This window comes from Marinomonas vaga, from assembly GCF_055388305.1.
This window is the reverse complement of the sequence record NZ_AP043903.1, coordinates 1,080,450-1,195,792: the sequence shown is the minus strand read 5'-3', so window position 1 is coordinate 1,195,792 and position 115,343 is coordinate 1,080,450. Positions and strand designations below refer to the sequence as shown.

The 115,343-nt window shown below is 49.0% G+C and carries 105 protein-coding genes (2 of these 105 cut by a window edge); 47 read left to right on the top strand and 58 right to left on the bottom strand.

The features are described 5' to 3' along the window. From ACZ5DR_RS05590 to mnmG, 9 genes are all read right to left on the bottom strand, one after another. Positions 1-233, bottom strand: partial view of a F0F1 ATP synthase subunit delta gene (locus tag ACZ5DR_RS05590; RefSeq protein ID WP_377366109.1) — the beginning only. It extends 304 nt beyond the left edge of the window; the window shows 233 of its 537 coding nt (coding positions 1-233); it begins with the start codon at positions 231-233; the stop codon falls past the left edge of the window. An 11-nt stretch (positions 234-244) separates the two neighbouring features. Continuing rightward, on the bottom strand, positions 245-715 hold the full coding sequence (locus ACZ5DR_RS05585) for a F0F1 ATP synthase subunit B (protein WP_377366110.1): 471 nt from the start codon (positions 713-715) through the stop codon (positions 245-247). A gap of 60 nt (positions 716-775) precedes the next feature. Then, positions 776-1,033 (bottom strand): F0F1 ATP synthase subunit C, encoded by a 258-nt coding sequence (gene atpE, locus ACZ5DR_RS05580; protein ID WP_055462623.1) that lies wholly within the window; start codon positions 1,031-1,033, stop codon positions 776-778. Positions 1,034-1,101: 68 nt separating this feature from the next. Continuing rightward, a complete protein-coding gene (atpB, locus tag ACZ5DR_RS05575; protein WP_377366111.1) occupies positions 1,102-1,923 on the bottom strand; it encodes a F0F1 ATP synthase subunit A in 822 nt (273 codons plus the stop codon). 50 nt (positions 1,924-1,973) lie between these two features. After that, positions 1,974-2,378: an ATP synthase subunit I gene (locus tag ACZ5DR_RS05570; protein WP_377366112.1), complete on the bottom strand. Its 405-nt coding sequence runs from the start codon at positions 2,376-2,378 to the stop codon at positions 1,974-1,976. Between the two features lie 175 nt (positions 2,379-2,553). Continuing rightward, complete coding sequence (locus tag ACZ5DR_RS05565) at positions 2,554-3,444, bottom strand: ParB/RepB/Spo0J family partition protein (protein WP_377366114.1); 891 nt, start codon at positions 3,442-3,444, stop codon at positions 2,554-2,556. 31 nt (positions 3,445-3,475) lie between these two features. Next, positions 3,476-4,246, bottom strand: coding sequence for a ParA family protein (locus tag ACZ5DR_RS05560; RefSeq protein WP_377366115.1), 771 nt, complete (start codon positions 4,244-4,246; stop codon positions 3,476-3,478). Positions 4,247-4,250: 4 nt separating this feature from the next. Further along, complete coding sequence (gene rsmG / locus ACZ5DR_RS05555) at positions 4,251-4,877, bottom strand: 16S rRNA (guanine(527)-N(7))-methyltransferase RsmG (protein ID WP_377366116.1); 627 nt, start codon at positions 4,875-4,877, stop codon at positions 4,251-4,253. 37 nt (positions 4,878-4,914) lie between these two features. After that, a complete protein-coding gene (gene mnmG / locus ACZ5DR_RS05550) occupies positions 4,915-6,804 on the bottom strand; it encodes a tRNA uridine-5-carboxymethylaminomethyl(34) synthesis enzyme MnmG (protein WP_377366117.1) in 1,890 nt (629 codons plus the stop codon). A 706-nt stretch (positions 6,805-7,510) separates the two neighbouring features. Between mnmG and acuR the strand changes: the two genes are divergently transcribed. Together acuR and acuI are read left to right on the top strand one after the other, a co-directional pair. Then, a complete protein-coding gene (gene acuR, locus ACZ5DR_RS05545) occupies positions 7,511-8,137 on the top strand; it encodes an acrylate utilization transcriptional regulator AcuR (RefSeq protein WP_377366118.1) in 627 nt (208 codons plus the stop codon). Positions 8,138-8,179: 42 nt separating this feature from the next. After that, complete coding sequence (acuI, locus tag ACZ5DR_RS05540) at positions 8,180-9,169, top strand: acrylyl-CoA reductase (NADPH) (RefSeq protein WP_377366119.1); 990 nt, start codon at positions 8,180-8,182, stop codon at positions 9,167-9,169. Positions 9,170-9,231: 62 nt separating this feature from the next. Here the strand turns inward: acuI and mnmE are convergent, their stop codons facing one another. The 4 genes from mnmE to rpmH form a co-directional block, all read right to left on the bottom strand. Further along, positions 9,232-10,611, bottom strand: a complete 1,380-nt coding sequence (gene mnmE / locus ACZ5DR_RS05535) for a tRNA uridine-5-carboxymethylaminomethyl(34) synthesis GTPase MnmE (RefSeq protein WP_377366120.1) — start codon at positions 10,609-10,611, stop codon at positions 9,232-9,234. 107 nt (positions 10,612-10,718) lie between these two features. Next, positions 10,719-12,374, bottom strand: a complete 1,656-nt coding sequence (gene yidC / locus ACZ5DR_RS05530) for a membrane protein insertase YidC (protein ID WP_377366121.1) — start codon at positions 12,372-12,374, stop codon at positions 10,719-10,721. A 94-nt stretch (positions 12,375-12,468) separates the two neighbouring features. Next, positions 12,469-12,864 (bottom strand): ribonuclease P protein component, encoded by a 396-nt coding sequence (gene rnpA / locus ACZ5DR_RS05525; protein WP_377366122.1) that lies wholly within the window; start codon positions 12,862-12,864, stop codon positions 12,469-12,471. 7 nt (positions 12,865-12,871) lie between these two features. Beyond that, positions 12,872-13,006: a 50S ribosomal protein L34 gene (gene rpmH / locus ACZ5DR_RS05520; protein ID WP_115466965.1), complete on the bottom strand. Its 135-nt coding sequence runs from the start codon at positions 13,004-13,006 to the stop codon at positions 12,872-12,874. 529 nt (positions 13,007-13,535) lie between these two features. Here rpmH and dnaA point away from each other — a divergent pair. The 4 genes from dnaA to gyrB are packed head-to-tail and all read left to right on the top strand — an operon-like array spanning position 13,536 to position 19,797. After that, the gene (gene dnaA / locus ACZ5DR_RS05515; protein ID WP_464543875.1) at positions 13,536-15,083 is read left to right on the top strand and encodes a chromosomal replication initiator protein DnaA; all 1,548 of its coding nucleotides are present in this window, start codon (positions 13,536-13,538) and stop codon (positions 15,081-15,083) included. 33 nt (positions 15,084-15,116) lie between these two features. Continuing rightward, positions 15,117-16,214, top strand: a complete 1,098-nt coding sequence (gene dnaN / locus ACZ5DR_RS05510; protein WP_377366123.1) for a DNA polymerase III subunit beta — start codon at positions 15,117-15,119, stop codon at positions 16,212-16,214. A gap of 55 nt (positions 16,215-16,269) precedes the next feature. After that, entirely contained in the window at positions 16,270-17,373 is a 1,104-nt protein-coding gene (gene recF, locus ACZ5DR_RS05505; protein ID WP_377366124.1) for a DNA replication/repair protein RecF, read from the top strand. After that, positions 17,374-19,797 carry a DNA topoisomerase (ATP-hydrolyzing) subunit B gene (gene gyrB / locus ACZ5DR_RS05500; protein WP_377366125.1) on the top strand — a complete coding sequence of 808 codons (2,424 nt, stop codon included), beginning with the start codon at positions 17,374-17,376 and terminating at the stop codon, positions 19,795-19,797. It begins immediately after the preceding gene. A 38-nt stretch (positions 19,798-19,835) separates the two neighbouring features. On the opposite strand, the gene ACZ5DR_RS05495 is transcribed toward gyrB, so the two are convergent. Further along, entirely contained in the window at positions 19,836-20,570 is a 735-nt protein-coding gene (locus ACZ5DR_RS05495; RefSeq protein WP_377366126.1) for a siderophore ferric iron reductase, read from the bottom strand. Positions 20,571-20,752: 182 nt separating this feature from the next. After that, positions 20,753-21,607: an SDR family oxidoreductase gene (locus tag ACZ5DR_RS05490; protein WP_377366127.1), complete on the bottom strand. Its 855-nt coding sequence runs from the start codon at positions 21,605-21,607 to the stop codon at positions 20,753-20,755. A gap of 98 nt (positions 21,608-21,705) precedes the next feature. Between ACZ5DR_RS05490 and ACZ5DR_RS05485 the strand changes: the two genes are divergently transcribed. Both ACZ5DR_RS05485 and ACZ5DR_RS05480 read left to right on the top strand, forming a co-directional pair. Then, positions 21,706-22,095, top strand: a complete 390-nt coding sequence (locus ACZ5DR_RS05485; RefSeq protein WP_377366128.1) for a winged helix-turn-helix transcriptional regulator — start codon at positions 21,706-21,708, stop codon at positions 22,093-22,095. Positions 22,096-22,255: 160 nt separating this feature from the next. Beyond that, positions 22,256-23,395, top strand: coding sequence for an MFS transporter (locus ACZ5DR_RS05480; RefSeq protein WP_377366129.1), 1,140 nt, complete (start codon positions 22,256-22,258; stop codon positions 23,393-23,395). Positions 23,396-23,497: 102 nt separating this feature from the next. Here the strand turns inward: ACZ5DR_RS05480 and gmhB are convergent, their stop codons facing one another. Continuing rightward, complete coding sequence (gmhB, locus tag ACZ5DR_RS05475; protein ID WP_377366130.1) at positions 23,498-24,055, bottom strand: D-glycero-beta-D-manno-heptose 1,7-bisphosphate 7-phosphatase; 558 nt, start codon at positions 24,053-24,055, stop codon at positions 23,498-23,500. 163 nt (positions 24,056-24,218) lie between these two features. On the opposite strand from gmhB, the gene ACZ5DR_RS05470 reads away from it, so the two are divergent. Continuing rightward, on the top strand, positions 24,219-25,118 hold the full coding sequence (locus ACZ5DR_RS05470; protein ID WP_377366131.1) for a lysophospholipid acyltransferase family protein: 900 nt from the start codon (positions 24,219-24,221) through the stop codon (positions 25,116-25,118). A gap of 38 nt (positions 25,119-25,156) precedes the next feature. Here ACZ5DR_RS05470 and ybaK read toward each other — a convergent pair whose 3' ends face one another. The 6 genes from ybaK to def all read right to left on the bottom strand — a co-directional run bounded on the left by ybaK (position 25,157) and on the right by def (position 31,881). Continuing rightward, positions 25,157-25,627, bottom strand: coding sequence for a Cys-tRNA(Pro) deacylase (gene ybaK, locus ACZ5DR_RS05465; RefSeq protein WP_377366132.1), 471 nt, complete (start codon positions 25,625-25,627; stop codon positions 25,157-25,159). Positions 25,628-25,664: 37 nt separating this feature from the next. Next, on the bottom strand, positions 25,665-27,113 hold the full coding sequence (locus ACZ5DR_RS05460) for a TrkH family potassium uptake protein (protein WP_377366133.1): 1,449 nt from the start codon (positions 27,111-27,113) through the stop codon (positions 25,665-25,667). 80 nt (positions 27,114-27,193) lie between these two features. Beyond that, positions 27,194-28,567, bottom strand: coding sequence for a Trk system potassium transporter TrkA (trkA, locus tag ACZ5DR_RS05455; protein ID WP_377366134.1), 1,374 nt, complete (start codon positions 28,565-28,567; stop codon positions 27,194-27,196). A 385-nt stretch (positions 28,568-28,952) separates the two neighbouring features. Next, positions 28,953-30,275: a 16S rRNA (cytosine(967)-C(5))-methyltransferase RsmB gene (rsmB, locus tag ACZ5DR_RS05450; RefSeq protein ID WP_377366135.1), complete on the bottom strand. Its 1,323-nt coding sequence runs from the start codon at positions 30,273-30,275 to the stop codon at positions 28,953-28,955. Continuing rightward, entirely contained in the window at positions 30,272-31,267 is a 996-nt protein-coding gene (fmt, locus tag ACZ5DR_RS05445) for a methionyl-tRNA formyltransferase (protein ID WP_377366136.1), read from the bottom strand. The genes rsmB and fmt overlap by 4 nt, the downstream gene beginning before the upstream one ends. Before the next feature lie 104 nt (positions 31,268-31,371). Next, positions 31,372-31,881: a peptide deformylase gene (gene def / locus ACZ5DR_RS05440; RefSeq protein ID WP_377366137.1), complete on the bottom strand. Its 510-nt coding sequence runs from the start codon at positions 31,879-31,881 to the stop codon at positions 31,372-31,374. Between the two features lie 203 nt (positions 31,882-32,084). Between def and dprA the strand changes: the two genes are divergently transcribed. Continuing rightward, positions 32,085-33,278 (top strand): DNA-processing protein DprA, encoded by a 1,194-nt coding sequence (gene dprA / locus ACZ5DR_RS05435; RefSeq protein ID WP_377366138.1) that lies wholly within the window; start codon positions 32,085-32,087, stop codon positions 33,276-33,278. 11 nt (positions 33,279-33,289) lie between these two features. On the opposite strand, the gene ACZ5DR_RS05430 is transcribed toward dprA, so the two are convergent. Further along, positions 33,290-33,706 (bottom strand): RNA-binding S4 domain-containing protein, encoded by a 417-nt coding sequence (locus ACZ5DR_RS05430; protein ID WP_377366139.1) that lies wholly within the window; start codon positions 33,704-33,706, stop codon positions 33,290-33,292. Between the two features lie 43 nt (positions 33,707-33,749). On the opposite strand from ACZ5DR_RS05430, the gene cysQ reads away from it, so the two are divergent. After that, complete coding sequence (gene cysQ / locus ACZ5DR_RS05425; RefSeq protein ID WP_377366140.1) at positions 33,750-34,598, top strand: 3'(2'),5'-bisphosphate nucleotidase CysQ; 849 nt, start codon at positions 33,750-33,752, stop codon at positions 34,596-34,598. A 2-nt stretch (positions 34,599-34,600) separates the two neighbouring features. On the opposite strand, the gene ACZ5DR_RS05420 is transcribed toward cysQ, so the two are convergent. Then, positions 34,601-35,200: a TetR/AcrR family transcriptional regulator gene (locus ACZ5DR_RS05420; protein ID WP_377366141.1), complete on the bottom strand. Its 600-nt coding sequence runs from the start codon at positions 35,198-35,200 to the stop codon at positions 34,601-34,603. A 134-nt stretch (positions 35,201-35,334) separates the two neighbouring features. On the opposite strand from ACZ5DR_RS05420, the gene fabF reads away from it, so the two are divergent. Beyond that, the gene (gene fabF / locus ACZ5DR_RS05415; protein WP_377366142.1) at positions 35,335-36,606 is read left to right on the top strand and encodes a beta-ketoacyl-ACP synthase II; all 1,272 of its coding nucleotides are present in this window, start codon (positions 35,335-35,337) and stop codon (positions 36,604-36,606) included. Between the two features lie 81 nt (positions 36,607-36,687). On the opposite strand, the gene ACZ5DR_RS05410 is transcribed toward fabF, so the two are convergent. The 4 genes from ACZ5DR_RS05410 to ACZ5DR_RS05395 form a co-directional block, all read right to left on the bottom strand. Next, a complete protein-coding gene (locus ACZ5DR_RS05410) occupies positions 36,688-38,007 on the bottom strand; it encodes a TRAP transporter large permease (protein ID WP_377366143.1) in 1,320 nt (439 codons plus the stop codon). Next, on the bottom strand, positions 38,007-38,558 hold the full coding sequence (locus ACZ5DR_RS05405) for a TRAP transporter small permease subunit (RefSeq protein ID WP_377366144.1): 552 nt from the start codon (positions 38,556-38,558) through the stop codon (positions 38,007-38,009). The genes ACZ5DR_RS05410 and ACZ5DR_RS05405 overlap by 1 nt, the downstream gene beginning before the upstream one ends. 68 nt (positions 38,559-38,626) lie before the next feature. Then, positions 38,627-39,652: a TRAP transporter substrate-binding protein gene (locus tag ACZ5DR_RS05400; RefSeq protein ID WP_377366145.1), complete on the bottom strand. Its 1,026-nt coding sequence runs from the start codon at positions 39,650-39,652 to the stop codon at positions 38,627-38,629. A 441-nt stretch (positions 39,653-40,093) separates the two neighbouring features. Continuing rightward, complete coding sequence (locus ACZ5DR_RS05395; RefSeq protein ID WP_377366146.1) at positions 40,094-41,980, bottom strand: methyl-accepting chemotaxis protein; 1,887 nt, start codon at positions 41,978-41,980, stop codon at positions 40,094-40,096. Between the two features lie 366 nt (positions 41,981-42,346). Here ACZ5DR_RS05395 and ACZ5DR_RS05390 point away from each other — a divergent pair, with 366 nt between their 5' ends. Then, positions 42,347-43,291: a LysR family transcriptional regulator gene (locus ACZ5DR_RS05390; RefSeq protein WP_377366147.1), complete on the top strand. Its 945-nt coding sequence runs from the start codon at positions 42,347-42,349 to the stop codon at positions 43,289-43,291. Between the two features lie 36 nt (positions 43,292-43,327). On the opposite strand, the gene ACZ5DR_RS05385 is transcribed toward ACZ5DR_RS05390, so the two are convergent. From ACZ5DR_RS05385 to ACZ5DR_RS05370, 4 genes are all read right to left on the bottom strand, one after another. Continuing rightward, positions 43,328-43,930 (bottom strand): putative adenosine monophosphate-protein transferase Fic, encoded by a 603-nt coding sequence (locus tag ACZ5DR_RS05385; RefSeq protein ID WP_377366148.1) that lies wholly within the window; start codon positions 43,928-43,930, stop codon positions 43,328-43,330. Next, entirely contained in the window at positions 43,930-44,109 is a 180-nt protein-coding gene (locus tag ACZ5DR_RS05380; RefSeq protein ID WP_377366149.1) for a YhfG family protein, read from the bottom strand. Before ACZ5DR_RS05380 ends, ACZ5DR_RS05385 begins: the two co-directional genes overlap by 1 nt. A gap of 188 nt (positions 44,110-44,297) precedes the next feature. Beyond that, a complete protein-coding gene (gene gabT / locus ACZ5DR_RS05375) occupies positions 44,298-45,575 on the bottom strand; it encodes a 4-aminobutyrate--2-oxoglutarate transaminase (RefSeq protein ID WP_464543908.1) in 1,278 nt (425 codons plus the stop codon). Between the two features lie 76 nt (positions 45,576-45,651). Then, positions 45,652-47,118 carry an NAD-dependent succinate-semialdehyde dehydrogenase gene (locus ACZ5DR_RS05370; RefSeq protein ID WP_377366151.1) on the bottom strand — a complete coding sequence of 489 codons (1,467 nt, stop codon included), beginning with the start codon at positions 47,116-47,118 and terminating at the stop codon, positions 45,652-45,654. Positions 47,119-47,392: 274 nt separating this feature from the next. Here ACZ5DR_RS05370 and ACZ5DR_RS05365 point away from each other — a divergent pair, with 274 nt between their 5' ends. After that, a complete protein-coding gene (locus ACZ5DR_RS05365) occupies positions 47,393-48,067 on the top strand; it encodes a GntR family transcriptional regulator (RefSeq protein WP_377366152.1) in 675 nt (224 codons plus the stop codon). 174 nt (positions 48,068-48,241) lie between these two features. Next, positions 48,242-49,765, top strand: coding sequence for an aldehyde dehydrogenase (NADP(+)) (locus ACZ5DR_RS05360; RefSeq protein WP_377366153.1), 1,524 nt, complete (start codon positions 48,242-48,244; stop codon positions 49,763-49,765). 130 nt (positions 49,766-49,895) lie between these two features. On the opposite strand, the gene ACZ5DR_RS05355 is transcribed toward ACZ5DR_RS05360, so the two are convergent. The 4 genes from ACZ5DR_RS05355 to ACZ5DR_RS05340 are packed head-to-tail and all read right to left on the bottom strand — an operon-like array spanning position 49,896 to position 54,091. Continuing rightward, complete coding sequence (locus ACZ5DR_RS05355) at positions 49,896-50,918, bottom strand: Ldh family oxidoreductase (RefSeq protein ID WP_377366154.1); 1,023 nt, start codon at positions 50,916-50,918, stop codon at positions 49,896-49,898. Positions 50,919-50,946: 28 nt separating this feature from the next. Next, a complete protein-coding gene (locus ACZ5DR_RS05350; RefSeq protein ID WP_377366155.1) occupies positions 50,947-52,191 on the bottom strand; it encodes an NAD(P)/FAD-dependent oxidoreductase in 1,245 nt (414 codons plus the stop codon). Continuing rightward, a complete protein-coding gene (locus tag ACZ5DR_RS05345) occupies positions 52,188-53,126 on the bottom strand; it encodes a 4-hydroxyproline epimerase (RefSeq protein ID WP_377366156.1) in 939 nt (312 codons plus the stop codon). The genes ACZ5DR_RS05350 and ACZ5DR_RS05345 overlap by 4 nt, the downstream gene beginning before the upstream one ends. Next, positions 53,120-54,091 carry a dihydrodipicolinate synthase family protein gene (locus tag ACZ5DR_RS05340; RefSeq protein ID WP_377366157.1) on the bottom strand — a complete coding sequence of 324 codons (972 nt, stop codon included), beginning with the start codon at positions 54,089-54,091 and terminating at the stop codon, positions 53,120-53,122. The genes ACZ5DR_RS05345 and ACZ5DR_RS05340 overlap by 7 nt, the downstream gene beginning before the upstream one ends. A gap of 208 nt (positions 54,092-54,299) precedes the next feature. Between ACZ5DR_RS05340 and ACZ5DR_RS05335 the strand changes: the two genes are divergently transcribed. Then, positions 54,300-54,656, top strand: coding sequence for a hypothetical protein (locus tag ACZ5DR_RS05335; RefSeq protein ID WP_377366158.1), 357 nt, complete (start codon positions 54,300-54,302; stop codon positions 54,654-54,656). Positions 54,657-54,677: 21 nt separating this feature from the next. Here ACZ5DR_RS05335 and lpdA read toward each other — a convergent pair whose 3' ends face one another. Continuing rightward, the gene (lpdA, locus tag ACZ5DR_RS05330; protein ID WP_377366159.1) at positions 54,678-56,099 is read right to left on the bottom strand and encodes a dihydrolipoyl dehydrogenase; all 1,422 of its coding nucleotides are present in this window, start codon (positions 56,097-56,099) and stop codon (positions 54,678-54,680) included. 139 nt (positions 56,100-56,238) lie between these two features. Between lpdA and ACZ5DR_RS05325 the strand changes: the two genes are divergently transcribed. The 4 genes from ACZ5DR_RS05325 to ACZ5DR_RS05310 all read left to right on the top strand — a co-directional run bounded on the left by ACZ5DR_RS05325 (position 56,239) and on the right by ACZ5DR_RS05310 (position 59,864). Continuing rightward, positions 56,239-56,841: a TetR/AcrR family transcriptional regulator gene (locus ACZ5DR_RS05325; RefSeq protein ID WP_377366160.1), complete on the top strand. Its 603-nt coding sequence runs from the start codon at positions 56,239-56,241 to the stop codon at positions 56,839-56,841. Between the two features lie 74 nt (positions 56,842-56,915). Continuing rightward, positions 56,916-57,839, top strand: coding sequence for an oxygen-dependent coproporphyrinogen oxidase (gene hemF / locus ACZ5DR_RS05320; RefSeq protein ID WP_377366478.1), 924 nt, complete (start codon positions 56,916-56,918; stop codon positions 57,837-57,839). 41 nt (positions 57,840-57,880) lie between these two features. Next, on the top strand, positions 57,881-58,684 hold the full coding sequence (gene aroE, locus ACZ5DR_RS05315) for a shikimate dehydrogenase (protein ID WP_377366161.1): 804 nt from the start codon (positions 57,881-57,883) through the stop codon (positions 58,682-58,684). Between the two features lie 22 nt (positions 58,685-58,706). Then, positions 58,707-59,864 (top strand): GNAT family N-acetyltransferase, encoded by a 1,158-nt coding sequence (locus ACZ5DR_RS05310; protein WP_377366162.1) that lies wholly within the window; start codon positions 58,707-58,709, stop codon positions 59,862-59,864. 39 nt (positions 59,865-59,903) lie between these two features. Here ACZ5DR_RS05310 and hmpA read toward each other — a convergent pair whose 3' ends face one another. Further along, a complete protein-coding gene (hmpA, locus tag ACZ5DR_RS05305) occupies positions 59,904-61,097 on the bottom strand; it encodes an NO-inducible flavohemoprotein (RefSeq protein WP_377366163.1) in 1,194 nt (397 codons plus the stop codon). 218 nt (positions 61,098-61,315) lie between these two features. Between hmpA and norR the strand changes: the two genes are divergently transcribed. After that, the gene (gene norR / locus ACZ5DR_RS05300) at positions 61,316-62,893 is read left to right on the top strand and encodes a nitric oxide reductase transcriptional regulator NorR (RefSeq protein ID WP_377366164.1); all 1,578 of its coding nucleotides are present in this window, start codon (positions 61,316-61,318) and stop codon (positions 62,891-62,893) included. A 9-nt stretch (positions 62,894-62,902) separates the two neighbouring features. Here norR and ACZ5DR_RS05295 read toward each other — a convergent pair whose 3' ends face one another. The 6 genes from ACZ5DR_RS05295 to ACZ5DR_RS05270 all read right to left on the bottom strand — a co-directional run bounded on the left by ACZ5DR_RS05295 (position 62,903) and on the right by ACZ5DR_RS05270 (position 69,468). Beyond that, positions 62,903-64,192 (bottom strand): cytochrome P450, encoded by a 1,290-nt coding sequence (locus tag ACZ5DR_RS05295; RefSeq protein WP_377366165.1) that lies wholly within the window; start codon positions 64,190-64,192, stop codon positions 62,903-62,905. Positions 64,193-64,194: 2 nt separating this feature from the next. Then, positions 64,195-65,325, bottom strand: coding sequence for an amidohydrolase family protein (locus ACZ5DR_RS05290; protein WP_377366166.1), 1,131 nt, complete (start codon positions 65,323-65,325; stop codon positions 64,195-64,197). A gap of 45 nt (positions 65,326-65,370) precedes the next feature. Beyond that, on the bottom strand, positions 65,371-68,226 hold the full coding sequence (locus ACZ5DR_RS05285) for an AMP-binding protein (protein WP_377366167.1): 2,856 nt from the start codon (positions 68,224-68,226) through the stop codon (positions 65,371-65,373). Between the two features lie 201 nt (positions 68,227-68,427). Next, complete coding sequence (locus ACZ5DR_RS05280) at positions 68,428-68,859, bottom strand: group II truncated hemoglobin (protein ID WP_377366168.1); 432 nt, start codon at positions 68,857-68,859, stop codon at positions 68,428-68,430. Then, positions 68,852-69,052, bottom strand: coding sequence for a hypothetical protein (locus tag ACZ5DR_RS05275; protein ID WP_377366169.1), 201 nt, complete (start codon positions 69,050-69,052; stop codon positions 68,852-68,854). Before ACZ5DR_RS05275 ends, ACZ5DR_RS05280 begins: the two co-directional genes overlap by 8 nt. A gap of 80 nt (positions 69,053-69,132) precedes the next feature. Beyond that, positions 69,133-69,468: a hypothetical protein gene (locus ACZ5DR_RS05270; protein WP_377366170.1), complete on the bottom strand. Its 336-nt coding sequence runs from the start codon at positions 69,466-69,468 to the stop codon at positions 69,133-69,135. Between ACZ5DR_RS05270 and ACZ5DR_RS05265 the strand changes: the two genes are divergently transcribed. After that, positions 69,456-70,736, top strand: a complete 1,281-nt coding sequence (locus ACZ5DR_RS05265) for an MATE family efflux transporter (protein WP_377366171.1) — start codon at positions 69,456-69,458, stop codon at positions 70,734-70,736. The genes ACZ5DR_RS05270 and ACZ5DR_RS05265 overlap by 13 nt on opposite strands. A gap of 183 nt (positions 70,737-70,919) precedes the next feature. Next, entirely contained in the window at positions 70,920-71,507 is a 588-nt protein-coding gene (locus ACZ5DR_RS05260) for an outer membrane beta-barrel protein (RefSeq protein ID WP_377366172.1), read from the top strand. Here ACZ5DR_RS05260 and ACZ5DR_RS05255 read toward each other — a convergent pair whose 3' ends face one another. After that, complete coding sequence (locus ACZ5DR_RS05255; RefSeq protein ID WP_377366173.1) at positions 71,508-72,275, bottom strand: GntR family transcriptional regulator; 768 nt, start codon at positions 72,273-72,275, stop codon at positions 71,508-71,510. It abuts the gene before it with no gap. A 340-nt stretch (positions 72,276-72,615) separates the two neighbouring features. On the opposite strand from ACZ5DR_RS05255, the gene ACZ5DR_RS05250 reads away from it, so the two are divergent. The 4 genes from ACZ5DR_RS05250 (at position 72,616) to ACZ5DR_RS05235 (ending at position 78,564) form a co-directional block, all read left to right on the top strand. Continuing rightward, on the top strand, positions 72,616-73,686 hold the full coding sequence (locus ACZ5DR_RS05250; protein ID WP_377366174.1) for a TRAP transporter substrate-binding protein: 1,071 nt from the start codon (positions 72,616-72,618) through the stop codon (positions 73,684-73,686). Positions 73,687-73,764: 78 nt separating this feature from the next. After that, positions 73,765-74,292 (top strand): TRAP transporter small permease subunit, encoded by a 528-nt coding sequence (locus tag ACZ5DR_RS05245; RefSeq protein WP_377366175.1) that lies wholly within the window; start codon positions 73,765-73,767, stop codon positions 74,290-74,292. A 4-nt stretch (positions 74,293-74,296) separates the two neighbouring features. Beyond that, positions 74,297-75,685, top strand: coding sequence for a TRAP transporter large permease (locus tag ACZ5DR_RS05240; RefSeq protein ID WP_377366176.1), 1,389 nt, complete (start codon positions 74,297-74,299; stop codon positions 75,683-75,685). A gap of 20 nt (positions 75,686-75,705) precedes the next feature. Then, positions 75,706-78,564: an FAD-binding and (Fe-S)-binding domain-containing protein gene (locus ACZ5DR_RS05235; RefSeq protein WP_377366177.1), complete on the top strand. Its 2,859-nt coding sequence runs from the start codon at positions 75,706-75,708 to the stop codon at positions 78,562-78,564. A gap of 62 nt (positions 78,565-78,626) precedes the next feature. Here ACZ5DR_RS05235 and ACZ5DR_RS05230 read toward each other — a convergent pair whose 3' ends face one another. Together ACZ5DR_RS05230 and ACZ5DR_RS05225 are read right to left on the bottom strand one after the other, a co-directional pair. Beyond that, positions 78,627-79,436, bottom strand: coding sequence for a TSUP family transporter (locus tag ACZ5DR_RS05230; protein WP_377366178.1), 810 nt, complete (start codon positions 79,434-79,436; stop codon positions 78,627-78,629). 54 nt (positions 79,437-79,490) lie between these two features. Then, positions 79,491-80,375 carry a LysR family transcriptional regulator gene (locus tag ACZ5DR_RS05225; RefSeq protein ID WP_377366179.1) on the bottom strand — a complete coding sequence of 295 codons (885 nt, stop codon included), beginning with the start codon at positions 80,373-80,375 and terminating at the stop codon, positions 79,491-79,493. Between the two features lie 101 nt (positions 80,376-80,476). On the opposite strand from ACZ5DR_RS05225, the gene ACZ5DR_RS05220 reads away from it, so the two are divergent. Then, complete coding sequence (locus tag ACZ5DR_RS05220) at positions 80,477-80,716, top strand: DUF2798 domain-containing protein (protein WP_377366180.1); 240 nt, start codon at positions 80,477-80,479, stop codon at positions 80,714-80,716. A 494-nt stretch (positions 80,717-81,210) separates the two neighbouring features. Continuing rightward, entirely contained in the window at positions 81,211-82,026 is an 816-nt protein-coding gene (locus tag ACZ5DR_RS05215; protein ID WP_377366181.1) for a toll/interleukin-1 receptor domain-containing protein, read from the top strand. A gap of 90 nt (positions 82,027-82,116) precedes the next feature. Here ACZ5DR_RS05215 and ACZ5DR_RS05210 read toward each other — a convergent pair whose 3' ends face one another. The 4 genes from ACZ5DR_RS05210 to aguB form a co-directional block, all read right to left on the bottom strand. After that, complete coding sequence (locus ACZ5DR_RS05210; RefSeq protein WP_377366182.1) at positions 82,117-82,392, bottom strand: helix-turn-helix domain-containing protein; 276 nt, start codon at positions 82,390-82,392, stop codon at positions 82,117-82,119. Then, positions 82,389-82,712, bottom strand: a complete 324-nt coding sequence (locus ACZ5DR_RS05205; RefSeq protein WP_377366183.1) for a type II toxin-antitoxin system RelE/ParE family toxin — start codon at positions 82,710-82,712, stop codon at positions 82,389-82,391. Before ACZ5DR_RS05205 ends, ACZ5DR_RS05210 begins: the two co-directional genes overlap by 4 nt. A 132-nt stretch (positions 82,713-82,844) precedes the next feature. After that, positions 82,845-83,921: an agmatine deiminase gene (gene aguA, locus ACZ5DR_RS05200; protein ID WP_377366184.1), complete on the bottom strand. Its 1,077-nt coding sequence runs from the start codon at positions 83,919-83,921 to the stop codon at positions 82,845-82,847. Positions 83,922-83,934: 13 nt separating this feature from the next. Continuing rightward, positions 83,935-84,813 (bottom strand): N-carbamoylputrescine amidase, encoded by an 879-nt coding sequence (aguB, locus tag ACZ5DR_RS05195; protein ID WP_377366185.1) that lies wholly within the window; start codon positions 84,811-84,813, stop codon positions 83,935-83,937. Positions 84,814-85,005: 192 nt separating this feature from the next. Here aguB and ACZ5DR_RS05190 point away from each other — a divergent pair, with 192 nt between their 5' ends. After that, complete coding sequence (locus ACZ5DR_RS05190; protein WP_377366186.1) at positions 85,006-86,496, top strand: aldehyde dehydrogenase; 1,491 nt, start codon at positions 85,006-85,008, stop codon at positions 86,494-86,496. Between the two features lie 119 nt (positions 86,497-86,615). Next, complete coding sequence (locus tag ACZ5DR_RS05185) at positions 86,616-87,899, top strand: NAD(P)/FAD-dependent oxidoreductase (RefSeq protein WP_377366187.1); 1,284 nt, start codon at positions 86,616-86,618, stop codon at positions 87,897-87,899. Between the two features lie 120 nt (positions 87,900-88,019). Here the strand turns inward: ACZ5DR_RS05185 and ACZ5DR_RS05180 are convergent, their stop codons facing one another. Further along, the gene (locus ACZ5DR_RS05180) at positions 88,020-88,964 is read right to left on the bottom strand and encodes a LysR family transcriptional regulator (RefSeq protein WP_377366188.1); all 945 of its coding nucleotides are present in this window, start codon (positions 88,962-88,964) and stop codon (positions 88,020-88,022) included. Positions 88,965-89,150: 186 nt separating this feature from the next. Here ACZ5DR_RS05180 and ACZ5DR_RS05175 point away from each other — a divergent pair, with 186 nt between their 5' ends. Further along, positions 89,151-89,807 carry a nitroreductase family protein gene (locus ACZ5DR_RS05175; protein ID WP_377366189.1) on the top strand — a complete coding sequence of 219 codons (657 nt, stop codon included), beginning with the start codon at positions 89,151-89,153 and terminating at the stop codon, positions 89,805-89,807. 32 nt (positions 89,808-89,839) lie between these two features. On the opposite strand, the gene ACZ5DR_RS05170 is transcribed toward ACZ5DR_RS05175, so the two are convergent. Beyond that, entirely contained in the window at positions 89,840-90,658 is an 819-nt protein-coding gene (locus ACZ5DR_RS05170; protein WP_377366190.1) for a response regulator transcription factor, read from the bottom strand. 571 nt (positions 90,659-91,229) lie between these two features. Here ACZ5DR_RS05170 and ACZ5DR_RS05165 point away from each other — a divergent pair. From ACZ5DR_RS05165 to ACZ5DR_RS05135, 7 genes are all read left to right on the top strand, one after another. After that, a complete protein-coding gene (locus tag ACZ5DR_RS05165) occupies positions 91,230-92,564 on the top strand; it encodes a glutamine synthetase family protein (protein ID WP_377366191.1) in 1,335 nt (444 codons plus the stop codon). Between the two features lie 101 nt (positions 92,565-92,665). Beyond that, entirely contained in the window at positions 92,666-93,757 is a 1,092-nt protein-coding gene (locus tag ACZ5DR_RS05160; protein ID WP_377366192.1) for a polyamine ABC transporter substrate-binding protein, read from the top strand. Between the two features lie 77 nt (positions 93,758-93,834). Next, complete coding sequence (locus tag ACZ5DR_RS05155; RefSeq protein ID WP_377366193.1) at positions 93,835-94,989, top strand: ABC transporter ATP-binding protein; 1,155 nt, start codon at positions 93,835-93,837, stop codon at positions 94,987-94,989. Then, positions 94,986-95,918: an ABC transporter permease subunit gene (locus tag ACZ5DR_RS05150; protein WP_377366194.1), complete on the top strand. Its 933-nt coding sequence runs from the start codon at positions 94,986-94,988 to the stop codon at positions 95,916-95,918. The genes ACZ5DR_RS05155 and ACZ5DR_RS05150 overlap by 4 nt, the downstream gene beginning before the upstream one ends. Then, on the top strand, positions 95,915-96,727 hold the full coding sequence (locus ACZ5DR_RS05145; protein WP_377366195.1) for an ABC transporter permease subunit: 813 nt from the start codon (positions 95,915-95,917) through the stop codon (positions 96,725-96,727). The genes ACZ5DR_RS05150 and ACZ5DR_RS05145 overlap by 4 nt, the downstream gene beginning before the upstream one ends. Positions 96,728-96,755: 28 nt before the next feature. Next, the gene (locus tag ACZ5DR_RS05140; RefSeq protein WP_377366196.1) at positions 96,756-97,466 is read left to right on the top strand and encodes a glutamine amidotransferase-related protein; all 711 of its coding nucleotides are present in this window, start codon (positions 96,756-96,758) and stop codon (positions 97,464-97,466) included. A 134-nt stretch (positions 97,467-97,600) separates the two neighbouring features. Continuing rightward, complete coding sequence (locus ACZ5DR_RS05135; protein WP_377366197.1) at positions 97,601-97,822, top strand: hypothetical protein; 222 nt, start codon at positions 97,601-97,603, stop codon at positions 97,820-97,822. A 76-nt stretch (positions 97,823-97,898) separates the two neighbouring features. Here ACZ5DR_RS05135 and ACZ5DR_RS05130 read toward each other — a convergent pair whose 3' ends face one another. Together ACZ5DR_RS05130 and ACZ5DR_RS05125 are read right to left on the bottom strand one after the other, a co-directional pair. Continuing rightward, a complete protein-coding gene (locus ACZ5DR_RS05130) occupies positions 97,899-99,770 on the bottom strand; it encodes a methyl-accepting chemotaxis protein (protein WP_377366198.1) in 1,872 nt (623 codons plus the stop codon). Between the two features lie 149 nt (positions 99,771-99,919). Further along, a complete protein-coding gene (locus ACZ5DR_RS05125) occupies positions 99,920-100,384 on the bottom strand; it encodes an Lrp/AsnC family transcriptional regulator (RefSeq protein WP_377366199.1) in 465 nt (154 codons plus the stop codon). Positions 100,385-100,513: 129 nt separating this feature from the next. Between ACZ5DR_RS05125 and ACZ5DR_RS05120 the strand changes: the two genes are divergently transcribed. The 3 genes from ACZ5DR_RS05120 to ACZ5DR_RS05110 all read left to right on the top strand — a co-directional run bounded on the left by ACZ5DR_RS05120 (position 100,514) and on the right by ACZ5DR_RS05110 (position 104,136). Beyond that, complete coding sequence (locus ACZ5DR_RS05120; protein WP_377366200.1) at positions 100,514-101,476, top strand: hypothetical protein; 963 nt, start codon at positions 100,514-100,516, stop codon at positions 101,474-101,476. A 166-nt stretch (positions 101,477-101,642) separates the two neighbouring features. Continuing rightward, the gene (locus ACZ5DR_RS05115) at positions 101,643-103,367 is read left to right on the top strand and encodes a choice-of-anchor I family protein (RefSeq protein WP_377366201.1); all 1,725 of its coding nucleotides are present in this window, start codon (positions 101,643-101,645) and stop codon (positions 103,365-103,367) included. 499 nt (positions 103,368-103,866) lie between these two features. After that, positions 103,867-104,136, top strand: coding sequence for a hypothetical protein (locus tag ACZ5DR_RS05110; protein WP_377366202.1), 270 nt, complete (start codon positions 103,867-103,869; stop codon positions 104,134-104,136). Between the two features lie 130 nt (positions 104,137-104,266). On the opposite strand, the gene ilvY is transcribed toward ACZ5DR_RS05110, so the two are convergent. After that, the gene (ilvY, locus tag ACZ5DR_RS05105; protein WP_377366203.1) at positions 104,267-105,142 is read right to left on the bottom strand and encodes an HTH-type transcriptional activator IlvY; all 876 of its coding nucleotides are present in this window, start codon (positions 105,140-105,142) and stop codon (positions 104,267-104,269) included. A gap of 199 nt (positions 105,143-105,341) precedes the next feature. Between ilvY and ilvC the strand changes: the two genes are divergently transcribed. The 3 genes from ilvC (at position 105,342) to ACZ5DR_RS05090 (ending at position 110,562) form a co-directional block, all read left to right on the top strand. Next, the gene (gene ilvC, locus ACZ5DR_RS05100) at positions 105,342-106,814 is read left to right on the top strand and encodes a ketol-acid reductoisomerase (protein WP_377366204.1); all 1,473 of its coding nucleotides are present in this window, start codon (positions 105,342-105,344) and stop codon (positions 106,812-106,814) included. A 222-nt stretch (positions 106,815-107,036) separates the two neighbouring features. Beyond that, positions 107,037-108,479, top strand: coding sequence for a molybdate ABC transporter ATP-binding protein ModF (gene modF / locus ACZ5DR_RS05095; RefSeq protein WP_377366205.1), 1,443 nt, complete (start codon positions 107,037-107,039; stop codon positions 108,477-108,479). 175 nt (positions 108,480-108,654) lie between these two features. Continuing rightward, complete coding sequence (locus ACZ5DR_RS05090; RefSeq protein ID WP_377366206.1) at positions 108,655-110,562, top strand: methyl-accepting chemotaxis protein; 1,908 nt, start codon at positions 108,655-108,657, stop codon at positions 110,560-110,562. Positions 110,563-110,620: 58 nt separating this feature from the next. On the opposite strand, the gene ACZ5DR_RS05085 is transcribed toward ACZ5DR_RS05090, so the two are convergent. Both ACZ5DR_RS05085 and ACZ5DR_RS05080 read right to left on the bottom strand, forming a co-directional pair. After that, positions 110,621-111,274, bottom strand: a complete 654-nt coding sequence (locus tag ACZ5DR_RS05085; protein WP_377366207.1) for a TetR/AcrR family transcriptional regulator — start codon at positions 111,272-111,274, stop codon at positions 110,621-110,623. A 118-nt stretch (positions 111,275-111,392) separates the two neighbouring features. Continuing rightward, a complete protein-coding gene (locus tag ACZ5DR_RS05080; RefSeq protein ID WP_377366208.1) occupies positions 111,393-112,670 on the bottom strand; it encodes an NAD(P)/FAD-dependent oxidoreductase in 1,278 nt (425 codons plus the stop codon). Positions 112,671-112,912: 242 nt separating this feature from the next. Here ACZ5DR_RS05080 and ACZ5DR_RS05075 point away from each other — a divergent pair, with 242 nt between their 5' ends. Both ACZ5DR_RS05075 and ACZ5DR_RS05070 read left to right on the top strand, forming a co-directional pair. Next, positions 112,913-114,256: a glutamine synthetase family protein gene (locus tag ACZ5DR_RS05075; protein ID WP_377366209.1), complete on the top strand. Its 1,344-nt coding sequence runs from the start codon at positions 112,913-112,915 to the stop codon at positions 114,254-114,256. Positions 114,257-114,340: 84 nt separating this feature from the next. After that, positions 114,341-115,343, top strand: partial view of an extracellular solute-binding protein gene (locus ACZ5DR_RS05070; RefSeq protein ID WP_377366210.1) — the 5' portion only. The gene runs 119 nt beyond the window's last position; the window shows 1,003 of its 1,122 coding nt (coding positions 1-1,003); it begins with the start codon at positions 114,341-114,343; the stop codon falls past the right edge of the window.

The window sequence follows — 115,343 nt, the reverse complement described above, 5'->3', positions numbered from 1 at the left end:
AAATAGCTTTTGCCTTGTTCAGTAATCACTTCGCTGCACACGTCCGCTAGAGCTGTAGCCTTTTCTTGCGCACTAAAAGCTGGGTTTTGAAGTGCATTCTTAAGCTTTGGTTCAGTTGTAGCAGTAGCCAATATGCTAAGCATATTGGCCCATTCCGCAACTTGACCTTGCTCGCGAGCGACTTCAAAAGCGGCTTTGGCGTATGGTCGCGCGACTGTTTTTAATTCAGCCATTATGACCTCGCTTATAGCTCTTTGGCGAGTTGTTCAACGATCTCGCTGTGTGCTTTTTCGTCAACACTGGCACCCAAAATCTTCTCCGCACCAGAAAGAGCTAGAGCTGAAACTTGTCCGCGTAGTGCTTCACGAGCACGTACAACGTCTTGTTCGATCTCTGCTTGAGCGGCATCACGTAGACGTTGACCGTCTGTGCGCGCTTGCTCTTTCGCTTCGTCAATGATTTGGTTAGCACGTTTGTTGGCTTGTTCAATAATCTCGGCCGCTTGTTCCTTGCTTTCGCGTAACGTTTGAGTAGCTTGTTCTTGCGCTAGCTCTAGGTCACGTGAAGCACGGTTAGCTGCTTCCAAACCGTCTGCAATTTTCTTGCTACGCTCTTCGAGCGCAGCAGTTACTGGTGGCCACACGTACTTCATGCAGAACCACACAAAAATAGCAAACGAGATAGCTTGGCCTATTAGTGTGAGATTAATATTCACGCAAATATCCTCGCTCTAGTCGTTCAAAATTAATAAATCACTTTTCGTCAAAGCGAAATATTAGCCAGCAACCTGAGCAATGAATGGGTTTGCGAAAGTGAAGAACAATGCAATACCAACACCGATCATTGTTACGGCGTCAAGAAGACCCGCTACGATGAACATTTTAACTTGCAGCATTGGAACCATTTCTGGTTGACGCGCAGCGCCTTCCAAGAATTTACCACCAAGTAGACCAAAACCAATCGCAGTACCTAGGGCACCAAGACCGATAAGAAGGGCTACAGCAACAGCGGTTAGACCAACTACAGTTTCCATTTTAACTCCTAATTTTCACAGTTTTTAAGATTTCAAGGTTTACAAAATCGTTATAAATCAACGCGATCTTAGTGATCTTCGTGCGCCATACTCAAGTACACGATTGTCAGCATCATGAAGATAAATGCCTGCAATACGATGACTAGAATATGGAAGATCGCCCAAGGCACAGATAACGCCCATTGAATGCCCCATGGCAAGATCGCGATCAAGATGAAGATCAATTCACCAGCATACAAGTTACCGAATAGTCGTAATGCTAGAGAAACAGGTTTGGCAATAAGGCCTACACCTTCAAGCAATAAGTTGAATGGAATCATCCACTTACCGAAAGGTTGTAGCGTTAATTCGCCAACAAATCCGCTCACGCCTTTCACTTTGATGCTGTAGTAGACGATCAAAATGAACACAGAAATAGACATACCAAGGGTAGCGTTCAAATCCGTGGTAGGTACCACACGGAAGTAAGGAACACCTAATAACGTGGCTAGGTGCGGTAGGAAGTCTACCGGTACCAAGTCCATCAAGTTCATTAGGAATACCCAAACGAAGATGGTCAACGCTAGCGGCGCAATCACTTTGTTTTTACCATGGAAGGTTTCTTTGACGCTCTGGTCAACGAACTCCACCATCAGCTCAACAAAGTTCTGCAGGCCAGACGGCGTATCGACAGACACTTTCTTCGCGGCTTTACGGAACAGCCATAGGAACAAAATACCTAGGCCGATCGAGAACAACATAGTGTCCAGGTGAATCGCCCAGAACCCCATTGCCGCAGCTTCTTCAGCACCGTGAGCTATGCCCCACGAACCATCAGGATGTTGACCAAAGGTCAAATTCTGAAGATGGTGCTGTATGTAGCTTGACGCTGTGAGATTTTCACTTGCCATATTTACATCCACACTCTTTCAATGATTAAAATCGTTTTCGCTTTGTTGCATTAATACTTCAGCAACAAAGGGCTGAGCCAGTGACTCAAAATTGCGATTCCGAAGCCTGCGAACAACGCGCCTGCCGCAAGTGGTTTGATGAATATGAACACAGCGGTTAACAACAACGCCGTGAGCACCAACTTGCCGGCTTCACCTCGGTAAAATGACCTCACCACGTCTTTCGCGGCTCGCGTCCCTGCATGGCCAAATACGCGCCATGCCATATATAAACTAGGTAGTACACTGGCCAGTGCGCCAGCCAAAAAAGAGTAGGCGTATAGACCGCCATAGACCACAAAGATTCCCAAACTAAGCAAAAAAATGAGTGCTAGTTGTAGGCCGATAAATCGGAATACGGCGCGCTTTTTCGCATTCAATAAGGCGCTCGCGCTAAGTGGCTTTTTGTTTGCCATCGAACATCCCCAAATCTAATGCACTAAAACCGAGCACTAATTAAGCATATAATGTGATCAAGTTTAAAATCCGAGGCATTATATGGGTTATATTAAGGCGGTTCAATACAAACTCAGCTCATTACATGCACTATTAGCCTAATGTCGTAAAAATTTCTGCATCAAATCGGCGCTTTTAAGACGATAAATCAAAAAGTTCCGCCATCATGGCTTCTAAGTGTGCTTGATCACGATATTCGATGACTAATTTGCCTTTGCCCTTTGCGTTGGCTTGAATTTTTACATTGGACTGGATTTTCTCAGAAATTCGCGACGCATGGTGGCTAAAGTCTGGCAACTCTGGCTTTTCACCCGGTGTAGCAGAAGGCGTTTGATATGCCTTCACGAGCTTTTCGGTTTCACGAACAGAGAGGGACTTAGTGATCACAGTGGATGCGGCTTGAGTTTGTAACTCAGCATCTAACGCAAGCAGCGCTCTAGCATGCCCCATTTCAATGTCCCCATGCTCTAACAAGCGGCGCACTTCTGGAGTAAGATTTAATAAGCGTAAGGTATTTGCCACGGCGGAGCGGGACTTGCCAACCGTATCTGCTACTTGTTGTTGAGTAAGACTAAACTCATCCACTAGACGTTGTAATGCCATAGCTTCTTCAACTGGGTTTAAATCTTCCCGTTGAATATTTTCTATCAAAGCTAAGACAATGGCATCGGAATCTTCAACATGACGCACTATCACAGGCACTTTATCTAATCCTGCAACCCGTGCAGCACGCCAGCGACGCTCACCCGCTATGATTTCATAACGTTGATCACCAATGGGACGCACCACGATTGGCTGCATAATGCCCTGATTTCGAATGGAATTTGCCAGCTCGTCCAGCTGATTTGGGTTCATATCACGACGTGGCTGGAACTTTCCTTTGCTCAGCCAATCAACCGGAAGATACGTCAGCCCTTGCACCGGCTCTTGCCCCTCAAGGGTTGTCTCTTCGTCTTGTGCTGGCGCAGTTTTTGGTGCCAACAAAGCATCTAAGCCTCGGCCTAGACCCCGTTTTTTCATCGTCATAGTTCCAAACCTTTCATGTACGCTATCCTAGTTAGGCAGCAGCACGTTTTCGAATAAATTCCCCTGCTAACGCAAGGTAAGCCACAGCACCACGGGATTGCTTTTCATAATGCAATACAGGTAAACCATAGCTGGGCGCTTCCGCTAAGCGAATATTACGCGGAATCACAGTATCGAATACTTTATCACCAAAATATTCGACCAACTGAGTCGACACATCATGTGTGAGACTCGGTCGAGGGTCGTACATAGTACGAAGGATACCTTCTATGGCAAGAGCTGGATTTAATGCTGTAGAAATTGTCTCGATGGTCTGCAATAAAGCCGTAAGACCTTCTAACGCATAATATTCACACTGGACGGGAATCAGCACCCCTTGAGCAGCCGCTAAGGCGTTAACCGTCAACATGTTCAAAGAAGGCGGACAATCCAATAATACGAAGTCAAAGTCATTTTCAACTTCGTAAAGCCCTGCTCTCAGTCGAGTTTCTTTGCTGGGCAGATCCAGTAATACGACTTCCGCTCCCGTTAGATCCCCATTAGCAGGCAATACGGTATAACCAGCCGTTTCGCTGTATACCATGGCTTCTTTAACCCCATGGGTTCCAACCAATACATCAAATACAGAGGTTTCTAGCTCATCTTTGTGTAACCCACTACCTGTTGTTGCATTACCTTGTGGGTCTAAATCAATCAGCAATACACGTCGCTTCATCGCACTTAAGGATGCAGCGAGGTTAACGCAGGTGGTCGTTTTCCCAACCCCACCTTTTTGATTGGTCACTGCGATGATACGTGCCATGTCTCTATCCTTTGCGGGTCATGATCACCATATGACGTTCAGCGTCTATGGTGGGAACACTCAGTGGTTTAATGGTTTCGACCGTTACCGTATCTGGTAACTGGGCCAACTCATCATCAGGGTATACGCCTTTCATAGCTAAAAAGTTACCGTTTGCGTTAGGCAATGGTAAACACCAGTTGATCATATCTTCAAGGGATGCAAAAGCACGTGACGTCACATGATCATATGCCCCTTGATGGGCATGACTTTCCACACGCTCGTTGGCAACAGTGACATTTTTTAACCCCATTTCCATTTTAACTTGGGTTAAAAAGCGCGTTTTTTTTCCGTTACTGTCGAGCAAGGTAAACTCTTTATCCGGCAAACAGATAGCAAGCACCATACCAGGCAAGCCAGGTCCTGTACCGACATCAATGATTTTTTGCCCTGTGATAAAGGGTAAAGTGGCCAAACTGTCGAGCAAATGTAGGGACACCATTTTCTCGGCATCACGAATCGCTGTCAGATTGTAGGCTTTGTTCCACTTTTGCAGCATGTTCAGATAATGAACCAGCTGCTCAAGTGTATGATCAGAAAGTGAGACGCCCATTTTATCGGCGCCCCACTTGAGGGTATCAAAATAACTCACATTCATTCCCAGAAAAGCAATCTAGTGGTCGCTGATTCTAGGCACTTTTGCGGCTTATGGCACGTTTTTTCAAATGAACTAACAGTAAAGATACTGCAGCAGGGGTTACCCCTTGAATCCGAGATGCCGCTGCGAGTGTGGCCGGACGTGCTTCTTGAAGCTTTTGTTTCACTTCATTTGAAAGCCCATCAATCTTGGTGTAATCCAAGTCTTCCGGCAATGCGGTATTCTCTTGGCGACGCATACGCTCAATATCATCCGCTTGGCGGGTAATATAACCGGCATATTTCACCGAGATTTGTACTTGCTCAGATACCTGCTCATCCACTGGGGTTTCAGGTGCATTTTTCAGATGGGCAACATCCGCATACTCCACACCTGGACGCTTTAATAGGTCCAGTAAGCTGTATTCATGGCTAATGGGCGTTTCCAATTTAGGATTAATGGCTTCAGCCTCTGGGGTATTTGGCACAATCCAAGAAGATTTCATCCGTTGCGTCTCTAACTCGATCGCTTCGCGTTTTTTACAAAATGCCGCCCAGCGCTCTTCAGAGATTAAGCCTACTTCATGACCTTTTTCTGTCAGGCGCATGTCGGCATTGTCTTCACGCAAAATTAAGCGGTATTCAGCACGGCTAGTGAACATACGGTACGGTTCTTTGGTGCCCATGGTGATCAGATCATCTACCAATACACCTAAATACGCTTCGTCACGACGTGGTGTCCAAGCTTCTTTCCCTTGAGCTTGTAACGCAGCATTCATACCAGCTAATAGGCCTTGTGCTCCCGCTTCTTCGTAACCGGTAGTGCCATTGATTTGACCTGCGAAGAATAAACCTTCCATGTGTTTGGTTTCTAAAGAGTACTTCAAATCTTGAGGATTAAAATAATCGTACTCAATCGCGTAACCAGGACGGGTAATGTGAGCGTTCTCCATCCCTTTCATTGAGCGGATTAATTCCAACTGAACATCAAAAGGCAATGAAGTCGAGACCCCATTTGGATATAACTCGTGAGTGGTTAAACCTTCAGGTTCAATGAACACCTGGTGAGAGTCCTTGTCCGCGAAACGTACGATTTTATCTTCGATGGAAGGACAGTAACGTGGACCAATACCCTCGATCACCCCTGAGTACATAGGTGAACGATCCATACCCGCACGAATGATGTCGTGGGTGCGTTCATTAGTATGGGTTATAAAGCAGTTGATCTGTTGTGGGTGCAGACCTCGATGGCCTAAATAAGACATTACCGGAGTAATATCATCACCTGGTTGCGCCTGCATTACTGAAAAATCAACAGATCGAGCGTCAATACGTGGTGGTGTACCGGTTTTCAAACGATCGATTCGAAATGGTAACTCACGTAGTTTTTGTGCCAGGCCAATAGAAGCAGGATCTCCAGCACGACCACCTGAGTAATTTTGCATACCTACGTGAATGAGACCACCCAGGAAGGTACCCGTCGTCAGTACGACTGTTTTACCACGAAATTGGATACCACTTTGGGTAATGACCCCTCGTGCAGCACCATCTTCTACAATTAGATCTTCACAAGACTGTTGGAATAACCATAGGTTTTCTTGGTTTTCTAACATCTCTCTAACCGCAGCTTTATAAAGGATACGATCAGCTTGAGCACGGGTCGCTCGAACAGCGGGACCTTTTCGACTGTTTAAAGTACGAAATTGGATGCCAGCTTTATCCGTAGCAAGCGCCATAGCGCCATCTAGCGCATCAATCTCTTTGACTAAGTGGGACTTCCCAATACCACCGATAGCCGGATTACAGGACATTTGTCCCAGCGTCTCAATATTGTGAGTCAATAAAAGGGTTTTAACACCCATGCGTGCTGCAGCGAGAGCGGCTTCGGTACCAGCATGGCCACCGCCAACCACAATCACATCAAAGCGAGTCGGGAAATCCACACAGACCTCGATAAATGAATAAAAAACGAACAGTTCATGATTTAGGGCGCCTAGTATATCGGTTAATTCTCAAATTAAAAGAGACTCCCCGCGCTTACTCCCGGTCATCATTAATAAGAATAAAGTAGTATTATATGTCTTTTTTAAAGTTAAGTTATTTATATAGGACATGAAAATCAGTGGATAAGATAAAAAAAACTATAAATTACATAGCTTTATTAGAGAAACAACTTGTTAAGGACACACGTACATCCCTGTGATGTGGATAACGTAATCCTGTTAATAAAAAGGTAAGTTATACAGAAGGGAATTTTTAAGGAAGAGTTGTTAAAACCTGTGCAAAACTTCTTATTCACTTATTACCGTTTTTGTCCACAAGCGTTTTTGTTGTCTTGGTTGTTATTAACTTAATGTTTTATAAGTAAAATATCCGTTTAATTGGGTATCCATACAGGTCTTTTTAAAAAATTTAATCCACACGATTATTTTTTATATTTTTTTAGATCGAATTTTTAGGAATCTCGCTTTTTTGTGAATAACAAAAGCCAATCCCCCGCCCTTCGCTTTTTTGTGAATAACTCAAACAGGTCGAATTTAGCTGACATTGTGGGTAGTTTTGTCGCGATGACGCTTTTTTACCAAATCCTCACTTGAAACCAGATCTGTGATTAACTATTTTTAGACGATTGGTCTAAAAGGTGTTCTGATGAGTACAACAGGATTAAAACGAGGTCGTCCTAAACAAACGGATCTGAGTTACGACGACACAAAAGAAGAGCTGATGCGGATTGGTCTGGTGGCATTAACCAGTACTGGATTTGTGGGGACTGGTTTAGAACCCATGTTGCGCCAGGCCAAAATCCCAAAAGGTTCTTTTTATCATTACTTCGAGAGTAAAGAAGCGTTTGGTTTAGCTCTTTTGAGCCGATATCGCAGCTACTTTGAAAACAAACTTGATAAACATTTGCTCAATGGTGCTGTTCCCCCATTGGCCAGATTGCAAAACTTTATGGACGACGCTCGACAAGGAATGGAAAAGTACGCCTTTGAACGAGGATGTTTGGTGGGCAACCTAGAGCAAGAAGCGCATTTTTTATCTGATGCCATGCGCTTTGCCTTGTGCCAGACATACCAAAGTTGGCAGGACAAGGTCAGCACTTGCCTATACCTTGCTCAACGCCAAGGAACATTAGCAGAAGCCGCTGATATAGAGGCACTTGCCCATGTTTTTTGGGTGGGCTGGGAAGGTGCCGTGTCCAGAGCGCGCTTATTAAAATCCAGCAGCCCCTTGCAGCAATTCGAGGCATTTTATTTAACAGGACTGCCTCGGTAATTATTTAACTATTTTTAGACGAGTGGTCTAAAAGGAGGAAACATGTTTCAAGCCATCGTTATAGATCAAGATGCAGACCGTCTTCAAAACTGCCAACTGGTCAGCCTTGATGAATCCCTGTTGCCCAAAGGAGAGGTTCAAATTGAGGTACTGTATTCCACTTTGAATTATAAAGATGCCCTTGCTATCACGGGCAAATCTCCTGTTGTTCGCTCATTTCCCATGGTGCCTGGTATCGATTTGGTGGGCAAAGTGACTCACTGTGATACGGACGACTTTTCTACTGGAGATCTTGTTTTGCTTAATGGCTTTGGTGTGGGTGAAAAGCACTGGGGGGGCTTAGCGCAAAAAGCGAGTTTAAACAGTGATTGGCTCATTCCGTTGCCGCATAAGGTGGAACCAAAGCAAGCCATGGCCGTAGGGACCGCTGGCTACACGGCTATGTTGTCGGTATTAGCGCTGGAAAAACACGGAATAAAACCCTCTGATGGTGAGATTCTTGTAACAGGGGCTAATGGCGGCGTGGGCAGCTTTGCGATTCGATTATTGAGCCGCTTAGGGTATCAGGTGGTTGCTTCCACAGGGCGTCCAGAAGAAAGTGAGTATCTGATGTCCCTTGGCGCTTGCGAAGTCATTGATCGAGGGACCTTGTCAGAGCCGAGTAAACCTTTGCAAAAAGAGCGTTGGGCTGGCGTTGTTGATTGTGTTGGCAGTCATACCTTAGTGAATGCTTGTGCCACCACTCGGTACGGTGGTGTGGTAACTGCGTGTGGTTTGGCCCAAGGGATGGACTTTCCTGCTTCGGTTGCGCCCTTTATTCTGCGCGGTGTGACATTGGTTGGCATTGATAGCGTGATGCGACCCAAAGCGGATCGTTTGGAAGCCTGGCAGCGCCTAAGTGAGTTATTACAACCGGAAGATTTCCAGCACATTGGTCACGAGATACCCCTTAACCAAGCGATTGATATGGCTCATTCCTTATTGGATGGTAAAGTGCGCGGACGTGTGATTGTCTCATTACAGGATGGTTAAAACCTAACTAAAAGGCGTAATAGAAAAACATCTATTACGCCTAATGCTCTGAACGGGAAAGCCTATTTACCGATACAGAATGAGCCGAAGATGCGTCCTAGGAGATCATCGCTGCTGAAGGCTCCTGTGATCTCGCTGAGGGCTTCCTGAGCTTCTTTTAGATCTTCTGCCAACAATTCCCCTGCTCCATAGCCGTTTAGCTGCTCAAAGCCCGCTTCAAGGAATCCACTGGCTTTGTCCAGTGCTTCCAAATGGCGGCGACGGGCGATAAAGCCCCCTTCTGTGGTGCTGTCAAAGCCCATAATGGATTTTAAGTGCTGAGTCAGGGCATCAATGCCATCAGATGTTTTTGCCGACAAGGAGATCACTGGTAAGCCATTGACCTCTTCTATGCCGACACTTTCCTTGGTCAGATCCACCTTGTTGCGGACTAGGGTCAAATGCTCACGGGATTTCAGCTGGCCCATAAATTCTGGCCAGATTTGGTTGGGATCATTGGAATCCACTGATTGGCTGTCTACCATCAATAGGATGCGATCGGCTTTATGAATTTCGTCCCAAGCCCGTTGAATACCAATACGTTCTACCTCGTCAGGGCTGTCTCGCAAACCGGCCGTATCAATAATGTGCAGTGGCATGCCATCTAGGTGGATGTGCTCCCGTAATACATCTCGAGTGGTGCCTTCAATAGAAGTTACAATGGCGGAGTCTTTGCCTGAAAGTGCATTCAATAGGCTGGATTTACCCGCATTAGGACGACCAGCTATGACCACACTCATGCCTTCCCGGAGCAAGGCCCCTTGATTGGCTTCTTTTTTAACTGCGCGAAGCTTGGAGCGAATGTCTTCTAACTGTGCTGCAACTTTGCCATCACCAATGAAGTCGATTTCTTCTTCTGGGAAGTCGATGGCCGCTTCCACGTAGATGCGCAAATGGATTAAAGCTTCGACCAATTCATCGACCCGCTTGGAAAACGCCCCTTGCAAAGAACGTAAGGCACATTTGGCCGCTTGCTCCGAAGAGGAATCGATCAAATCGGCAATGGCTTCCGCTTGGGTTAAATCCATCTTGTCGTTCAAGAATGCCCGCTCTGAGAACTCCCCTGGACGCGCCAGACGCGCCCCAAGCTTAACGCAACGGCTCAGTAGCATATCCATGATCACAGGGCCCCCATGGCCTTGTAATTCGAATACGTCTTCTCCGGTAAAGGAGTTTGGCCCTGGGAAATATAAGGCAATCCCCATATCCAGCTGCTCTCCCTCTTCATCATGGAAGGGAACATAGTGGGCATAGCGTGGTTTGGGTTCAAAGCCAATGATTTGTTTCGCGATGGCTAAGCTTTTACGTCCGGATAAGCGAATAATCCCCACGCCTCCACGGCCTGGAGCGGTGGCTTGTGCGGCAATGGTATCTTGATCAATTAGGTGCTGAAATTCGGACATAACGGCTCATTTAACGTGTTAAAGAAAGAAAGTTTAGTCTATGTCGTAAACGACAAAAAGGCCTCCCGAAGGAAGCCTTTTTACAATCCATCAAGGTCAGGGGAAGGTTAGTTTCCGCCCTTCTCAATGCTCTTAGTAATGATGTACTGCTGTACGATAGATAGGGTGTTGTTCACTACCCAGTAAAGTACAAGACCTGCAGGGAACCACAAGAAGAAGAAGGTAAATGCGATAGGCATAATCTTCATAATGCGGGCTTGCATTGGGTCTGGCGGAGTTGGGTTCAACATCTGCTGACCAAGCATACTTAGACCCATTAGGATCGGCAGTACGAAGTAAGGGTCCATGGCAGATAAGTCAGTGATCCACAACATGAATGGCGCGTGACGCAATTCAACGGATTCCATCAATACCCAGTATAGGGCTAGGAACACTGGCATCTGAACCAAGATAGGAAGACAGCCACCCAATGGGTTGATCTTCTCTTTCTTGTATAGACTCATCATGGCTTGAGACATGGCTTGACGGTCGTCACCGTGTTGCTCACGAAGACGCGCTAGCTCTGGGCCAAATTTACGCATTTTCGCCATTGAACGGTAGCTGGTCGCAGACAATTTGAAGAAAATCGCCTTCACACAGACAACGATCAAGATGATGGCTACACCCCAGTTAATCACTACAGATTGAATCGCTGTTAGCAACCAGAAAAGTGGCTTAGCCAACCACCACAACCAACCGTAGTCTACCGTTAGGTCTAGGTTTTCTGCGGTTGCTTCTAACTGGTCTTGCAGTTTAGGACCTACGTAAAAAGTGGAGCTCAAGGTGCCTTGTTGGCCCGCTGCTACTTCTACTGCTTGGCCAGTAAAACCAATTAGGTTAAAGCCATTATTTGTACGAGCTTGAATGGTTACTTTCTGACCCTGTTCAGGTACCCAAGCAGAAACGAAGTAATGTTGCAGCAAAGCAACCCAGCCTTTGGTGGTCGCCACTTTGACTGGCTCTTCTGCCATATCGTCAAAAGAGATCTTGCTGTACTTGGTTTCTTCGTTGGAGATCGCACCACCAATGAATGGCTGTAAGCCCATGTTAGTGGCAGTACTTGGGTCTTCACTGTTGTCACGTTTGATCTGGGCAAACAGGTTACCACGCCACGTTTCAGCCGACGTGTTATCGACGGTGATCAATTGACGAATGCTGTAACGACCTTTCGTGAAGCGGAAGGTTTTAGTGTACTTAACACCTTGAGCGTCGGTGTAGTACAGGTTCACATCAAGGGTGTCTTCGCCGTCAGCTAAGGTGTAAGACGTTTGTTCTGTTTGGTAAACAGGACGACCTTCGCTGTTTGCATCAGGGCCATCGCGACCAATCAAACCACTTTGAGTCACGTAGGTACGCTCGTCGCCATTGTCCAAAATGACAAAAGGCTCGTTACCTTCGTTGGTTTTCATATATTGCAGTAAGGATGCTTCGACTAGGTCACCGCCAACTGGGTTGATGGCAACATCCAATGTGTCTGTTTTCACATGGATTAGCTGACCTGCAGCAACGGGCGTCGCTTGGTCTGGAATCTCACTGTTTGCCGCAGAGGCAGGTGTATTCGCTGTGCTTGGAAGATCGGAGTTTGCATCGGCCACAACGTTTTCGCTTGGCGTTGCTACCGTTTGGTTAGTTGCTGCGTTGCCGTAGTCTTGGTTCCACTGTAGGAACAGTAGGTAGCCACTGACAAACAGAGCTCCCCATAAAAAGTAACGTCTGAAATCCATGGTATTCAACTAGTTTGTTTGGTTGGACAATGGGGTGAAAGCACCCTTTTGAAAATCACGCCGTATTAAACCAGCCTTTAGCCGATTTTTCAGCCTATTTCTTAGAAGAGTTGCGTTGTTTTTGCTCAGAATGTGGTTTTTGAGCCTTCTTCGCTAATTGTTTCCAGGCTTTTTCTAACCGCTTATGTAAATCAGCATTGTCTACGTCACGAATTCCTTGGCGTGCTAAGAAGATGATTTCTAGGCCATCGAGCAGCTCTTGGTGGTGACGAAAGGAGTCTCTGACCACGCGTTTGATGCGATTACGACCCACAGCACGTTTGTCTGTTTTCTTAGACACAATCAACCCTAATTTTGCGGGATGTGATTGTTTTCGAGCCAGTAGGAGGAATTCGCCAGCGAAGACTTTGGAGGAGGTGTCATTAAAGACGGATTGATAATCCCCGGCATTCAGGAGTCTGACCTGCCGGGGAAAACAATAGCTTGCCATCAACGTATTAAGCAGACAGTTGCTTACGACCGCGAGCACGGCGAGCAGCCAATACTTTACGACCGTTTTTAGTTGCAGAGCGAGCACGGAAACCGTGTGCGCGTTTACGCTTTAGTACGCTTGGTTGGAAAGTTCTTTTCATTTCTATATCTCACTGAATCAGTGTGTACATGTGAGGGTTAGCGTTCGCCAAGCCTCCTGACTCCGTTCACGAAATCAGGGCGCGAATTCTAGAGGGTTTGCAAAGCTAATTCAATCTATCTAGCGGGCTTTTCTGTGAAAAAATTAACCACAAAACCATTCAACCTATTATACACAAGGTTACCACTACTCTGTGAATAAAAAATCCAAGAACCTAAAAGGTTTATCCACATTACTTATGCTTACATAGAATAACTATTTTATTAACAATAGCTTAGATGGATATTTTTTTGTGCATAAATGGATTTTTAAGGGCTTGTTAATATGTTGATAAAGTGTTGTTTTATTCACAAACCTAACCATTAATTCACTGCTGTTAATAACTTCAACTGTTATTAACAAATTTAAAAATAGTAAATCCTAACGTGAGAATGTAATTTTTTGTGGATAACTCAAATTCAGCACGTTAGAATCCCCTTCTTATTTATTCTTCACCATTCTTCGGAAATTGATCAGGGAGAGCGTCTATCGTGTCTTTGCAGTACTGGGAGCACTGTCTTGCAAGGTTGCAAGAGGAGTTTTCCACATCGCAATTCAATACTTGGATTCGTCCGCTCAAAGCTGAAATCGAGACTAACGGGGATCTGTGCCTTTATGCACCTAACCGTTTTGTGCTGGATTGGGTAAGCAATAAATACCAAGCACGAATCAGAGAGCTGTTGTCTGAATTCGCGGGTGATGAGCCAGCGCCGAACTTATTGTTTGGGGTTCGCCAAGCGGGGTTTACTAAACCAACCCCTCCGCCGCCAGCGCCAGCCCCTAAATCTCCTGAGCCTGCTTCTGTGCTGACGGCTGCAGAGCCAAGTTTTGAGTCGGGCTATTCACCAGGCTTTAGCCTAATGGATGATGACACCCGTGATGGGCCGGAGATTGAATTTGAAGCGCCTTTAAGTTTATCCGATAGCCCTGCTCGCATTGAGCCGGAGCCTTATGAGCAAGGCCAACTGCCTTTGAATCCACCGAATCGTAAAGTGGAAGTCGAAGGGGGGATTAATCACGGTGCCAATCTGAATAACTCCTTTACCTTTGAAAACTTCGTTGAAGGTAAGTCGAACCAGCTGGCCCATGCGGCAGCTCAACAAGTGGCTGAAAACCCTGGTGGCGCTTACAACCCATTATTTATTTATGGTGGTGTAGGCCTTGGTAAAACCCACTTAATGCAAGCCGTGGGCACTGAGCTGATGCGCCACAATCCCAATGCGAAAGTCGTGTACTTGCACTCCGAGCGCTTTGTGGCGGACATGGTTAAAGCCTTACAATTGAACGCTATCAATGACTTCAAACGTTATTACCGTTCGGTAGATGCTCTATTGATCGATGATATCCAGTTCTTTGCAGGCAAAGACCGTACCCAAGAAGAGTTTTTCCATACGTTTAATGCCTTGTTAGAAGGCGGTCAGCAGATGATCCTAACCTGTGACCGCTATCCAAAAGAGATTCAAGGTCTAGAGGACCGTTTGAAATCTCGCTTTGGTTGGGGCTTAACGGTGGCCATTGAGCCGCCAGAGCTGGAAACCCGAGTGGCAATCTTGATGCGTAAAGCAGAAGAAAGCGGTGTGAAATTGTCCTATGATTCTGCGTTTTTCATTGCCCAGAAAATCCGCTCTAATGTGCGTGAGCTAGAAGGTGCTTTGAAACGTGTTATCGCCAACTCTCATTTTACCGGGCGTGCTATTACACCTGATTTTGTCCGTGAGTCATTAAAAGACCTTTTGGCCTTGCAGGATAAGTTGGTGAACATTGATAATATTCAGCGAATCGTTGCTGAGTATTACAAAATTAAGATCAGTGACTTGTTATCTAAGCGTCGTAGTCGCTCAGTGGCTCGTCCTCGTCAGGTGGCCATGTCTTTGGCGAAAGAGCTGACCAACCACAGCTTGCCAGAAATCGGCGAAGCCTTTGGTGGTCGAGATCATACGACAGCCTTGCACGCGATTCGCAAGATTAAAGAGTTACAGGATACCGACTCGGATATCCGTGAAGATTACAAACAATTGATGCGCATTCTGACCACCTAATTGGTCTAAGACTTTGAATTAACGAGGAAAAGAATGAAATTTTCAGTCGTCCGCGAAACGCTATTAAAACCACTTCAGTTGGTGGCTGGCGTTGTAGAGCGTAAACAAACGATGCCTGTACTGGCGAACGTTTTGGTAGAAGTAAAGGACCAAACTTTGACATTGACTGGTTCTGACCTCGAAGTTGAACTCGTGGGTCAAGTCCCGTTAGATGAGTGCCAAGAAGGTCGCATCACCATTCCTGCACGTAAGTTGATGGACATCTGTAAGAGTCTGCCAGACAGTGCTGTGATTGAGTTTTCCCTTGATGAGCAAAAAGCCCTAATACGCTCTGGTCGTTCACGCTTTACTCTATCGACCTTACCAGCAGAAGAGTTCCCCAATATCCAAGACATGAAAGGTGACTTGGTGGTGAACATTCCTCAGGTGAGCGTGCGCAAACTGATCGATCGTACTGGCTTCGCCATGGCGAACCAAGATGTACGTTACTACTTAAACGGTATGCTGTTTGAAGTGGCTGACGGCCAGCTGCGTGTTGTGGCAACCGACGGTCACCGTCTTGCTACCGCCATTGAAGACGCTCAGGTGTCCGGCGACCTGACTCAAGTGATCGTACCTCGTAAAGGGGTATTGGAATTAAACCGCTTATTGAACGACAGTGATGAGCTGGTTGAATTGACCATTGGCGCTAACCACATTCGTGCGAAAGTAGCGGATTACACTTTCACTTCTAAGCTTGTTGACGGTAAGTTCCCAGATTATCACCGAGTAATCCCCCGTAATAACGAGAAGTTAGTGACGGCGGACCGTTTGGAGCTACGTCAAGTGTTCTTGCGTGCATCCATTCTTTCCAATGAAAAATACCGTGGCGTGCGTTTGATCTTGTCTAACGGCATGTTGCAAGTGTTTGCCAACAACCCAGAGCAAGAAGAAGCGGAAGAATCCGTTTTGGTTCAATACCAAGGTGACAACCTAGAAGTTGGTTTCAACGTGGGTTACCTATTGGACGTACTGGGCGTGGTGGACTCCCAAGAAGTGCGCATCTCCTTAAACGATGCCAACAGCAGCGCATTGATCGAAGAAGGCCAAGGCCACGCTTCTCAATACGTTGTCATGCCAATGCGTCTGTAATAGACATCTGGGCGCCTGTAACAGGCGCCCTATTCTTATTTAGGCCCCGATCTATATGCCGTTGGTCCGCCTCGACATTTCCCGTCTGCGTAATCTCAGTACTGTACGTTTTGATCCGTCACCACAGGTCAATATCATTGTGGGCGAAAACGGCAGTGGCAAAACCTCTGTTTTAGAAGCCATTCACTTACTGTCCTTTGGTCGCTCTTTTCGCAGTCATAAGCACAAAACCTACATTCAGCACGAGCAGGAGGAATGCGTCATCTTCGCTCATCTTGCTCAGGATAGCTTACGGGTACCAATGGGGATCAAGCGTGGTCGTGATGGTGCCGTGGAAGTTCGAATACAAGGGCGTGCCGCCCTGTCTGTGGTGGAGCTTGCAGAGCGTTTGCCGGTACAGCTGATCAACCCTGATGCATTCCGTCTGCTGGAAGGCTCACCTAAGATTCGACGTCAGTTTGTAGACTGGGGCGTGTTCCATTTTGATGATCGTTTTATAAATGCCTGGCGAGACTGGCAAAAAGCATTAAAACAGCGGAATAGCTTGCTCAGACGTGGTAAAATATCTGCCAATTTACTAGCTGCGTTTGATCAGGAGCTGATTCGTTTAGGGGAGCACGTCAATATGGCACGAAAAGCCTATGTGACGGCGTTAACGCCCCATTTTGAGTCGGTTTTGCAGCAGTTGGCGTCAGGACTCAGTGTGCAGCTTCAATTTTTCCAGGGTTGGGATGCACAAAAATCACTGAGTGAAGCAATTGAGCACAGTTATCAGCGAGACATTGATGTTGGTTACACGAATACCGGCCCCCAGCGTGCCGACCTTCGTGTCAAAACCCCTACTGGGGATGCCTTAGATACCTTGTCTCGCGGGCAGCAAAAGCTGGTGGTGTCTGCGCTTAAGATTGCCCAAGGCCAATTATTGATTGAACGAGGCCGTCAGTTAGTGTTCTTGGTGGACGATTTGCCTGCCGAGCTGGACACGAATCATAGACGTAAGCTGTGCCAGTTGCTGGAATCACTGGACAGCCAAATATTTATAACCAGCGTCGGACCAGACAGTATGGATTTTAGTTGGTCTGATCAGACAGACGTTCGTCATTTCTCCATGAATCAAGGCGAATTGTCCCAAGCGAGCAAAGGTTTGCAGGAGAGTTAAATGAGTGAAAATAATTACGATTCGTCCAGTATCAAGGTGCTCAAAGGGCTAGACGCGGTACGTAAGCGTCCCGGTATGTATATCGGTGATACAGATGATGGTACAGGCCTTCACCACATGGTGTTTGAGGTGGTTGATAACTCCATCGACGAAGCGTTGGCAGGACACTGTGACACCATCAAGGTCATCATTCATCCAGACGAATCCATTTCCGTGTCGGACAATGGTCGTGGTATCCCTGTGGAAATGCACCCTGAAGAAGGGGTATCTGCCGCAGAAGTGATCATGACGGTACTACACGCTGGTGGTAAGTTTGACGATAACTCCTACAAGGTATCCGGTGGTTTGCACGGTGTTGGTGTATCGGTTGTAAACGCTCTGTCTGAAACCGTGACCTTGACCATTCGTAAGAATGGTAAAATCTATGAGCAAAGCTATGCCCATGGTGTGCCACAAGCGCCTTTGGCTGTGGTAGGCGAATCAGATGGTGCAGGGACTACGGTACACTTCAAACCTTCTGCTGAGACCTTTTCGAATATTCTGTTTGTCTACGACATTCTAGCGAAACGTCTGCGTGAGCTGTCATTCCTAAACTCCGGTGTGGCGATCCATCTAAAAGATGAGCGTTCTGGTAAAGAAGAATTCTTTAACTACGAAGGCGGTTTGAAATCCTTCGTAGAGCATTTGAACACCAATAAAACCCCGATCAACGATATCTTCCATTTCATCTGTCAGCGTGATGACCTAGATGATGGGATTGCGGTGGAAGTGGCGCTGCAGTGGAACGAAGGCTTCCAAGAAAACATTTACTGTTACACCAACAACATTCCACAGCGTGACGGCGGTACCCACTTAGCAGGTTTCCGTGGTGCTTTGACACGTACTTTGAACAACTTTATCGAGTCTGAAGGCCTTGCGAAGAAGCAAAAAGTGGCCACCACAGGTGATGACTCCCGTGAAGGCTTGACCGCTATCGTATCGGTAAAAGTACCGGATCCTAAGTTCTCCTCGCAGACCAAAGATAAGCTGGTTTCTTCCGAAGTGAAGACTGCCGTTGAGCAAGAAATGGCGAAGCGCTTCTCTGAGTACCTACTCGAGAAACCAAACGAAGCCAAAATCATCGTCAACAAGATGCTGGATGCGGCCCGTGCCCGTGAAGCGGCCCGTCGTGCTCGTGATATGACACGCCGTAAAGGTGCTCTAGACATCGCTGGTTTGCCAGGTAAATTGGCAGACTGTCAGGAGAAAGACCCAGCGCTTTCAGAAATCTACCTAGTGGAGGGTGACTCTGCAGGTGGTTCTGCAAAACAAGGTCGTGACCGTCGTACCCAAGCGATCCTACCGCTGAAAGGTAAGATCCTGAACGTTGAGAAAGCCCGTTTCGACAAAATGCTGTCTTCTGCTGAAGTTGGCACCTTGATCACAGCTCTAGGCTGTGGCATCGGCCGTGACGAGTTCAACGCTGATAAGCTTCGTTACCACAGCATCGTTATCATGACCGATGCGGACGTAGACGGTTCCCACATTCGTACTCTGCTTTTGACCTTCTTCTTCCGTCAAATGCCAGAAATCATCGAACGTGGTCACATCTTTATCGCCCAACCACCGCTGTTCAAAATCAAACGCGGTAAGCAAGAGCAATACATTAAAGATGAGCCAGCACTGGAGCAGCACCTAATTGAAGTTGCTCTGGATGGCGCTGCGTTTTATGCCAACGAAGACGTTCCTGGTATCCAAGGTGAAGGCCTGTCTAAGCTTGTGCGTGACTACATTCGTATCGAAGAAGACATCGATCGTATGTCCCGTGTGTATCCAAAAGATGTGATGAACAAGCTACTGTACTGCAAACAGCTGACTACTGAGCAATTAGCTGATGAAGCTGCCGTGTCTGCTTGGGTCGAAGCTTTGAGCGGTCAAATGCCTGTGGATGTACGTACTGGCTTCCGTTTTGACTTCGGCGTAGAGAAAGACGCAGAGCGTAATGTATTCCTACCTGTGGTCGACATCATGTCCCACGGTGTGAGTACCCGTTACCGCTTTGAGTCTTCATTCTTCACATCACCTGAGTACTTGCGCATTGTGGCCATGTCTGAGGTGGTTCATGAATTGTTTGACGAACACTCTTTCATCCAACGTGGTGAGCGTAAAGAGCCAGTGTCGACCATTGATGGTATGAAAGCTTGGTTGATGAAAGAAGCGTCCCGCGGCATGACGATCCAGCGATACAAGGGATTGGGTGAGATGAACCCTGAGCAACTTTGGGAAACCACGATGGACCCAGATGCTCGCCGTATGTTGCGCGTGACCATTGATGATGCGGTGGCAGCGGATCAGATGTTTACCACCTTGATGGGTGACGAAGTAGAACCACGTCGTAACTTTATCCAAGACAATGCCTTGTCTGTGGCGAACTTGGACGTTTAATTAGAGTTCCTGAGCTAACATAGGTCTTCAAAAAGGGCTTAACGACAGTTAAGCCCTTTTTTATGGGCCTTGGCTTTTGCCAACCTAGGACAATTGGCGCATTCCACCCCTGTTTTACAGCGAAACACTAAACAGCAGCTTTTACGCTGGTATGGGGAGTCATCCTGTAGCACCCATTCAGCATTTTTAGGAAGTGAGACACCTATGGCATCACACCATCGTTTGCCTTCTTGATAGAGCCATTGAGAGGGCTGATCTGGCGCCAGAGTGGGCGCGAAGCGCTCGAGGGTGGTCAGTATTTGGTCGGCGAGCAGTGCGTTTAACAGGGGACGTCTAGCGAAGGTATGTTGCTCCAAACTTTGGGCATAGTGCTCAAATAATGCATCCAGTTGAAGAGATAATGCTTCAATAGCAGCATGGGTCGTCGGGTATGTCTGCCAAATGGTGTTGTTTGGTAATTGGTAGCCAAGGGTGAAGTTACCCTGCTGTCGCTGAACTAATTGGCGCAAGGTGTTGGGGATGGCTTTCACCTGATAAACACTAAATACCGCAATATAAAGGGGCTGCCAAAGTAGTAATCCCCACGCCCGTGTTCGCCAATATGGCATCCCAGCTTCCGGAGCTTGAGCTTCAATAGCCTCTAATAGACGCACGCAGCCAGCGTCGTCTTGATGCGGTCGGATCAAGGCATCATCTTCTATCTGATCTCGTTGGCAAAATGCCTCTACAATAGTGCTTGTGTAGTTGGTAAGTACTTGCGTTGTTTGGTTCAAAATTGGCCTACAGGGCGTAAAAAATGTCTTGGATAACCTGTATTTAATAGCAATGATTATCATTAAATATTAATTTGCCTGCAATAGGGAGACGCCAAATTCCTTTTTCACTTATTGACCGTTAATAAAAAAACCCCATGGCTGGATGCTATGGGGCTTTTGAAACGCTTATAAAGCTAAGATTAAAGAAGCGCTAGCTTTAGGGTATCTTGAATTGGTGTGGTTGGACGACCAATCAGTTTGGACAAGGTGTGACTGTCGTCGAATAAGCCACCTTTTGATGCTCCCACGTCTGAGTCTGCAAGAATTGCCGCAAAGCCCTCAGGCAAGCCAACGCTGACTAATACTTTTGCATACTCTGCTTCCGGTAGATCTTGGTAAACCACCTCTTTACCGCTGATTTGAGCGATGTAAGCGGCATAGTCTGCCAAAGTGAAGGCTTCATCCCCTGCTAGCTCATAAACCTTGCCAGCTTGCTCTTCAGAAGTGATGGCGATTGCCGCTGCGTCCGCATAATCAGCACGGGTCGCTGTGGCGTATTTGCCTTCCCTCGCACTCCCTAGTACGGCCCCGTGCTCCACAGCCATACCCGCTGACATGGTGTAGTTTTCTGAATACCAGCCATTGCGTAGTAAGACATGGGGGATGCCTGAAGCGCTAAGGGCCGCTTCTGTTTGTTTGTGTTCTTCTGCCAAGGCAAGTGGAGATGTGTCCGCATGCAGAATACTGGTGTACGCCAACAACTCTACGTTAGCGGCTTTGGCGGCATTGATCACATTTTGATGTTGTACCGCTCGTTGTCCCACTTCACTGGAAGACACCAGCACAACACGTTTAACCCCTTCCATAGCTGCGCTTAAAGAAGCGGTATCTGTGTAGTCTGCTTTACGAACTTGCACACCTAGGTCTTTTAGATTGGTGGCTTTTTCTGGGCTGCGTACCGCCGCTACTATGCTGTCAGCTGCTACGCCACGGGCAAGCAGACTAGAAACGATCAATTGGCCAAGCTGTCCTGAAGCACCTGTTACTAAGATCATAATGTTCTCCTTCAACTGGATAAGTTTGATTGGTAAGAAAGTAAAACCTAGGTTAGACTATAAACTTACTTTTAGTAAGTACGTACAAAAAGGTAAGTATGAAAAAAATTGAACCCATTACAAACTTCGACGCAACATTTGACCGTGGCGATGTGTTTTCAGATCAGTGCCCTTCCCGTGAAGTGCTTCGTCATGTGACGGGGCGTTGGGGAATGTTGGTGTTTTTTGCCTTACGTGATGGTGAGTCCCACCGTTTCAGCGAGTTGCGTCGCACCATTAAAGGTGTCAGTGAGAAAATGCTTGCCCAAACCTTGCAGCAGCTTGAGGGAGACGGCTTTATTAATCGCGTGGTTTTTCCTGTAGTGCCGCCCCATGTGGAATATCAATTAACCCCGTTAGGGGTAGAGTTTGCTGAGCGTGTCATTGATCTGATCGGTTGGCTTGAAGACAACCTAGTGACGATTATGGATCAGCGCCAACAAGCTTAATAGGCGCTAAAAGAGTATCGATATCGAGCATTTTTAAGCCAGAATTAAGTCTTGCCCTGCCTATCTTTAGGGCATGTTGCATGATTAAATTTTGCCCTATGAAGGGATGCTTCCCAAGTTCTGGCTTCTGCGTTCGCAGGCTTTTTCGAGTACTCTAATAATGACAATAAACGAATGGCAGCGTACCGCTACCTATTACGCCATGTTCATCCTTTGTGGTGCCGTCAGCGGGATGCTGGGCCCCAGTCTGGTGTATCTTGCCGATATCGCCCAGGCGTCAGTGAGCCAAATCTCAGTGCTTTTTATGGCCCGAGGGATCGGTAATATTCTGGGTGCCCTACTGGCGTCACGCATGTACGATCGCTTTCAAGGGCATCATTATCTCATTGCCATGTTGGTGATCGTGATTACCGGTTTAGTAGGTATTCCCAATGCCGACAGTTTGACTGTTCTTGTGGTGATTTTCTTTTTGCTGGGGGCCAGTGAAGTGTCCCTGAATACCGGTGGTAACCTGATGATGCTATGGCTGCATCGGGAAAAAGTTGGTTCCTATGTGACCTTTCTGCATCTTTGCTACAGCGCTGGTGCCATGATTGCGCCGCTGATTTTTGTGGTGTCTATGAGCCTGAGTGGCGATTTTGGTGTGGGCTTTTGGATGATCGCTGTGTACGGGTTGTTGTTTCCCTTTTTATTAGTGCGTCAAAAGAGTCCTACATTTCAAGCTTCTGGCGCTACCGAGAGTGTTGCCAGTGATAAACAGCAATCCCGTTATATTGCGTACCTTTGGGTGGTGTTTCTCTATGTTAGCTTTGAGATCACGATTGCCGGATGGATCTCTACATACGGTGTATTGAAGGGCTGGCACCAAGACCAGGCAGCGATTCTCTCCACATGGTTCTTTCTGGCCTTATCGGTTGGTCGCTTAGTGGCCGTGCCGTTGCAATCTTGGTTGTCTGAAAAAGTCTGTATTTATGGCTTTATGGGGATCAGTGTTGGGTTCGCTCTACTGTTGAATGTGCTACCTACTTCTCATCTTTCATGGGTGGCGCTTGGGCTGGGCTTAGGTTGCTCGGCTTTGTTTCCTATGTTGTTTGCGTTCGCCAACAGCATATTGACCCTCACTGGCCGTCGTACCGGTATCGTCTTTGTTTGCTGTGGCTCTGGTGCCTTGGTTGCGCCTTCCTTGTCTGGGCCAATTATTGAAGGTCTTGGGGTGTCTGCATTCCCTGTGTTGTTACTTGGTCTGGCGTTACTTTTGTTATGGCGCTGGCATGTGTTGGTTAAGGTGGCTCAAGGTTAGCCTGAGACAGGTTTTGAGCCATAAAAAAGCCTCTTTAAAAGAGGCTTTTTGGTTTCTGAACGTAACTAAATGTAAATACTCACTTACCTTTAGGGGTTTCTATCATGTGTATTTATAAATGGTTGCGACAGTAAATGCGGCTAAATCTGTGTAGATATCGAAATGGAAGTCGATGTCCTTGTACTGGGTGTCGCGGCCGTTACCCGTTAGGACCAATACAGGGGCGCATCCACGGTTTATCCCAGCCTGAAGGTCTCGCAGAGAGTCGCCAACCATGATGGCAGGGCTCTGGGTGAAGTCTACGCCGAGTTTAGCTTCAATACGCTCGATCATGCCGCTTTTAGGTTTGCGGCAGTCACAGGCGTCGTCAGGGCCGTGTGGGCAATATTCGATACCATCAATGACACCCCCTTCTGCCTCCACCAAATCCGTCATCTTCTTGTGCATGTGTCCTAGGGTGACTTCATCGTAATAGCCCCGAGCGATACCAGACTGGTTGGTAACAACGAAGATTTTGAAGCCTGCTTTGCTCAGTGCGGCAATGGATTTGATGCTACCTGGCAATGGAATCCATTCATCTACGGACTTCACATATTCTTTTGAATCTTGGTTAATGACGCCATCTCGATCAAGTAGGATGACTGGCTTAGGTTGTGCCATAGTGACTGCCTCAATATCGAATCAATGGGCGCTAGTATAATGTTTTCACCTTCTTTGTGCTGTGTTTTCACGTGAAACAGAGTTTTTGTCTCGGCTGTTTCCTTGGATAAACTAAATTTGCGTTACAATGGAGCCATGTAATTAATAGGTTAATAGTGAGTCTATGTCTGAATCTGTTCCATCTTCACCAATTGTTCGGTTGCTGAAAACTCTAAGCTTCTTGCCCTTCTCTTGGGTGCGTGGCCTAGGCCGATTAGTGGGTTTTTGGGGACTTCGCTTTGATCGAAGAACCCGTAAAGCGATTGACCAAAACCTAGCCCTATGTCTGCCTGAGATGGATAAAGAGCAACGTATGCGTATTCGTAATTCACGCCTGCGACACATAGGTCAGACGTTTGCCGAAATGAGCCATGTGTGGACTAAGCCTGCTGAGGATATTCTTGCCATGTGTCGTGAAGGGAAAGGCTCAGAGTCCTTTCGTAATGCTGTGGCAGCCGAAGGTGGTGTGATTGTCTTGGCACCCCATATCGGCAACTGGGAAATCATGAACATCTATATAAACTCGATTCGACCATTAACGGCCATGTACCGTCCGAGCAAAGACCCGAGTTTAGATGCTTTCATTTTGGCTGCCCGTGAACGGTCTGGCTCCGTGTTAGTCCCAACGGATCGTCGCGGTGTACTGCAAACGGTCAAAACATTGAAAAGTGACGGTGTGGTAGGCATGCTGCCAGATCAGGTACCTGGGCAAGGCAGTGGCGAGTTTGCACCCTTCTTTGGCCATCAGGCTTATACTATGACCTTAGCGAGTCAGTTAGCTCGTAAGACAGGTGCGAGTGTGTTTGTTGTAGGGGCACTGCAAACCAGTAAGGGGTTCGAAATTGTCTCTGTGGAAGTGGATGAAGATTTTTATTCAGAAGACATTAAGACGTCTGTGAAAGGCCTCAATGCATCGGTTGAGCGCTTGGTAAGGGTTCGCCCTGAGCAATATCAGTGGGAGTACAAACGCTTCAAACTGCAACCTGACGGCGCACTGAGTTTGTATAAAGAACACACTTCATAGAAGAGCCTAAATAGGATCATGATTTGCAGAGGCGAAATTTAGGCCTCTGCAATGTCAGCAAACACCGTCTGACGACACACCTTAGCAAGATCCTTTGCTGCCAGACCTATATCAAAGCCCCGCTTCCCTCCGCTCACATAAATCTTTTCAAATCCTAATGCGGTTTCATCGATCACAGTGACCAGTGCCTTTTTTTGGCCGATAGGACTGATGCCTCCCACGATGTAACCTGTGAGTCGCTCCGCATCTTTGGGATCCGTCATGTGTAACTTCTTAACCTTGAGCGCCGCTGCAGCGCGTTTAAGATTAAGCTTCCCTGTGACAGGCACAATGGCCACAAAGACGTTTTTATCATCCGTTACCAATAAGGTTTTAAAGACCTCCTCTGGGGTTAAATTAAGCTTAGTGGCCGCTTCTTCCCCAAAGTTATGGCAGCTTGGATCATGGTCATACTCGTGCTGAGTAAAGGCGACTTTTTGCTTTTTTAACGCCTGCACTGCGGGTGTCATAGGTATACTCGCTAACTGTCTTAATTCTTATCTAAGGTTACTTCTGCCAAAACATTGGCGTAAATAATACCAGCAAGGTGAATACTTCCAGACGGCCTAATAGCATGGCCACACAGAGCATCCATTTAGCGGGATCATTAATAGACGAGAAGTTTGCTGCCACTTCCCCAAGACCTGGACCTAGGTTGTTAAGTGTGGCTGCTACGGCTGACCAAGCGGTGACCTGATCAATGCCTGTGGCCATAAGGCCAATCATAAGGATCACATACACCAACAAGTAAGCAGAGAAGAATCCCCATACCGCTGAGACCACTCGCTCTTGGATGGCCTTACCGCCCACCTTAACGGGAATGACCGCATTCGGGTGTACCAAACGTTGGATCTCACGAAAGCCTTGTTTCAAGATCAACAGGATACGAATCACCTTCATACCGCCCCCAGTGGAACTAGCACAGCCCCCAGCAAAGGAAGTAACGATCAGCAAGAAAGGTAAGAAGTGCGGCCACACAGAGAAATCAGAGGTACTGAAACCTGCCGTTGTAGCAATGGATACACTTTCAAAGACCGCGTAACGAAGGGACGTTTGCCAGTTAAATGTTGAGGTTAGAATCAACACCAAGGTCGCCAAAGCAATGGTGCTCCCTAGCATTAAGAAGAAGAACCTCGCTTCAGGATCCCTAAAGTAGTGCCAAATACTACGGGTACGCCACGCGTAAAAGTGCATACCAAAGTTAATCGCCGAGATCACCATAAACACCGTACAAATGATTTCGATGGTGACACTGTCGAAGTAGCCAATACTGGCGTCATGGGTCGAGAAGCCACCGATAGCAACCGTAGAGAAACTATGACACAGGGCGTCAAAAAAGCTCATCCCCGCGATCCAATAACCTAAGGTACAAAGGGCTGTTAACGTGGCGTAAATGTACCAAAGGGCTTTTGCGGTTTCGGCGATTCGCGGGGTCAGCTTGGAGTCTTTTACAGGTCCTGGTGTTTCAGCACGATAGAGCTGCATGCCCCCGACCCCTAGCATAGGCATGATGGCCACGGCTAATACGATGATACCCATACCCCCTAACCATTGTAACCATTGGCGGTAGAACAGGATGGACTGGGGAAGATTATCGATAGACGTGAGTATGGTTGCCCCTGTCGTTGTCAGGCCCGACATGGATTCAAACAAGGCGTCTGTGTAGGTCAGGTCTGGTGACGATGTTAAAGCAAAGGGTACCGAACCAAACAAGCCGAGGGTGGTCCAGAACAAAACCGTTACCAAGAATCCATCTCGGATTTTTAAGTCGCCCCGGTATTTTCGAAACGGCAACCAGATCAAGAAGCCGCTGACCAAGTTAATGATCAACGCATAAATAAACGCCATTAGGGCACCGTCTGAGTAAATCAAAGAGACGATAATCGGCGGTACTAGTGCGATGCTGAAGATCATAATCAGCAAACCGATGACGCGCAAAATGACCTGAATATGCATGGGTGTTTAGTATCCGTGTCTGAGACAAAACTGGCTAAGCTGCCGGTTCATCAGGTATCAAAATAGTGTTATAGAATTATTTAAAAGAAGGTCAGCCCTACTTGGAACAACTGCTCTACTGCAGGTATCTGCTTCTTGTTAGAAACAAAGATGATCACATGGTCTTCCGCTTGGATCACCACATCTCCTGTTGCCAAGATGATCTCATCCCCTCGCACCACGGCACCTATGGTGGCCCCTTCTGGTAGGTTCAGATTCGCAATGCTGCGGCCGACTACTTTAGAGGAACGGTAATCCCCATGGGCAACGGCTTCTAAGGCTTCAGCGGCCCCTTTGCGCATAGAGTGAACGTTTACCACGTCACCACGACGGATATACGTCAGCAAAGAACTAATGGTGGTTTGTTGTGGTGAGATGGCGATATCGATCATGCCCTCTTGAACAATGTCCACATAGGCGGGGTTATTAATGATGGTCATAACCGTTCGTACCCCAAGCACTTTTGCCAACATGGACGACATGATGTTGGCTTCATCATTGTTAGTGATGGCACAGAATACGTCCGTAGACTCGATGTTCTCTTCCAGCAGAAGCTCCTGTTTAGAGGCATCGCCATTGAGCACTATGGTGTTATTTAAGGTTTCAGACAAATAACGACAGCGCTCTGGATCTCGTTCAATGATCTTAACCCGATACTCTTTTTCAAGACTCTGGGCTAAACGCTCACCTATGTTACCGCCCCCCGCGATGATGACCCGTCGGTAGGGTGTATCCAAGGGACGTAACTCGCTCATCACATCTAGCACATCTCGCTGAGCCGTCAGGAAGAACACTTCATCGTTGGCATGAATCAGGGTATTACCGTCTGGCTTGATGGATTGGCCGTTACGGTAGATGGCTGCAATTCGAGTTTGGATGGAAGGCATGTGTTCTTTTAAATAACTGATTGGGCGATCAATCAGTGGGCCGCCCTTTTCCGCTTTGACCACCACAAGCTGCACTTTACCTTCAGCAAACTCCATGACTTGTAGCGCGCCAGGATAGCGAATCAATCGGCTTAAATGCTTAGTCACTTCTTTCTCAGGACTGATGCGCACATCCATGGGCATGGCGTTATCGCCAAAGAACTTTGGATATTTTGAATAAGCGCTAGAGCGAACACGACCAATTTTTGTCGGGGTTTTGAAGAGAGTATGGGCTACCTGACAAGCGATCATATTGGTCTCGTCTTGGTTACTTACTGCAATGAGCATATCTGCATCATTACACCCAGCTTGATCTAATACATCTGGATGGGCACCACTGCCCTGTACCGTTTGGATGTCCAAGCGATCTTGAAGCTCTCGTAAACGGTTAGGGTCCGTATCGATTACCGTGATGTCGTTGTCTTCGTTAGCCAGGTTTTCTGCAAGGGTTGCCCCTACTTGGCCCGCGCCAATTATAATGATCTTCATTGCTTGCCTTAGCGCACACGGGCGCTCAATGTCGAAAAGCGCGGTCAGTTTATAGCAGATACCACGCCAAAAATTTATCGCAAATATTGTTCACATTCTAAACGTGATTGTCTGAATATTTAACGTTGATTCGGATATTTATTGATTTATTTTTGAGATAGGCAAATTAAGACAAGTGCTCAGTTGAAAAGCATCAAATATCGAATTCTTAGACATAGATTAAGACTTTTTTATTTGAGGGATTGGAGCTGATGTTTATTGGGGCTGATGGTTAAGTTTAGGTAGGGCGCGCAATGTTTCACATGAAACATCACTGTGCCAGATGTTAATCGTGGCACAGTGATTTGTTTTAAGCTGGACTGATAAGAGTCTGCTGCTTGTATTTTTAATGCTTTTTCAGCAAGCAGTAGTAGAACCCATCCTGCCCTTTGTGATCAGGAAAGATCTGAACACCATGACTTACCTGCTTTCCTATGCTGGAGTTGACCTTAGCATTGAGTAGGTTAAGTGGGGCTTCTTCTGCATCTGAATTAGCTTCTAAAAAAGCCGCTATCTGTTGCTCATTCTCTTCTGGCATTAAGGAGCAAGTGGCATACAGTAAATAGCCTCCTTGCTTCAGGGTTTTCCAAGTGGCTTCTAAGATGGACTTTTGGATGCCAGCCAGTGCGTCAATATCCCCAGGTTTTCGGTTGATCTTGATATCAGGGTTACGACGAATAACACCCGTTGCGGAACACGGTGCATCGAGCAAAATCTTGTCAAATGCATTGCCATCCCACCAATCTTGAGTAGCACTTGCATCACCGCAAATGAGTTTTGCACTCAGGCCAAGACGTTCTAGATTTGCTTCGATTCGTTCTAATCGCCAAGACTCTAACTCTACAGCGGTCAGATCAAGCCCTGCCTCTCGCTCAAGCAGATGCCCTGTTTTACCACCTGGTGCTGCGCAGGCGTCTAAGATTCTTTCATCCTTTTCAGGTGCCAAGATCATAGCGGCCAGTTGTGCTGACTCATCTTGAACACTTGAGAATCCATCAAAGAATTTAGGTAACGCATTTACGGAAGCTGCCTTTTCAAGATACAGACCTGAGTCTGAAAATGGCGTTTCATGTGAAACAATGCCCTCTTCGGAAAGCATTTTTGAGTATGTTTCACGTGAAACCTTGGCGGTGTTTACGCGAAGGCACATGGGTGGATGAGCATTCGTCGCTTCGAGAATCTGTTCGAAATCAGCATCCCAATGTTTTAGCAGGCGCTTAACCAGCCACTTAGGTAGGTTGTACTCCACGGAAGGTTGAGCTTCAAGGGATTCAAAAATCTCATCCTGCTCCCGTTGGTAACGACGCAAAATGGCATTCATCAACTTGGTGGCCCAGTCTTTGTTGAGCTGTCGACACAACTCAACGGACTCATTCACCGCCGCATGATCAGGGGTGTTCATATGGGTGATTTGATACAAGCCCATCAATAAGGTGGCGTACACATCAAAGTCTTTTTCTTCGAATGGCTTAGTGAGCAAGCTGAGTGCCACACTATTTAGCTGCGGGTAAAAACGACAAACACCAAAACAAAGCTCTTTCACCAAACCCTGTTGGTCTCCGGCTACCTCACCTATGTGTTTGTTAAGGTGAGTGGATAAGGACCCCCGCTGCAGCAGTACCTGTTCTAAGATCTTGGCACTGACGAGTCGTGGAGACGAACCGCTCATTGGTTATCTCCTGTCACACCGAGTCGTTTAGACACTTGTAATTGGTCTTTGAATTTACCGTTAAGAGCGTCCTGTACAGACATACGTTTACCGCCGGGGAACTGCAATTCTGTGATCAAGATAGATCCCATGCCTGTCGCAACGATCAAGCCTTCTTTGCTGACCATGGTGATTTCACCGTTCTCAAATTCTTGTTCGTCAGTACTGAGCAAGGTCGCAGCATGGATCTTCATAGTGCCGGCTGGGGTTGCTGTAAATGCCCCCGGCCAAGGTAATAAACCACGGATCTTACGGCTAATAGTGAGAGCGTCCTGAGACCAGTCCACTTCCCCTTCTTGCTTGGTGAGCTTGTCTGCGTAGCAAGTTAAGGCCTCGTCTTGAGATTCTCCTTTCAGTTGACCAACGCGCAAAGGCTCCAATGCAGCCACTAAGGCTTCGCCTCCTAACACCGCTAGGCGATCATGAAGTGAACCGGAAGTGTCCGTGGGTTTGATGTCGCACTCTTTCTTCAGCAGCATGTCCCCGGTGTCTAGCCCCACATCCATCTGCATAATGGTAATGCCTGTGATGGTGTCACCAGCAATGACTGCACGATGGATCGGTGCAGCACCACGCCAACGAGGCAGCAGTGAGGCGTGGACGTTAATGCAGCCAAGTTTAGGAGTATCTAATACCGCCTTAGGCAGGATTAAGCCATAGGCGGCAACAATCATGATGTCTGCATTCAAGTCAGCCAGCGCTTGGCGGTCTTCCTCAGCTTTGAAGTTTACCGGCTGGTAAACAGGAATATCATGCTGCTGGGCAAGTTGTTTCACTGGGCTGGCGACGAGCTTTTGGCCACGTCCTGCTGGACGATCTGGTTGGGTGTAAACCGCAACCAGCTCATAATCATTCTGTGCTTTCGTATCGATCAATGCTTGGAGACTGGCCGCAGCGAAATCTGGGGTGCCTGCGAAGACAATGCGTAATGGTGCTGTGTGCTGTGTGGTCATTGGGTCATGTGCTCTTACAACGAAAAATCAGGCCGTAGCCTGATCTTTTATAGAAATGTCGAGAGGCGAGGTTTGCACTCAACTCGGCTTAACTTCTGTGTGCCTTAGGCACGTTTTTTCTGTAGCTTCTGAAGCTTAGACTTAATGCGATTACGCTTAAGTGGAGACAAGTAATCCACCATGAGCTTACCATCAAGATGGTCGATCTCGTGTTGTACGCACACTGCCATCAGCTCGTCCGTATCCATTTCAAATGGCTTACCGTGACGGTCAATCGCTTTCACTTTTACTTTTGCAGCACGGTAGATGTGCTCGTAGTAGCCTGGTACAGACAAGCAACCTTCTTGGAATTCGTTTGGCTCATCATCAAGTACATCAAACTCTGGGTTGATGAAGACGATTGGCTCGTTACGCTCTTCCGAAAAGTCCATCACGACGATGCGGTAGTGGTAGTCCACTTGTGTTGCCGCAAGGCCAACACCTTGCTCTTCGTACATGGTATCTAACATGTCATCGATCTTTGTCTGCAGTGCTGGGTCATCAAATTGTGTGACAGGCTCAGCCACCTTACGCAGGCGCGGATCTGGGTATTCTAAAACGGGTAGTACAGCCATATTGGTATCCGGTTATCTTTTGCATGGTCTTGCCTTTGTAGGATTAGGGCGTACAAAGGCGTTTTCAATACCTCTATTGTAACTCAAGATTGATGAAAGGGGCGTATTTGTCTGGCTAAATTTTGTGCAATATGGTTAAATGCGCCGCGAAATTTATGAGATAACACTTCCCTTCTCACTCAGTGCCCGCAAAGGATTGCCGCATGAAAGATCTGTTATTCGGTCTGCCCACCGAGTCATGGCTTACTCTCAGTCTCATTCCAGGGGTAGGAACCGGTCGTCTTGCTCGACTATGGACTTATCTTGAGACCCTAGAAACAGAAAATGCTGAGCAGCAATTACTGTTTGATGAGTTACCCGATACGATCGCCTCAATTGATTACAAGACTCTGCGAGCCCTAGGCTGGAAAGAACATGGGGCGAATGCTGTGATGCGCTTCTTAGACCGAGGCGTTTTATGTCCTGATGTGGCGCAACAGCTGGAGCAAACTCAGAACTGGTTGCAGGCCCCCGATCACAGGATTGTCTTTCGTGGGACGCCGGAATACCCCAGTTTACTGAATGAAATCTCGGTACCGCCCACTCTGCTTTATGTACACGGAAACCCTAAAGCATGGGCTCAGCCAACTCTTGGAGTGGTTGGTGCAAGGGAAGCATCAGCCTATGGGCGGCAAGTGGCAGAGCACTGGTCACAGCAGCTCTCGGAAGCAGGCTTCACTATCACCAGTGGCGGCGCGCGGGGTATCGATACCTTTGCCCATCGTGGCGCAATTGCGGGCAATGGGCCCACGGTTGCGGTAATGGGAGCTGGCCTAAACACCTGGTATCCCCGTCAAAACAAAGATCTATTCGAGTCAATTTTAGATCACAACGGTGCTTTAATTAGTGAATATTCACTAACAACTGAGGTTAGGCCACAGCTATTTCCACCAAGAAATCGCATCATCAGCGGCATGAGTGCTGGAGTGTTTGTAGTGGAAGCCTCAGAACGTAGCGGTTCTTTGATCAGTGCACGCTATGCCTTAGAGGAAAATCGCGAAGTATTTGCCTTGCCAGGCCGTATTGGCGAGCCCCAGGCTGCCGGTACGAATCAACTCATCCGCCAGGGAGCCTCACTGGTGACCTGTGTGGACGATATCCTGTCTGAACTGCCTAGAACCTTGCGTCTGCCATTAGCAAATGCCCATCAAGAGGCAAAACATAAAGCCCTACCAGAGGGGTCTGAAGAGGCACAATGGTTGTTTAACTGTTTGCAAAAGGAACGCATAGGGATGGACTTTGATGCTTTAATTCGGCTTACAAAGTGGCAGGCACCGGATCTATCCCAGGTACTGATGGAGCTGGAATTGGCAGGCGTGCTTATAAATGCCCAAGGGCAATACCAGATTGCCCCTTAGGCCTGACAGGATCAATTGGAATTGAAAATGTCTCGTTTGAGTTGCTTGATGTCCCGACGCTCTTTCTTTGTCGGTCGATGGTCAGACATGATGCGACCGCCAAAGGATTTGTGCTCCGCGGCACGGCGCTCGCGTTTTTCGATAGAATCCCCTGTCTCCTGGTACAAGAGTTGGGCTTCAGGTGCCCCTCGGCGTTGTTCGCTTAACCCCAGAACTTCCACAGTGACTTCGTCCCATCCCTTACGAATAGTGATCAATGCCCCCAGCTCTACATTGCGTGCGGCTTTACCTTTGGCACCGTTGTACATGACCTTACCGCCATCGATGGCTTCTTTACAAAGACTGCGGGTTTTAAAGAAGCGCGCTGCCCAAAGCCATTTATCTAATCTTACTGCTTGTGATTGCGACTGTTTTTCTGCTTTACTCATAAGTTGGACACACGAATTATAAAATCGAAAGAAAAGTACCTTTATGCTGGATGTAAGTCGTCACCCAACCTTCAAGGCGTTGCAACAAATCATACACAATGCTGCCGATGCGATCATGGAGATTTATCAGAAAGCCGACCTAGGGGTCGAGCAGAAATCTGATGATAGCCCTGTGACGGCTGCTGATATTGCTGCGAATAAAGTCATTATGGCTGGGTTGCAAGCACTGACGCCAGATATTCCGGTGTTATCGGAAGAAGCGGTGGTACCTTTTGATGAGCGTAAAGACTGGCAATCTCTTTGGGTGGTGGACCCGTTAGATGGCACCAAGGAGTTTATCAAACGTAATGGTGAGTTCAGCATCAACATAGCTTTGGTCTCTGAAGGAGCTCCAATTTTAGGGATTGTCTTCTTACCCACCACTGGTGAAGGCTACTTTGGCGTGACAGAAACCTGGCAAGATATCGAGCCTTGTGCCATTAAATGGCACGGTGACAACTACGAATCCATCTCTGTTCGTGCGCCTCGAGAGCCTTTGGTGGCTATGACCAGCCGCAGCCATGGCCCTGCCCTGCCAGAAGATTTAAAAGAAACTTTAAAAGACACCTACGAACAAGTCCGTGAGTTGCCCAAAGGCAGCTCCATCAAAGGATGTCGTATTGCAGAAGGTATCGCTGACCTGCATTTGCGTCGTGGCCCGACGAGCGAATGGGACACCGCCGCTCAGCAAGCCATTATCGAAGCGGCTGGAGGCATGTTGATCGCACCCAATGGTGAGCCATTCCGTTACAACCAAAGGGAAACCCTACTTAATGGCCACTTCATTGTCGCTGGGCCAGAGATTGCCCCAGTAGTGTTGGACTGGTATCAGCAGAGCGACGACAAGGCCTAACGTTACGGGTTAGCTGTGTCTTGTGTTAAGCCCTGTTGAATTCTGCTTAAAATCCGCTGCTTCGCGCGCTCGACGAAGTCTGCTCGTAATGGCTGGGTGATAGATCGAGCAATACTGACCGTTCCTACCAAAGACACCACGGTCTCCTCTGATAGGCTTCTAGCCTGCTTCACCCCACGTTTATCTAAAATAGCCGCCAAACGATCCACCAAGCTGTCGAAGCATTCTTGATAAGTTTGACGTACCTTTTCATCTTGATGGGCGGCATCCGTCACCAAGAATTCTAGCGGTGACGGCAACTTAGGGTTTGGTTCACTCCAGCTCAGGTAGCGGGCAACAAGGGCTTTTAGATGTGACGGCTTAGCTTCTGTTTGCTTTTCACTGCGTGCCCAAAAACCTTGGTCCGTGGCGAACTTGAGAGCAGCCTCATAGAGGGCACTCTTACCAGAAAAATGGCCGTAGAAGGCCCCGTGGGTCAGATTGGCTTTCTTCATGATTTGATTCAAGGTGACTCGATCAAAACCATGGGCGCAAAACAACTTAGCTGCGGCTTGCAGGATCTTCTGACGGGATTGCTCTTTATGTTGCGGTGAATACGGCATGATCTCCTCCTGACGTGCTCAACTGCATGGGTGAATGATCAGTATAACAAGCCTCAGAATATTATCTTGATCATATAAAGTGCCACTCTAGCATAGGTCCCACGTGAGACAAGAACCCATGTGAGGACGACACAATGACCACAGCACAACGATATGTGATAACCGGAATGGGGCTGGTCACGCCGCTAGGAGTCGGCGTCGATGCAGTATGGAACAAACTGATTAAAGGCGAATCTGGCATTCGGCCCTTACCTATGAGTCTATCAGAAGGCCTGCAAACCCACATTGCTGGACAAGTTCCCTCCCACACAGAGGCGGACAATGGTTTAAACGAAGACGACTATTTGTCCCCAAAAGATAGAAAGCGCATTGATCTGTTTACCTTATACGCCATCGCCGCGGCGGATGAAGCGTTAAAACAAGCCCAATGGGCACCGCAAACGAACCAAGAGCAGGAGCAAACCGCTACCATCATTGCCACTGGTATCGGTGGCTTACCAACCATCACCGATGCTGAAGCAACTCGTATCAGCAAAGGCGCAAAGCGACTGTCACCTTTTACTGTACCGGCTTTCTTAGCCAATTTGGCGGCCGGCAATGTGTCCATCCGCCATGGCTTTAAAGGCCCTATTGGTACTCCAGTGACCGCCTGTGCTGCCGGAGTGCAAGCCATTGGTGATGCCCTACGCTTGTTAAAAACAGGGGAAGCCAAAGTGGCCTTAGCTGGCGGAACGGAAGCCTGTATTGATCCTTTGTCCCTAGCAGGCTTTGGGGCCTTGAAAGCCTTGTCTACTCGAAACGATGATCCGACTAAGGCGTCGCGTCCCTTTGACAAGGATAGAGAAGGCTTCGTCATGGGCGAAGGCGCAGGTTTGGTGGTGTTAGAAACCCTAGAACATGCTCTTGCTCGTGGTGCAACACCCTTGGCAGAAATCGTGGGCTATGGCACCAGTGGTGATGCCTACCATCTCACCGCAGGGCCAGAATCCGGGGAAGGCGCCGCCCGCGCCATGCAGCAGGCCATAAACATGGCCGGTATCGAAGCATCTGACATTGGCTATGTGAACGCCCATGCCACCTCGACCTCTGTGGGAGATCGAGGTGAAATCAACGCCCTGCGCTCTGTGTTTGGAGCTGGGGTGACGCAAGTGGCCATCTCCTCCACCAAATCCTCTACCGGACATTTGTTAGGTGCGGCTGGGGGTGTGGAGACCATCTTTAGTGCTAAAGCCATACTCAGCAACACCCTGCCCGCCACCTTGAACCTTCACCAACCGGAAGACGACATGGGAGATCTGGATTTGATTCCCTTAATTCCACGGCAAAAAGCGGTGGACTATGTGCTCTGTAACGGTTTTGGTTTTGGTGGAGTGAATGCTGCCCTGTTACTAAAACGCTATACATAACAGCATGTTAAGACATAACAAAAAAGCCACTTAGGGACACTAAGTGGCTTTTTCGTTTATAGGGTACAGATGCGAGCTTGGCTAATTCATTAGCTTGTTAGGCAACCAAGTCACCAGTTCAGGGTTGAACATTACAATGATCAATACCAATAGCTTGATCAATACGAACGGTGTCACCGAACGGTAGATGTCCAACATGGTGATACCTGGAGGCGCGATGCCTTTTAGATAGAACAAGGCAAAACCGTAGGGTGGCGTTTGCACTGCAATCTCGATGTTCAGAATCATCAAGATACCAAACCAGATCGGATCAAATCCCAAAGACACAGCGATCGGTGTGAAGATTGGCGCACACATCAGAACGATGATGAACTCGTCGATGATGAAGCCTAGCAACAGCATGATGATCTGGAACAGGATAATCACCATCATAGGTGGTAAGCCTAGATCCTGAGTAAAGCCCGCGACCATGTTTTGTACTCCCATCAATAGGTGGAAGTTACTGAACACGGTGGCACCGAAGATGATCCACATGGCCACACTGACCAGCACGGCCGCACGCATACCCGCGCTGCGTACCATCTTGGGTTTAAAGCGCTTAAAGAAGATCGCCAGAATAATGGCACCCACCACACCGATGGCACCGGATTCTGTTGGCGTCGCGATACCCATAATGATACTGCCCAATACCGCCACGATAAGCAGTAATGACAAACCACCGTCACGGGCCGTCAGGAGTTTCTCTTTCGTAGTCTTAGGGACTTCTGGTGTCGGATCTAACGGCGCTTTCTTCGGGTTCAGCTTACAGGAGATGATCACGTAAGTGATCAATAGCACGATCGTGATCAAAGCCGGAATCAAAGCACCGATGAACATACGACCCACAGAGTTTTGCGTAGAAGACGCAAACATGATCATAGGGATACTGGGTGGGATCAAAATACCCAAACCACCGCCTGCCATGATGACGCCGAGGGCTAGGCGTTTGTCATAACCACGCTCTAACATAGGACGCAAAGCAATACTGCCAGAGGTCATAATGCCTGCACCGATGATCCCTACCATGGCACCAATCATGGAACACACGATGATTACACTGATGGCTAGGGAGCCACGGATTTTACCGATCACTAGCTGACTTGCGCTGAACATGGCATCACCGATACCAGAGCGTGTCAGCAGCTGACCCATATAGATGTACAAAGGGATGGCCAACAGGATAAAGCTAAAATAAGTGCCTTCCAGAGTGGTTGGAATCACATTAAACAGGGCATCGCCCCAGGTCAGATAACCCACGCCCATGGCGATACCACCAAGCGCTAGGCCAACCGGTGCCCCCAAAGCAAAGGTCACCAAAATACAGACCAGCAGGATGCCGGTTAACAGTTCGATACTGATCATTATGCATCGTCCTCGTCGTCAAAATTTTGTTCAGGTAACAAGCGTTTGCCTGTTACTAGGTGGACGGCATCGTCTAACCAGTCGCTGGATAACTGTGCGATCAGCAGCACGCTGGCGATACAGATCATCACCCAAAAGTGGTGCATGTGTGGCGCCCACTCACTCTGACGGCGGTAATTAAATTCAATGGCTTCTTCGAACTTGCCTAGGCTCATCTTGCAAACAATCACCAAGAAGAAGATACCCAGAGCAAAAGACAGCAGGTTAAACAAGCTACGCACCCGAGGTGGCACCTTGTTGTAAAGAATATCAACGTTGATATGTCCACGGCGCTGCTGAGCGTAGGCACCGCCTAGGGCAGCAATATAGCCGAACATAAACAAAGACAGGTCATAAGCCCAAATGGTTGGCTTATTTAAGAAGTAGCGAGAAAATACTTCGAAAGCTACGACAAACGCCAAGGCTGGCATGACATAGGAAACAGATTTGCCGACGAATGCCACCACATGGTGTACCGCCTGGCAATAAAGCCTCATCGCAGTCAATAACATGGAAATGTACCTCGAGAATAAACGAAAAAAGGCGAGCGCTTAGCGCTCGCCTCTATAGAGACTAATGATTACTTCTGCTCTGCGCGAAGTACATCGATTAGACGTTTGCTGTAGGCATCTGATGCAGCGTATTCGTCCCAAAGACCTGCACCGGCAGCAGCCCATGCTTCTTTGTCCGCTTCGCTTGGCTCAGGAGACCATTGCAAGCCTTTCGCTTCCATCTCTGCAACCGCTTCTGCTTCCCATTCTTTAGACTTGGTTAGCTGCTCTGCTGCGTGAGTTTTAGTGGCTGCGCGAACTTCTTCTTTCTGTTCGTCAGTCAGCTTGTTCCAAGCGTTACGGTTCACGATGATTGGCAATACTTGAGCGCCAGCTAGAGGCAGTTTGTACATGTATTTTGCAACTTCAACGTGGTTACCATCGCGGTGATCGATCATGTTAGAACCGATAGAGCCGTCGATAACGCCAGTAGATAGAGATGTGTAAATTTCAGACCATGCTAGGGATACAGGTGATGCGCCTAGGTTACGTAGGAATTTACCGTATGCACCAGGTGCACGGATTTTTAAGCCTTTGAAATCTTCAACAGAGTTGATTGGCTCTTTCGTGATGATGTAAACCGGTGGTTGGATGTATGGGTCAAGCCATACTAGACCTTGAGAACCGTAGGCTTCTTTCAGGATCTCGCCCCAGCCTTTGTCGTAGAACAACTCATGTAGTTCGTCAGTGTTGTCGGTGCCACCAGGTAGACCGATCTCCACTACACCTGCTGGCAATTCACCGGCGTGCATAGATTGGAATGGTGCGCCCATAGTCACAAGACCAGATTTCACTGCACCTAGGATGCCTGTTGTACCGACACCTTCGCCAGAGTACAGAACTTGTACGCGAACTGCGCCGTCTGTATTGGTTTCAATGTTTTTCGCTAGGTTTTCGTAGATTTCACCGAATGCTGTGCCACGACCGTATAGGTTGGCAAAACGCCAGTTGTGGTCGGCTGCCTGAGCAGATGTTGCCACGGCACTTGCGCCAAGTGCGATAGCTAGAGAGCCCGTCACCAGCTGTTTTTTAACTTTTTGTAGCGCTTTTAACATGCATAACCTCTTGATTAAGTATTTCTTAAACAAGCCACGTCCTCCCCGACAGTGGCGCCGCGGAACGATACTTTCAAAAAGCTTGCACAAATTAAACCGTGCCGAATCACCCTAAAGTTTTGTGTTGACCAAACAAAGTGCCCTAGCTAAAAGCGCTTATAAATCAGTTAACTAGTTGATTTTTAAGGTGCGTTTTTGATTCTATTGAACCAAACTGGTGCAGATGTGATTACTGAGAGGAAGAACTAAGGCTGTTCTATAGAAAGTTGATTCATAAGACATTTTATCAATTAATTTGCCTGTCATCTCCCTCTGATTCAGATTTGTAACTTGTGTTTATGTCGTTGTGTTTCGTTTTGGTGCGAAATGTTGCTCGAAAGACAAAAAAAGAGAAGCTTGGCTTCTCTTTTGTAAGGCAGATGGCTTCTCAATTTTGAATGGCTAATCGAGCTGAAATTGAGACACCTGTTGAGACAAAGATTGCACGTGCCCATGGATGTCCCGACCAGAGCGCTGGATGTTTTCCGTGGCACCATGGTTATGCTCAATACTTTGGGCGATTTCGTCCATGTCTCGAGCCATTACTTGAGTGGTTTGTGCCACATCTCGAATGGCGGAGCGGATGGCATCCGTCTGTTGTGCGGCTTGCTGGGTGAGAGCTTCCACACTGTTAATCGAAGCAATGGCACTTTCGCCTTTTGCTCGGCCACTTTCAACCTGCTCCAAGCTACGACTCATAGACTCAATTACTTGCTTGGTCTCCAGCTGAATGCCTTCTACTTTTTGCGTGATGTCACCGGTTGCTTTAACGGTCTGCTCCGCAAGTGCTTTAACCTCGTCTGCGACGACTGCAAAGCCACGGCCTGCTTCTCCGGCGCGTGCCGCTTCAATGGCCGCGTTTAAGGCCAACAAGGTCGTTTGCTCAGCCACTCCTACAATCAGGTCAATGACCGAATCAATTTCCTTAGAGCGTTGCCCTAGACTGGCCACGCTTTGGTGAGTTGCCTCGATGGACTGGGCAACGGTTTGGATGGATTGGATAGCATCCGTGATCACATTGGCGCTGGATTGAGCGGACTGGTGAGCGTCATTGGTGGCTTGAGTCACCTGCTGGGTCATGTCTTCCACATGCAGAGCGGTTTGAGAGATTTCCTCTGTGGCGGTGGCCAAAGCGTTACTGCGGTCACGGATCTGTTCACTGCCGGATACGATGCTAAAGGCATCATCCCCTAATTGATCCGCCGTGGTCACCAAGTCTTGGTTGCTTTGCTGCAGACGCATCACTAGCTCTCGTAGACTTAAGGTCATGGCATCGGAAGTCGCTAACAGCTGGTTAAACTCATCCTTGTCATTTGATCCCTTGTGTTTGGAAGGTACGAGCTGACCTTGGGCAACGGCTTTTAGCTGGGCCAAGATTAACGCTATGCTTCGGTTCAACGAAATGATGACGGTTGCCATGACCACACCGATCAGCAAGGTCAGGGCAATCCCTCCAATGATCAACGAGATACGAGCCTGGTTAGCGGTATCATGAGCTTCCTGCTGGGCCATGCTGAGTAAAGGCGTTTGTAAATAGGACGTGGTATCCGATAAGGCTTGGTCGCTTTTCTCCCGTAGTGTTGTCAGTTGCTGACTTAAATCGGCCAATGCCAAAGCGGATTCTGTAACGGGTGTCAGCGCCGCTTGATACTCATCTAGTAAGGGATTAAACACATCTCCAAAGCCTATATCGTTGATCTTGCCGTATAGCTCTTGAAGTGCTGCGTTTAGGTCAGCTTGGGTCCCGGCACTTGGGTAGGCTAAAAATTCTTTTTCCTTGGCACGGATATCTTTAAACCCTGCGGCAAAGGCTTCAAACATCTTCAGCTTTTCATCCGCTTGGGCGGCTGATTGATTCAGTACCCCTATGGCGCCACTCTTTTCATCTGTACCTAAGGTCTTAAGCAAGGTCAGGCGTTTGGTTAGGGCGTTGAAGTAACCTGGTAACGCCTCTTGAACGTGATGAAGGTTTTCTCGTGCGGTGTCATCTAGGTAAGGGTTTTTCAAGGTACGTGCCAAGGTATCACTCTGTGACAACTTACCTAGTTGTGCTGTTAGTCCAGCAAAGCTGTGATGAGATGGTTTTTGGCTGGCTTGTTCCAGCTTCAATAAAGCGATTTCTAATTCGCTGATGTCCACATGGGACGCCGCAATAGCATTGGCACGCATGCCTGCTTCCTGCATACGTTGAAAGTTAACAATGGCGTACAGGCCAAATCCAGCGTAACCCAAACAGACTAATACCAAGATGGCGATTAATTTTTGGCGAACCGATAGGGACATGGGCATGAAGGGAAGCTCCGAATCAAGGGTAAGGCAAAAGAATTAAAAAAAAAGCCCTAGCGAGGGCTAGGGCAAGGAACGTTTGAAAAATTCTCTAAGAATGCTGCAGTTCTCTGCGGTTCCAAGAGCACTGAACGTGATTAACAAGGGTGATGCAATCAATGCTATTCAGTGCCCTCACCTTAAATAACGGCGCTTGGGATTGAAACGCTGTTGCTTCAATCTAAAGTTAGGTGGTCAACAAACAATCGTGGCCAATGGGGTAAAATTGATCAAAATACCCCCAAGGTAGCACTGCGCTCACTTGCTGTGATCGGATATACTGGGCGTACTATTTGAAGCACTAATGAGTATGGCGGCGTAGGAGGCTCGATGAGCTTGAAAAACTACTCACTCGGTCAAGTGGGTGATTATGAGATCAAACAGCTTAAAGTATTTAAAACCGTAGTGGACTGCGGCGGTTTCTCTGCGGCGGAAACGGTGCTGAATATTGGCCGCTCTACCATCAGTCTACACATCTCCAACCTTGAAGCGCGATTGAACCTCACCTTGTGTAAACGTGGACGGGGTGGGTTTTCTCTGACCCAAGAAGGGGAAATCATCTATAAGATGACGGAATCCTTGTTGGAGTCCCTAGACGCCTTTCGTACCACGGTGAATAACTTAAATGCCAGTTTGACCGGACGCTTGCGGATTACCCTTTCAGATAAAGTGAGCCTTGACCCCCGTTGTCGTTTGCCAGACTTGATTCGTGACTTTTATGACGCAGCGCCAGAAGTCTCCATCACCACCAATGTGTCGTCCATGGCCAAGATTGAACGGACCATTTTGAATGATGAGGCGGACATTGGCTTTATCCCCTATCACCGAAAGTTAGATGGCCTTGAGTACATTCATTTATACAGTGACCGCTGTTATGTGTATGTATCGAAAGATCATCCACTGGCGACCATGACGGCGGAGCAGCAAGCGGAGCAAGTAGACGTCTTCCCTGCTTCCCACGCAGGTTTGAAGCCCCATGAAGGGGTCAGTGAGCAGATTTCGAATATGAATCTGTCTGCGATCTCCTACTTTTATGACTCCCGTTTGTCGTTGATTTTATCTGGCCGCTTTATCGGCTTTCTACCAGAGGAATACGCCGCACCCTATGTGGCGAATGGACAGATTGTTTCAGTGGCAACCGAGCAACGTTCCTATTCTTTAGGGATGGCCGTGATTTATAAGAAGACAGCTCAGCCTAATAAGCCCCGTGAACTGTTTTTAAAAGTGATTCGCGAACATTTCAGCGGCACCAAATCCGACGCAGCGCCCTATTAGAAGAGTGTAAGTGTAAGAGTAGAAGAGTGTTAGCGCTTAGAGTAGATCTTTAATCGCTGTCAGGCTTTTAGCCATAATGTCTTTCATTTCAGAATAGTCACATTTTAAGCACCCAAGGATATTGGCTTGTACCCATTGTTCCTTGGTGATGTTCTTGAAGCTTAAATTGTAGCCACAGAAAATGGCCAAATGTTCGAACAACAAACGCTGCCCCCTGCCATTTCCTTCTCTAAAAGGATGAATCATATTCAGTTCGATGTAGAACTCGGCCATTTTTAAGCAAAACGCATCAAAACTTAACTCAATCAGATAGTTCTCTTGTTCCAATTGAGCGAAGAGTTTGTTCGCTTCTCTTACAATAAATTCAGGCTGACAAAAGCGAGTGTCTTGTTTCGAGATTGCAATGGTTCTAGGTTGGCCTGCCCAGTCATACACATCCCCAAATAATTGAAAATGAAGCGTGCAAAGGTAAGAAAAGTTGTAAGGAGGTGGCTGAAAGTCGATATCTTGGAGCGCTAATGTGACGAGTTGGCTTTCAGCAAAGTTGAGCTCATTCTCGTTAGAGATATTGAGTTTATTTCTTAAGATGGAGGAATCTGGGTAAGTATAAGGGTCTTGCCCTGTGCCATATTTGTCCATTATTTGGTGAATTGTTTTATCAACTCAGCCTTTTTCTGTTTGCGTTCATTGGGCGTTAAAGCCAGAAGTGAGGCGTCAACAGAGTAACCTTCTAAGCGCATACTCTCGACAAAGTTCTCCGCTTTTCTTTGAGTATACACACTGCATTTTTGCTCATGACTCAGTCTTGTTGGCTTCATGCTGCTTCCTAGGTCAAATACGACTTCACATTAACATTCAGTATATCTGAGTCTCATTAGAAGCTCTACAGTGTCTAAAAAACACTCAGCATAAAAAAGCCCCGCTAGGGAGCGGGGCTCAAAAAGCAAGATGTCAATCACTCTTGCAAACGGAAGCCTGGGATTGCTTGACCGTCAAAACTGGACTCTTAAACAAGCTCTTTAAACAGACGCTTGAAGATCTCCATGCCTTCATCGATGATGTCCATCTCGATGGTCAAGGCTGGTAGGAAGCGGATAACGTTGCCGCGAATACCACAAGAAAGCAGTACTAGACCGTTTTCTGCCGCTTTCGCAGACAGGTTTTTCGCCAATTCTGGGTAAGGTTTGTTCACGTCACCGTCTTTAACGAATTCCACTGCAATCATGGCACCAGCATTACGTACATCACCGATGATCTGTGGGTAGTCAGCTTGCAGACCTTTTAGGTGTTCAACAAAACGTGCACCCACTTGGTTAGCGCGTTCGCATAGACCTTCTTCTTCGATCACGTCAAATACCGCAAGACCGGCTGCACAGCCCACTGGGGAGCCACCGTAAGTACCGCCTAGACCACCAGGGATTGGTGCATCCATGATGTCAGCTTTACCGACCACCGCTGCGATTGGGAAACCGCCCGCGATGCCTTTTGCAGCCGTCATTAGGTCTGCTTCAATACCTGCTTGCTCGTGGCAGAACATAGTCCCTGTACGGGCAAAACCTGCTTGGATTTCGTCCAAAATCAATAGAATGCCGTGCTCGTCACACAACGCACGTAGCTTCTGTAGGAAGCTGGCAGACGCCATGTAGAAACCGCCCTCACCTTGAACTGGCTCAATGATGATCGCAGCAACGCGAGAAGGCTCGATGTCACATGTAAAGCGCATTTGAAGGTCAGCAAGTGCTTGCTCTTCAGTGATGCCAAGGTACTCATTCGGGTACGGTACATGGAAGATATCGCTTGGGAATGGACCAAAGCCAATCTTGTAAGGGTTCACTTTACCCGTTAGCCCCATGGTCATGTTGGTACGGCCATGGAAACCACCGTTGAACGCGATAATACCTGGACGGCCAGTGTGGGCACGGGCGATTTTCACACAGTTCTCTACCGCTTCCGCACCTGTGGTAACGAAGATGGATTTCTTCGGAGTGTTACCTGGGGCTGCTGCGTTAAGTTTCTCAGCCAGAGCGACCGCTGATTCGTATGGGCTTACCATCACACAAGTGTGAGTGAAACGCTCAAGCTGGGCTTGTACCGCAGCTTTTACTTTCGGGTGGTTGTGACCTGTGTTCACTACCGCAATACCCGCACCGAAGTCGATGTGACGTTTGCCTTCAACGTCCCAGATTTCAGCGTTTTGAGCACGGTCCACATACACTGGAGCCATGTTACCTTGACCGCGAGCGATCGCGGCTACTTTGCGTTCTTGTAAGCTTGCATTGTTCATCATTGTATCGTTCTCACTGAATTAGACAGCAGGCACGGGAGCAGATCCGGCGTGCCTGTACTCACTCGGAGCTGGCTTATTTAAGGCCGCCCATACATAGGTATTTGATTTCCACGTACTCATCGATGCCGTACTGGGAACCTTCGCGGCCACTGCCAGACTCTTTCACACCGCCAAAAGGTGCCACTTCGCTGGAGATGATGCCTTCATTGATACCGACCATGCCGTATTCCAAAGCTTCAGAAACACGCCAAATGCGGCCCAAATTCTGGGAATAGAAGTAAGACGCCAAGCCAAATGGGGTATTGTTTGCCATGGCAACGGCTTCTTCTTCGGTAGAGAATCGGAACAGCGGAGCAACAGGGCCAAAGATCTCGTTAGAGAAGATGTCCATGTCGTCTGTTACACCGGTCAAAATCGTTGGTTCAAAGAACTGTGCGCCAGCAGAGGTTAGCTTAGCGCCGCCCGTGATGGCTTTTGCACCCTTGCTCACTGCGTCAGACACCAATGTCTCGACCTTATCTACGGCCGCTTGGTTGATCAGTGGGCCAATAGTAACGCCTTCGCTAAAGCCGTCGCCGGTTTTGAATTCTGCAACGCGTTTCGCAAGTTTTTCAGCAAACGCATCGTACACACCGTCTTGAACCAAGATGCGGTTGGCGCAAACACAGGTTTGACCCGCGTTACGGTATTTAGAAGCAATAGCGCCTTCTACCGCTGCGTCTAGGTCGGCGTCGTCAAACACGATAAACGGCGCGTTGCCACCTAGTTCCATAGAGGTACGTTTTACCGTTTGCGCACACTGGGAAAGCAATAGCTTGCCTACTGGCGTAGAGCCAGTGAAGCTCAATTTACGTACGATTGGGTTGCCCGTCAGAACACCGCCAATGGCTTTTGCATCTTTACCCACAACAACGTTTAAAACACCTGCTGGGATACCAGCTTGTCCTGCAAGCTCCGCCAATGCCAATGCACACAAAGGGGTTTCGTCAGAAGGCTTGATGACAATAGTACAGCCTGCTGCTAACGCTGGGCCCGCTTTACGGGTGATCATGGCGATTGGGAAGTTCCAAGGGGTGATCGCTGCCACCACACCAATGCCCTGCTTGATGGTCAGAACGCGTTTGTCTGGTGCAAAAGAAGGAATCACATCACCGTTTAGGCGACGGGCTTCGTCCGCAAACCAATCAATGAAAGACGCGCCGTACAGCACTTCGCCTTTCGCTTCAGCAAAAGGTTTACCTTGCTCTAGGGTCATCAGCTTGGCGAGGTCTTCTTGGTTATCAAGAATGAGCTGGTTCCACTTGCGTAGAAGCGTGGCACGCTCTTTCGCTGTTTTGGCTTGCCATGCTTTTTGTGCTGCATTGGCCGCTTCCACAGCACGTGTGGTTTCGTCAGCCGCTAGATCCGCTACGTCGACGATGTGCTCACCGTTGGCAGGGTTAGTAACGGCAAAGGTTTTACCTGAATCGGCTGCGACCCATTCGCCATTGATGTAAGACTGGCTTTTTAACAGGCTTGGTTGCGCTAACGTGACTTGCATACAAACTCCAAACTCAAACTTGAGAAATATTGGTACGAGGTTCTATTAACCATAGAAGCAACGTGATGAATGGATAGTAGGAGATCCACCATGGTTGGAAAATGTGAAGCTATCAATGCTTTGTTTGGTGTTGTTCAAACTTTTCCATGGATTTTGCATGGTTGGATTTATCTTTTCCGGAATGGGGTATAATGTCGCCCTATGAGCGACCACGGTCTGTTGCGGGAGAAACCCCCATATACCGTCAATGATTCCATAAATGAGGTGAGTAAAGTTGGCCGCAAAGAGAGCAGTAGTACGTCAAAGTTTGCCCGATGTGATTGTCGAGGATCTACGCAAACGCATCTTGTCTGGAGACTTGGCTGAAGGGGCCTTAATCCGTCAGGAGTTACTTGCTGAAGAATATGATGTGTCTCGTATGCCCGTACGTGAAGCCCTCAAACGCCTAGACGCCGAAGGCTTACTGGTGTTTCAGAATAACCGTGGCGCCACCGTTACCAAGCACTCATTGGAAGAAATCGCTGAGATTTTTGATGTGCGTACCTTATTAGAAGTGGATCTCTTTGCTCGAGCGATTCCCAAAATGACGGACGCTTTGTTCGCCGAGTGCGATGACATCCTTGCGGAAATGAAAGCTTCCTATGAGGCTGGCAATATCGCTGAATGGGGGCCACTAAACGCAAAATACCACGGTTTACTGTACTGCGCAGCAGGCCGACATATGACGGAAAACCTACTCGATCGCGTCACCTTACAAGCCAATCGCTACGTAAGTATGCACATAGATAAGCTGGACAACCGTGACCGTGCCAGTTATGACCACCAAATGCTGCTGGATTTTGCCAAAGCGAGGGACATTGAAGGGGCGACCAAATGTCTGCGCGACCACCTAGTGAGCACTAAAGAGCAAGTGATCGCCTTGGTCGAAGCCACCCGGGCAGCCCAGTAGCCCACTTTCCTGCCATTTTGATTTGAGATAAGCCCGCCAGCGGCTTATCTCCCTGCTATTTGAACCTTTATTTCACCATCTCAGATGACATGTGTCCTAGCCTTGTCTGACATCATGAAATAGTGTTCAATTAAATTGGATACAAAATACATTTATCGTTGGAGTGACCAACCTATGTCTTTCAAACCCCATGGTAAACATTTGATTGCAGGCCAGTGGATCGAATCGGAGCACACTTTTACCTCCTCTCCAGCTCATGGAGAGGCGCATACGTTTTCGAGTGGCTCGGCAGCCTTAGTGGATCAAGCGGTACAAGCGGCCGAAGACGCCTTTTATGAGTTCAGCGGTAAGTCGCGCCAAGCGCGTGCTGAGTTTCTAAACGTCATTGCGGATGAAATCGATGCCCGTGCTGACGCGATCACCGCCATTGGTTCTTCCGAGACAGGTCTGCCAGAAGCCCGCCTACAAGGGGAGCGTGGCCGTACCTGCGGTCAACTGCGAATGTTTGCTCAGCATATTCTAGAGGGTGACTATCTTGATCGTCGTCACGACAGTGCTTTGCCTGACCGTCAGCCGTTACCTCGCGCGGAACTGCGTCTGATGCAACGTCCTATTGGCCCTATTGCGGTATTCGGGGCATCCAACTTCCCTCTGGCCTTCTCAACCGCTGGTGGTGATACCGCCTCAGCATTGGCGGCAGGCTGTCCTGTCGTGGTGAAAGGCCATCCTGCCCATCCAGGTACGGCAGAAATCGTCGCCGAAGCCTTGAAAGCAGCAGTGGAGCGTTGCGGTATGCCAGCCGGTGTGATCAGCGTGATTCAAGACAGCGGCGCTAGCTTTGAAGTGGGTCAAACCCTAGTGGAGCACCCTCTGATCAAAGCCGTAGGCTTCACCGGCTCCCTACGGGGTGGTCGTGCCCTGTATGACTTGTGTGCTGCCCGTCCTGAGCCGATCCCATTCTTTGGTGAGTTAGGTTCTGTGAACCCTATGTTCCTATTCCCTAATGCGGTTGACAGCCGTGGAGAGGCCCTTGCGACAGGCTGGGCGGCTTCTTTAACCATGGGCGCAGGGCAGTTTTGTACTAACCCTGGTGTCGCCGTGCTATTAGCGGGGCCACAGGCGGATACATTTGTTGCCAAAGCGGCTGAGTCGCTTGCATCTGTACCCCCTCAAACCATGCTCACGGATGGTATTGCTAAAGCTTACCGCCAAGGCCAAGCCCAGATAGCAGGCTTATCAGAAGTGCGTGAAGTCGTGGCCACAGAAAGCAGTGATCGTAATGCGACACCCTACTTGTACTCGACCACTGCAGGTGAATGGCTAGCAAACCCTGATCTGGCCCACGAGGTGTTTGGCCCATTAGGCATTGTGGTCTTGGCCTCCAGTGTGGGGGAAATGCTGCAAGTAGCGAAAAACCTAGAAGGCCAGCTGACCTGCACCTTGCATCTTGACGATGCAGACGTAATTGAAGCTCAGCAGTTCATGCCGGTATTGGAGCGTAAAGCTGGGCGTATCCTAGCGAATGCCTTCCCTACAGGTGTGGAAGTCTGTGACAGCATGGTTCACGGTGGACCTTACCCAGCGTCGACGAACTTTGGCGCTACTTCAGTGGGCACCATGGCGATTCGTCGCTTCCTGCGTCCGGTGTGTTACCAAGACATCCCTGACATGCTGTTGCCAAAAGACCTTGCTCAATAACCGAGTCCCCTGCCGTTAGGCAAATATACGTTATTAGGCAAAATAAAAGCGGTGTTGGTTGTCCAACACCGCTTTTTTGTTGCCCCTTCCATTCCTACCTTTCCAGAGCAACGAACCTTGTAAGCACTCTTTAACTAGGCTTTTTCAGCTTGAGTAAGTCTTCGTAGAGGGCTTTAGGGATGTCAACGGAGCCTTTGGCTTGGTTGGCTGCCTGGGCTGCTTGACGGCGTTGAGATGGCAGGCGAGCTCCTTGATCGATAACGTCTGCGAACAGGCGCTCAGCCCGTTCGCTGTTTTCAGCGGTTCGGCCTCCACTGAGTAAATTTGGATCGAAGGCTAGGATGATCTCCCCATGGTATGGGGCTTCTGGCTTGCCTTCGGCAAAGTCCATGCTCTCTTTACTGGTCAAATCATCGATCAGTGGTCCTGCCATTAATTCAATCATCAAGGATAACGCTGAGCCCTTGTGACCGCCGAAGGTCAGCATGGCTCCGTCCATGGCGGCAGCCGCGTCCGTAGTAGGTTGTCCTGCTTTATCGATGGCCACCCCTTCTGGAAGAGGCTTACCAGCACGGCGGTACAGCTCGATTTCACCTCGAGCAAACTGGCTGGTAGCGAAATCAAAGGTGAATGGCGCCTGGTTAGGTCGTGGCCAGCTGAAGGCAAAGGGGTTGGTCCCCAATAGACCGCGACTGCCACCTGCGGGGGCGACCCAGGCGTGACTTGGCAACATGGCCATGCCCGCAAGACCTGCGGCTGACAGCATTTCAACTTCTGGCCACAGGGCAGAAAAGTGGAAACAACGATTAATCGCTAAGGCGGCTACGCCGTTCTTTTTTGCTTTCTCGATCAATAGCGGCATGGCGGCACGCAATGCCAGTAACGAGATGCCATCGTTCGCATCGGCACGTACCACAGACGGCGCGGCATCAATGATGGTGGGTTCGGATGTGCCGTTCACACGACCAGAGCGAATGCTTTCTACACACATGAACAGGCGATACAAGCCATGGGAGTGGCAATCTCCAATCTGGTTGGTATAGATGATATCGGTAATGGCTTGGGCGTGTTGTTCGTTGAAGCCATTGCTGATCAAGGTTGATTCACTCAGCTCGCGAACTTGGTTAAGGCTAAGGGTAATCGTATCGCTCATGATGGTCTCCATAGTGGTGGTCACAGCATTAAAAGCGCTGTGCTCGGTAAGGTTGGGTCGAAATGCTCGGGTCTCGGCCTTGGATCAGGTCGGCAATGAGCTCTGCTGTGCCAGCAGATTGTGTTAAGCCAAGGTGGCCGTGGCCAAAGGCATAGAGTACTTGCTGGCTATTTTTAGCGAAGCCGATTACCGGCAAGCTGTCGGGCATAGATGGACGAAACCCCATCCATTGTTGGCCGTGTTCGACGTTTAACTCAGGCAGGAAGTCCTTAGCCTTTTTCAGCAGTACGTCGGCACGTTTGTAATTGGGGGCAAGGTGTAATCCGCCCAGTTCTACGGCTCCCCCTACGCGCACTCCGTCCCCTGCTTTGGTGACGACAAATCCATGATTACTAAAGGTAATGTGGGTTTTCAGCTCAAACGCACCCTTTGGTAAGGTGGTGTTGTACCCACGTTCGGTATCCAATGGCACACTGTCCCCTAATTGCGCGGCGAGCGCCTTAGACCAAGCTCCTGTGGCGATGACCACATGTTTGCCTTGCAAGGTCGAGGTATCAGTGACGATCTGCACATGATCCGATTGGGGGGTGATAGCCGTGACTTTCTGTGTAGTGATCTCTCCACCAAGATCCGTGAACCCATTGGCGAGATGTTCTGTCCAGGTTTTCGGGTGTACCACGTTTTTCCATTCAGGCGTGTAACCTGCGTGGGTAAAACGGGGGGCGATTCCCGGTTGGATCTTGGCAATGGCCTCTGGGCTTTCTAGTAGTTCAAACTTTACCCCATGGGCTTTGCGCACTTCCCAGCTGGCCATGGCGGCTTGAAATTCCTCCGCACCTTCATAGAGTTGCAACTGACCTTCACGTCGGATGAGGTGCTCACCATTTACCTGTTGTATTTGGCGCTCAAGGGCCTCTTTAGAAAGTGCCATCAGGTCTGCTTGGGCTTTGAGGGCAGCAGCGTAGCGATCTTTCCAGCTTGCGCGCCAAAAATGCAGCATCCAAGGCAGGATCTTTAACCCATAGGCAGGACGAATGGAAAGCGGCCCTAATGGATCCAGTAACCATTTTGGGGCTTTGCGCATAATCCCAGGGGTCGCCAAGGGGATCACATCAGCAAAGGCAAAAGCCCCTGCATTACCCGCAGAGGTTTCCGCTGCCACGCCCTTGCTGTCCACGATGAGTACTCGCTTGCCTTCTTGTTGCAACTTCAGTCCCGTGCTCACACCTATGATGCCAGCTCCGATGACGATGACATCGTATGTCTGACTCATAGCTGCACACCGTGGCGCAGAGGGTCCGTTGGGTTGACGACTATGTTGGCTTCCCGGGTGATAAAGGCTTGGCCTGTAATCGATGGGATAATGCCACCTGGTTTGCTGCCCAGTTGGTAGCTTAAGGTGTAGCCACTGCCAATGGTGCTTTCTTGGTAAATGGCTTCTCCAGGGGCAAGACGCTGGTCTGCCGCTAGGCATGATAGACGTGCGGAGCTACCGGTGCCGCAAGGTGAGCGGTCATAGGCATCGTCTGGACACAGGACGAAATTGCGAGTGTGGCCTTTGTCCGTTAGGGCTGGACCATAGAAGACGATATGATCGATGATGCCACCGTTTTCCCCTTCAATGCCATGGGCATAGATGGTCTCTCGAACCTTGATGCCAATTTCCGTAAGGGTGCGGATATTGCTCGGCAGCACAGGGGTTGGGCTGTCATCTACAATGAAAAACCAGTTGCCCCCATAGGCGATGTCTCCAACCACTTTACCTACGCCTTCGACGTCCAGCTCGACGCCTTTCTTAAAGCGGTAACTCTCGATGTTTTGCACCGTAACGGTATTTTTATCCGTCAGAGTGACTTCTACGATACCTACTGGGGTTTCGATCTTGTGGGTGCCCACATCGATCTTACCAATATGGGCCAAGGTGGCGGCTAGGCCAATGGTGCCGTGGCCACACATGCCGATGACAGCGGCAGCATCAAAGTAAATAACGCCGGTGACACAGCTCGGGTCTGTGGGCTCTACTAAGAGCGCCCCGACCATGGCTTCCTGACCGTAGGGTTCTACCACTAGAGAGCGGTAAAAGTCTTTGTGTTCCGTTGCAAGACGTTTGGCCCGTTCAGACAAAGGCCCTGATCCAAGATCAGGGCCTCCTTCTAACACAACTCGGGTCGGCTCGCCTTCGGTATGGCTATCGACAACTTTTAGCATTCCGTTACCTGCATAGTAGTAAGTACTCCGCCTTGTTTTGACCAATCAGCGAACCACGCTTTAAACAATGAGTATTGTTGTTCACAGTAATGGCGCTGGGCATCGTTTAATTCATCTGTTTCATTGAAATGTAAGCGATACTCTTCTTCACCGTTTAGTACAAGTAGATATTTGAAGAACAGCACCAATTCTGGGCCTTCGTCAAAGCTGGCCAAAACGCTGAAGGCTTCTTCCAGCTCTTTTGCGCGAACGCGTGCTTCCGCGTTGCCGTTTGCCGCCATGCGAGAAAGGTTCGCCAGTAACAAGACTTCTTTTGGCAATGCCGTACCGATACCCGTGATGGCACCGACGGCACCACAGTTAACGAAACCGTGGAACACAGCCGTATCAACGCCCACCATCAGTAAGACATCGTCGTCTTTAGAAGTGATGTTTTCCGCAGCGTAACGAAGATCCGCATCACCGCCGAATTCTTTAAAGCCGATCAGGTTCGGGTGTTCGGAACGCAGGCTAAAGAACAAATCAGCACGGGTTGCGAAGCCGTAGACAGGGCTGTTGTAAATGATCGCTGGCACATCTGGCGCGGCTTCCAAGATGGCTTTGAAGTGATTACGCTGAGCTGCAATCACAGAGCCGCGAGACAAGACACGTGGGATCACCATCAGACCCGCTGCACCGACTTTTTGAGCGTGTGCTGCGTGGGCCACAGCGGATTTAGTGTTGATAGCACCGGTACCGACCACCACTGGGATACCTGCTTTGACAAGGCGCTCTACCCCTTCCATACGCTCTTCATCGGTCAGCAGTGGCCAGTCACCCATGGAGCCACAGTACACAACAGCGGACATACCGGCGGCGATCATTTCATGGCCTTTCTTTACCAGTGCGTCGTAATCAGGCGTGCGATCTGCTTTGCACGGAGTCATTAGAGCTGGCATTACGCCGTTGAATACTTGTGTGTTCATAGGGATAGATCCTCAATGACGTTAATATGTAGTTTGGATACAAAATACAATCTGATTTTTAAAGAGTCAATCACCTTTCAATAAGTGGGTAAATTAATCCCGAAAATAATGATGAACGGGGGGCCACTAAGCAAAATAAACTCATGTCCTAGGCAGTGCTGGTAGGAGATACTATAGGCCAACGACAAGAATTCGCTGGGAGCGTGTGGTGAGCTATTTCAACCAATTTCTAAGCCAGTGGCAGGCCCATCTCAAACAAGAAATGCGTGCCAATGGGCTGGAATATCAAGAGTCAGCGGAACCTGAGTACGACGAGGTGCGCACGAATACCTTGGTGTATTTGCAGTCTCTAAGGCGTTTGTCCCCGGACTTGGCCGGGGTAAATGGAGAGCAGCGGGACAGTGTGGCTTGGCGGATGCTGGAACAGCAATTAAAGGGCTTTGCCCGTAAGGCAGATCGAGGCGTATTGACACTCGCCTCGAAACTGCACATGAATGAAGAGCAAATCGTCATTCGTCTTAACTTTCGTTATGACCCTGAGCAGCACATTATTTATGTGAGCTGAGCAGGTCACTGCCGAATGTCCTTAAGCCCTGCCGGATGGTTGGCGTTTCACCGCCTGTTTATTAGGTAAATCCGTAATAGTGCCTGCCCCCACTTCTGCCGCAAGTCCCACGGTCTCGTGCAGGCTCGGGTGGGCATGAATGGTTAAAGCGATGTCTTCTAAGGTGGCGCCAAATTCTATGGCGAGAGTTAATTCCCCGAGCAATTCCCCCGCGTGGGCCCCAACAATGCCTGCGCCTAATACGCGCTCTGTTTCTGGGTCATAAATCAGCTTCGTTTTACCTTGGGTGACGCCAGACGCTATGGCGCGACCGCTGGCACTCCATGGAAAGGCTGCGGTTTTCACCGCAATACCTTGTTGTTTGGCAGAGGTTTCGGTTAATCCCACCCAAGCGACTTCCGGATAGGTGTAGGCAATGGAGGGTATGGCCAAAGGTTGGAAGTCGACAGCTTTGCCGGCAATCACTTCTGCGGCCGTGTGCCCCTGATGGGATGCCTTGTGAGCCAGCATAGGTCCGTGGGTCACATCGCCAATGGCGTAGATGTTTGGAATTGAGGTTTGGCATTGGTCATTGGTTAAGATAAACCCACGTTCATCCAGTTTTACGCCAATCTCTGGGATGCCTGCATTTCGGCCATTAGGCGTACGCCCGACTGCTACCAAGACAGCATCCACATTGAGAGTTTGCTCTCCATGGGCGTCTTTTAAACGGACTTTGAGCGTGTCAGGAGTGGGCTCTACGGCGGTCACTTGGGTCTGAGTTAAAAAGTCCATGCGTGACTTATTGGCTTTTTCGAATACGCGCACTAAGTCTTTATCGGCTCCGGTCATGATCTGGTCGCCCAGTTCCGCGATGGTGATTTGTGCTCCAAGCGACTGGTAAACAGTGGCCATTTCTAAGCCAATAATGCCGCCGCCAATGACCAGCATGTGTTTTGGGATGCGCTCTAATTGTAGCGCGCTGGTGGCATCTAAAATGCGCGGATCCTGATAGGGAATAAAAGGCAAACGAATCGCCCGAGAGCCGACCGCGATGATGGCATGCTTAAACTCAAGTCGCTGTTCTGTATCGCCTTTTACGACAATGGAGTGACTCGAATCAAACTGACCTTCTCCATGGAACACTGCCACATGACGCCCTTCAGCCATGAGCTTTAAATTCCCCGTTAGAGTATCCACGGTGCTTTGACGGTGATGACGAATCGCCTCTAGATCAATCATTGGCTTGGCAAATTGAACCCCATGGGAAGGCGCTTCCGCTTCTAGAATTTTCCCTGCCACGTGCAATAGGGCTTTTGAGGGGATGCAGCCAACGTTTAAACAAACGCCGCCTAAGTTGTTGTGGCGCTCAATCAAAGCCACGGACAGTCCCAAGTCTGCTGCACGAAAGGCCGCCGCGTACCCCCCTGGACCACTGCCTAAAACCACTAGATCGTAAGTCATTTTCTGATCCCCTCTGTTAAAAAATAGCTGGTCGTGAGTTATTTATCTATCACTAGGTAGGTGGAATATAGCTTGTGTATTTCAAACTGGTCAATAAAATATCTATCAGTTGATAGGTAAGAAAAAAGGAAATCACCCCATGGAAATGAATTCTGTCGTGGAGCCCGTTGCTAAGAAGCAGAACCCAACCAAGCTGGCCTTGGTGGACGCTGCGGAGCGCTCCATTTTAAAAAATGGTTATAAAGCCATGAGTTTCAGGGACTTAGCGGAAGAAGTTGGCATCAAGAGTGCCAGCGTTCATTACCACTTCCCCACTAAAGGGGATCTGGTAGCACAGGTGATGCGTCGCTACCGTGAGGACTTTGCCGAACGTTTAACCCTTCCGAAAAAGAAACGTAGCGCGGCGCAAAAGGCGCTGAATAAGTTCATCGATGGGTTTAAGGCCCAAGTGGTGGATCAAGACAATATGAGCATCTGTACCATCTTGATGGCGGAAAAATCCTTATTAGAAGAAGAAGCGAAAGCCGAAGTGGCGGCGTTTTATGACCTGAAATTGGAATGGCTCAGCACGGTTGTATCCTACATGAGCCAAGAGTGGATCACGTCGGAAGACGCCCACAGCTACGCCAGCCAGATCCTGGCGAGTCTCCACGGAGCTTCGGTTTTGGTGAAAGCCACTGGCAATCCGGAGCTGTTTGAGCATGCCGTTGCCCCTTGGCGCGATTTGAGTAACCGCTTTTAGTTCAGGGTTGCGTGCTTCGATGTTAGACTCTTGAGCCTTGCATATCAGATTGGATCAGGAGTCTTGTTTTGTCCATGCTCACCGAGGAAAAGATCGCGTCCGTTAAACACTTTTTGATGGATCTCCAAGACCGTATTTGCCAACGTTTGGAAGCCTTTGAGCCTGAGGCGCGCTTTCACGAAGATGCTTGGCAGCGAGAGAACGGCGGTATGGGCCGGACCCGCGTGATCACAGGTTCCGTGATCGAAAAAGGCGGTGTGAATTTCTCCCATGTATACGGTGACAAACTCCCTCCTTCCGCGACCGCTGACCGTCCAGAACTGGCCGGTGGTAGCTTTGAAGCCATGGGCGTGTCCCTTGTGATTCACCCCTCAAACCCTTATGCCCCAACGTCCCACGCCAATGTGCGCTTGTTTGTCGTACACAAAGAAGGCATGGAACCCGTATGGTGGTTTGGTGGAGGTTTTGATCTGACCCCTTATTATGGCTTTGAAGAAGACTGTATCCAATGGCACCAAGCCGCGGCCGATGGGCTTGCCCCTTTTGGTAAGGACTATTATGACCGCTTTAAACGCTGGTGTGACGAGTACTTCTTTTTGAAGCATCGCCAAGAGCATCGCGGTATTGGCGGCGTGTTTTTTGATGATTTCAACGAATTATCCTTCGATGACAGCTTTGCGTTGATGCAAGCGGTTGGCAATGGCTATATTGACGCCTATGAGCCGATTCTCGCGAAGCGCAAAGACCACCCATTTGGTGAGTCTGAGCGAGATTTCCAGTTGCATCGTCGTGGTCGCTATGTGGAATTTAACCTAGTGTTCGACCGAGGAACCCACTTTGGTTTGCAAAGTGGTGCTGGGCGCACAGAATCTATCCTGATGTCGTTGCCGCCAGAGGTGAAGTGGAGCTATGGTTATGAGCCTGAGGCAGGCACGCCAGAGGCATTACTAACGGATTATTATTTAACGGGACGTGACTGGCTAAACCGCCAAGGCTAATTCCCAACATCTTATCTGCCAAAAAGAGTTAGAGGTTCAAAGTGGATTTATACGCTGTTATTGGAAACCCCATCGAACACAGTCGGTCGCCTGAGATTCATCACGCGTTTGCCGTACAAACCGGTCGAGACGTGAAATATGTCAAGATGCTCGGGGATCTGGATAATTTTGAACAGCAGGTACGCGACTTTTTTGCTGACGGCGGCCAGGGCATGAACGTGACAGTGCCTTTCAAACAGCGTGCTTTTGATATGTGTGACAAGCTCAGTAAACGCGCCGAACAAGCGGGTGCTGTGAATACCCTAGTGATGGGTAAAAACGGCGAGCTATATGGGGATAACACTGACGGTGCGGGCATGGTGCGTGACATCGTCAAAGTACAAAGCCAGCCAATGAAGAACAAACGTATCCTAGTGATTGGCGCTGGTGGCGCGGTACGGGGGGTGATTGGTCCGATTCAACTGCAAGAGCCTTACTCCTTAACCGTGGTGAACCGTACCCTAGAGAAAGCAGAAGAATTGGCGCGCCAATTTAACTGTGATTACGCCAGCTTTGACTCCGTTAAAGGGCCTTTCGATATCATTATAAATGGTTCTTCCGCGAGTTTGGGTGGTGATTTGCCTCCGTTAAAAGACAGCTTATTGAACAGCAACACCTGGGTCTACGATATGGTGTATGGCACCAAGCCGACCGTGTTTATGCAGTGGGCCCTTGAGCGTGGTGCCAGCGGCTCTGATGGCCTTGGCATGTTAGTGTGCCAAGCGGCCGAAGCGTTTTTCTTGTGGCAGCATGTGCGTCCGGAACAAGCGCCAGTGATCGAGCAACTGCGTGCCGAAATGAGTTAATTGGATCGTTTTACGAGGTGATATGAAAGCGCAATGGTTCGCATCCGTGGCCGATATTGGCCCTGCACGTTGGCAAGACGCCATCGGTGACACCCAGTATCCGTTTGCGCAATACGCCTTTTACCAAGCCTTAGAGCAGCATGACTGTCTTGGGGATGGCACCGGCTGGTATCCAGAATACCTGCTGGTGATGGACGACGATGACACGCCCCTCGCGATTGCCCCGACCTTTCTTAAAACCCACTCTCAAGGGGAGTTTGTTTTCGATTGGTCTTGGGCAGACGCTTATCAACGTTATGGTTACCAGTATTACCCTAAGCGGATTTGGGCAGTGCCCTATTCGCCGGTTACTGGACCAAGATTATTTACCCACCTTGACCCGACCGGACACTCTGAAGAATACGTGGCGCTCTACGCTGCTCTGGCGCCGCTCCTGACACAGGCAAACCATGAGCGGGAATTCTCCAGTTGGCACCTGTTGTTCTGTCGTGAGCATTTGGCAAAGCATCTGTCTGAATCGGACGAATACCTCCATCGGGTGTCTTGCCAATTTCATTGGTTTAACAAGGGCTACCAGTCCATGGAGGACTACTTTAGTCATTTCTCTAGCCGTAAGCGTAAAAGTGCCCGAAAAGAACGAGACAAGATCACCCAGCAGGGGCTACATCTGGTCCGTAAGCTCGGATCTGACCTGACCGAAGAAGACGTGCACTTTTTCTATGGGTGCTATCAAAGCACCTATGCGAAACGGGGACAGATGGGTTACCTCAGCGAAGCTTTCTTCCAGCAGTTGGTCTCCACCATGGGGGATCAGATCTTGCTGGTCTTGGCTTATAAAGACGATAAGCCTATGGGGGCTTCCTGGTGTTTCTTCGACGATCATTCACTTTATGGCCGTTATTGGGGCTGTATCGAAGAATTTGACTGCCTGCACTTTGAAGCCTGCTATTACCAAGGAATCGAATTCTGTATCGAAAAAGGGTTACAGCATTTTGATCCGGGTACCCAAGGGGAACACAAAATCGCCCGAGGGTTTGAGCCTGTTTTCAGCCATAGCGTGCATTACATTGCCAATCCAAACTTTCGCGACGCCATCGGCCACTTCTGCAAAGAAGAAGCTGAAGCGGTCCGTGAGTACCATCAAGATACCCACGAGCTATTGCCCTTTAAGCAGAGTTAACCCCCTCCCAGCCTCCTCCTTGGTAAGGGGGAGGTGTGTTTAAAAGTTCTGGTGTGGGCCAAAGACTTCGTAATGGATACGGTCATCGCTAACCCCAAGGCTAAGCAGCTGCTCTTTGATAAACATCATAAAGCCCACTGGACCACATAAGTAAAAATCCCCTTCAGTTAACGGCAATATTTCAGCCACTTGTGCTAGTTGCATTTGTCCTGCGAAGACACGCTCTGCGTTTTCTGGCGCCCCGTTTTCTAACCAAGTGTAGTGAGTTAGATTAAGTGTTTGAGTTAGGCCTGCCACATGTTTTGCGAACGAGTGCTGCTGGAGGTTACGACACGCGTGCAGATAGAAAATTGGGTTTTGATGACCTTGAGCTGAAAGTGTGTCGAGTATGGCATTCATTGGTGTTAAGCCCACTCCTGCTGAGATCAGTACCACTGGGCGCTCCCGCTCTTGGTAGTGGAAATCACCTGCAGGTGGCATCAACTCTACTTCATCACCCTCTTCTATGCAGTCGTGTAGATAGTTGGAAACTACACCATTTTTTACTTCCCCTAGCTCGCGTTTGACGCTGATACGATAGCTCTGACCATTGGCGGCTGTCGAAAGACTGTATTGGCGGATTTCATCAAACTCATGATTGGTCGGGTGAACCTTGATACCTAGGTATTGACCAGGCTGGAAGTCCACTACATTGCCACCGTCAACAGGTACAAAGGTAAAGCTTGTGACCAATTCAGATTCAGCTTGCTTCTTGGCTACGCGGAATGTGCGGAAGCCTTCCCAGCCACCATTCTTTGCAGCATTGGCTTTGTACAGATTCCCTTCGATTTGGATAAAAATGTCCGCCAGTTGCTGGTAGGCCGCGCTCCACGCTGCTTCAATGTCTGGGGTGAAGGCGTCACCTAGTAGTTCCCGTAGTGTTTCAATTAGGTGATGGCCAACGATGGCGTATTGGTTGGCTTGAATATTGAAGCTAGTATGTTTGTGGGCGATGCGCATCACTGCACCAGTGAGCACTTCTAGGTTATCGATATGGGTTGCGTAGGCCGCAATAGCCTCAAACAGTGCGGCAGGCTGGCGCCCCGTCGCTTGGTGCGACATGTTAAACACATCTTTTAGCTCAGGGTTATGGGTAAACATGCGATTGTAAAAGTGTTCAGTAATGGCGGTGCCAGCGGATGCTAGAACAGGGATGGTCGCCTTGACGGTATCGATGTGAGTTTGAGAAAGCATTTAATGTCTCCATGATGAGTTTTAGGTGTGTTTGACTCGGTGATTTAAGTCGGTTGTCCTGCTTATAGCGAAATGGATGCCAAGAATAAAAATCCTTAATAAACATATAGTTAAATTTTTATCCAAACTGATTTAGGTCAAAATGACATGTTTTAAAGAATGTCATTTTTATGTCTTCGAGTCATAATGACCCATATTGAATAAATGAGACTGAAGGCATGATTTCTACTGACGCTCTGCTGCGTTTTGCCCTAGATTTAGCCAGTGCTGTGACCCTAGAAGATCGTTTTGAACGACTTATTCATGCCATTCGTGCAACTGTGGAGTGTGATGCGGTGGTGTTACTGGAGCGCAAAGGTGATCAACTACTGCCACTGGCTCAGCAAGGTTTGATGGACGATGTCATGGGGCGTCGTTTTACCATCCGTGAGCACCCGCGTTTTACTGAAATCTGTGCTGCATACCAGCCCGTGCGCTTTCCTACAGGCTGTCACTTGCCTGATCCATACGATGGCATGGTGTCTGGCTTTGATGATGGTCTGCCTGTCCATGCCTGCATGGGCATTCCTTTGTACGTTCAAGGCACTATGCTTGGGGTAGTGACCCTCGACAGTATGACGCCTGGTGCGTTTGACTCGATTGACTCCCGTGCCTTGGAAATTGTCGGCACCATGGCTGCAATGAGCTTAAATACGGCTATGTTGCTGGCTCGGTTGGAAACCAAGTCGAAACACGCGGAAGAACTGCTTGTAGAGCTTAATGAAGAAGCGTTGAACAAAGATGCAATGGACATGATCGGCGAAAGCCAAACGATGCAAACGTTAAAGCAGCATTTGGAGCTGGTCGCGCCTGCTGATTTAGCAGTGTTGATTGAAGGTGAGACGGGCGTTGGTAAGGAGCTGGTGGCGCGCACTCTCCACCGAGCTTCCAAACGAGCTCAGGCCCCCATGGTGTATGTTAACTGCGCCGCCATTCCTGAAAATTTGATTGAGAGTGAATTGTTTGGTCATGTGAAAGGGGCGTTTACCGGTGCGGATCGTGACCGCGTAGGTAAGTTTACCTTGGCCCATGGAGGCACTCTGTTTTTGGATGAGGTCGGTGAATTGCCATTAGAAGCGCAAGGCAGTCTTTTGCGGGCGATTCAAAACCAAGAAATTCAGGCTGTTGGTAAGGATAAGATCGAATACGTGGACGTGCGTATTATCGCTGCGACCAATCGAGACCTGAAGCAAGAAGTGGCCGAAAAGCGCTTTCGTGCCGATCTTTATCATCGTTTAAGTGTGTTTCCAATTGCCGTGCCCCCACTGCGCGAACGCAATGGGGATGTCCTCTTGTTGGCCGGCTTCTTCGCGGAACAGTTGCGTCGAAAGTTTGGGTTGCAGCAATTAACGCTTTCTCCCCAAGCCAGTGATTGGCTGAAAGCGTATCCTTGGCCGGGTAATGTCCGCGAGTTAGAGCATGTCTTATCTCGAGCGGCGCTCTTGGCAAAAAGTAATACCAATCAAGGGATTACAAGAATTGAACCCAAGCATCTCACAGGTTTTGTGGATGCGTTTGAGTTACCAAAAGAGCCAGAAGAACCATCCCAAACATTGTCTGGTAGTGCAGCATTAGATACAGGTGGGATCCAAGACCTAAAACAGGCGACAGAGAATTTTCAACGTCAGACGATCCAGCAGGCGTTGGATCAGGCGGGTCTGAATTGGGCGCAAGCTGCACGATCACTGGGTATGGATCGTGCTAATTTAGTTCGCTTAGGGAAGCGTTTGGGCATCGAAGTGACGAAACGACGCTAGGGGATTGGGTCACCTTGGGTGATTTGGAGCGAGGGCGCAGTGAGTTAGCCAACGATGGGCCAGTCTCTTCTCCCATTGAAAGCTCTGTTGAGCCAATGTGAGTTCTGGACATTGGGATAAAATGACTCGAACCGCTTCGATCATCTGGTATCTCACTAGGTTTTTGCCAAAACAAGAATGATGCCCACGGCCGAATTCTAGGGTGTTCTTATAGCCATGGTTTAGATCGAAGGTATCCGCTTCTAAGTACTGTTGCGGGTCGCGATTAGCGGACCCAAGCATGAGAAAGACCGCAGAGTGGGCCTTGATAGTGTGTCCATGTAAGGTGATGTCTTCCGTTGCGATACGGCCAATGAACTGGGCGGGGGGATCATAACGCAGGCACTCATCCACCAAATCCCCAATTAAGCTGTGATCTGCTTTCACCAAGGCTAACTGCTCCGGTTGTTCAAAGAGCAGTTTGAAAACCGTACCGAGAAAGCGGTCGACATTCTCTAACCCATCGGCAAAAAACAACATAAAGGCGTCAATTAATTCCGAGTCGGTTAAGGGTGTTGTGGCCTCTTGATTATCCGCCAATAAGGCGGAGATCCAGTCATCTGCTGGGTGGCGGCGCTTTTGCTCAAGCACCTTTTTAAGGTAGAGCCTAAATTCGGTTAGCGCTTGATCCACCTGTGCGCGGATGTCTTCACTGGGCATCACAGAAAACAGGTAGAGGAACATCTCACTCCATTGAGCCAACTTCGGCAGATCCTGTTCGTCAAACCCCATACATTGACACATCACCCGCCCCGAAAAAGGGGTACCAAAGTCGTGAATCACGTCAAATTCTGGCTGCTTTAACAGGGGCGTTAGGATGTCTAGGGCAAGGCGCTCTAACTGCGCTTTGCCGGATTCCCCTTGAAAGTCTTTAATGGCCTTGAAGAAGCTGCGTCCCAAGACAAAGCGAATCCGCTGATGCAGCTCCCCATCTAAAAAAGGCAGAATATTATTGGCCACTTGGGCGCAGACATAACGGTCGGCATTACGCTGATTGACCACTGCATAAGGGGCGGGTGCATTGCTTAAGCGCTTGTCTGACAGTGCCGCGAGCACGTCTTCATAACGGGTTAACACCCAAGCCCCAGTGACACAGCGGTGCACGGGGGCGTGCTCCCTAAGATGAGCCAGTATGGGATAAGGGTTGGTAATAAAGTCATCCGACAAAGGGTCAAACACAAACCCTGGGTCGAATGTAGCCGCAGGAGTGGGAGCGGCCTTTACACTGGGATTACGGCGAAACAGCTTGGTTAAAAACATGTTTACGCCCGAGCGGCCAGCTTTTTCAGTAGCTTGTCGGTTTCCCCTTGGTTCTTCTGTAGGTGTTCTCGAATCACAGCACGGGAGGCGTCATCCAGTGGTGCCCCATGGGCCAGCTTGGCCAATATCTCTGTATCGTAGAAACGGATCGCGGCAGATAAGACGAATACTTCATCGAGTAGGTCTTCGGTGGTAGATGGAGAACAAATATCGGCAATATTGTCCGAGGCCAGACGAATATGCACACCGCGCTCAGCCATCTCTAATACCCGAGGGATAGAGTTGTAAGTGGGAGTCATAAGTGGACGAATCTGGCGCATACCCACAGCGGCGGATGGGCAGCAAATGACGCCAATATTGCACTCTAGTAAACCTTCAACCAGGGCATCAAAACGCGCCTCGTCGTAGGTTGAAGGAGAAATCATGTGCACCGCCCAAACCATGGGCTCGCCGTTGTCTGATTTCGGTGCCCCATACTGTCGAACCGCTTCCACTAAGCGCTCGGTGCCGTCTTCACTGGGTTCGTTACGTTGATCCGTGTGCACATGGAGCGCTTTGCCGTGCTCCTTAGCCAGCTCTAACATGCGGCGGCAGTGCTCCATAAAGCCAATGTGGTCAGGGTAATCGTCCACGTCGTCTGCCTCAGGCAAGCAACCGATAAAATCCGCCAAAGCGACCCCTTCTTTGAATAGCTCCCAGCGCTCAGGCTCGTCATCTTTGAAGCCTAATGGGGAATAGGCGGCCAGCTGTAGGTCGATCTCTGACGCGCGGGCTTGTTTGATCTCACGCATCATTTGTAAGGCACTTAAGCCCACACGGTCCGCGGTCACGTCCACCATGGTGTCGGCGCGAAAGGTATTTGTGGCCACCATGCCGTCTAAGCATAGGTTAACCCGGCGTTTAAAGTCTTCTGGCTCGTACGCAGGGCCTTCGTGGAGGGAGGTGATCAGGCTATGTTTTTTGTGCAGAGAAATATGGGAGTTCTGCAAGATACGATGTTGGCTACTCACCATGTACTGGTCATCCAAGGTGTACACCCGGTCTAGATGCAAATGGGCATTAAAGACACCCCCTAGGGATTTGATCTGCTCCGATAGCTTGATAAAGAAAGGGTTGTTCTGTCGACTGTGCATAGAATGATGCTCCTAGGTATCCTTGTTAAATTCTTTTTCGTCTTGTTATCCGTTACGTACCCATACCAGCTTGCGTAGGGTCGCAGTTCTATTCGGTGTCAGCCAGCCAACACCTTCTTCAAATAAATCGATCTCCAGCCATCTTAGTCCTGCTGTCGGCGGTGCTTTTAAGTGTAGCTGTAAGCTCGTCGCTTGCTTTGGAGGCAGTGGTTGAGTGAATTCCAAAAAGCCCGGTTTTGCGGACTTTAAGCCTTGTTTTAAGTTGTACCATTTGGCTGATAAGGTGACGCCGCTGTTTGGTGTGGTTGGCCAAGTAAGAGTACTGCGGTTTTTGAGGCGTACATGGGCCGTATATTGGGCATGACAGGTCATGAATCTTGGCACCGACACGGATATGTCTCGGGCGTATTGGGCTTGATCTGGATGTCCTGCAAAGTGCGTAGGGACATGTTGTACCGAGGCTTTACCATGGCGGGCTTGCTCGAGTTCATAGGTTAAATCTTGGCAAAACCGCTGCAGTGGTGCGTCTGCCATGCAGTCTGAATGGCGGCAATCGTATGAGTATAGGGACAGGTCTCCCTGATACAGGTATTGAATGCCCCGTTCTGGCAGATTAAACCGACCATAAGGACTGTGATGCCCGGTTAAGCAATGATGGGCGGACACCTTGCCATGGTATGGCTGATCAATAATGGTGTCGTACAAGCATAGGAGCTGCACCGTATGCCCTAATGCCTCCAGTCTGTCTGCAATATGGTGGGCAATGCGGCCCCCTTCACTGAAGCCTCCCACATAATAGGGGCCTTCTGGCTGGAGTTGGAGTATTTCATCCACGTAACGGGCCGCTAGGGCTGGGTTATCCCGTTGTGGCCGTTTGACCAATTGACTCAGGGAGCGCATGGCATAGATTGGCCGTTCTACACCCATTAATTCCACTAGGGGAAGTAGCTCATCACGACCTTGGCAGCACCAATACAATGGGGGCAGTGTCCCTTGGGTATGAAAGCCCACAATTAAGGCTTCTGGTCGTTGGCGCTCACCGCCCCAACCTTCTACGATCTTTTGTAAGTCATATTCTAGGCGTCCGCCAAGGGGGCTAGACATTACCCCAGTGCTGGTTGAGTCCGTTGTTTGAATAGGAGCGGACGACTCATGACCGATTAGGCTTTCCATTCGTTGGATAAACTGCCCCAGAGTAGGATGGTCGAGGAGCTCATAGGTAGGGATTTGCACTTCAAAACGCTGTTCCATGGCGGCCATCAGAGTTGCAGCACTAAGGGAGTCCCCACCCAGATCAAAGAAGTCGTCTTCGTTATAGATCTCTTTTTGCTTGATGACTTTTTGCCACTCGGACAGTACAAGCTTGCCTAGAGCTGTGGTGGGAAGGCTCTTCTGGGTCAGGGGTAGAAGCTGCTTCGCTTGAACCAAGCCTGCCAGTTCATGGCGCTTCAATTTGCCCCCTTTGGCCATGGGGAGTTGCTCTAACTGGTAAATCCGTCTTGGACATTTAAAATCAGATAAATGCCGCTTGAGGTGGTCTCTGAGCCCATCCACATCAAGGGCTCTGCCTTGGGTGACAACCGCTAAAGCAACCTCTTCTCCAAGGGTCTCATGGGGCAAAGAAAAGGATGCAGCTTGTTTCACACCACCATAATTGAGTACACATTGGTCGATCTCCAGAGGGGAGATTTTCTCGCCCCCTTGGTTGATGATTTCTTTTATGCGCCCCGTTAAAAAGAAATAACCTTCCTCGTCAAAATAGCCTTCATCTCCCGTTTTAAACCAACCATCCAAGAAGCTGTTGTCATTGATCTCATCATTCTCATCGTAGGCTTGAATAATCGAATCCCCACGTATGAGGATCTCCCCAGGTGTGTTTGCTCCCACCTCTTGGTGGTTCACCACGACTTTAATTTGGGGGCCAACGGGGATTCCCACACTGCCTTCTTTTTGCATTGAGAGGGGGTTACTCGTGATGACTCCTGCGGCTTCGGTCATACCGTAAATTTGTACGATAGGTAGGGCAAACAGAGCCTTTAAGCCCTGCTCTAGGCGTTTGGGTAAATAGGCGGACACAGCGCGAATAAAACGTAATGGGATCTCACTCGGCGGAGCAAACTGATCGGCAGTATCGACAATCGCCTGCAGCATAGTGGGAACCCCTTGATACCAAGTGGGCTTTAACTCGTGGGCGAGTTTCCAAAAGGTATCCGGCTTGGGATCTGGAGCCACAATCACTGCGCCCTTCGCGAGTAAGGGGGCCAGTAATAGATCAACAATCGCTCCCACATGAAACGGCGGCATAACGCTGAGGCAGGTGTCCTCAGGGGTTAGGGCTAATGATCGGCAGAGGTTTTTGGCTGAAGCTAAGAGCTGTCCATGGGTTAAACACACAGACTTAGGTTTGGCGGTAGAGCCTGAGGTATGTAATACCAGCGCCGCGCTTTGCGTGTCTGCGATCCAAGGTACTGGTCGTGCTTCTGGTAATTGCCAAAGGTAACCTGGCGCAAGGGATAGGCGCTCTATCTTATGTTCAGCAAGCAAATCCTCCGCAACCGGATAATCGTCGAGGGTGACTAGTAACCGAATTGCGTGCTTGGTAAACAGATAGCTCAGTTCATCAGGAGTGTTATCGGGATTCAGTGGCACCAAGATAACGCAAGACATCATGCTCAGTGTGGTGGCAGCCATAGTGATACCGGGAGGCATCATCAAAGCCACACGGCTGTCTTCTCCCATACCTCGCTGAGCAAGGTGTGCTTTGATAAAGGCTGTAGCCTGGACTAGTTGCCCATAGGTGAGACTTTTTCCATTGTCACTGATTAACGCTTTACGCTCAGGGTAATCTGCTGCCATCCCGAAAAGCATCTCTGGGAGCGTGCGATACTCTGCTGGTTCCATGCATACAGCCTTTCTTTTAGTTATTAAATGAGATCAATAAATACTCAGAGTTCTCAAAAATTATCGCCTTTACGGATGACTGACAAGTTAAAAGGCAGGGATGAGCATGGGAAATGGGTTAAAAAATGTTACTGCGGGTGGTGGGTAGACAATGAAGATTGCGCCAAAACTTTCTCTATTCGAGAAGCTCTGGCGTTGTGTTTAGCCTTTGCCGTGGGTGGCTTGGCTAACTTGTTGGATGCGTCCCGCTGGAACGCTGAAGGCTGAGACAAGATACTCTCGCAGAGACTCAGGGTGACCGCATTCTTTGAGGGCGTCTGACATGCAGTTAAGCCACATGAGGCGCTCTTTGTCGTCCACTTTTAAGTGAGCATGAGCCCGTGGCAAGGCGATGTGGCCGTATTTTTTGGCGTACATACGTTCGCCTCCCATCCAGCCGTGTAAAAATAAGATCAACTTATCGATGGATGTATCAATAGGCTGAGGGTGCATATCAAATAGCGGTCGGTAAGCCGGGGTGTCTTTCATGATGCGGTAAAAGGCATTCACCAACTGAGTTAGGCCTTCCATGCCACCGATGGCCTGTAGGGTAGCATCCCCTTCACCGTATTGTGGGGTAAAGGGATCAGTCATCTTTGTTGTCTACAGGCCCGTTTTTTTCAGCCTTTTCCTTGTCCATTTTAATGGAGTTACGGTAACCCCCTAAGGCTGCCAAGGCACCAATGATCAAACTCATATACATTGGGATTTCAAACAGCATGGTGATACTGATGAAGACAAGACCGACCGCTAGGCCTTCCAAGATGGGTTTTAGTGTTTTTTTCATACGTAAGCCTTTAGAATTTTCGGCTCGGATTTTAGCAAAAATCCCGCCAGTTTGAAGCGTATTGTGGAAAAAACGACCACTTATCCAGATGTCAATACAAAAGGATACGTGATTTTGACGATTGTTCGATTTGTGGATAACCGTTCATAATGAGTCGCTAATATGCATAGACCTCCTAATTTAATAAAAATTTCAAGGCTTATTGGGAAAAAATGATCGGTTTTGTGAATAACCCATTCAAATATCCACATTACTGTCATCTGAAGAAAATGAGTGGATAAATTAGTTATCCACATTTTGGCGTGGCACATCACACCTTTATAACAGGGAGCTTTGATTGAGTTTTCAACAGCTAAAAAACCGGCTGCTGCCGGATTGGCCGTTACACCAAAAAATTTGGCATATGGCGTGGCCACCTATGGTCTCCAATATCACCACACCCTTGCTCGGATTAGTGGATACCGCTGTGGTGGGGCATCTGGGGACAGCAGTGCATTTGGGGGCTGTGGCCATTGGTGCCAGCATCTTTAGTTTTTTGTTTTGGGCCTTTGGTTTTTTACGCATGGGCTCTACGGGTCTGACGGCACAAGCTTTGGGTCGGGAAGACGGTCGCCAAGTGCGGGCCCTGCTGCTCCAGTCCCTGGCTATGGGCATTGGCATTGGTTTGCTCATTGTGCTGTTGCAAGCCCCTATCATTGATCTGGCGATTTACTTTATGGCTCCCAGTGCGGAGCTTGAGCCATGGGCGCGGGCCTATTGTGAGGCTCGAATTTACAGCGCCCCTGCCGTGCTCGCGGGTTACGCCTTAATGGGTTGGTTTTTTGGGGTGCAGTACTCCAAAGGCCCTTTATGGATGCTCTTGATGATCAATGTTGCCAACATGGTGTTGGATTATGTCACCGTGTACTACTGGGATATGGCCAGTGTTGGTGTGGCATGGGCTACCGTGGTGGCGCACTATTTAGGTGTTGCCTTCGCCTTGGTATTGGCGGCGAAGCGTTTGCGACAATTTGAAGGGCATGTGCCTCTCATCGATCTCACGAAATGGCATACCTATATTGAGCTGGTACAGGTCAACCGTTACCTATTTGTAAGGACCATCTTACTGTTATTGGTGATGACTTTCTTTACCGCCCAAGGAGCACGACAAGGGGATTCTATCCTTGCGGCCAATGCGGTGTTGTTAACCTTTTTGATGATTATTTCTAATGCCTTAGATGGTTTTGCGTTTTCTGTTGAAGCCCTATGCGGTGAGTATCTTGGGCGTAAAAAGCGCGAACTGTTCCAAAAAGTGATTAAGCTTTCTACTGCTTGGGCGCTGGTCGCAGCGGTATTGTTGTCGCTGGTGTTTATTGTCTTTGGCGGACTGATTATCGACCTGCTGACCAGTGTTGAATCCGTTAGGGCTGACGCCAAACTGTACCTACCTTGGCTGATCGCCTTCCCTCTGTTGGGTATTTGGTCATACATGCTAGACGGTATTTTCATCGGGACTACCAGTGTTAAACAGATGCAAAACACCATGATCATCAGTGTGTTATGTGTCTTCTTCCCTCTTTGGTATGTGACCCAAGGACTCGGTAACCATGGTCTTTGGTTGAGCATGGTGCTGTTCTTTATTGCTCGGGCGGTCACCCTTTGGTGGTGTTACCATCGCAACATTCAGCAGGGGGTTTGGTTCTAGAGCTTAAAGAATGTCTTTACTGGTTCCCAAAGAACCTAGGGACGAGTTGCGGATTTGGTGTGATCGTAAAAACAGATGAAAGTTTGATCATATTAGGTACTATGGCTATGTGCTTAGGATTGGCGACAGGAAGTGGCTCCTAGGTGCAGTGATAAAAATACATGGATTATAGGGATATTCCGTATGAAAAATTTTGTTTTAAAAGGACTTTTGGTGTCTTTAGGGGCGGTATCAGTTAATGCGTTGGCGGAGTCTAAGCTTCAACTTGGTGGCGGCTTTTTCCATCAAGTGGTGAAAACTGAATTCAAACAAGATCACTCTGATCATACCGTCAATAACAAGGGTTTATTCGTTTCAGGACGTTACTCCTTTGCGGAAAATTTCGCAGTAGAAGCGGAAATGGCATTCTCTAACGATGCTGATTTTGAACTTGATGCTCCCTATTACAGTGGCTCATTAGATGTTGGCGACTTTAGCTCCTTCTATATGAGTACAAATTTTCTCGTAGGAACCTCCTTCGCTACCCCTGGTTGGTATGGCTATACGGGCATAGGCTTGTATCGAGATACTTGGAAAGAGAAGGATGAATACGGCAAATATGAAGAGACTTTTACAGGTTTCCAAGTGCCTCTAGGGGTGGGCTACCACTTCACTAATGTCTCTCTGGATGCCAAGTTACTGCTCCAAAGCGGCCGTGGTTATTACGACTCAGATGAAGACGATAGCACACAAGCTGCCATTTTCCGTTTAGGGATATTAGCTAACTTCTAGTTAATCCATCTCACTGCGCCGTAAAGAGCGTTGAATGCGGGACTCTTCGCGGCGCATTTTCAGTAGATTATCTTCGACAAACACAAGGTGTGAATGCACGGCAGCGCGAGCTTCTTCTGGTTTGCCCGCCATAATGGCGTCATAAAGCGCTTTGTGTTGTTCCATCACATGGCCCCTTGCGGCCTTCTTTTCAAATAAATTTGTCAGGTTTTCAGAAATGCTTTTTTCCAAGGTGGAAAATAAGCTGCGCAAGGTGTGCAGCAGCACCACATTGTGGGCGCATTCGGCGATGGCCATGTGAAATTCGGCATCCAGCTTGGATTCTTGGCTGGCATCTTCTCTTAGATTGGCGGCGACTAAGGCATCGTAACGCTTAGTGAGCATGGCTTTGTCTGCTTCCGTGGCACGAATGGCCGCATAGTAAGCAGAGAGCCCTTCTAATCCATCACGAAACTCTAGCTGATCGTAGAGAAACTCATCATGGGAACTGAGTAAGGCTTGTAGTGGGTCAGTAAAAGAAGAGCCAAGCTTTTCTGACACATAGGTTCCGCCTCCATGTTTGGAATTTAACACGCCTCGGGCGGCTAATTTTTGGATGGCTTCCCGTAAAGACGGCCGCGAAACATCAAATCGTTCTGCCAATTCTCGCTCCGGAGGTAATTTTTGCCCCGGTTTAAACGTCCCCTCCAAAATCATGCTTTCTAGCTCCTGCATGATGATGTCAGAGATTTTTGGCTGTTTGACTCGTCCAAAGTTGCCCTTTTCCACGTTTTGCTACCTATTTTCTGTGTGCTACTTAATTGGTTTTTATCGATTTTAATTATTTGGTAAGACCAATATTTGAGTTTTTAACACACTCAAGGTCGATTTTCAAATCATGTGGATAAGAATAAAAGTGGTAAAACCAATACTATTTTCGCTAAAAATGCAGACAAAAGTCGTAAATTTAACGGGTTGACAAAATTATTTCAGATTCTTATCTTTGCTCTACTTTGATTAGGTAAATTGGTATTACCAATTTATTTGATCTTGGATGACTCCCTCAATTTGCCACGAGCGATTATGGGAGAACGATAAAAATAACCAAATCCAAACAAAGGTCTGACACATGAATACAACGGTTAAAACCTTGCTTACCAGTACAGCAGTTGCGGTTTCTTTGGCGTCACTTACCCCTCAAGCGGCATTGGCGGCGGACAAAAAAGTCATGCTGAAAGTGCCTGTGGCGTTTTCTACGAACTTACCTAGCCTTGGCTCTCCCATTCTAAAAGTGGCGGATCAGTTGAAATTGGTGTCAAACAACACCCTGCGTATGAAGGTGTATGAGCCGGGTAAGTTGGTGGCACCTTTTGAGATTCTTGATTCTGTATCCCGCGGCAAAGTGAATGCGGGCTTTACTTTGTCTGGCTACTGGGCGGGCAAAATCCCTGCGTCTCCAATCTTCTCGTCTGTGCCATTTGGCCCAGAAGCGTCTGAATACTTAGCTTGGATTTACTACGGCAACGGTTTGAAGCTGTACCAAGAAATGTACGACCAAGCGGGTTACAACGTGCATGTTGTGCCATGTGGCATTACGCCACCAGAAACATCTGGTTGGTTCTCTAAGCCCATCGAGTCCCCAGAAGACCTACAAGGTCTGCGCATGCGCTTCTTTGGCCTGGGCGGTAAGGTGATGGAGAAGCTAGGCGTATCCACGTCCTTGCTACCTGGGTCTGAAATCTTCCCTGCCCTTGAGAAAGGGGCTATCGATGCCACCGAGTTCTCTATCCCTGCGGTGGATAAGAACATCGGCTTCCACAAGATCGTTAAGTACAACTACTTCCCAGGTTGGCACCAACAAGCCACTTTGGCAGAGCTGTTGATCAACAAAGACACTTGGAACGACCTGTCTGAAAGCCAGCAAGCCCAACTCAACCAAGTCTGTAAAGCCTCTGTGGCGGATTCTCTTGCCCAAGGGGAAGCGGAACAATTTGCGATCATGAAAGAAAACGTTGAAAAACGCGGTGTTGTGATCAAGCAATGGAGCCCAGAAATGCTGAGCACCTTCAAATCCGCATGGGACGAAGTGGTCATTGAAGAAACGGCGAAAGACCCATTCTTTGCCAAAGTTTGGCAGGACCTATCTGAGTTCCGCGACGGCTACAAAGTGTGGGGCGACAACGCCTTCCTACCTCGTTAAGCCTCAGCCTTATCTGGCAATCAGCCAGTAAGTCTCTGAACTTACTGGCTTTTCTGATCTATTTAGCAGGAGAGTAGCGTGTCTCATTCTGATACTGACGCTTTGCCAACTGTACCCTTTGCAATGTTCTTAGAGAAAATTGTATTGGCCAGTGGGCGATTATTTGCGTGGGCCTATGTGGCGCTTATTGTGGTCATTTTGGCGCAGGTGATTCTGCGTTACGGCTTCAACCATGGCATGGTGTTGCTGGAAGAGTTGCAATGGCACTTGTACGCCATCGGCGTCATGTTTGGGGTGTCCTATGCCCAAGTGACCAACTCCCATATTCGTGTGGACTTGTTTCACGCGACCTTGTCTCAGCGTGCCCGCCACGGTTGGGAAATCTTCGGCATCGTGTTTTTGTTGTTTCCCTTTATTTACGTGGTGTTCGATACCAGTTTGCCGTTTGTGTATGACGCTTGGCGCATAGGCGAAACGTCTGCATCCCCTACTGGTTTGTCCTACCGCTGGCTGATTAAGTCAGTGATTCCCCTGAGTTTTGCGCTCTTGTTCCTAGCGAGTTTGGCGCGTTTGATCCGTACGATTGCGGCGTTGCGTCGAGGTTAACCCCATGGAAATGAATGAAATTCTAGTCATTGCAATGTTCGTTACCTTCATTGCTTTGTTGTTCACCGGCTTTCCGGTGGCGTTTGTCTTAGGCGGTGTGGGTGTTGCATTCGCCTTCATCGGTTACTTGTCTGATATCTACTTAGATACTTTTACTGGGCTGGATTATCTCACCCTGAGTTTGGTGGTGAACCGAATTTACAAGGTCATGGATAACTGGGTCATGGTGGCCCTGCCCATGTTCATCTTTATGGGCATCATGCTGGACCGCTCCGGTGTGGCAGAGAAGCTGATGCACTCGATTCAACAGCTGTTTGGTCGTGTGCGCGGTGGCTTGGCGATCACGGTGACCCTTATTGGGATTATCTTGGCGGCCTCAACAGGGATTGTGGGGGCGTCCGTTGTGTTGCTAGGGCTGATGTCTTTACCTGCTATGCAGGCGCAAAACTATAATAAACCCCTAGCCCTTGGCACCATTGCCAGCGCAGGAACCTTAGGGATTTTGATCCCTCCGTCGATCATGCTCGTCATTATGGCGGATCAGTTGGCGCTGTCCGTGGGCGATTTGTTTATGGGGGCTTTGGCTCCAGGGATCTTGCTTGGCTTGATGTACATTGTCTTTATCTTAGCGGTGGGGGTAATTCGCCCTAGTATGTTCCCACTGCCAGAAAACGTGCAGAAGGTCGATTGGTCTGTGATCTGGGATGTGTTCAAAAGCATCTTGCCGCCGGTGGCTTTGATTTTCGCCGTGCTGGGGTCCATCTTTGCTGGTATTGCTACCGCCACGGAAGCCTCTGGTGTGGGGGCATTTGGCGCGACCTTGCTGGCTTGGTGGAACAAGAAGCTGAACTTTAAAGTGTTCAAAGAAGTGCTTCACGGCTCCTATAACACTACGGCTTACATATTTGCGGTCTTCCTTGGAGCCACTTGTTTTGCCTTGGTGTTACGTGAGCTAGGGGGCGATGAGCTGATTGAATCTTGGCTCCATGCTTTGCCATTTGGTGATTACGGCATCATTGTTTGTGTGCTCTTGATCATCTTCTTGTTGGGATTCTTCCTAGACTGGATTGAGATTACCTTAATTGTGCTACCTTTGTTGGCACCTGTGATTTCTGCGTTGGATCTCAACATCAATGGCTACGGTGTGATCGATAACCCTGAATTGGTGTGGTTTGTGATGCTGGTTGCGATGGCTCTGCAGACCTCTTTCTTAACGCCGCCTATGGGCTTCTCGCTGTTCTATCTAAAAGGCGTTTGCCCGCCAGATGTGAAGCTGTCCCACATTTACAAAGGTGTGGTGCCCTTTATCATTCTGCAATTGTTAGCGTTGGCGATCATCGTAATGTGGCCCCAGTTAGTACTTTGGTTACCGGCCATGGCCTACGGTAACTGATTAAAAGGATTGAAAGCCCTATGAAACCGCAATATCAGGCACTTTACTCTGTTTTGGCGCAACGCATTGATGTCGACCGTTTAATTCGCGATCCCTTGCGTACCCTTGCCTATGGCACCGATGCCAGCTTCTATCGATTGGTGCCCCAGTTGGTGGTGCGGGTACATGATGAGGACGAAGTGCGTTTTGTTTTACAGCAGACTCGAGCGCTGGATATTCCAGTGACCTTTCGTGCTGGCGGTACCAGCCTGTCAGGTCAGGCGGTGACCGACTCGGTACTGATTCAGCTGTCAGACCAGTGGAAAGGCTATCGTATTCACGATCATGGTCATGCGGTTTCCCTACAGCCGGGCATCATAGGTGCCCGCGCTAACCAGTTGCTTGCCCCTTATCAGCGTAAGATCGGCCCTGACCCCGCCTCCATCAATGCTTGCATGATCGGTGGTATCGCGGCCAATAACGCCAGTGGCATGTGCTGTGGTACCGCGGAAAACAGCTATCACACCGTGAAAAGCATGCGCATCATTATGGAAGATGGCACCTTACTGGATACTGCAGATGAGCACAGCCGCCAAGCATTTGCTAAAAGCCATGCAGACTTGCTGGCAGAACTGGACACACTTGCAAAAAACGTTAAAAACAATAGCGATTTAGCGGACAAAATAAGGCACAAATATCGACTTAAAAACACAACAGGATACAGTTTAAACAGTTTAGTCGATTTTGAAGACCCTTTTGAGATCCTGATGCATTTGATGATCGGCTCAGAAGGCACCTTGGGGTTTATCAGCGAAGTGACCTATCACACGGTGGTGGAGCACCCGATTAAGGCCGCTGCTCTGATTTATTTCCCCCATATGGAAGCCACTTGCCGCGCCGTGACCGTGTTGAAAAGCACTCCAGTATCCGCTGTCGAGCTGATCGACCGTGCGGGCTTACGCACGGTGGCGGGTAAACCGGGCATGCCGGAGATCCTTAATGATCTAGGGGATGGCGTCGCGGGGTTGCTGATTGACGTGCGTGGTGCCAGCGCGAAAGAGCTAGAGCAAAAAGTCACCCAAGTGACCCAAGCCTTACAGGGTATGAACGCCCTGTATGAGATCGAATTTACCCAAGAAAAGACCCTCTACGATACTTATTGGAAGATTCGCAAAGGCATGTTCCCAGCAGTGGGGGCCGTGCGTAAAGTGGGTACTACCGTCATCATCGAAGATGTGGCGTTTCCCGTGGAACAATTGGCGGAAGGCGTGGCCGAGCTGCAGGCAGTTTTTCAGAAGTACGGCTACAAGGAGGCTATCCTGTTTGGCCATGCATTAGAAGGTAACCTGCACTTCGTCTTTACCCAAGGCTTTGATGATCCAGCTGAAGTAAAACGTTACGAAGCTCTAATGGATGAAGTGGCCCAACTGGTGGCAGTGAAGTACAACGGCTCCTTAAAAGCAGAGCATGGCACTGGTCGCAACATGGCCCCTTATGTACTGCTGGAATGGGGACAACAAGCCTACGATATCATGTGGCAGCTCAAAAAAGCCTTTGATCCTAAGGGGTTACTAAACCCAGATGTGATCTTGACTCACAACGCTAACATTCATGTGGAAAACCTAAAACCCCTACCTCAAGCCAATGACAAGGTAGACACCTGCATTGAATGTGGCTTCTGTGAACATGCCTGCCCGTCTCGAGATCTTACTTTGACCCCACGCCAGCGTATTGTCTTGTGGCGTGAGATTCAGCGCCTTGAGCGCTCCGGTGAATCTCCGCAACGTCTGGCTCAATTGCGAGAAGAGTATGCTTATCAAGGTGTCGACACCTGCGCCGCCTGTGGTTTGTGCTCCATGCAATGCCCTGTGGGCATTAACACGGGTGATCTAAGCCGAGAGCTGCGCCATGATCGTTATGGGGACAGCAAAGTGGGCTATTGGATTGCTGATCATTTTGAAGGGGTGAGCAACACCGCACGTGCAGGGTTATCCGTGGCAAATGGCATGCGCTCTATTGTGGGGAATGGCGGAATGAAAGCCATGACCAAGGTGGCCAACAGCCTGACCAGTGGCCTAGTGCCCAACTGGCATCCGCAAATGCCTACCCCAGCTGCCATGCCGAAGCGCATCCCTTTAGTCAATTGCAAACAGCCGAATGACGAACGTCCAAGCGTTGTCTACATGCCAAGCTGCGCGACCCGAGTCATGGGCGCTGGGCCAAATGCATCGGACAAACGCCCTGTCACCGAAGTCATGATCTCTGTACTCAAAAAAGCAGGCTATAACATCATTATACCCAAAGGCATCGAAAGCCAGTGCTGCGGCATGGCCTTCCAATCCAAAGGGCAATTTGATGCAGCAGATAAAAAAGCCAAAGATCTCAATAGCTTGCTAATGGAAGCCAGTCAAAACGGCGCACTGCCCGTCGTCTGTGATACCAGCCCTTGCTTGCTCACCATGAAAGAATCCCTCGACCCCGCTTTAGCTCTCTACGAACAAGTCGAGTTCCTATCGAAATTCGTCATGGCAAACCTATCCATTGAGCAAAAACTGCCGAAAATGGCCTTACACATCACCTGTAGCACCACCCGCATGGGCTTGGGACACACCTTCGTGGAACTGGCCGAGCAACTGGCAGATGAAGTCGTCATCCCGCCAGACATCACCTGCTGCGGCTTTGCTGGAGACAAGGGCTTCGCCACACCAGAACTCAACCAAAGCGCCCTGAAAACCCTCAAAACCGCCGTACAGGGCTGTGAAGTCGGCTACTCCAACTCCCGCACCTGCGAGATTGGCTTAACCGAGCACTCGGGGATTGAGTACCAATCGATAGTGTATTTGGTGGACCAGCTGGCTGACCCCCTCCCAGCCTCCCCCTTGGTAAAGGGGAGGAGTTAGTCTGCTATGCTTCAAGTTCCCTCCCCTTGTTTCTTTAAGGGGAGGGTTAGGGAGGGGTTAAGTCACATCCCAAACGTGGAGTACAACCCAAACCCACAAACCAGCAACAGCGCCCAGCCGATGAATTTAAAGAAGGTGGGCGTTTCGGCTTTTTGAATACGCTCGTGGAAGTGTTGTCCCATCAAGTGGCCGATAAAGGCACATGGCAGTAGCCAGAGTTGATGGATCAACTGCAAATCCACACCTGCGATCAGGAAGGACGCCATCTTGATGCAGACCAAGATAAACCACAGTACAAACAAGGTATCCCGAAGTTGATGGCGGGGTACTTTGGTGGCAAATACCGATACGATCAAAGGTGCGCCAATCAGAGACGTACCGCTAACGTAGCCTCCCATCATTAGCAAAATAGTACTGACAATTGGGTTCTTGCTGTAAAACGGCTTCGCCAAGATGTACGACACCGCAAACACCGCAACTATGATAAAGATAACGCCCGTGACTATGTCGTTGGGTAAGGTTAGCAAACCAAAGACACCGATCAGCTTAGGCACGATCATGATGCCCAGTGCTTTACGCAAATAGCCCCAGGCAATGTTACCCTGCTCGGCTTCGGGCGTGTCATGGCCTTGAGCTGCATTCGCCCGCTGTTCTGCCTTAGCCTTTTGCGCACCGCGCCAAGCGATCCAGCTTGAGAAGACCAGCAAATGAATGGAAATAATCGGTAGGAACACCAAAGGATCGTTGTGAACCAAGAGCAAGAATGGCAACGCCAGTACCGCACCGCCAAAGCCCAACCCCGTGCGGACAAAGCCACTCCAAATGAAGATGCCTGCGATTGCGGCATACTGCCACCAAAGTAACTGTTCCATAGTTCTAAATCCTTACCACTAGCCCGTGAACAATGTTTAACCTATAAGACTAAATTATGAGGGGATAAACCACGCTTGGCTATGGAGAAACTGAGTTAATTCATCACGTACCAGCTTGGCTCTGACTGACAAACTGCGTCGATAGGCCCAGACCAAGTAGATCTCACGACGTCGGCCGCGCCAATCGGGCATGACTCGGATTAAATGACCTTCCTGAATGGCATCGTACACCATGCTTTGCGGTAACAGGCTGACCCCATGACCGTGCTTGGCCAACGTGACCGCGATGCGCATATCATTGCCAGTATGTCGATGAGTCTTTTGCAGCGTGTGCTCCTCCCCCGACTCATGAATGATGTGCCAATCATAAAATAACTGCCCTGCCACACTGTCCGCCTGCTCCAATTCCTCGATACTTTGCGGCAACGGAGTAAACGTCGGTGACGCGACCATAATGCTTTGGATCTCGCCTACCTTACGCTGAATCAGGGATAAATTAGACGACTGCCCCGAACGCAACGCTAAGTCTGCCTGAGTGTCTTGTAGGCTTTCGTAATAATTGCTTAACTCGATTCTTAGGCTGATCTTTGGGTACTTTGCAGCGAAATACGCCCAAAAGTCATCAAGTGGGCCAGTGCCTAGATTCGTCGGTGCCAGAATCTTCACCTCACCTTCCAGACTGTTTAGCGTATGATCCAGATTGGAAATCCGCTGGTCTAAGGCCTCTATATACTCCGCACATTCTCGGTAATAACGCTCTCCAACCGTAGTCAGCGTTAAACCTTTGGTAGAACGATGTAGCAATACCGAGCCAAGCTTGGCCTCTAATGCGGCGATCCTCCGCGAAACCGTCGCGATCGTCATTCCCAACTTATCCGCCGCAGCCGTCAGACTTTTTGTGTCCGCCGCAACGATAAAGATTCTTAAGTCATCTAACATTTTGCATATTTGTAAAAAGGGTTATTGAAAGTGGCTATTTTTACCAATATAGCGGTTTGCTATCCTAAATGCATTGAAGCATTACTGAGAGGAACTTCTCTATGAAACATCGCATGATCTTCGCGGCCCTAATGTCCTTTGTCTTGTCATTCCTAATGACCGCTTGGGTAACCTTCGTCAACCTAGGCATGCATCCAGACTTCGTCACCTTCTGGATGAAATCTTGGGTACTGGCATGGCCAGCAGCGGGCGTCATCTCGTTTATCTTTGGCCCATACTTGCACCAACTAGCCACCAAACTGGCAACTGGCAAACCAGCACCCGCCAAAGCCGTTAAATAAACCGCTCCATTAAAAAAGCCACGTCAGAGCTACCCCTGACGTGGTTTTTTCATACCGCAATAACCCTCTTCCTAGCTTGTAGGAACCAAATCCCTGCTCTCGTGGGAACCAAATCCTTTTGGTGACGAGGATTGCAGTCTAGCTGCCAAATAGAAGCCACCGCAAACGCATCGAGGCTCTATGCAAGGCCGATGTTATTGGATATGCCGAAAGAATAGCTTAGTCTGTAATCAATGCAGTCATGGATGACGAAAAGCCTTTCTTTTCCTCTTCTTGATATGCTCGGTTATTTAGATAAATACGCATGCTCGTTTTTACACTGATAATCGTACGAGAGTCCTGTTTAACTCTTTAAAATTATATAGTTATTTTTCTTAATTTTATGAGTGTTAAACAAAATAACGCGCAGGCGCAGTTTATTTCATAAATACGCATGCGCATTAATAAAATGTTATGAGTCATCAGGAATTTTATAATTCAGTGAAGGTTTTTAGATGAAAGATGTATTTTTGTCCCATGCAAGTCCTGATAAAGAAAATATAGTTCGTCCTTTCGCAGAGAAGCTAGGAAAGCAAGGTATTTCTTATTGGCTTGACGAAGCTGAAATGATTTGGGGGGATAAGTTAGGAAAGAGTATTAACGCTGGTCTTGAAAAATCAAATTATATAATTGTATTTATAAGTGAACACTTTGTTGGAAGAAATTGGGCTGAAGCAGAATTGAGTTCAGCTTTAACCAGAGAGAATAGTGAGGGGAGAAATGTTGTCTTACCAATAGTGATAGGTAACCCAAATACAGTGCTCTCTTCCTACCCTCTTTTAAGAGATAAAATATACAAGAAATGGGACGACGGTATTGATTCTTGTATTGAATCTCTAAAAGACGTTATTTTTTCTTCTAAATTGAACAAAACTTTAGATGCAAGAGTGTATGGAACTGTTCATGATGTGAAAGTAAATCCTGGGCTAATTATTGAGCTTCTAGGTAAAATGAACTCTCACGCATGCTATCCTCCAGAATATTTTTTAGAAAGCCTGACAGAGAGTGGGCTGTTAGTTAAAGCATTTCCTGATAATAAGGGAATTGTCATAAATGGTAAATCCATACCCGAAGTAACACCAGATTTTGGAGAGGCAGCAATATGGTCTCTCGATGTAGCCAGCTGTTGCTGGGAAATATTAATGAAAAGGCCTTTTGAACATCAGTTTTTCGGTCGGGGAAAGCATTACAGGCATGTTGTTGCATCATTAAGGCATTATCTTTTGGGAGTTGAAATAGCTCAAGAATTTGAAAGGGATGGGCCAGGATAATTTAAATGTTATGCATATAACAAACCAAGGCAGCATCAGCCCTTCGGGCTGGACGAGCTATCGCGCACCGCTGCTTTGAGCGTTATACCCTCACCTCTTCCTAACCCCCAAACTCAACTCAAACCCACACGCGTCAGCATACTTAAGCAAGGTCAGCCAACTCGGGTTAGCGTTGCCTCGCTCCAATCGGCTGATGTTGCTTTTCTGCGTATGCATGCGCTCGGCAACTTGTTCTTGAGTCAAGCCTGCCTCAGTACGCATAGAAAGCAGCTGATCGATAAATGAGAATTCACTTTCCAAGCTTTGGTATTCGTCATGTACTTGAGGGTTTGAAAGTGCTTTTTGTTTAAGATTGTTTAGGCTCATTTAGATTGCACCTCTTTCTGTCTTTGTATGGCTATGGTTAGTTCTTTCTTAGGTGTCTTTTGGCTTTTTTTAACAAATGCATGCAACACGATTATTTCATTGCCTTTTAGATAACAGAACAAACCACGACCAATGCCTTCCTGAGCTTTTGCTCGTATTTCGAATAATCCATTGCCCATGGATTCTGTATGAGGCGGCCCTAAGTTCGCTCCATGGTTTTCCATGAGTTCTAAAAGCCGAATCATTCTAGCTTGTATTTTCGGAGGCATTGATAGGATTGAGTCTTCAACGCCATTGTAAAATTGTATGTTCCAATGCATGCTTCCCTCCATGGAAGTTATCTTTTATGATAACTGTGGTTGTCTGCTTTTTCAACAATGCACTTCTTACGCACACAAAAAAACCACGTCAGAGCAAACTCTGCCGTGGTTTTTTCACTTCTCCAACAACCCCTAAGCAGGCATTTGCTGTGTAATACAGTGCAGGTTGCCGCCACCGAGCAGGATATCCCTCGCTGGGATGCCTACCAGTACATAATCAGGAAAGGCTTTTTGTAGTACTTCTGCGGCGATTTGGTCTTTATCTGCGTCTAACAGCGGGTAAAATAGCGCCCCGTTACAGATTAGGAAGTTGGCATAGGAGCCGCCTAGGCGTTCACCGGCTTCCCGAGCCATGCGGTCTGGTTGTTTTAAGCCTGCGGCTTCGTCCGCTGTCATGTACAAAGGCCCCGGCATTGGGATGGGGTGGACTTTGATAGGACGGCCTTTTGCGTCCGTTTGCTCAGCCAGTACCTTTAAGGCGGCTTGGCTGATGGCGTATTGGGGATCGGTTGGGTCGTCACAGACGGTTAGGATGACTTCGCCGGGTTTCACCACATGCAGCAGGTTGTCGATATGGCCATTGGTTTCGTCGTTGAATAAGCCATGCTCTAGCCATATGACTTTTTCTACGTTGAGGTAGTCTTTGAGGTGTGCCTCGATGTCTTCCCGAGTTAAGTCAGGGTTGCGGCTGGGATGCAGTAAGCATTCTTCCGTGGTGTAGATGGTGCCTTCCCCATCGCTGTGGATGGAGCCGCCTTCGAGAATCAAGGGTGCGTCGTAGCGCTGTACGGCTTCGATCTCAGCAATGCGTGTGGCCACGGTTTCGTCATCGGACCAATCATCGTAAAGGCCATCCAACTTGCCCCCCCAAGCATTAAACCCCCAGTTCACTGCGCGCTTTTCCCCGTCAGCGCTCACGACCATGGTGGGGCCTATGTCCCGCATCCAAGCATCGTTGTACGCCATGGGAAAAATCTGTACCTGAGCCGGTAGCATGGCTCTCGCCTGTGTCTCATGTTCAGGTAATACCGCTACCTTGACCGTGACGTAGCCACTGAGGCGTTCCATAAAGTGGGCAAACGCCGCTTGGGCAGGCAGTGCCTGCTCCCGCCAGTTATCTGGGCGGGTTGGCCATGCGAGCCAAACGCTGGTTTGGGGAGCGTGTTCTCCGGGCATATGAAAGCCGTCTTGGCGAGGCGTCGAGGTCATGGGGTGTTGGCTCCTATTTTGTTTGTCCATCAAGGGTTTGCAGTACCCCATAGTGCTCTGGGCGGCGATCACGGAATAGCCCCCAAGCTTTACGTTGGGCGCGTACATGGTCAAGGTCAAAGGTGTGTAGCAAGATGCCTTGGCTGGTGCGGTCCGCTTGTTCGATCAGTTCGCCACGCTCGTCACAGATAAAGGATGACCCAAAGAAGGTCAGGGACAAGTCACGGTGCTGGGCAGACTCAGTGCCGATACGGTTCGACGCGATCACAGGTACTTGGTTCGCCGCCGCGTGGCCGCGCATGGTGTTGGTCCAGTGGGGCATGCTGTCCATCTCTGGCTGGCTTGGCTCGGAGCCAATGGCCGTTGGGAACAACAAGATGTCAGCCCCCATGAGTGCCATAGAGCGTGCCGTCTCTGGGAACCATTGATCCCAGCAAATACCTACGCCGATGCAGCCAAACTTGGTGTGCCACACTTTGAAGCCCGTATCCCCAGGGCTGAAGTAGTATTTTTCAAGGTAACCATCACTGTCTGGGATGTGGGTTTTGCGGTACACCCCTAACAGCTCGCCCCCTGCATCGATCATGGCAAGGGAGTTAAAACGTACTTGCCCCGCTTGTTCGTACCAGCTAAACGGCAGTACCACGTCTAGCTCTTTGGCTAATTGGGTAAAACGCTGAAACGCTGTGTTCTCGGCAAGGGTGGTGGCCAAGTCATGGTAGCCTTCGTGGATTTCGATACAAAAGTAAGGCGTTTCAAACAACTCTTGAATCAAGATCACCTGCGCACCTTGGGCAGCCGCATCACGAATCAAGTGTTCTGCGCGGTTTAGGTTGTCTTGTTGATCCCAAGTACAGTGCATTTGCGTTGCCGCCACCGTTACCTTTGACATGGTTTGTTCTCCAATGGTCTACCCTAATGGGCACGTTATCGTTATAGGTTGTTGTGAAGATAAAGCGATGTGCCCATGTTAGTGCGTCGAGAAAAAAACGATATACCCCCACGGGGATATGGTGGAAGAGCATGACGCTCAGTTAGTTTAGTGTCATAGCAATACGAATAGACGTCCGAAAAGGGAGTATCCATGAAAACCTACGAACAATGGCAAGCACTACGCAAAACGTTGAAATTGCCAACCGAGGCTTATATCAACGGCCAATACACGCCAGCACAAAGCGGCGAGACGTTTGCTTGCATTAACCCGACGGACGAAAGCGTGCTAGGTCATGTGGCCAGCTGTGATCAAGCGGATGTGGATCTGGCGGTTGCAGCGGCGTCTAAAGCGTTTAAGAGCGGTGATTGGTCCAACATGGCACCCGGTCAACGTAAACGCATCCTACAAAAATGGGCGGATTTGCTGGAACAACACCAAGACGAATTAGCCCTAACGGACACCCTAGACATGGGTAAGTCCATCTCTGAAATGGTGGGCATCGATGTGCCTGATTCCATTGACGCCTTACGCTGGTCAGCCGAGTGCATTGACAAGTTGTACGGCGAAATCGCACCAACCAAACCGAATAACCTTGCCCTGATCAGCCGTGAGCCGCTTGGGGTCGTCGCCATCATTACCCCGTGGAATTACCCACTGATGATGGTGATGTGGAAGATTTCACCAGCGCTTGCCGCTGGTAACAGCGTTATCTTGAAGCCATCGGAGAAGTCTCCCCTAAGCGCTTTGAGAATCGCCGAGTTAGCAACGCAAGCGGGGGTCCCAGATGGTGTATTCAACGTCCTCCCCGGTTTTGGTCACACTGCTGGTAAAGCCCTTGCGTTGCACCATGACATTGGCACTTTAGCCTTCACCGGATCTAGCCGCGTGGCGGGCATGCTGATGGAATACGCCGGTCAATCCAACATGAAACGTGTTTGGTTGGAAGCGGGCGGTAAATCCCCTTGTATCGTGTTTGACGATTGCAAAGACATCAAAGCGGCGGCGCAAGGGGCGGCCACGGCAATCTTCACTAACCAAGGGGAAGTGTGTATTGCCTGCTCCCGCTTGTACGTGCACAGCAAGGTGAAAGACGAGTTCATGGAAGCCCTATTGGAAGCGGCAAAAGCTTATGTGCCGGGTGATCCATTGGATCCAGCGACCAAAATGGGCCCGTTGGTAGACAAAGCTCAATTGGACACTGTGACACGCTTTATCGAAAGCGCCATCGCTGATGGGGCGACCTTAGCCCACGGCGGTGTGCCTGAATACCAAGAGGGTCAAGGCTTCTACGCTAAGCCGACTATCTTTACCGAGGCGGACCATTCCATGGAATTCGTCCGTGAGGAGATCTTCGGCCCAGTATTGGCTGTAATGACCTTTGAAACGGAAGAAGAAGCCATCGAGCTGGCGAACGATTCTAAATATGGCTTGGGTGCGTCCGTTTGGACCAATGACCTAGGCCGCGCCCACCGTGTGAGCCGTCTTTTAGAGTCTGGCATGGTATGGGTAAACACTTGGGGTGACGGGGATACCACAGTGCCATTTGGCGGTGTGAAAGCCTCCGGTAACGGTCGAGACAAGTCTTGGCACGCCCTAGAGAAATATACCGAAGTGAAAAACACCTGGATCAACTTGGCGTAATCGCCACAAGTCTGTTGATCCCAATTTAATTCTGGTGGGCAAGGCGTTCGTCTTGCCCCGATTTGATCCCACAGTTCGCGTACCCACTGGACGCCTACGTGTATTAGGAGAGCTTTTTTATGTCATCCCCTACTCATGCAAATTCTTACTACGCATTTTCAGCGAATGATAAAACGTTGCGCCCAACACTGACGGGTGAGCACCGCTGTGATGTATGTGTTGTGGGGGCAGGCTTCACAGGCATTTCCACTGCTCTGAGCCTTGCTGAAAAAGGTAAAAAAGTCATCGTTGTGGAAGGCAGCCGCATTGGTTTTGGCGCATCCGGTCGTAACGGCGGCCAGATCGTAAACAGCTTCAACCGCGACATTGATTACATCTTTAAAAACTACGGTGACGACATTGGTCACAAGATGGCGAAAATGGCCTTCGCTGGCTCCGAGCTTATCCGTCACCGCATTGAAAAGTACAACATCGACTGTGATCTCAAGCACGGCAACGTGTTTGCGGCCTGTAACCCTAAGCAATTTGAAGAGCTGAAAGCGAAAAAAGCCCTATGGGAATCCCATGGCCATGACGAGCTGGAGCTGCTGACAGCGTCTTCCATCCAAGATCATATCGGTTCAGACCGCTATGCAGGGGGGTTATTGGATCGCAAAGGGGGCCACATTCAGCCATTGAACCTAGTGCTTGGCCAAGCCAAAGCCTTTGAAGCGCTGGGCGGTCAGATTTTTGAAGATTCGGAAGTGGTGCGTCTTGAGCAAGGCGTTCCGGGCAAGGTAGTGACCAAACAAGGCACAGTCATCGCCGATAAGATCGTTGTGGCGGGTAACGCCTATGTGTTTGGCTTACTTCCAGAAGTAGAGAAAAAAGCCATGCCTTGTGGCACTCAGGTGATTGCCACTGAGCCATTGCCAGAGGACCTTCAAAAACAACTGCTTCCCACAGATCGCTGTGTCGAGGACTGTAACTACTTGCTGGATTATTACCGCCTATCCGGTGACGGTCGCCTAATTTATGGGGGCGGCACCACCTATGGCGCCCGTGATCCGGGTAAAATTGAATCCATCATTGTGCCTAAGATGTTGAAAACCTACCCCATGCTAAAAGATGTGAAAATCGACTTTGCTTGGACAGGTAACTTCTTACTGACCATGATGCGCATGCCTCAAGTGGGTAAAATCGGTGAGAACCTATACTACGCCCAAGGTTACTCCGGTCATGGTGTGACCAACTCTCACCTAATGGGTGAGATCCTGTCCGATGCCATTGATGGTGACACAGAGCGCTTTGACGTGTTTGCCAGCATGCCCCAGTACCAGTTCCCTGGTGGACGTATGTTGCGTGTGCCTTACACTGCCATTGGTGCGGCCTACTACAACCTGCGCGACCAGTTGGGAATCTAAGCCTGCTTTAGTCTGTGCATTTTAATTGCGCCCATCAGGTAAAAATAAAAAAGCCGCTTTCGAGCGGCTTTTTTATGTCTATTTCGTTCATTCCGGACGCCTTTAGGCGCGTTTAATCTGTTATACAAAGCGCTCTAAGGTGCTGTGTGGGACGATCCCTCGTTCTGCCAGTTGCGCCAGCAGGTGGTAGGTTTTGTCTCTTAGGGTGTCCCTCAAGAGGCGCATGTTAGGAGTAATGGTCTGTCGGCTTGGGCAAATCAACCAGAGCTCTGTGCTGGGTGTGGGATAGTCGAGCATTAATGGAGTTAAGCGCCGGGCCAATAAGTCATCCGCCACGTCTAAGGCTGATTTTAGAGCTAAGCCTTTTCCTGCCAAACACCAGCGCCGTACCATATCACCATCGTTGGCGGCGCGATTCGCCTTGGGTTTCACCTTATAAATGCGTTGATCGTCTTGAAAATGCCAGACATCGTTCAAGATGTCGCTTAGTTGGTAAAACAAGGCATTGTGTTCCATGACGTCATTAGGATGCTCAGGCGTTGGGTGCTGGGCAAGGTACTCAGGGCTGGCGCAGAGTAATCGGGGCACATTACAGATCTTAAACCCATACAAACTCTTGTCGCTGGGGGCACCATAGCGCACGGCCAAGTCTAGGGCATCTCGATAGAAGTCCATGTTGCTGTCGCTCAGATGTATGCGCACAGACAGTTTAGGATGGGCGTCCATCAGCTCGTCCAGCCACGGGGCAATCATGTTGCGGCCCAAGTCGGAGGCCACGGCTATCCGCAGCTGACCCGAAATGCGTTCTTCCTCAGCATTAAGTGACAATTTCGCTTGCTGCAGTTGTGCCAAGGCGTCAGCACATAGGGGTAAGTAGCGCTCTCCCGCGCTGGAGATGCGGAGTTGGCGGGTGGAGCGAATAAAGAGCTCTGCCCCTAGGGCGGCTTCCACCCGCTTGACCGCAGCGCTGGCGGTGGCCGGTTGCAAGTCGAGATGGGTGGCTGCGGCGGTAATGCTGCCCAGCTCTGCCACTTTTAACACCACTTCTAAGTCTTCGATTTGCATGTTTGTCTCGTTAGTTTATGGCGTATGTAATTGTGAATGAAATGTAGATTACCAAAAATATTTTGATAATGATTCAGTTTAGCGGCTGTTTTTCCCAAGTGGTGGCAGGGTTAGCATGGAGGTATTCATTTAAACAGGCTGTTGAAAAAGGTGTGAACCTGACAGCATAGGATTGAGAGGCTATCCATGTCCCATACCATTATTTCGGATCTAGAAAAACGCTACACCACCAAACATTACGATGCGTCCAAACGCATACCTGCCACGGATCTTGATGTGATTTACGAAGCCTTGCGCTTGTCTGCATCGTCCATTAACTCCCAGCCTTGGAAGTTTGTTGTCATCGAGAGCGAGGAAGCTAAGCAGCGCTTCCATGACTCCTTTGCGAATAAGTTTCAGTTTAACCAGAAGCACGCTAAGGCTGCGTCCCACATCATTTTGTTTGCCCACAAAACCCACTACACTCGTGATGACTACGCTAAGGTCGTGGATCAGCAAATCGCTGACGGCCGAGTGAAGCCTGAAAACCGCGAGCAAGCGTTTGGTAGTTTTGGCTTTGCGGAACTGAACACAGACGAACAGGGCAATACGGAGGCTTGGACAAAAGCGCAAACCTACTTGGCATTAGGCAATACCTTGCATGTATTGGCTCGTCTCGGCATTGATTCTACGTCCCTAGAAGGTGTGGACGCAGACTTGATCGGTGAGTTGTTTGCTGACGAATTAGAAGGCTATCGTTGCGATGTTGGCTTGGCTATGGGTTACCGTAGCGAGGAAGAGGATTACAACGCGACCTTGCCAAAATCGCGCTTGAGCAAAGAAAGTGTGATCACGGTTCTGTAACCGCTTATGGCATGTCTAAGATAGAGAGGCGACTAGTTTGCCTCTCTATCTAATGAATCCAAGTGATTGAGAAATAGCGTAAAAATCTCAGATTGGGTGGAAGTATCCAAGCGGGCGTGAATGTTTTTACGATGGACTTTTACAGTGCCAGCACTGATGCCTAATTCATTGGCAATGGATTTAGACGAATGCCCTCTTAGAAGTAGCCCCAACACTTCTTGCTCACGCCCTGTGAGTACCCCTTGGGCAAAGGTTTTCAGAGCATGCTTCAACGGTCCTGTGGTGGGCGCTCGCTCCACATATTCCCCTGATTGAGATAACCAGAATTGGTGAATCAAAGCTTCTAGCACCGGAAACACGGTTTTCAAATTATTCAGCTCGGTACGGCGTATCGATCCGACGGCCTTCTGCCGACCTAAGGACACGGCGCAGGTAGTGGTCTTGTCCAAGTCCACCAAGATATTAATCTCATCCACCAGATCAAAGTTGCGATAGCAAGTTTGGTAGTACTCGGTTTCTTCGAAGGAGTCTGGTGCCATATCCACAAGGCGATACACCCCCGGAGTGATGCCGTTTTGAATGGCGTTAAACACCGGGTCTAGCAAGTAGGCCTTGTTCAGATACATGCGCAGGGTCGCACTCTGTTCCGACGGGTCACTGGGGTAGATCAGAATGGGTTTGAGAGCCTTTTTGTAGGTCACCACTATGATGGTATCGAAATAACACAGATTGCTAAGAACACCCTCAAGCGCACTCGGAAAGCTGGGTACGCGAATATGGCTGCTCAGATGGCCAATGTCTTTCATGAGCTCTGGAAGCGATAACTGCCCGCGAAGGGTGCTTCTCTGCATTATTTTGAGTCCTCTTTTTGCGCAGCCTTGCGAAAACCAGTCCATAAGTGTGCATTCGGGGTTACTTTAAAACAAATGCGTACCGGAAAAGCAAATCGCAGGCCAAGTCATTATGTCGGTCAACAGTGATTAACTCGACTCATTACTCGGTTTTATACTTTTAACTAAGTGATTTAGAAATCGCTGAAATAAAATAAAATTCCTTCGACTTTTTTCTTCATCTTGTAGTAAAACTAAACCCATAACCCGAAAGATGTTTCGGCTTATGGTGATTAATTGATCGAAACCCTCCATTCCAATTAGAAAAATATCCATTTATATCAGAGTGATAACGTCATTCTCGATAGGTTTTTTCGATCTGTTTGAGTAATAAGTAAACAATTTCCATTGTTCTTGCATATACCCACTCGGGGATAGTTACTCGCATCATTCGCTCGGGTTAAGGTGATTTGTATCGAGAGGAGTTGGACTTTAATCGCGCCACAGCACATAACAAATCGAAAGAAAGCTCGATTATAAAAATGCTGAATAACTCTCTCGCAGTAGAACTAATTTCAAAAGAGAACTTTCTATGTCGGATATGTACCAAGGGAACAATGAATTTGATCTGTTTATTACGGATCTAAATGGCAACCTGCGTGGTAAACGCATCCCTTCCAGTGGTTTAAAAAGTGTGATGACTCAAGGGGTCAAGTTACCTCATTCGGTCATCGGGTTTGATCACTGGGGGGACGACGTTCTCGACAATGGGATGGTCTTTGAAACCGGTGACAGTGATGGTATCTGCTTGCCAGTTCACCCTCAGCCGATCCCAGTGCCATGGGCAGAATCCGCCCGCGACCAGATTTTGGCGATGATGTTTAACGCCGATGGTACGCCATTCTACCCTGACCCTCGCCAAGTACTGACCCGCATAGTGAAGCGCTTTAAAGAGTTGGGTTACACCCCAGTGGTGGCAACCGAGCTGGAATTTTACCTATTAGACGGTACCTCTGAAGCCCAACGTCGCCCTTCTCCACCGGTGATCGTAGACGGTAACGGCTGTCGTCTGAGCAAAACCGACTGTTACTCCATTGAAGAAATGGACGGCCTAGAAGGCTTCTTCGCTGAAGTCCGTCATGCCTGTGAAGCGCAAGGTATCCCAGCAGATACCATCATTTCAGAATTAGGCCCCGGCCAATTTGAGATCAACATGAAGCACACGGATGACGCGGTGCAGGCTGCCGATCATGCGATCATGTTTAAGCGTTTGATTAAGGGCGTTGCCCGTCAGCATGACTTTGGTGCGACCTTCATGGCGAAGCCTTATGCGGACAAAAGTGGTAACGGCTTCCACGTGCACTTCAGCCTGTTAGACGAAGACGGTAAAAACGTCTTTGATAACGGCACAGAGGAAGGCTCAAACATCCTACAACAAGCGGTGGCGGGCTGTTTGAACCACATGGCGGACTCCATGTTGGTGTTTGCGCCCCACATGAACTCTTACCGCCGTTTCCAAACCGGTGCCCACGCGCCGACCTTCGCAAGCTGGGGCTATGAAAACCGTACGGTGGCCGTTCGTATCCCAGAAAGCGAAAACATTGCTCGACGTATTGAGCACCGTGTTGCGGGGGCGGATGCGAATCCTTACTTGGTGCTTGCAGCGGTATTGGGTGCGGCACTTCATGGCATTGAGGCGAAGATGTCGCCACCACAGCCGATCGAAGGGGACGCTTATGCTATGTCTGAGCGTTTTGAGCCGCTTCCAAATCGTTGGGAATTGGCCACGGAAAGCTTCGCAGACAGCAGCTTCTTACGAGAATACCTTGGGGAAGAGTTTGTACGGGTCTTTGGTGCCGCGAAAGAACAAGAGCAATTAAAAATTCATGGCCGTATTTCCAATGTGGAATACGAAGCCTACTTATAAGAGGCGCTCTGCGCTGATAAAAAACATAGCCCTTTAGAGGCTTTTAAAACACATCACAACTGGAATACCGACTTAGGTTGGTGGCAATGGGAGAACATTAAATGAAACGTAACGCATTGAGTTTACTAGTAGCGGGCGCTGTATCGAGCTTTGCAATGAGCAGTCATGCGGAAGATGTCCTAAACATCTATAACTGGTCTGATTACATGGCGCCGGGTGCGTTAGAGCAATTCACCAAAGAGACCGGCATCAAGGTGAACTATGATGTGTACGACAGCAACGAGGTGCTAGAAGCCAAGTTGATGGCAGGTGGCTCTGGCTACGATGTGGTGATGCCTTCCAACTCCTTCTTTGAACGCCAAGTGATGGCAGGGGTGTACCAAAAAGTCGATAAGTCTAAGTTGAGCAACTACGGCAACCTAGATCAAACCCTTGCAAAACAAATTGAAAAGCACGATGCGGGCAACCAGCACAACATCCCATATGCTTGGGGCACGATCGGCATCGGCTACAACACAGCGATGATCGAAGAGCGTCTAGGCACCTCAGAAATCGACTCTTGGGATGTACTGTTTGATCCAAGCGTTGCCGCTAAGCTTGAAGACTGTGGCATTGCCGTATTGGACTCTCCTGCTGAGATGATGTCAGTGGTGAATAACTACCGTGGCGTGGATCCGAACTCAGAAGACAAAGGCGAGCTTGAAGCCTCTACCAAGCTGATGTCTGGCACCCGTGACAACATCAAATACTTCCACTCCAGTAAGTACATTTCTGATCTGGCTAACGGTGACGTGTGTGTGGCCATCGGTTACAACGGTGACATCCTCCAATCCCAAAGCCGTGCAGAAGAAGCTGGCCAAGGGGTAGACATCAACTTTGTGATCCCAAAAGAAGGCACCTTGGTGTGGTTTGACTTGATGGCGATCCCTGCGGATGCTCCTCACCCTGAAGCGGCCCACAAGTTCATCGACTTCATCTTGAAGCCAGAGATTGCTGCGGCCATTTCTAACTACGTTTACTACGCTGTGCCAAACACCGCAGCAGAGCCATTGTTAGACGAAGAAGTGTCTAGCAACAAAGGCGTATACCCAACTCAAGAAGTGAAAGAGAAGCTTTACGTGCAAGTGGCCCACACGGCACGCTTTGACCGCTCTCTGACGCGTGCTTGGACCAACATTAAGACGGGGCGCTAAGCACCCTCGACCGCGCTTTGGCGGCACACCATGGGGTGTGCCGCCCTCCTCGAATATTTTCTGCTGACAGGTGGGTTATGTCTGCTTTTTCTCTTTCTGCTCAAGCGTCGTCTCAGGCCAAACCAATTTGGCGTCAGGCGGATGCGGAACCGTTTGTTCAAATCGAACAAATTAACAAGCAATTCGGCGATTTTACCGCCGTAAACAATGTTTCTTTAGACATTTACAAGAACGAGCTGTTTTGCCTATTGGGCGGATCTGGCTCCGGTAAAAGTACCCTTTTGCGTATGTTGGCAGGGTTTGAAGCACCCACTTCCGGTCGCATCTTAATCGATGGCGTGGACATGTCCAACACACCACCTTGGGAACGTCCCGTGAACATGATGTTCCAGTCCTATGCCTTGTTTCCTCACCTAAGTGTGGAAGCCAATGTGGCATTTGGTTTGAAGCGTGAAGGCTTGCCAAGTGGTGAGGTTGCCAAGCGTGTGGCCGACATCCTTGATATGGTTCAGCTGGGCCATCTGGCTCGCCGTAAACCTCATATGCTGTCCGGTGGACAACGTCAACGTGTGGCGCTGGCCCGCTCTTTGGTCAAACAGCCGAAGTTGCTGCTACTGGACGAGCCTCTTGGGGCGCTGGATAAAAAGCTCCGGGAAGAAACACAATTTGAGTTGATGCGTCTGCAAGACGAGCTAGGCATTACTTTCGTTGTGGTTACCCATGACCAAGAAGAAGCCATGACCTTGGCGACGCGGATTGGTGTGATGAATAACGGCGTCATCGTACAGACCGCCGAACCCCATGAAGTTTACGAATACCCTAACAACCGCTTTGTGGCAGAGTTCATTGGTAACGTGAACTTGTTTGATGGCACTGTGGTGGCCGATGAGCGTGACAGTGCGTCCATCCATTGCCCAGATACAGAAGGCTTGGTGTACCTAGATCACGGCATTAGCTGTGCGCCGAACCAAAACGTCAGTGTGGCGATCCGCCCAGAGAAGATCCGCATTAGCCGTGATGCCTTTGATGCGCCGCATAACGTGGCCAGCGGTATCATTACAGAAGTGGCCTACATGGGCAGCCAGTCCATTTACAAGGTGCGCCTACCTTCTGGTAAAGAAATCCGCATTACTCAACCAAACGTCCAGCGTGATACCGGTGACCGCCTTACTTGGGACGACCAAGTGCATCTAGCTTGGGACCCAGACAGCAGCGTGGTGTTAACTTCATGATGTCTTCAACCTCCAACTCGTCTCGCATCACCGTGTTACAGCGGCTACAGGCGTTGCGCTTGGGTCGTTGGATGGTGATTTTGGTGCCCATGCTGTGGCTGGCGGCGTTTTTCTTCATTCCGTTCTTGGTGGTGTTTAAGATCTCTTTGTCTGAGGCAATGATCGCCGTACCGCCCTATTCGCCTTTGTTTGAATGGGACCCAAGCAACGCCTACGCCACCTTAAAAGTCACCTTTGGTAACTACTTATTTTTGTTTGAGTCGCGCTTTTACTTGGATGCTTACTTAAGCTCTTTGCGCATTGCGGCGATCTCTACCTTCTTTACCTTGATCATTGGTTTTCCCATTGCGTACTTGATTGCCCGCAGCGGTCCGACCATGCGTACGGTGTTGTTATCTTTAGTGATTTTACCGTTTTGGACGTCTTTCCTACTGCGTGTTTATGCGTGGATGGCGTTGTTGAAAAAGAACGGTTTAGTCAACGAAGTGCTGATGTCTATTGGACTTATCGACCAGCCTTTGCAGATTTTGCAAACGGACTTCGCGGTTTATTTGGGCATCGTCTACACCTACTTGCCGTTTATGATTCTGCCCCTGTATACGACCCTAGAAAAAATGGATATGAGCCTTGTGGAAGCGGCCCTTGATTTGGGTGCGAAGCCTTGGCGTGCCTTCTGTCTCGTGACCTTGCCATTGGCGAAGCCGGGCATTATTGCAGGCTGTCTGCTGGTGTTTATCCCTGCAGTGGGTGAATACGTGATCCCAGCCCTACTTGGTGGCTCTGATACCCTGATGATTGGTCGTGTGCTCTGGGATGAGTTCTTCCTAAACCGTGATTGGCCGTTGGCGTCAGCGGTGGCGATCATCATGCTGATTGTTTTGGTGGGACCGATTATGTTCATGCGTAATGGCAATAAGGAGGCCTTATGAAGAAGGGAAATTCCCTCGCCCTAAAAGCCAGCGCAGGCTTTGGCTTCTTGTTTTTATATGCGCCCATTATTGCGCTGATCGTTTACAGCTTTAACGAATCCAAACTGGTGACGGTTTGGGGGGGCTGGTCGTTAAAGTGGTATGTTGAGCTGTTTCAAAACGAACAGATCATGAATGCGGCTTGGGTGAGCTTAAAAATTGCCTTTATCAGTGCCACCTTAGCGGCGGTATTGGGCACCTTGGCAGGTTTTGTCCTGAGCCGTATGGGACGCTTCCGTGGCAAAACCATTATGGCAGGTTGGGTAACAGCGCCTCTGGTGATGCCAGAAGTGATTACTGGTTTGTCCCTATTGCTGCTGTTTGTTGCTATGGAAAGCCTCTTCGGCTGGCCAGCAGGTCGTGGCACCACCACTATTGTGATTGCCCATACCACCTTCTGTCTCGCCTACGTGGCGGTGGTCGTGCAATCGCGCCTGTCGTCCTTGGATGAAACCTTAGAAGAAGCGGCCATGGACCTAGGGGCTAAACCGGTGTCCTTGTTCTTCTTGATCACCTTACCCTTGATTGCACCCGCCATATTGTCTGGTTGGTTGTTGTCGTTTACCTTATCGCTGGATGATCTGGTGATCGCCAGCTTTGTCTCTGGGCCAGGCAACTCCACTTTGCCTATGGTGATCTTCTCGAAAGTGCGCCTAGGGGTGACGCCTGAGATCAATGCTCTAGCCACCTTGATGATCTTGGCGGTATCCATTGCTGTCATCGCGGCGATTGTCATCATGCGCCGTCAAAACCGTTTCCATGGGCCGTGATCGGCCCATTGTTAGAAGGAAGAAGTAAATGAAGATTGGTATTCTTGCGGCAGGTATTACTCCGGATGCATTGCGCTCCCAGTACCCAACCTATGGCGAGATGTTTGCCCAGCAGATCGGCGCCTTAGAGCCTGAGTTGTCGTTTGAAATTTTCGATGTGCGCTTGGATGAGTTCCCAGAGAGCACCCAAGCCTGCGATGGCTGGTTGATCACGGGTTCCAAATCCGATGCCTACGGGGACGACCCATGGATCATTAAGCTGTGCGACTTCATTCGTGAAGTGGATGCTAACGGACAAGTGTTGGTGGGTATCTGCTTTGGTCATCAGGTCATTGCCCGTGCCTTGGGTGGTCGAGTGGCGAAGTTTGATGGCGGTTGGGGCGTTGGGGTTCACCATTACCAAGTGGTGGAAGACATCCCTACCTTACCAGCGGTGAAAGACATTGCTTTTTGTGCTTTTCACCAAGACCAAGTGCTTGAAAAACCAGCCAAAATGACGACTTTCCTAACCAGCAATTTCTGCCAGCATGCGGGACTGATTTACCAAGATCGTATTCTGACCTTCCAAGGACACCCTGAGTTTTCCAAGGTTTACGAGAACGAGCTAATCGACCTATATGATGGGGTGACCTTGCCCCCTGACGTGGCTGAAAAAGCTCGCCAAAGCGTGGCCCAAGAAACCATTCACAACCAGTCTTTAATGGCTTGGATTGGCCAATTCCTCAAAGCCCGCGCCTAGGGCTTTGAATCCGCTCCCACATTAAGTCTGATGCGGCTGATAGGCGGCTGTTGTGGGAGCTGAATCCTTTCATTGATCCTAAACATCCCTACCTCTATTATCGATGGCCATTAGCAATGGTTTTAAGTAGGTGGATGATGGTGTTGTTTTTTCCGGCTCAGCAGGCGCTTGATTGCTTGAGTGATAGCGGTCGCATTCTGGGTAAGATTGAGTTTGATGGGGTGTCCGATACGTATGTATTTGCTCCACAGGATGCGTCCGTTCCTTTGACCGATGCTGAGGCGTCTAGCATTGCTGCAAAACTGGCGAACTTATCCGCGGGGCATGCTTCCATTGCCATGCAGGACGATGATTAGGGGTGAGTCGCTCTTTGTTAAGTGAAGACAAAAAAAGCCAGCTAAAGTCGCTGGCTTTTTTGGTTGCGTGGGACGGTTACACTTTGAAGCGATCCAAGATGTCTTTCTGTGATTCCGTATGGGAACGCTGTTTTGCCATGGCGTCACTGGAGTCTTGGGCCAGCTCGACCACGGATGTGGACAGGGTTTTGATCTTCACAGCATTTTGATTGATCTCTTCTGCCACATGGCTTTGCTCTTGTGCCGCGGAGGCAATTTGCGCATTCATATCGCTGATTTGTTCGATCGATTGACGAATACGGTCTAGGGCAGCATCGGCTTGTTGGGCATTTTCGACGGCTTTTACAGCCGTATTGCGGCTCTCTGTCATGGCATGGGACACAGCCGCTGAGCCATTTTGTAGTTGCTCAATCATGCCGCGGATTTCGGTAGTCGATTCTTGGGTTCGTTGGGCAAGGGTACGCACTTCATCTGCCACCACGGCGAAGCCGCGACCAGATTCGCCTGCACGAGCCGCTTCAATGGCTGCGTTCAAGGCGAGCAGGTTGGTTTGGTCTGCGATTTCGTTGATGACCGCAAGAATCGTCTCGATGTTACTGGTGGCGTGCTCTAGGCCTTTCACTTGCTCCACAGCTTGATCGATTCGATCAGATAGGGCATCAATCGATTTAGCGGTCTCGCTGACCACAGAAGAGCCCTCAATGGTTGTGCGGTCTACTTCGTTGGCGGATTCCGACGCCCGTTGTGCATTCTCAGCCACTTCGTTAGAAGCCAAGGACATTTCATGGATCGCAGTGGCGAGCATTTCCAACTCTTTTAGTTGGTCTTCCATGGCTTGAGAGGATTGGCGTGAGCTGCTGACGGTTTGTGCGCCGCTGGCGGCCACTTCATCTCCCAGTAGTTTTAGGTGCGTAATGCGCTCCTGCAAACTGGCAGCAAATTGATTGAAGCCGTTGGCCAGTTCCGCAAACTCCGGTGTATTGCTTGGGGTAATGCGTTTTGTCAGGTCGCCTCTACCCGTGGCAACGTCTTGAATGGCAGCATTCAGCTCCCCAAGAGGACGCAATAGGGTTTTGATCAGTAGGGTCATAACAATCACGCTGATGAGAATGCCTAGTACGCCAAAAATAATCGCATTGGTGCGCAGTTTGGCGATCGCTGAGAAGGCTTTATCTTCATCTACGACAGCGATGACGTACCAGTTTTGGCTTGGCTCACGGGTAATACTGACGAGGCTGTTATCACCATTCAGTTTAAGTTGTTGCAGGCCTTCTTTTAGGGACACCGAAGGCAGTACTTCAGAGAAGTTTTTGCCGTTACTGTCTGCGTTAGGATGCGCAATGACTTGGCCTTGGTCTGTCACGAGAAACAGGTAGCCCGCATCGAAAATATTCACAGAGTTGGCTAGCTCTGATAGCCCGCCTAGCTCTAAGTCATAGAACATGGCGCCCACAAACCGATTGCCTTCCATGACGGGGTTACCGATGGAGATAATGGTTTGCTTGGTGGAGACATCCACATAAGGTGCTGTGAAAATTTGCGTGCGTTCACGTTTGGCATCCATGTACCAAGGGCGCTTACGTGGGTCGTAGCTCGCGTCAGGCTCCCAGCCATCATCGTTTTCTACCACAACCGCATCGGATTCATACCCTAGTCCGATGGCTAGGAAGCTGTTCTTAATGGCTGGTTGTTCCAGCAATTGTTTGACGTAAGTTCGGTCATTAGGATTGAGTTCAATGCTTTCTGTCATGCTTTGCGCCAAGGCGCTTTTGTTGGACAGTTCTGCGCTGATTGTATTCCCTACCCCGACAACCATTTCCTTCAGGCTGACTTTGACTAAACCTTCGACTTCTGACCGCACAGTGAGTAACTGTTGGACGCTCAGTAAACCAACGGTCAAGGCTAACAATAGCGATGACGTCGCAACGACTTTATGACTAAAACGCATGGAGGCTCCACAAATGGAAAGTGCTGATTATTAGGAAATTTTATCATGCCCGTAGGGGAATTATTAGTATAGTAGGAATTACTAATTTAAAATAAAAAACCTTCATTTCAGTACCATTAATCTGCAAGGGTTCGATGTCTGAGATATGCTTACCTCACCTCTACTGAGGTTTCAAATTTGTCCCGTTTCATGGAAATCAAGGTGCGAAATTTGCGCACGTTGGGATGGCTGTAGAGTAGCCTATCGCAAAGTGTTTCGTAGGCTTCCATGTCTTTCACCATGACGATCAGGACGAAATCGACCTCACCTGTCACTTGGTAACTTTGTTTCACTTCTGGGGTGGCTTGAACCTTTTTAGCGAAGTCCTGAAACAGCTGCTTGTGATCCCGTTCCATAAAGACTTCCACCACCATGTGCAGCATAGAGCCAAGCTTCTGAGGGGCCACTAGGGCTACTTGGCGTGTGATATAGCCTTCTTCTGTTAGGCGTTTGACCCGTTTTAGGCAGGCCGGGGGAGACAGACCCACTTGTTCCGACAGTTGCACATTGGTCACGCTGCAATCTGCTTGCAGTAACGTCAAAATGTTTCGGTCGATGCGATCTAATTCTGTCATGGTTAATTTAATTTTGTTTGATAGTGAATAAACAAATTATATGAAAAGAATTGAGTTTTAAATATGACATTATTTTTCGTCAACCTTCTAGAATAGACGCTTCAATCAGCTCATAGAAATAGGCCAGTTATGATGTCGTTAGTAAAGGAAGTGGGAGCCTTAGGGAAGCAAGCCGCCAGCGTGTATTGGCTGCTGTTAAAGGTGATGGTGCCAGCCCTATTGATCGTGAAGGTGCTGGAAATGGTGGGCGGCGTGACTTTATTAGGGCATGTGTTGTCACCTGTGATGCAGGTGGTGGGCTTGCCCGATGATTTGGGCATTGTGCTGGCGACCATGATGCTGACCAATATCTACACGGGCATGTTGGTGTTTTTTAATTTGGGTTTGTCTGAGCCTCTTAGTGTGGCGCAAGTGACCGTGCTGGGGGCGATGACCCTGCTAGCGCATTCGCTACCCGTAGAAGGCGCGGTGGCCAAGCGTATGGGTGTGAGTTGGCGTGTCACCATTGCTTTAAGGTTTGGTGGTGCTTTGGTTCTCGGTGGTTTACTCAATCTGGTGTACAGCCAGTTTCAATGGCTACAGCAACCGTCTCAGATGCTATGGCAGCCAACGGCCGCGGTCGATGATAGCTTTGTTGGATGGGGCATCAGCCAGATCAAAACCTTAGCGTATATCTACTTTGTGATTTTCGCCTTGATGAGCTTATTGCGCTTGCTACGTGCCTTGGGCATTGAGCGTTTAATCCATACCTTGCTATTCCCCATTTTGCGCATGTTGGGGATTGGTAAATCGGCGGCCAATGTTGCTGTGATCGGGGTGGTGTTAGGTCTGACCTTTGGCGCGGGTTTATTGATCAAGGAAGCAGAGTCCGGTCGCCTTAGCCGCAAAGATATCTTTTTAACCATGGGCTTTTTGGGCCTGTGTCACAGCATCATAGAAGACACCATGTTGATCCTACTGCTGGGGGCTGATCTGTCCGGTATCCTTTGGGCGCGTTTTGTCTTTGCCTTAGTAGTGATCGGGATCTTGGCCCGTTGGTCCTATCTACAGCGCCGTTTGGAGGAGCAACCCAAAGAAACGCCAGTTCTTTAATAGGCTTAAATGTTTCTCAAACCATAATCCGCGGTGAGCCAGTCCAACGGGTGCCGCGGTGATCACAGAACTGTCACACGCCGGTCAAAAATTTGTTACAGGTTAGTCATATACGATCAGTAGTCTGCTCCGAACTTTTTTAATTAACTTAATGATCGGAGATGTCATGAATTCGCAGAAGATTGGTTGGGCGTTAAAACCCGTGGCGTTAGGGCTAGCAATGGCAGCACTGGTTGGCTGTGAATCGAATAGCTCTTCCTCTTCTTCTAGTACCGCTACACAGGTTGTGTCAGGCATTGAGCGTATCGGGCGCTCTGACAGTCGTGGTTTTGATGAAAGTGCGGCAGAGATCGTAGCGTTTGACAAATCTCGTCAGCGTATTTTCACCGTGAACGCGAACATCGGCCAAGTGGATGTGTTTGATGCATCGGATATGACGAACCTGCGATTGACTCAAACCCTAGACGTTCAATCCATGGTGGTGTCTGCGAAAGCTGCTATCCGCAGCACCTCGCAAGTAGGAGCGGCAAACAGCATCGCGGTACACGAAGACCTGGCTGCGGTTGCAGTGGAAGCGGGCACTAAAACGGATGCGGGTTGGGTCGTCTTCCTCGATCTTACGGATCTTTCTGTGGCCAGTGTGGTGGACTCTGGGTCTTTACCAGACATGGTGACCTTTACCCCAGATGGTCGCCACGCTGTAGTGGCGGTTGAAGGGGAGCCAACGGATTACCAAATGGACCCAGAAGGTCGTGTGGACATCATTGATACTACTGATTTCACCTTGTCCTCTGCGACCTTTGAAGAGTTTAATGTGGGCGGAACGCGTCACCATGAGCTACCAAAGGATGTGCGAGTGTTTGGCACCATTGTGGACGCTAATGGCAAAGCCGTTCGTCCAAGCACGGTTGCAGAAGACTTAGAGCCTGAATACGTTGCGGTGTCAGCAGACTCCAAAACCGCCTACGTGAGCATGCAAGAAGCGAACGCCGTAGCTGTGGTGGACATTGATACCGCGACCGTGTCTAAAATCTTCGCATTAGGTTTTAAAGATCACAATGTCTCCGGTAACGGCTTTGATGCCAGCGATAAGGACGACAAGGTAAACATTGCTAATTGGCCTGTCTATGGCATGTATCAGCCGGATTCCATTGCAACCTACACGATAGGCGGCAAGGATTATTTTGTGACGGCAAACGAAGGGGATTCCCGTGCGGATTGGGGCACAGAACAGACGGATGGTTCAGTCGATTTTGCAGGAGACCCTCTTAACCTAAACATGGAAGAATTCCGTGTGGAAGACCTTACCCTTGATGCGACCGCCTTCCCCAATGCTGCAACATTGCAAACAGACGATGCCATTGGTCGTTTGAAAGTGACTTCCAAGCTTGGTGACACAGACAATGATGGGGCGTTCGAAGCTCTGTATGTGTACGGTGCACGCTCTTTCTCAATCTGGGATGCGGAAGATGGCACCCTGGTATTTGATTCTGGGGATCAGTTTGAACAGATCACCGCCCAGCGTTACGGCATTAACTTCAATAATGACAATGGGGAACACGACCCAGACGGCCGCAGTGACGCCAAAGGCCCAGAGCCAGAAGCTATTACCGTGGGTGAAATCGATGGCAAGCATTACGCTTTCATCGGTTTAGAGCGTATGGGTGGCATCATGATGTATGACATCACCACTCCGAGTGCGCCGATCTTTGTGAATTATGTTAATGATCGTGACCTAACTCTGGACCCTGCAGAAGTGGGTGCCGCAGCAGGAGACCTTGGGCCTGAGGGCTTTAAGTTTGTCTCTGCCAGCGACAGCTCAAATGGCAAGCCTCTATTGATCGTGGGTAATGAAGTGAGCGGTACGACCTCTGTTTACGAGATTAAATAGCCCGATAAAACGCTGCTTGAGTACAAACAGCCTTTTAACATTAAGCCGCCCAACTGAGTTGGGCGGCTTTTTTAGTACCAAAATTGGCTAAGAAGCCGATTTAATCAACCTTTTCGATCAGTACTGATCGCATTTATCGATTTCAAATGTGAATGCGAAAAATTTAAAAAGCACGTTTTTGTCTGTGACTTGGCTGTTTTTCTAAACGATTATGTTAGAGAAATGGCTTTCAAACCTCTCTAATGCCCCTCGAAATCGTGTTGACTGAGTACAGTTTTGAGCAATTTTTGAAATAACGTCGAAATGCGTCAGCTTTTATTAAGTACATGCAACTTTCCTAGGGAATTGGCCAGTTAGTGTACATTTTTTGTGCTTGATGAAAGAACTTTGAAACGGACTTTTGAGCTCTTTTGTTATCTCAAAAAGCCTCTAATATTGAATCCATCGAAACGCGAAACACAACGCATTTAAAAATTTCAAAACCCTTAGGAGGTTTACCATGAAAAAGCTAACTTCAATTGCACTATCTACTCTAGCAATCGCTGGTCTATCAACTTCTGCTTTTGCTAATGACAATAATGCATCCGAAGATCTACGCGAAGCCAAAGCAGGTTACGAAGCACTGTCAACTCAGCTTGAAACAATGGGCTACCAAGCAGACGAGGTAACCTTTGACCACGCAATGACCTTCTCTCAAAAAGAAGCGGTATACAACGAGAAAACTAGCGAGCTACAAGACGAGTTCAACCGTCTAAACTCTGCTAACTAATCATTAGGTATTGAGGCTAGGGTTTAATCCCAGCTCATTCTGAAATGATTCCCCAGAAAGCCCTGGTCGAAAGACTGGGGCTTTCTGCGTTTGAAAAGGTAAAAGTATTGATGAGCATGGAAGAGAGCCATCAAACCAGCGCCCAAAACGCTTCCACAAGCGGGTTTTTCAAGCTCTTCTTCAGCGTAAACAAGCCAATGTCATAGGGCTCTAGCTCAGGTTGCACATCTAGGATCTGCACCCGATCCATCAGCGGGCTGTTGTCGAGTACGATTTTCGGCACCACACCAATCCCAAATCCCAAGCTCACCATACTCACGATGGCCTCGTTACCCGCCACTTGGGCGTAGATATTGGGGGTGATGTTCTTGTCGTTAAACCAGTCATCCACTCGAATCCGTGAAACCCCTCCTTCAGACAGAATCATGGGCACCCGCTCCCAGTCGCTAATAGAAGCTGGGGAGGTAGTGGGAACGTTGGGTTGTTGTTCCACAGGAGCAATAAAGACTAATGGGGATTTGGTGATCGGGGTGAAGGCCAATCCCTTGTGCATGGACACGGGGCGGGCGGCGATGGTGATTTCTTCGACTCCGTCTAGTATGCGCGTAATGGCTTTGTCTGGATCGCCGGTGTGGAGCTTGATCTCGATGTGGGGATGCACTTGGCGAAAGCGGTTGAGCAGTTCAAATAAGAAGCTGTAGCTGGCGGTCACTGAGCAGTAAATGCTGATCTCACCACTGAGCTGACCTGAGTTGTCGGTTAATTCGTGGCGAATCAAGTTCCACTGGCTGCTGGTTTCTCGAGCGTACTTTAAAAATCGCTGGCCTTCTTTGGTAAGGGCGACGGTACGATTGTCCCGATTAAATAGGGGCACACCCACTTCTTCCTCCAAATGGCGGATGTTGCGGGACAGGGCGGAGATGCTGATATTGCAGTCTTCACTGGCACGGCCAAAGTGCAAACTGTCCGCTAAGGCGAGGAAATGTTTTAGGGTTTTGATGTTCATTGTTCAAGCATAACCCTGTTTTGCAAAAAATGGGACGTTATATTGCAAATATATCAATTTACGAAAGATTCCTTGGGGTATACATTTACTCCCACTCGCAGGATACATCGTTTTAGATGTGTGGCTGTGTCACCCATTTTTAATATCGGCATGTTTTGATGTCGGTACTTTAATCATAAAAATTTAGGATGTGTTAACCATGGCTAACTACTTCAATACTTTGCCGCTACGTGAGCAACTAGCTCAACTAGCAAAATGTCGTTTTATGGATAGTTCAGAATTTGCTGATGGCGTAGAAGCGCTTAAAGGCAAAAAAATGGTAGTAGTAGGTTGTGGTGCACAAGGTCTTAACCAAGGTCTTAACCTACGTGACTCTGGTCTAGACGTGTCTTACGCGCTACGTCCTGAAGCAATCGAGCAGAAGCGTCAGTCTTGGAAAAACGCAACTGAAAACGGCTTCATTGTTGGTACTTACGAAGACCTAATCCCAACGGCTGACGTGGTTCTTAACCTGACTCCAGATAAGCAGCACACTTCTGTAGTGAAAGCGGTTATGCCTCTTATGAAAGAAGGCGCTTGCCTATCTTACTCTCACGGTTTCAACATCGTTGAAGAAGGCATGCAAATCCGTGACGACCTAACAGTAATCATGGTTGCTCCTAAGTGTCCTGGTTCTGAAGTACGTGCTGAATACGTTCGTGGCTTCGGTGTTCCAACACTTATCGCTGTTCACGAAGACAACGATCCTAAAGGCGAAGGTCTTGCACTAGCAAAAGCTTACGCAGTAGGTACTGGCGGCCACAAAGCAGGCGTTCTAATGTCTTCTTTCATCGCGGAAGTTAAGTCTGACTTGATGGGTGAGCAAACGATCCTTTGTGGTATGTTGCAAACAGGTTCTATCCTTTGCTTCGACAAAATGGTTGAAGAAGGCATCGACGCAGGTTACGCATCTAAGTTGATCCAGTACGGCTGGGAAACTATCACTGAAGCATTGAAATACGGCGGCGTGACAAACATGCTAGATCGTCTTTCTAACCCAGCTAAGATCAAAGCATTCGATCTTTCTGAAGAATTGAAAGTGATCATGCGCCCTCTATACAACAAGCACCAAGATGACATCATCGACGGTACTTTCTCTCGCGTGATGATGGAAGACTGGGCGAACGATGACAAAAACTTGCTTCAATGGCGTGCAGACACTGCTGAAACCAACTTCGAGAAAACACCTGCTGGTGACGTAGAAATCTCTGAGCAAGAGTTCTTCGACAACGGTATCTTGATGGTAGCAATGGTTAAAGCGGGCGTTGAGCTAGCATTCGAAACAATGACTGCTGCAGGCATCATCGCTGAATCTGCTTACTACGAGTCTCTACACGAAACTCCGCTAATCGCGAACACTATCGCTCGTAAGAAACTTTACGAAATGAACGCGACTATCTCTGATACAGCTGAGTACGGTTGTTACCTATACAACCACGCTTGTGTACCTTTACTAGCGGACTTCATGAAAGGCATCAAAACTGACGTGATCGGTAAAGGCCTATCTGTAGAAGACAACGGCGTAGACAACGCTCGTCTAATCGAAGTCAACGCAGCGCTACGTGCTCACCCAGTTGAGGCAGTAGGTTCCGTTCTTCGTGGTCATATGGCTGACATGAAGAAAATTGTTTAAGACGATTACTGCGCTCACTAGGGCGGTGTTAAAACTTGACTCGAAATCCTCATGTATTCTTATACACTGCGCTTCCTCGCCAAGTTTTGCCTAGCCCTAGTATCGCTCGAAACATCGTCTCTATATACAAGCCGAGTGACTCGAAAGAGTACTCGGCTTTTTAGCTTCTAAAGCTTTGGTTATCTATATCTATGTATGTTTGCTTGCACAAGGAATATCCCCATGGACACCGTGATTCAGCTTGAAAACCTATCTGTCGACTTCGATGAACGCTTCCGTTTAAACGATGTTACCTGGCAGATAGACGCCAATCAGCATTGGGTGATTACAGGTACAAATGGATCAGGTAAGTCAGCACTTGCTGCGGTGCTAGCAGGCGTAGGCTCTATCGAAGGGGGTAGCCTATCTGGCCTGCCTGAGCGTGTGGGCTTGGTATCATTTGAAGCGCAGGCGGAGCTCATCGCCAAAGAACTCAAGAAAGACGACGCGGACATCATGGATGTCATTGCCATCGGTACCCCGGTGCAAGAAATGATATTTGAACACTGTGCGGACCCCGAGCTGGCCGCAGAGTTAGTGGAAAAGTTTGGTTTAAGCCACTTGCTAGACCGAGCGTTTCGCAAGCTTTCCACGGGTGAAACGCGCAAAGTGATGCTGATTCGTGCTCTATCCAGCAAGCCAGATTTATTGATCCTCGATGAACCCTTTGATGGATTAGACGCGGACACCTTGGCAATGCTGCAAGAGCACCTAGCATCCATCGTTGAAACCACGCCTATGGTCATGGTGTTGAACCGATTTGATGAAATGCCAGAATTTATCACCCATGTGGCTTATCTTGAAAAAGACGGCCATGACGGGGGCAAGTTGTCCTTTAAAGTAGATCGAAAGGACGAATCCGCCTTTGCCGAGTTGTACCAACTACTGCATTTGAAAACCACTGACCTACAAGTTCCAGAGACCGACCCAGCGAGCAAACTGCCCGCCCTAGACCCACAGCAACCCTTGGTGAAGCTCACCGATGCAACGATCAAATACGGGGATACCGTGATCGTCGATAAGCTGAACTGGACCATCGAGGCAGGCAAACATTGGCAACTAAGTGGCCCCAATGGCAGTGGTAAAACGGGCGTCTTGTCCCTGATTACTGGTGACCATCCCCAGTGTTATGTGAACGATATTTTTGTCTTCGGTTTCCAGCGGGGCAACGGCGAAAGCATTTGGCAGATCAAACAGTTCATCGGTTATGTGTCCACCGCGTTGCAGTGGGAATACCGTGTCAGCGTAAGTTGTAAAAACGTGATCATTTCCGGCTTCTACGACAGCATCGGCATGTACACTAAATCCACCGACAACCAAAAGAAGATCGCCGATCAATGGTTAGCCTTATTGGGCATGACGGATCGTGGGGATCAACCGTTTAACAAGCTGTCCTACGGTGATCAGCGTCTGCTATTGATTGCCCGTGCCATGGTAAAACACCCACCTTTATTAATCCTAGACGAGCCGTGCTTGGGCTTAGATGAGATGAACCGCCAGCTGGTCTTGGCGCTCATTGAAAAGATCTGTGCTGGCCATGAAACCACAGTGCTGTACGTGAATCACCACGCAGAAGACCAAATCGCTGGCATTGAAAACTACCTCGCCTTGACCAAAAATCACTGACACGCCTCTTCTTCCATAAACCTCTTTTGCTAAATAAGGATGCTTAGCAAGAGAGGTTTTGTTACCTTTCGCGTGGCTTTGCCACAAACTTGTCATCACACTGTGTGATGCTTCCAACCTTCTACTATATTGATCGTTGATCCTAAAACTTCTAATAATCATCAAAGGATTGCCAATGAAGTTATCTCTACAAACCAAAATCGTTATGAAAGCCATGGCGGCGACCCTGATCGTCGCTTTATCCATTGGCTTGATTGCCTATTTCAAATTCAGTGAAAGTACCCAAGCCAACGTCAGGTCGGAAGCGTCATCCCAGGCATCCGCGATCAACGTATACCTAACAAATTGGTATGAAGACCGCGGTCAAACGATGAGTACGGTGCGTCAGCATTTGGAAAGAGTGCTTGAGCAACACGGGGAAGACGAAGCCAAAATCCTTTCGGTGTTACAACAAGCCCAATCCAGTCTAGGGTTCGGTATGACCTTCCTAGGGCTGGAAAATGGTCACATGTATCGCCATGATCCAAGCTTAAACAGCGCTGATTACGACCCACGTGTGCGTGCTTGGTACAAAGATGCCAAGGCGTCTAAAAAGACCTATGTCACTGCCCCTTATATCTCAGCGTCCACCCAAAAGCTTTCAATGACCTTTGTGGAGCCCATCATAGTCAAGGGTAAGTATTACGGTGCCATTGGTGGTTTGGTGTTTTTGGATGATTTGCTCGACCGCATTCTAGAGCTTGATGTGCTGGGGGATGGGGAGCTTCTGCTGACCGACTCTGCCGGCGTGTTATTGGCACATCAAGACAAAGCCTTGATCCAAAAAAGCATCGATGAAGTCGGTTATGGCCTGTCTTCTACCGACGTAAAAAATGCCACCGGCACACCGCAATACAAAGAGATTACGGTAGCAGGCAGCGAAAAGTTTGCTTATCTACAGCAGCTGGGTAAAACCGGCTGGGTCGTGGCCTTGGTGATGGATAAAAACGTACTGATGGCGCCGGTAGCAGCCTTTGCACAGACAGCACTTGTCTCGTTTGTGGTGTTGATGGTGTTGGCAGCACTGGTGATCTTTAAGGTGTCCCAATGGTTGCTAAAAGACCTCAGAACAGTCACCAAAAGCTTACAAGACATTGCCCATGGGGAAGGGGATCTCACGGTACGTTTAACCGTCAATAGCCGTGATGAAGTGGCTGATTTGGTGACCGCGTTTAATCAGTTCGTGGAGCGCCTACAAGGCACCATCAATAACGTCAAAGCCATTGGCGATCGTTTGGCGACTCAGGCTGGCTCAATCAATGGCACCTCCAGTCACAGTCTGACTCGTTTACAGGCCCAGCAAGAGAGCATTGCCATGGTGGCGACGGCCGTAAACGAAATGGTACAAGCTACCCAAGAGATCGCCGGTAGTGCTTTAGAAACCGCGCAAAATGCGGACTCAGCAGTCTCTGCTAGTGAATCTGGCCAAGCTCAGATCGACAAAAGCCAACAAAGTATCCATACCTTGGCGACAGAGGTCAGCTCAGTGTCTGGGGTGATCCAGCAAGTGAGTCAAGATGCCGAAAATATCAACTCTATCTTGAATACCATCTCTGATATTGCCGAACAAACGAACCTGCTGGCACTCAATGCAGCCATAGAAGCGGCACGGGCAGGGGAGCAAGGGCGTGGTTTTGCCGTGGTGGCTGACGAGGTACGTGTGTTAAGTCAGCGCACTTACAGTTCTATCGAAGAGATCCAGAAGATGATCGAGAATCTGCAATCCAGTAGTGGTCATGCGGTGAAACAAATTCAGCGCAGCCATGATCAAGTGGAAAGCAGTGTGAGCGATATTCAGGCGGTACGTGACAACTTTGATCAGATCAAACACCTGATCATTAGTATCAGTGATCGTGCAACCCAGATCGCCAGCGCCACGGAAGAGCAAACCAGTGTCACCCGTGACATCAGCCAAAACACCGAAGCCGTGGATGGTGGCGCCAAAGAGATGGTGGCCTTTGCCCACGAAAATGCGGAAACGGCGACCCAGCTGGAGCAGTTAACGAAAGACCTAAAAGACAACATGCATTACTTCAAAAGCTAACGCGTTGTCATAGGGTAAGAAGCCCCTGTAGGGATTACTACAGGGGCTTTTTTGTGGGTTATTCTGGGGTATTCAAATGGTGTTCAAGCAGACACCCTAGCATCAGCTTTAAGTCTGCTAAGGTGCGAGACGCACGGCGGTCGTTTTGGTTCACCACCACCAGATAACTACTGTGGGTCACTTCCAAGTAATGGCGGGCAATCCGTTCACGTTCACGGATGTGTTTGTTCAGACCAATGCGCTTAAACACCTTCGCCATTTGTGAAATCACCATGTCGTCATGGCGTTCGTCCAGCTCGCGCAGCTCAGGCACAGAGAACATGGCCTGTACCAAGCGCAGTACCGCACGCTGTTGGCGATAAGTCCGTAAGTTGGTGTCCACCACTTGATCGATGAAAACTGGCAAGCTCATGGCTTCCAGATCCCATTCTTGAATCTCTTTAAGAACTTCCTCAATGCTGTCCAGCCAAGTTTTACCCATGGCGTATAGGATCGCATGCTTGTTGGGAAAATAGTGGTACAAAGACCCCACTGAGATGCCCACTTCCTTAGCGATGATGGCCGTATTCAGGTCATTCAACCCCACGGTTTCCAGCAGCTCACTGGTCACTTCCAAAATCTGCTGAGTACGCTTAATGGAGCGGGTTTGCACTGGCTCGCTGCGAGGCGACACAGGTTGCATGGTTTTCGTCGTGCTAGAGGTTTTAGCCATAATTGGGATTGGCGTCCTTCAAATCAAATGAGACCGGCGCGCTTCGCGATCGACCGTACAAATTATACACACCTGTGTTTGCGCTGGATATTCCCGCGGTAATAGATTGGCTCCATTCTTAAGGTAAACGGTCGAGCATGGAGTAATACAACATGCCTGCTACCAGCCCCGGCCAGCGTAACAAAGTCCCCCCTGGGAAATCCCGCATAGGCAGCTTTTCAAAGGCATCCACTTCTTCTAACGAACCCTGAACCGCCTTGGCAAAAATCGCCCCCGCATAGGTAGCCATCGCCACCCCATGCCCCGAGTAGCCCTGTGCCACAAAGACGTTTTCCTGCTGCCTTGCGATGTGCGGCATGCGATTCAAAGTGATGGCAAGGGTGCCGCCCCACGCGAAGTCGATGGCATACGTATCAAGCTCAGGATAGGTTTCCACCATGTGTTTTTTGACAAAACTGGCGATGTCTTTGGGGAAGCGTGGGCTGTAGTTTTCACCACCCCCCCAGAGCATGCGTCGATCTTTGGATAAACGAAAATAGTTCACCACAAACTTGGAATCCGCCACCGCAATACGATCTGGATTAATGCGATCCGCCACCTCTTCAGGTAGAGGCTCCGTGGCAATAATGAAGTTATTGATCGGCATGATCTTACGTGCCGCAGGGCGGTTCAACTTGCCGAGGTAACCATTGCAGGCAAACAAAACATAGCGGCAGGTCACTTGGCCTTTTGCGGTGCGCACCACAGGCCGTTTGCCCTCACTGTAGTCAATGACAGGAGAGTCTTCATAGAGCTTGGCCCCATGATATTGAGCTGCTTTTGCCAGACCGAGGGCGAAGTTCAATGGGTGGATGTGGGCACCGTCTCGATACCACTCACCACCATGATAGCGATCAGTGCCAAGCTTTTGTGCCACGGTAGCGGCGTCTAAGTATTCCACGCCCTCGTAGCCCAGCACAGTGCGCTTATACTCCACCGCTTCTTGAATCTCTTCCACATGACTTTTCTTATAGGCCACGTGCAACACTCCGGGGGTGAGGTCACAGTCAATCTGGTAGCGCTCGGTGAGTTGCTTCACCATGTCTACCGAGTCCACAGAGGTCTGCCAGAGAATGTCTGCGGCCTCCTTGCCAACCTGTTTGACCATGTTTGCATGGCCCATATTATGGCCTTGGCAAATCTGGCCACCGTTTCGGCCTGAGGCCCCCCAGCCGATTTTATGTGCTTCAAGGAGTGTGACCTGATAGCCTGCTTCCGCTAAATGCAATGCTGCAGACGTGCCAGTAAAGCCGCCACCTATGATACAGATGTCAGTGGTGTGATCCCCCACTAGCTGTGGGTGATTCTTCTCCGCTTTGGTGGTCGCAGCGTAATAGGACATTTCGTGGGTGCGCAATGGAACACTCCTGTTACAACATGAAATCAATAATAACCGAACAATTGATCGGCTTATGGATGTTAAAAAATCAGCTTTGTGAAGCTATTTTTAACAAAGTGTTGATTTAATAAGCAAACTAAAATATGTTTTAAACCGAAGCATTATTCGGGTTAGCGCAAAGCATAACTCAATATGCAAAGATCGCAAAAAGAATTTTCCTGCCCGATGAGGTTCATTGGGCAGACAACGTAAGGTGGGTTATGACAGAGCTTGAAGCTTTTCTAAAAGAGCATGCAATAACGGAAGTCGAGTCGACATTGGCGGACATGACAGGTAACGCGCGAGGTAAATTTTACCCGACGTTCAAGTTCCTAGCTGAGAAGACTGGGCGCATTCCAGAGACAGTACTGGTGCAGAGTGTCACGGGGGATTGGGCAGACAATCACTACGACATTGTCGATGCCAGTGACCGTGACATGGTGCTCAAGCCTGACCCCAAAACCTTACGTATGGTGCCGTGGGCGGATGAACCCACTGCCCAAGTCATCAATGATTGCTACACCACAGATGGCGACCTTCATCCATTGGCCAGCCGTACCATCCTGCGTCATATTTTAAAATTATATGAAGCAGAAGGTCTGCGCCCAGTGATCGCACCGGAGGTAGAGTTTTACCTTATCCAGCCTAATACGGACCCAGATTATGAGCTAAAACCAGCCGCGGGTCGTTCTGGTAAGCGTGAAACCTCCCGTCGCTCCTACAGTATTGATGCGGTAAACGAGTTCAATACTATTATCGACACCCTATACAGCTACTGCGAAGCCCAAGGCTTAGACGTGGATACCTTGATCCATGAGTCTGGCGCGGCGCAAATGGAGATCAACTTCATTCACGGTGATCCATTGGATCTTGCGGATCAGGTGTTTGTATTCAAACGTACCCTGCGAGAAGCGGCACTGAAACATGGTGTGTACGCCACCTTCATGGCCAAGCCTATGAAGAACGAACCGGGCAGTGCCATGCACATCCACCAAAGCTTAGTGGACACAAAAACAGGCAAAAACGTGTTTGATGAAAACGGCAAACCGAGCGAGTTGTTCTACAACTACTTGGGCGGCCTGCAAAAGTACACGCCTAATGCCATCAGCTTCTTTGCGCCCAATGTGAACTCCTACCGTCGTTTCTCCCCAGAAATGGCCGCACCGATCAACATGAACTGGGGCTTTGATAACCGTACAGCCGGACTGCGTATCCCGTATTCTGTGCCAGAAGCCACCCGTATCGAAAACCGCTTCCCAGGAGCGGACTGTAACCCTTACCTTGCCATCGCAGCGACCCTCGCCTGTGGCTACTTGGGTATGAAGCAAAAACTTCGCCCAACGGAAGAAACCAAAAGCAACGAACCCCCATCCGATTACCCAGATGTGGAGATTGCTCGCACCTTGGAAGAGGGCCTTCGCCTTTTAGAAGAGTGTGAGCCATTGTGCGAAATCCTTGGGAAGGATTTTGTCGCCGCCTACATGGGTGTCAAACGCAGTGAATTCGAGACATTCAACCGCGTTATCAGCTCTTGGGAACGGGAGCACCTACTGCTAAACGTATAACGTTTAAACCACACCATGCATTGGGACTGGGATGGAAAAACACAGCCCAATGCATGGTCTAATCATCACTAAAGGAACCAAACCATGACTCAAGCGAGCCGATTCAAACGTCGTGTTTTACCCATTGCAGGTATGGTCTGTGCACTGGGTGCGGGTGTGACACCTGCCATGGCTGAGACGCTAAAATTTTATAACTGGTCTGACTACATTGCAGAAGACACCATCGATAAATTTGAAGCCGAAACAGGCATCGAAGTGGTAGAAGATGTGTTCGACAGTAATGAAGTGCTAGAAGCCAAGCTGTTAGCAGGGAACTCTGGCTACGATCTTGTGGTGCCCACCGCCTCCTTCATGGGACGCCAAATCCAAGCGGGTGTGTTCGACACATTGGACAAATCCAAGCTAACCAACCTAGATCGCGTGGACCCAGAGTTATTGTCCTTCCTAGAAGCCGTTGATCCCGGTAACCAATACGGTGTGCCTTACCTTTGGGGCACCACAGGCATCGGTTACAACGTGGAAAAGGTCAAAGAAATCCTAGGTGATGATGCCCCTGTGAACAGCTGGGATCTGGTGTTCAAACCTGAAAACATGGAAAAGCTACAGGACTGTGGCGTCATGTTCCTCGACTCACCGGATGAGCTGTACCCGCTAGTGTTGAACTACCTAGGCAAAGATCCAAACAGCCGCACACCAGCAGACTATGCCCTAGACAGCGAAGGCGTCCAACTGCTGAAAAGCGTGCGCCCATACGTGAGCCAGTTCCACTCCTCCCAGTACATTAGCGCCTTGGCAAACGGTGACGCCTGTGTCGCCATCGGTTGGTCTGGTGACGTGATCCAAGCCCAAGACCGTGCCATCGAAGCGGACAACGGCATCAACATCGAATACAGCATTCCAAAAGAAGGCACACAGGTTTGGTTCGACATGTTGGCAGTGCCAAAAGATGCGGACAACAAAGACGCGGCTCACCAGTTTATCGACTTCTTGCTACGTCCTGAAATCATCGCAGACATCTCCAACTACGTGGCCTACGCCAACCCGAACCTAGACGCCATGGATCTACAAGACGAAGAAATCCGTGACA

What these genes read in the sequence shown, in the direction of transcription:
- ACZ5DR_RS05165 (WP_377366191.1), top strand. Translation starts at nt 91,230, where the DNA reads ATGTCGGATATGTACCAAGGGAACAATGAATTTGATCTGTTTATTACG.
- ACZ5DR_RS05345 (WP_377366156.1), bottom strand. Translation starts at nt 53,126, where the DNA reads ATGCTAAAAGTTGTCGATAGCCATACCGAAGGCGAGCCGACCCGAGTT.
- ACZ5DR_RS05485 (WP_377366128.1), top strand. Translation starts at nt 21,706, where the DNA reads ATGAAAAAAATTGAACCCATTACAAACTTCGACGCAACATTTGACCGT.
- ACZ5DR_RS05155 (WP_377366193.1), top strand. Translation starts at nt 93,835, where the DNA reads ATGTCTGCTTTTTCTCTTTCTGCTCAAGCGTCGTCTCAGGCCAAACCA.
- acuI (WP_377366119.1), top strand. Translation starts at nt 8,180, where the DNA reads ATGTTTCAAGCCATCGTTATAGATCAAGATGCAGACCGTCTTCAAAAC.
- hmpA (WP_377366163.1), bottom strand. Translation starts at nt 61,097, where the DNA reads ATGCTTTCTCAAACTCACATCGATACCGTCAAGGCGACCATCCCTGTT.
- ACZ5DR_RS05420 (WP_377366141.1), bottom strand. Translation starts at nt 35,200, where the DNA reads ATGCCGTATTCACCGCAACATAAAGAGCAATCCCGTCAGAAGATCCTG.
- ACZ5DR_RS05400 (WP_377366145.1), bottom strand. Translation starts at nt 39,652, where the DNA reads ATGTTAAAAGCGCTACAAAAAGTTAAAAAACAGCTGGTGACGGGCTCT.
- ACZ5DR_RS05410 (WP_377366143.1), bottom strand. Translation starts at nt 38,007, where the DNA reads ATGATCAGTATCGAACTGTTAACCGGCATCCTGCTGGTCTGTATTTTG.
- ACZ5DR_RS05260 (WP_377366172.1), top strand. Translation starts at nt 70,920, where the DNA reads ATGAAAAATTTTGTTTTAAAAGGACTTTTGGTGTCTTTAGGGGCGGTA.
- ACZ5DR_RS05430 (WP_377366139.1), bottom strand. Translation starts at nt 33,706, where the DNA reads ATGAGTAAAGCAGAAAAACAGTCGCAATCACAAGCAGTAAGATTAGAT.
- ACZ5DR_RS05110 (WP_377366202.1), top strand. Translation starts at nt 103,867, where the DNA reads ATGAAAAAGCTAACTTCAATTGCACTATCTACTCTAGCAATCGCTGGT.
- gabT (WP_464543908.1), bottom strand. Translation starts at nt 45,575, where the DNA reads ATGAACAATGCAAGCTTACAAGAACGCAAAGTAGCCGCGATCGCTCGC.
- ybaK (WP_377366132.1), bottom strand. Translation starts at nt 25,627, where the DNA reads ATGACACCCGCAGTGCAGGCGTTAAAAAAGCAAAAAGTCGCCTTTACT.
- ACZ5DR_RS05235 (WP_377366177.1), top strand. Translation starts at nt 75,706, where the DNA reads ATGAAACCGCAATATCAGGCACTTTACTCTGTTTTGGCGCAACGCATT.
- atpE (WP_055462623.1), bottom strand. Translation starts at nt 1,033, where the DNA reads ATGGAAACTGTAGTTGGTCTAACCGCTGTTGCTGTAGCCCTTCTTATC.
- ACZ5DR_RS05285 (WP_377366167.1), bottom strand. Translation starts at nt 68,226, where the DNA reads ATGGAACCAGCAGAGTATCGCACGCTCCCAGAGATGCTTTTCGGGATG.
- ACZ5DR_RS05350 (WP_377366155.1), bottom strand. Translation starts at nt 52,191, where the DNA reads ATGAGTCAGACATACGATGTCATCGTCATCGGAGCTGGCATCATAGGT.
- ACZ5DR_RS05295 (WP_377366165.1), bottom strand. Translation starts at nt 64,192, where the DNA reads ATGTTTTTAACCAAGCTGTTTCGCCGTAATCCCAGTGTAAAGGCCGCT.
- ACZ5DR_RS05205 (WP_377366183.1), bottom strand. Translation starts at nt 82,712, where the DNA reads ATGCATTGGAACATACAATTTTACAATGGCGTTGAAGACTCAATCCTA.
- ACZ5DR_RS05390 (WP_377366147.1), top strand. Translation starts at nt 42,347, where the DNA reads ATGAGCTTGAAAAACTACTCACTCGGTCAAGTGGGTGATTATGAGATC.
- ACZ5DR_RS05360 (WP_377366153.1), top strand. Translation starts at nt 48,242, where the DNA reads ATGTCTTTCAAACCCCATGGTAAACATTTGATTGCAGGCCAGTGGATC.
- rpmH (WP_115466965.1), bottom strand. Translation starts at nt 13,006, where the DNA reads ATGAAAAGAACTTTCCAACCAAGCGTACTAAAGCGTAAACGCGCACAC.
- ACZ5DR_RS05220 (WP_377366180.1), top strand. Translation starts at nt 80,477, where the DNA reads ATGAAACATCGCATGATCTTCGCGGCCCTAATGTCCTTTGTCTTGTCA.
- ACZ5DR_RS05160 (WP_377366192.1), top strand. Translation starts at nt 92,666, where the DNA reads ATGAAACGTAACGCATTGAGTTTACTAGTAGCGGGCGCTGTATCGAGC.
- ACZ5DR_RS05115 (WP_377366201.1), top strand. Translation starts at nt 101,643, where the DNA reads ATGAATTCGCAGAAGATTGGTTGGGCGTTAAAACCCGTGGCGTTAGGG.
- yidC (WP_377366121.1), bottom strand. Translation starts at nt 12,374, where the DNA reads ATGGATTTCAGACGTTACTTTTTATGGGGAGCTCTGTTTGTCAGTGGC.
- ACZ5DR_RS05145 (WP_377366195.1), top strand. Translation starts at nt 95,915, where the DNA reads ATGAAGAAGGGAAATTCCCTCGCCCTAAAAGCCAGCGCAGGCTTTGGC.
- ACZ5DR_RS05140 (WP_377366196.1), top strand. Translation starts at nt 96,756, where the DNA reads ATGAAGATTGGTATTCTTGCGGCAGGTATTACTCCGGATGCATTGCGC.
- ACZ5DR_RS05275 (WP_377366169.1), bottom strand. Translation starts at nt 69,052, where the DNA reads ATGAAAAAAACACTAAAACCCATCTTGGAAGGCCTAGCGGTCGGTCTT.
- ACZ5DR_RS05480 (WP_377366129.1), top strand. Translation starts at nt 22,256, where the DNA reads ATGACAATAAACGAATGGCAGCGTACCGCTACCTATTACGCCATGTTC.
- ACZ5DR_RS05385 (WP_377366148.1), bottom strand. Translation starts at nt 43,930, where the DNA reads ATGGACAAATATGGCACAGGGCAAGACCCTTATACTTACCCAGATTCC.
- gmhB (WP_377366130.1), bottom strand. Translation starts at nt 24,055, where the DNA reads ATGGCACAACCTAAGCCAGTCATCCTACTTGATCGAGATGGCGTCATT.
- ACZ5DR_RS05190 (WP_377366186.1), top strand. Translation starts at nt 85,006, where the DNA reads ATGAAAACCTACGAACAATGGCAAGCACTACGCAAAACGTTGAAATTG.
- aguB (WP_377366185.1), bottom strand. Translation starts at nt 84,813, where the DNA reads ATGTCAAAGGTAACGGTGGCGGCAACGCAAATGCACTGTACTTGGGAT.
- ACZ5DR_RS05150 (WP_377366194.1), top strand. Translation starts at nt 94,986, where the DNA reads ATGATGTCTTCAACCTCCAACTCGTCTCGCATCACCGTGTTACAGCGG.
- ACZ5DR_RS05280 (WP_377366168.1), bottom strand. Translation starts at nt 68,859, where the DNA reads ATGACTGATCCCTTTACCCCACAATACGGTGAAGGGGATGCTACCCTA.
- ACZ5DR_RS05395 (WP_377366146.1), bottom strand. Translation starts at nt 41,980, where the DNA reads ATGCCCATGTCCCTATCGGTTCGCCAAAAATTAATCGCCATCTTGGTA.
- lpdA (WP_377366159.1), bottom strand. Translation starts at nt 56,099, where the DNA reads ATGACTTACGATCTAGTGGTTTTAGGCAGTGGTCCAGGGGGGTACGCG.
- ACZ5DR_RS05075 (WP_377366209.1), top strand. Translation starts at nt 112,913, where the DNA reads ATGACAGAGCTTGAAGCTTTTCTAAAAGAGCATGCAATAACGGAAGTC.
- ACZ5DR_RS05380 (WP_377366149.1), bottom strand. Translation starts at nt 44,109, where the DNA reads ATGAAGCCAACAAGACTGAGTCATGAGCAAAAATGCAGTGTGTATACT.
- ACZ5DR_RS05240 (WP_377366176.1), top strand. Translation starts at nt 74,297, where the DNA reads ATGGAAATGAATGAAATTCTAGTCATTGCAATGTTCGTTACCTTCATT.
- ACZ5DR_RS05570 (WP_377366112.1), bottom strand. Translation starts at nt 2,378, where the DNA reads ATGGCAAACAAAAAGCCACTTAGCGCGAGCGCCTTATTGAATGCGAAA.
- hemF (WP_377366478.1), top strand. Translation starts at nt 56,916, where the DNA reads ATGCTCACCGAGGAAAAGATCGCGTCCGTTAAACACTTTTTGATGGAT.
- dnaN (WP_377366123.1), top strand. Translation starts at nt 15,117, where the DNA reads ATGAAATTTTCAGTCGTCCGCGAAACGCTATTAAAACCACTTCAGTTG.
- ACZ5DR_RS05370 (WP_377366151.1), bottom strand. Translation starts at nt 47,118, where the DNA reads ATGCAAGTCACGTTAGCGCAACCAAGCCTGTTAAAAAGCCAGTCTTAC.
- ACZ5DR_RS05215 (WP_377366181.1), top strand. Translation starts at nt 81,211, where the DNA reads ATGAAAGATGTATTTTTGTCCCATGCAAGTCCTGATAAAGAAAATATA.
- ACZ5DR_RS05210 (WP_377366182.1), bottom strand. Translation starts at nt 82,392, where the DNA reads ATGAGCCTAAACAATCTTAAACAAAAAGCACTTTCAAACCCTCAAGTA.
- atpB (WP_377366111.1), bottom strand. Translation starts at nt 1,923, where the DNA reads ATGGCAAGTGAAAATCTCACAGCGTCAAGCTACATACAGCACCATCTT.
- ACZ5DR_RS05125 (WP_377366199.1), bottom strand. Translation starts at nt 100,384, where the DNA reads ATGACAGAATTAGATCGCATCGACCGAAACATTTTGACGTTACTGCAA.
- aguA (WP_377366184.1), bottom strand. Translation starts at nt 83,921, where the DNA reads ATGACCTCGACGCCTCGCCAAGACGGCTTTCATATGCCCGGAGAACAC.
- ACZ5DR_RS05490 (WP_377366127.1), bottom strand. Translation starts at nt 21,607, where the DNA reads ATGATCTTAGTAACAGGTGCTTCAGGACAGCTTGGCCAATTGATCGTT.
- recF (WP_377366124.1), top strand. Translation starts at nt 16,270, where the DNA reads ATGCCGTTGGTCCGCCTCGACATTTCCCGTCTGCGTAATCTCAGTACT.
- ACZ5DR_RS05225 (WP_377366179.1), bottom strand. Translation starts at nt 80,375, where the DNA reads ATGTTAGATGACTTAAGAATCTTTATCGTTGCGGCGGACACAAAAAGT.
- fabF (WP_377366142.1), top strand. Translation starts at nt 35,335, where the DNA reads ATGACCACAGCACAACGATATGTGATAACCGGAATGGGGCTGGTCACG.
- ACZ5DR_RS05560 (WP_377366115.1), bottom strand. Translation starts at nt 4,246, where the DNA reads ATGGCACGTATCATCGCAGTGACCAATCAAAAAGGTGGGGTTGGGAAA.
- dprA (WP_377366138.1), top strand. Translation starts at nt 32,085, where the DNA reads ATGAAAGATCTGTTATTCGGTCTGCCCACCGAGTCATGGCTTACTCTC.
- rsmB (WP_377366135.1), bottom strand. Translation starts at nt 30,275, where the DNA reads ATGAGCGGTTCGTCTCCACGACTCGTCAGTGCCAAGATCTTAGAACAG.
- ACZ5DR_RS05340 (WP_377366157.1), bottom strand. Translation starts at nt 54,091, where the DNA reads ATGAACACACAAGTATTCAACGGCGTAATGCCAGCTCTAATGACTCCG.
- ACZ5DR_RS05325 (WP_377366160.1), top strand. Translation starts at nt 56,239, where the DNA reads ATGGAAATGAATTCTGTCGTGGAGCCCGTTGCTAAGAAGCAGAACCCA.
- ACZ5DR_RS05310 (WP_377366162.1), top strand. Translation starts at nt 58,707, where the DNA reads ATGAAAGCGCAATGGTTCGCATCCGTGGCCGATATTGGCCCTGCACGT.
- fmt (WP_377366136.1), bottom strand. Translation starts at nt 31,267, where the DNA reads ATGACCACACAGCACACAGCACCATTACGCATTGTCTTCGCAGGCACC.
- rnpA (WP_377366122.1), bottom strand. Translation starts at nt 12,864, where the DNA reads ATGGCAAGCTATTGTTTTCCCCGGCAGGTCAGACTCCTGAATGCCGGG.
- ACZ5DR_RS05230 (WP_377366178.1), bottom strand. Translation starts at nt 79,436, where the DNA reads ATGGAACAGTTACTTTGGTGGCAGTATGCCGCAATCGCAGGCATCTTC.
- acuR (WP_377366118.1), top strand. Translation starts at nt 7,511, where the DNA reads ATGAGTACAACAGGATTAAAACGAGGTCGTCCTAAACAAACGGATCTG.
- ACZ5DR_RS05250 (WP_377366174.1), top strand. Translation starts at nt 72,616, where the DNA reads ATGAATACAACGGTTAAAACCTTGCTTACCAGTACAGCAGTTGCGGTT.
- def (WP_377366137.1), bottom strand. Translation starts at nt 31,881, where the DNA reads ATGGCTGTACTACCCGTTTTAGAATACCCAGATCCGCGCCTGCGTAAG.
- ACZ5DR_RS05175 (WP_377366189.1), top strand. Translation starts at nt 89,151, where the DNA reads ATGTCCCATACCATTATTTCGGATCTAGAAAAACGCTACACCACCAAA.
- ACZ5DR_RS05405 (WP_377366144.1), bottom strand. Translation starts at nt 38,558, where the DNA reads ATGTTATTGACTGCGATGAGGCTTTATTGCCAGGCGGTACACCATGTG.
- ilvC (WP_377366204.1), top strand. Translation starts at nt 105,342, where the DNA reads ATGGCTAACTACTTCAATACTTTGCCGCTACGTGAGCAACTAGCTCAA.
- ACZ5DR_RS05135 (WP_377366197.1), top strand. Translation starts at nt 97,601, where the DNA reads ATGATGGTGTTGTTTTTTCCGGCTCAGCAGGCGCTTGATTGCTTGAGT.
- ACZ5DR_RS05170 (WP_377366190.1), bottom strand. Translation starts at nt 90,658, where the DNA reads ATGCAGAGAAGCACCCTTCGCGGGCAGTTATCGCTTCCAGAGCTCATG.
- trkA (WP_377366134.1), bottom strand. Translation starts at nt 28,567, where the DNA reads ATGAAGATCATTATAATTGGCGCGGGCCAAGTAGGGGCAACCCTTGCA.
- ACZ5DR_RS05565 (WP_377366114.1), bottom strand. Translation starts at nt 3,444, where the DNA reads ATGACGATGAAAAAACGGGGTCTAGGCCGAGGCTTAGATGCTTTGTTG.
- ACZ5DR_RS05460 (WP_377366133.1), bottom strand. Translation starts at nt 27,113, where the DNA reads ATGCATATTCAGGTCATTTTGCGCGTCATCGGTTTGCTGATTATGATC.
- ACZ5DR_RS05185 (WP_377366187.1), top strand. Translation starts at nt 86,616, where the DNA reads ATGTCATCCCCTACTCATGCAAATTCTTACTACGCATTTTCAGCGAAT.
- ACZ5DR_RS05265 (WP_377366171.1), top strand. Translation starts at nt 69,456, where the DNA reads ATGGCGTGGCCACCTATGGTCTCCAATATCACCACACCCTTGCTCGGA.
- ilvY (WP_377366203.1), bottom strand. Translation starts at nt 105,142, where the DNA reads ATGAACATCAAAACCCTAAAACATTTCCTCGCCTTAGCGGACAGTTTG.
- modF (WP_377366205.1), top strand. Translation starts at nt 107,037, where the DNA reads ATGGACACCGTGATTCAGCTTGAAAACCTATCTGTCGACTTCGATGAA.
- ACZ5DR_RS05470 (WP_377366131.1), top strand. Translation starts at nt 24,219, where the DNA reads ATGTCTGAATCTGTTCCATCTTCACCAATTGTTCGGTTGCTGAAAACT.
- mnmE (WP_377366120.1), bottom strand. Translation starts at nt 10,611, where the DNA reads ATGTCCGAATTTCAGCACCTAATTGATCAAGATACCATTGCCGCACAA.
- gyrB (WP_377366125.1), top strand. Translation starts at nt 17,374, where the DNA reads ATGAGTGAAAATAATTACGATTCGTCCAGTATCAAGGTGCTCAAAGGG.
- ACZ5DR_RS05290 (WP_377366166.1), bottom strand. Translation starts at nt 65,325, where the DNA reads ATGCACAGTCGACAGAACAACCCTTTCTTTATCAAGCTATCGGAGCAG.
- ACZ5DR_RS05130 (WP_377366198.1), bottom strand. Translation starts at nt 99,770, where the DNA reads ATGCGTTTTAGTCATAAAGTCGTTGCGACGTCATCGCTATTGTTAGCC.
- cysQ (WP_377366140.1), top strand. Translation starts at nt 33,750, where the DNA reads ATGCTGGATGTAAGTCGTCACCCAACCTTCAAGGCGTTGCAACAAATC.
- ACZ5DR_RS05090 (WP_377366206.1), top strand. Translation starts at nt 108,655, where the DNA reads ATGAAGTTATCTCTACAAACCAAAATCGTTATGAAAGCCATGGCGGCG.
- norR (WP_377366164.1), top strand. Translation starts at nt 61,316, where the DNA reads ATGATTTCTACTGACGCTCTGCTGCGTTTTGCCCTAGATTTAGCCAGT.
- ACZ5DR_RS05355 (WP_377366154.1), bottom strand. Translation starts at nt 50,918, where the DNA reads ATGAGCGATACGATTACCCTTAGCCTTAACCAAGTTCGCGAGCTGAGT.
- ACZ5DR_RS05085 (WP_377366207.1), bottom strand. Translation starts at nt 111,274, where the DNA reads ATGGCTAAAACCTCTAGCACGACGAAAACCATGCAACCTGTGTCGCCT.
- ACZ5DR_RS05120 (WP_377366200.1), top strand. Translation starts at nt 100,514, where the DNA reads ATGATGTCGTTAGTAAAGGAAGTGGGAGCCTTAGGGAAGCAAGCCGCC.
- ACZ5DR_RS05180 (WP_377366188.1), bottom strand. Translation starts at nt 88,964, where the DNA reads ATGCAAATCGAAGACTTAGAAGTGGTGTTAAAAGTGGCAGAGCTGGGC.